This window comes from Planctopirus sp. SH287 (assembly GCF_056500625.1).
This window is the reverse complement of sequence record NZ_CM151403.1, coordinates 2,356,365-2,471,707: the sequence shown is the minus strand read 5'-3', so window position 1 is coordinate 2,471,707 and position 115,343 is coordinate 2,356,365. Positions and strand designations below refer to the sequence as shown.

Below are 115,343 nucleotides of genomic sequence, written 5' to 3'. Positions count from 1 at the left end.
CTGGGGATGGGGAGCACTTCTGCTGCCTTATCTCGACCAGACCCCACTTTATAACACGTTCAATTTTTCTACGGAGTTCACAGCCGCCCAGGGGCGAACGGTGCTGGCAGTCTTTCAATGCCCGAGTGATCCCAGCCCGATCATGAACCCGCATTACAGTGATCTCAAGCACGGGGCAGATACTTCCAGCTACCCATCCGCTGGTGGCACCGTGACTGATGATAACCGCCTGGCCCGGGCGAATTATGTGGCAATGGCGGGAGCGGGAGCGGTCTTGTACATGACACCGAACGGTGCTCTGACTATTACAGAACGCGGAGTTTCCGGAAGTTTCAGTAATGTCTCGATCAAAGACCTGACGGACGGATCCTCGAATACTATTTACTTCACCGAACGCGACGCGACACAAGCAAGCGGTACTCATTTTGGTGGAGGAGCGGTCTGGATCGGAGTTCCTAAAGCGGCCTGGGCTTCTGGAACCTTTGCAAATCGGCTGGGCACTCGGGCCAATCACGCGGTTTTTCCCAATTCGACAGCTACTGTTTCAGGGTTGTCCATGAACGTGGGCACTCGCTACTCCGAACGGGCGAGCAGCCAGCATGTGGGGGGCGTTCACGTGGCATTAGCTGACGGTTCCGTTCGTTTCCTCAGCCAGCACGTCAACTGGAGAGCTCAAGGCCAGATGGCGGCGATTTCCGACGGAGAGGTGCTGGGAGAGTGGTAATACGATTTACGATTGCAAGACAGGACAACAGTTCTATGAGTAGAGATTCTCAATGGTTATTGATTATTTATTTATCGGTAATTGTGACTTCTTTGGCCGGATGTAGTCAGGAGCCAACCTTTCATTATGCCCATGTCTCTGGAAAAGTCACATTAAACGGTGATCCGGTGCCGGGAGCCAGTGTTCTCTTCACTCCTAAAGGAAACGGGAAAAGTATTGTCACTGGCGAGTTTTCAATTGGTAACACCGATGAAGACGGGCGGTTCACCTTGAAAGCGGCTTCAGGAACCAAAGGTGCTATTATTGACGTTCATGAAGTTGCCATATTCCCCAGCAAGGGAGGCGATGATTCAGAACCGAATGCTAAACCGGTCAAACCCGTCAAGCCGGTGAAACCGGTACGAATTCCGGCTAAATATCACGACGGCCGAGCACTGACGTTTGAAGTCCCCAAAGGAGGGACTGACGTCGCAAATTTCGCCTTATAAAACAGTCATAATTCGTCAAAATATAAATAAAGTCCGTATAAGAGGATAATAACCAATGGTTGATACTTGTTTTCATGCCGGTTCACATGATCGAAAAAATGAGAGAGAGTCCATCCCCACATTATGGGCTGGCACTCTGCTTGTCCTGGCTGGTGCAGGTAGCACGCTGACTCCTGCGTTCTCGTCTTTAGCCAATGCTCAAGAAGCAGTCGTTAAACCAACCACTAATGAAGAAATCGCAACTGAAAATGCTCCGACGTTGCCACTTAAAGGTAAAGCGGCGGCGGCAGCAGCGGCTGATGCTGGCGGAACGATTGACTGGATGACCGACTTCGAAGCCGCCAAGAAACTGGCCAAAGAACAGAACAAGAACCTGCTGATTTTCTTTACGGGATCAGACTGGTGCGGCCCATGCATCGCTCTAAAAAGTGAGTTTTTCAATACTCCGGAATTTGCTGAACTCATTACTGAAAAATACGTCCCTGTCTACCTGGACTACCCACGTACTAAGCAACTTCCCGATAAGCTGAAAGAACAGAATCAGCAACTGAGAGAAGAGTTTAACATTCGAGCTTATCCCTCTGTTTACCTGACTGATCTGGAATTGATTCCTCATGCCCATTTTGTGGGATTCAGAAGCGCGCCCGAGTATAAAAGCCAGCTAAAGCCGGCAATGGAAATTGGGACACAACTGCGAGCCATCACTCAGGGAGTTGCGATTTCCTCTATAACCAGCCCCGAAGTTCTGGATCAGATTCTCGGTTTGATTCCCTCAGATCAACTCCGCTATGGATGGTTCCCTCATCTGGAACGGGTGATCTCGCTCAGCGAAAAAAGCCATCCGGCCATCAAAGACAAGTGGACACAAGCGCTGGCCTCAGCGAAAGAAGATCTTCGAGACGAACAATTGGTCACAGCAGCCACACAAGCCCTTCAAAAAATGCGTCGTGACCGCGCCTCACAGCAGGAAATTCTTGAATATCTTGATCAGGGGATTACTGAAGCCAAAGGCCGTAATGTCCGACTTCGACATTTCTCAATGACAAAGGCCAGATACCTCAGTGAGCAGCGAGAGTATGCCCAATGCCTGGAACTCATTGATGAGATTCTGGTAGCCGATTGGGCGACTTCCTCAGAACAAGTGATGGCAAACGCACTCAAGCAACGAGTCTATTTAGGTCAAGGGCGTGTTGATGAAGCCATCGCGGTGATCAACAAGATTCAAGCGGAAAGAGAGTTTTCGTCTCCCCAGGAACGAGAGATTGATACCAAGGCGAACATCGCCAGTGAATTATCTAGTGCTGGTTTGAATTCCAAGTCAATCCCTTATTTATCGGATGCTTTCAAGAATGTGGCGGTCATTCCCAAGCGAAGCCGCGCGATTTACATGCTTGCCGATCGGGTGACAAGTGCCACCGGTACAAACCATGAACTACGAGGGGAAGCTCTCCTTGCATGGAGCTGCTTTTCACAGAGTCGGGGTGAAGTCGCTGATCAGAATGATAGCGCTGCGATGGCAGCCGTGGTTTTTCGTGCCGCAGGGTTACCGGATCAAGTGACTCAGGCCATCGCTCTGGTCGACAAAAGCCAAAACTCATCGGCCGACAAGCCTGCTGCTAAACCCTCCCGGGTTACGGGGCAAATGGCGACTTCTCCTGAAGATCTGCTAAAAATCGCCAACGGTTCAAAGGCGGAAGCCCTGGAATATCTGGGCAACCAGTCGAAATCTGTGGGCGGCGCGATCTATCTGCTGGAAGCGGCCATCGCCTATCGCCAGGAAAATCAGCTTGAAAAAGCTGAAGAACTGGTGAAGAAAGCCTCTCGCCTGGGGGAAGGGTTTAAGTCGGGAACAAAAGACGTGGAAACCATTCAGCATTTCCAGGCTCTCCTGAAATCATGGTCAGGAGAAACCGTTACTGGTACATGATCCTGACTTGGCTTTTCGTTTAGCCGCATTAGCAGACAATATCCAGACATCGAGGCGCCCCGTTTTTGGAGAAGGTCACTTCCATCTTCTGAAAGCGGGGCGCTTGTTATTTCGTGACAATTTATCAAGAGGCTGCTGAAAAAAGTCCAATGGCGGCTTTTTGCTGGATGGCGCGAAACTTCTTATTCGTAAAGGTCTATTTCCCGGGAACAATGGAGGGTTTCCTGCGGGGCAGGGGATGGTCAGTTGGCGTTTGTTTCCTGTCTTTGAAGTTAAAGACAGGATTTGGCCTGATCATCCGCTTGGGGATATCAAACACCCTACGGATAAAATCTATTAGTCCCTGTAACGCAGGGGATAGACAAGGATTGTAGTGACAGAGTTTTTCCAGCAGCCTGCTGGGCGTTAATAAAATAATAATGAACAAAACTCTCAGGACGAAAAAAGCTATGCTGTCATGCTTTTTCGGGGCTGGAATGTCCATGTTCCTAGTGTCGATCCATCCATCTGGTGGGCGGTGACTTTCAACTGATCGGTAGTCGCTTCGCATTGCATGATGGTGGCTTTGGGAATCGCTGGAGCGCCGCCAATCAACTGCGCAATCGGCTGGCTCTCACTGGCCGGCATATAACGATGGCGGTGTGTGTGCCCGCTGATGATTAATTGAGCTCCCGCTTTCGCAAGATGTGGCAGCCACCACTGCTGTCCCTGCTCACAAAAACGGGCAAACTCTAGCCGTGTGGGATCAGCGTTCTCGCGGCGGTCACCAAAGAGGGGGATGTGGCAATGGACAATGAGGAAAGGGGCGTTCGCGATTTCAGGCTTTTGCAGAGCTGATTCCAGCCACATTCCCTGAGCCGCACGATATGTTTCAAACTGAGCCAGCCCCGCATAAACCGGATGGCTGTCGGGTTTGTCTTCCCCGGTATCCAGACCGATCATCGCCACCGGGCCAAACCGGACAGCAAAAGATCGGCCTAACTTCGAGTCAGACTGAGTCGCTTCGGGGCGAGGAAGCAGACACTGGTCAAGATCACGGGACAATGCTCCGCGAACATCATGATTTCCACTGATAAACATGACTGGACGCGATTTCGCATAAGGGTAACCCGCCGGGCTGAGGGTCTGCCGAATCATCTGCTTTTGAGTGCGAATATCGTTGAAAATATCCCCATTCCAGACCAGAAGCTCAGGGCGAATCTCATCAAGTTTGCTGAACACCGTTTGAAGTGTCGCATCGACTTCATGGGTATCATTGATGACGCACCAATGGAACGACTCCGCCTCGGCTGAAGGGAGACGAAACTCGTGGATCGTGCCGTACTCGGTCTCACCACGGTTGATTTTATAGGCATTCTGAAAATTGATGGAAGCCGAGGCCACACGATAGAAAACTGAAGCTCCGGGCTTCAACCCCTCCAGGCGGGCTGAAAGCACGGGCATGGACATATTGTTCAGACCATTTCGTCCCGACTGAGCAACCATTCCCAGTTCTTGAGTTGGGCCATATTCAACCCAACCGGTGGCATTCTGTGAGACCTGCCAGACCACGCTGATGCCTGTGGATGTGGGACATTGAAGCACTGGTTCTCCCACGAGAAGCTTGGAAGGCGTTGCCGTTTCAGTGGCTTCTATTTCCGCAGCTAACGAAGACTCACCAGAGTTCAATGCACCGACTGCCAAACCGGAAGCTGCGACTCCCCATGAGAGTTCTTCAAAAAAGCCGCGACGATTGAATCCATGGACAGCAGATGGACACTCGTGGTTTTCCGACATTAATGCGACTCCAGAATCGTTTGTTTGTCAAATCGATTGCGTGATTGCACAGGACATGGTGCCGAAAAACGAGTCTTGAGGTCAACTCACGCCCTTTTTTTCCGAATTCACAGTGGCACCTGTTCGGAAGACAACGTATTTCTGACGGAAACCAGTGATCTCATATTGTTGATCCAATACTCTATGATTTCATACCGTGATGCTCTGCTACTCCCAGCCTCGTCAGGAATCTGTTCGATGATGAACACCCTCTGGATGATCCTTCCTAACAAGCTTTTTTCTCCCTCGCACGAACTTCCATTGAATGCCGTCGCCAGCCTTCCCAGCAGTGCTTTCTTACTTGCTATCAAGCGGTTCCTGATCATCAGCAGCTTATGCGTTCTGCTTCTCAATGGCATGCAGTCAGTCGCAGAAGCGGGTGAAGTGAAGACTCTCTTTGGTTCAGGTCAAGGAGGGTTCAATGGGGATGACAAGCCATTCCTCGAAACGAATAGCGGCCAACCGTTTGGTCTCGAAATCGGCCCCGACGGAGCACTTTACTTCTGTGAATACACGGGTCATCTGATTCGTCGTCTGGATCTTGCGACGGGAAATGTCTCGACCTACGCCGGTGTTCCCGGAAAAAAAGGCTACAGTGGCGATGGTGGCCCCGCGACACAGGCTTTGATGAACGAGCCTCACGAGCTTCGTTTTTTGCCATCCGGTGATCTGGTCATCGCTGATATGAAGACGCATACCATTCGTCAAATTAACAGTAAAACTGGCGTGATGTCGACATTGGCCGGAACAGGGAAGGGAGGCTTCTCGGGAGATGGAGGGCCGGCAGCAAAAGCTCAGTTAAACATGCCTCACTCGATCCAGCTTGATCCTGCTGGCGGCCTGCTCATCTGCGATACCGGCAATCATCGCGTGCGTCGCGTTGACTTGACTACTGGCCTCATCACCACCGTATTTGGAACCGGAGAAAAGAAACCCGCAAAAGATGGTGATCCCCAGGTCGGAACACCACTTAACGGCCCGCGGAGCATCGACTTTACTCCCCATGGCGACATGATTCTGGCTTTGAGAGAAGGCAACGCGGTCTATCGCTTTCCCAAGGGAGAAGCCCAGATGGTTCACATTGCGGGAGTCGGTGGTAAGCCGGCATATCTGGGCGATGGTATCGATGCTCGAAAAGCCACACTCGGTGCCCCCAAAGGGGCGGCAGTGGACACCAATGGCGACATCTATCTGGCCGACACCGAGACTCACACCATTCGCGTGATCCGTGCGAAAGACGGCACTATTGAAACGATTGTCGGTGATGGCAAAGCCGGCGACGGCCCCGATGGCAACGCGAAAACATGTCGCCTCAATCGGCCTCACGGTGTTTTTATCACCAAAGAGGGATTGCTCCTGATAGGCGATAGCTCGAACAACAAAATTCGCGTTCTCCCTCTGCGATAGACCCGTTTCCGGGTTGGTGTGGCGGCGTCTGTGCGTCATTTGTCCTGGGATGTTTGTGCTTTTTACGCCGCCAGAACGCGACGGATCAGAGGGAAACCGCACTCTGTTTTATTGGTTGAGGTCACTTGATGTCATTGCCCGAACGTTCACAGTCCAAAGATTCAGACGCCACAGATCACGCACTGCGTGCTTTGGGAAGATCCGCGCTGAAGGTGACGCCCATTGCCATGGGTTGCTGGCCCATCGCTGGTATCACGACACCGGGCGTTACTCATGAACGAAGTCTGGCGACTCTGAAAGCCGCGTTTGACGCGGGAATCAACTTTTTCGATACCGCATATTGTTATGGTTACAATGGCGAATCAGAGCAGATGATCGGAGAAGCCCTGGGGGGCGTCTATGACCAGATAGTCGTGGCTTCAAAAGGAGGAGTCCACTGGACTGCCGACAAAGTTCAGGCGCGGGATGGCCGCCCGCAAACCATTATTCGTGAGTGCGAAGAGAGTCTACGCCGGTTAAACAGAGATGTCATTGACCTGCATTATCTCCATGGGCCAGATCCACAAATCCCGGTGGAGGTCTCAGCCGAAGCGTTTGCCCAATTATTGGAACAAGGGAAGATTCGCAGCGCGGGGATTTCCAATTGCACAACTGAGCAACTGGCGGCATTCCATCGTGTGTGCCCACTCTCGGCGTACCAGCCACGGTTCAACATGGTGCAGCGAGAGATCGAATCCTCACAGCTTCCCTGGTGTCTCGAACACGACGTGGCCTGCATTGTCTATTGGCCACTCATGAAAGGTTTGCTGGCGGGGCGCTACCTGCGTGATCATGTTTTTCCTGATTACGACAGCCGGCTCAAGTATCCCGTTTTTCAGGGTGAAGAGTGGCAGCGAAATCAGGATCTGCTGGATGAACTTCGCGTCATTGCTGCCGATTTGCGGCTCACTGTCGCCGAAGTCGTGCTGAAGTGGACGATTCAACAGAAAGGCATCACAACAGCATTATGTGGAGCTCATCGCCCTGAACAGATCATCGAAAATGCGCGGGCGATGACGGGGTCTTTGAGTGATGACGTGCTGAAAGCCATCGGCCGCGGTATCGAAAGACGTCATGAAACTCGATAAAAACTCAACAGGGCGAGCCTGAGAATGTGAGCGTCTCCTTGCAATCTTATGGCAAAGATGCGAGCCTCCGAAAAGCAATGACAAGAGCTGTTGGTCGCCTCTAGCGATCTGTTTCAGGATACGTTGAGATTTCTGATTGCTGACAAGGGATCGAAGCAGATGGTGGCAACCCACGGACGCCTCTGGCAATTTGCGTACTGTGATCCCGCAGCCATTCGTCAATTATCTGCCGAAATGAAGGTCAGCCCGCTTTTGGCCCGCGTTCTGGTGGCGAGGCAGATCTCCTCCCGCGAGGCAGGGCAAAAATTCTTCTCACGGAAGCTGTCTGAATTGCATGACCCTGAGCTATTGCCGGGTGTCAGTCAGGCGGCTGATCGAGTGGTTGCAGCCATTCAATCCGGGCGACTGATCACGATCTATGGCGATTACGACGTTGATGGCGTGACGTCGACCAGTCTGCTCTGGCATTGCATCAAGCTGGCGGGCGGGAGGGCGGAATACTACATCCCTTCCCGGATTGACGAAGGTTACGGCCTGAACACACAAGCGATTGAAACCTTAGCCGCCCAGGACGCCACACAACTGGTGATCAGCGTGGACTGCGGGATCACCAGCGTCAGCGAAGCCCGTCGTGCCCGGGAACTGGGGTTGGAACTGATCATCACCGATCATCACCAGTTCGCCGACACACTCCCGGAAGAAACGATTCTGGTACATCCTCGTCTGCCGGGCGAATATCCCTTTGGCGAACTGTGCGGCGCAGGAGTCGCTTTCAAGCTGGCCTGGGCTGTCTGTGCGCGACTGGGTGATGGCAAAAAAGCCTCGCCGAAAATGAAAGATTTTTTGCTGAGCGCTATTGGCCTGGCTGCCATTGGAACCGTGGCGGACGTTGTCCCCCTGGTGGGTGAGAACCGGATCCTTGTTCATTATGGCCTTTCGACGATCAACGAGAAGTCATCAATCGGCCTGAAAGCGTTGTTGAAGTCGGCTGGGCTTCTGGAAAAATCATCCATTGCTGCAGATGACGTCGGTTTTGGTATAGGCCCCAGGATCAATGCAGCCGGGCGACTGGGGCAAGCTCGTTTGGCGGTCGAGTTATTGACCACCGAAAATGAGGCGAGAGCTCAACAACTGGCGGCTTACCTGGATGAATTGAATAAGTCCCGCCAGAGCCTTGAGCGTAAAATGCTCAAGCAGGCCAAGGAACTTGTCACAGAGCATCCTGATTGGATCAATGACCGCGCGTTAGTGCTCAGTCATGAAGAATGGCATGCGGGCGTTCTTGGGATTGTGGCCGGGCGAGTCGCTGAGCATTTTCAACGTCCGACGGTTCTGCTTGGGCCATCGAATTCTGTGGAAACGCTCCAGGGATCGGGGCGAACTTACGCGGGTTTCAACCTGCACGGTGGTCTGGCAGCCTGCCAGTCATTTCTCATGACCTATGGTGGCCATCACGCAGCGGTTGGAATGAAAATCAGTCGGTCAAAAGTGGATGATTTTCGCCAGGCTTTAGCGGAATACGTCACACAGAACCATGACGTGGAACCGGGGGCCTCTCCTTTGGCGATTGATGCTGAAGTTTCCTTGGCAGAAATCCATCCTCAAGCCATTGAAGAACTGGATCATCTGGCACCCTTTGGCAGTGCCAATCCTCGTCCGATGTTTGCGGCGACAGAAGTCGAGATGGCCGCTCCTCCTAAAACAATGGGCGAAGGAGGCCGACACCTTTCCTTACTGATTCGCCAGCAGCAAACCACCATGCGAGCGATTGCCTTCGGGCAAGGGGAGTGGGCCGAGGAAATTGCGGCTCACTCTCGGATCAGAATCGCGTTTCAACCGGTCATTAACGAATACCGCGGCCGCCGCTCTGTCGATCTGCATGTCAGAGACTGGGCACCGGCTTGAGAACCGATCGACATTAGCCCTATTGGCCGTCTGGTCTTCAAAAAAGACGGTCATCATATCTTGAAAAAGCGATTAACGTTGCCGGGAACGTTCAATCTGGAGTTCCAGAATTCCAATCAGGAATGAGCCAAACATGGTTTGGAGTCCCAGCACCGTCACAGTTCCGGCCAGAATCCAGATGGCTGGCTGTGTGACTTCACGAGTGCTGAACCATCCCGCCAGCACGGGAACCGCCAAAGCAAGGCCGAGGAGAGTCATCATCGCGCCAATGACCAATCCCTTTTCCAGCGTAAAAACGCGGAGCAGCCAATCAACGCGAGGGCTGGCAAAGATGGGGTCGACGCGATGAGCATGCAGACGGGCAATCAAGCCCAGGAAAAAAAGCTGGGATCCCGTGATCGCCACAAATGCGGCCATTATCAGGAAGTTCGGGCCGAAATACGTCTGATATCCGCCGTAACCACTCAACAATGCCACAGGGGCTGCGAGCAGACCAAATAGCATCAGCAGAACGGCGGGCAAAAGGAACAGGAACGAAGGCGAATACATCAGAATCAATTTCAGATGCCGCCAGCCATCTCGAAAGCTACGGAGATGTGGTGGCCGGTTTCTGCCGTCAGGCGAAAGGACAATAGGAATCTCGCGGATCTTCAGGCCCGCTTGACTCGCCTTAATGACCATTTCACTGGCGAATTCCATTCCAGGCATATGCAAACCGAGTGTTTGATAGGCCGTACGACGCAATCCCCGCATCCCGCAATGGCAATCCCCGACGCCTGTTCTGAACAGGAGGTTCAGAAAACCACTCAGCACAGGATTGCCAAAATAGCGATGCAACGGGGGCATCGCTCCCGGCTTGATCTCACCCTTGAGGCGATTTCCCATGACGAGATCAGCCCCGCCGCGCAGTTCATGGACATATCGTTCCAAGTCTGTGAAGTCGTAACTGTCATCACAGTCACCCATGATGACAAACTGACCACGTGCTTCTTCAAAGCCTTTCTGCAAAGCGCTGCCGTAACCTTTCAGGGTCTGGTGAACGACACGGGCACCTGCGGCTTGGGCAATCTCAATGCTCCGGTCGCTAGAGCCATTGTCGGCAATAACAACCTCGCCCACAATTCCCAAAGAAGCCATCGTTCGCAGCGCTTTTTCGACACAAATACCGACCGTCAGTTCCTCATTCAGGCAAGGCATGACTACCGAGAGTTCAATCACCTTCTCGACTTGCGAATGTTCTTGTAGCGAACGATCCTGAAACGAAATAAAACTCTCTTGGGAGTCCTGCAAAGTGGGATTGGAGACGGTTAGCATGAGGAAATAAACCCATCAGCACAATGAGGCTTTATGTGTAATCACACACAAAGAAAATCAAGCACAAGATTTCCTTTCAGCATCCCAAACAATTGGGAATACCCCATGAAGTTGACATGAAATTTTCCTCATGAATGCGCAGGGAGTTCTTAACAAAAGAAAACTACACTGCGACGTACAACACTGCGGCAAAATCACACCAAGGCATCCCGTTTATCTGGAATGCTCGACTGGCAATGCCGCAACAGCCTCCAGGAGAATGATTGGTCAGCATGAGGAAGCAGAATCGCAATCAGGTGATTCCCGAGAAATCACCAGCCGCACCAGAGTTATCGGCAACAATTGCGCCCCCAACAAACTCCGGGTGGCTGCTCATGATCAGTTGCCTGACAATTCTGGGATTTGCGATCTACTACAATATCTACCATGTCCCTTTTGTGTTCGACAGCGTTGCACTGATGCTGAACTACCCAACTGTGCAGCGATTGTGGCCACCGGAGTATCTCTGGGACAATTCACGTCCAATTCCCTACTTCACCTTTGCGCTGAACTACGCGTTATCCGGGGGAACCATCTGGAGTTACCAACTGGTCAATGTTGTGATTCATGTGACAAATTCATGTCTGATACTATGGATTATCAATAATACGATCATTAGCAGCCCACGATCCAGTCTATTTCTCAAAAAAGATGCCTGGTGGATCGCCTTGGCGTGCAGCGCCCTTTGGCTGGCTCATCCCCTGCAAACACAATCTGTGACCTATACCTACCAAAGGCAGGAATCGCTCGCGACTTTCTTTTATTTAATGGGAGTCTACTGGTTTATCCAGCGTTACCGCTTCGGAAGTTGGAAATATACGGCACTAGCCGCGACGTCATTATCCGCCGGTATGCTCTCGAAAGAGATGGTCGCAACCGCTCCTTTTGTCATTCTGTGGCTGGATTGGGCATTTTTTTCAACGCCTCAAAACTCATTGTTAAAACAGCGCTGGCGAGTCCATCTGGCCCTTTGGTCAACATTTTTATTGCTAACCGTAGTGATATTCACTCATCAGCAGAAATACGCAGAAACGGGAGTCGCTCAGGGATCGGGAGTCAAGTGGTGGGTCTATCTCATCACACAACCCAGTGTGATCGGGCAGTACCTGAAGCTTGTCATCTGGCCAGAGGGACAGGCGCTAGATCCCGGATGGCCATGGCGCAGAGATTGGCAATCTGCCCGCTGGGAAGTGCTGGTCTTTACGATCGCGGGCTTAATACTGATTGGAATTGCGATTCGCTTTCGGCGAATCGGTTTTCTGGCCGCTGCATGGATAGTGATCTTGTCTCCCAGTTCCAGTTTTGTCCCTTTGGCTGATGCCTATTTTGAGCATCGCATGTATTTGCCGCTGATTTTTCTAGTCATACTTGCGGTGATGGGATGGCGCGGGATCGTTAATTCCATCAATCCGCAAACTATCAATGAAGCGTTATTGGGCAGCATGCGACAGTTGATCTGTTGGATACCAATATTGGTTCTGGTGATCGGATTAGGGACAAGAACCAATTTAAGAAACCGGGTCTATGCGTCTGTCGAGTCAGTGTGGAACGACACCCTGAAGAACTATCCGGGAGGAATACGTGCCCGGCAAGCTCATGTGATGGAAATGCTGGCTCAAAACCGATTGGATGACGCCGCTCAGAGTGCCGCTATTTTTGTCAAAATGCACCCTGAGCGATCCGACTCGTACAATTGTTTTGGACTCACATTGCTAAAATTGGGTGAGTTCAAAGATGCTGCAACGATGTTCCGCAAAGCTTTAGAGCTGGATCCGGGCAATGCGATTAAACTGCTTAGCCTGGGTGATGCCCTTGTGACCATTGACCCACAAGAAGCCATCATTGTTCTGAAGAGATCGGCAGAAATTGACCCCAAGGTGTCCGAAACCTGGTATCACCTGGGGCGTGCCTACTGGTTTGGATTAAAAGATGCAGTTAACGCAGAAGAGAACCTGCTCAAAGGGTTGAAAATCAATGGGTACAACGCTCCCAGCAAGGAACTTCTTGGCGATATCTACGTTGCGACCGGTCGCCTGAACGAAGCTGTGTCGTTTTACTATGCGGCTATCCAGGAAGATCCCACTAAAAAATCTGTGGCAGCCAAACTCGGACTGCTTCAGTAGCGATAAATTAGTTTCTCATTTTTAATGTGCATTTGCCCTATTGAAGGCCTCTTTCATTTCTTTTACGGATTTATACCCGCTAAAGCGAAAGGTTTCTTTCTGATTGCTATCCAGAAAGATTCCTGTCGGGTAGCCAGTAACTTCGTATTTTTCTGTGAGATCTTCCCGCTTATCGCCATCAACGGTCACGCAGATGATTTCTCCTGAGGAGTCAACCACATCTTTTGCCGTGAATACGTACTGATGCATGGCTTTGCAGGGGCCGCACCAATCTGTTTCAAATTTAATAAAGCAGGGTTTTCCTGAGTCGGTAGCCTGCTTGAGAGCGATCTCGAAATCTTTCTCAAACGCCAAGGGTTTTTCGGCTCGAATGGCGAGTTTGTCTGCTCTCAGGCGATCACGTTGGGCTTCATCATCAATCTGGTTGATACCGGGGTCAAAAGTCGTAACTGCGCCGCTGCTGCCATCATCGGCATTGAGCGAAAACCGCCAGGCTTGGCCACCACCCCAAGTGAAGTCGTTGATCGTTCTCCAGAGTGGCGTTTCGATTTTCCCTTTTTTGTTGACTGAGGAAATTCCCCAGAAGTCATTTCGTCCAAAGATTGCATCATTATTGCCATCGGTTATCGCAACATAGAATGTCTGGTCATCTTTCTGAAACGTGCCCTGAAGGAAGCCCTTGCGTGAAAAACGCGCAATCTCAGGTTGTTCTTCGGGAGATTCAACAACGATCCAGAACGAGACTGGGTAGTTGATGGAATGTTCCTGATTGTTGGAATGTCGAACTTTTAAGGTCACGTTATCGAAGCTTGACCACCATTTATTGCGGGTGAGCTTAGGTTCGGCGACAATGGGTGTTTCATCACCAAGATTTCCGTCAAGATTTGTATCTACATACAGTTGATCATAGGGTTGATCTGCCTGGCTTTTTGCGAATGCGATTTTGAGGCCATCTGGCATTGCTTCTTTAGGGCCGAGATTAATCTTTCCGACCAGATGCTTGAGTCCGGGCAAATCAGGAACATTTTGAGGAGTCAATCCGAATTGTGTTCCCTTTGGTGCAAAGTTGGGGACCAGGCGTGACGTTTTCTCGCCAGGTGAAAATATCACCTGATATTTCCCTTCGGGTGTGTCGGGCTTTGTTTCGCTGGCCGTCGTCTGGTCGGTCTCTTGACTGGAAAGAGTCTTGACAGGTGGTGTGTCCTGCGCTTCTATAGAAAGAGTGAAACAGCATTGGGTTGCTATCGCAGTGATAATGAGTGCTGAGCACCATGGCTTCGCTTGGGGAATATCCATTAAGTTTCCTGTTGTGAATGTGTTTTGTGTAGTCTATGTGTTGTAGATCGTTTTTATTCCAGATCGAAGTTTATGTCGCTGTTCAGTCCAGGAGATAAATGAACGGTCAAACCTGAAGTATGAACCATCTCATATTTACTGGGAAGTGGTCGCCAGCTTGAGCGATCAACATTGGGCTGATTCCAATTCTTCTTTTGAGGGTCGTTTGGATTGCTCGGTTTTTCTGCATCCATCGGAAAAGCGGGATCGATACTGACAATAGCGACGCCGACGGTGCCTGCTCCCACGCCATTAACACCGTATCGCCCTGTGTTTTCATCAATATTGACCACTTTTGTCATGCCGTCTGGGCCGACAAAAATGACGGCTCCACAGACCACAGGCCTCCCCTGGTAGGTTATTAAGCCTTCCGCTTCAGAGACCCGTGATCCACATCCACTGACGATTTGCATTAGCGAGATAGAAGCCATGAGACTAAATATATAATTGTGTTTCGTGGAAATCATAGAGATTTTTCCATGGACGGAGACGCAAACGCATTATCACAACCGGTTGAAATGGCCTGATATGTCAGCGCACGACAGCCTAACGATTGCACAGTGGAGCAACGCGAGAAGTCCAGAAGTTATCAAGACGCAATGGCGAGTCACTCACGAGCGGCAATTGCGTCTGGGGTCTGATTTGATGAAATCAGGTCTTTTCACCGAATCGCTTAGAATTCGGGATTAATTTCCCCTCCGTCGCGAGTCGCCAACGTCAGGAGTAGCTGGCTTGCCGAATAGCTGATGAATCGTACTGATCCATCTCCCATCGCGAAATTTGCACCACCAGGGTGAAAGCTCCAGAAGTGATTGTAGCTACATTTGTCATCGCGATTGCCGGGGCCGAAATAGGCGGGCATAGGACATGCGGGGCCACCATCGTTGGTGCCGCGAGAATTGGCCGTTGATGTATTGCGAATGCGGCTACGGTTCGCCACTCCCATTGCAGCGTCATTGTTACCAGAATTCCAATAGTTAAGCCGTTGAGAAGTTGGCCCTGGTTCTACGGGGACTTCCCCAATGAGAAGTGTGTTTGTTGATCCATCAACAATATCTTTGAATGCCACAAACTCTGGCCGAATCGTGGTGCCATCCCATTTCCCCTGAATGATTCCTTCAGCTGGAGATGCCCCTGAAGCTGATGTTCTTCCTTTATATCCCAGTCCCCACCTGTCAAAGCCGGTGACAGCACAATAATCCGTCAATCCCATAAGCCCTGATTGACCATCAGATGCACAATTCGCAATTGATAATGGTGTATCCCTTGCAAACGCTGAATTGAGTGGAATCTGGTTGTAATAGGCGGTTTGTTCAACGAAAGGTAATAAGGAACCAATCCAGCCAACCCAAACTCCGGTTCCCGAGGCGTTGAGAAGCAGATTGCCACGATCGACCACAATCGGAAAATGTTGGTGAACATCGTGGAAATTGTGGCACGCCAGCGCCAGCTGTTTGAGATTATTCTGACACGAGGCGCGGCGAGCCGTTTCTCTCGCCATTTGAACGGCTGGAAGCAGTAAAGCGACGAGCACCGCAATAATTGCGATAACGACGAGCAATTCGATCAATGTGAAGCCAGACCGACGCATGAGTCAACCTCCTGTAGTTAAAAAGAAGAAAACAGAGCGATGGCTGGAACAGGCAATATGAATGCCGTCAGGTGATCTGGCGCAAGATTCGCTTCCACTTCAGTCGTTCTGTCATCGGCAAGTTATTACAGTGAAATGACTTAGAGCCTCTAAAAGAATCAGCGTCACTGGGGTGTGGTCGCATGATCACTGGTAAAAAGTGGCGCGACGATCTTCACAGGGTGTCAGGCACCGCGAAAAGCTGCTCAGACCATATGCAATCTGGCTATTTCTCAAGCAGTTCCCGTTGGTTCTACGATGATTCACGGAACTTAGCCGGAGAACATCCCAGATGGTTGCGGAAGAGATGGTAGAAATTGGCTTGATCGCTGAAGCCGCAGATCCTTGCGATTTCGACGACCGACAGATTGTGGTTCAGTTTCAGAAGTTCCTGAGCGCGTCCCAATCGGAGCAGAAGCAAATAGTGTTTAGGACTCTGACCGATTGTCGCGCTGAATATTCGTGAAAAATGTCCAGGACTCACCTGAGCGATCCGAGCCAACTCATCGCGGCTGAGATCTTTTCCCAAGTTATTCTTCATATAGCTAACGACATCTTCAATCGCTGCTGTTCTCGCCGTTTTTGCTTGCACATTTTCACATGGCTTTGCAGAACGGCCGGTCTTCGCCCAGAACCTGCCAATAATTGCATCCAGCAGTTCTTCTTTGACGAGCGAATCCCCTGTTTTACGGCAAATGTCCATCAATCTTTTGATGTATTGTTCACAGACGCCATCAATATGAGGAGATGTCATCAGTGATGCCAGATCATCGGGCGATCCGTCATAAAGTTCATGAATTCGAGCATGAAGATGGGGACGATCAATCGCTAATGAGATGATTTGATACGGGCCACGCCCAAAAAAAGTTTTGTCGCGCATCCCGTCAGAGAAAATCATCGAGCCAGGTTGGTTGGGCCGATGAAAGCGACCTTCTCCCAACTCCAATTCCATGGGACGCGCTTCTTCACCGTTCAATAACAGTGAAATGTAATACTGATTTGTTTTTTGCCAAACCGCCGGTTCATCAATCAGAATCTCGGCGATATCGAAAGGGAGATCGGGTTGCTGGAAATAATCTGCGGCAATAAACAGATCCTGAACCCTTCCTGGCATCAGGCGGAAACGCGCCCACTGATCCAGATCCATGTTGAGCTTCTGTTTGGCCCGGAGGATTCCATCGACATCACTCATGAACGAATCCTGTCGAGGTTAAAAATTTTTGCCATCGGTTCATTGTTACCATAAAGAAATCGACTCTTCCCCGCAGCGAAGAGACTGCCATTGAACGAATTTCCGGCCAACTGAGTCGGGGGCAGTATACGGAGAGACTCTCTGTGGTGTGCAGTCGTTTTTTTTGAAATCCCCGATCGATCACATTCGTTCTTCGTCGAACGGGTCTTCTCGCTGAGAATCATTTCGCAGCACTCGCATATGAGAAAATTGCCTGATGACTGTGATGTGACCATCACTCCCGGGGATGGCCTGAATGCCCGTCTCTTCTGTGGCAAACCATGCGATGCCTTTCGTCATGAACAAAGGCAGTTCCTCACAGGATCAACAGTTACTTGAAGTCTCAAGCAGCCGTCGCTATTCCAAATATGCATAACATGTGCAGAAATATTAGTTGTGCTTTTGTTTCACTGTCGGTAGACTCCGTTAGGTAAATGCAATTGTTATGCATACGCTCTCTTTGGGCATCATAAGGAACGGCCATGATCTGTCTTGTTGACGGAATAACCGTCTTACGCCCTCATGAAGAGTTTTGACTCTCAATGACAAATTCAGCTGTTTTTTCAATAAGGACGAAAAATATGTCCCAAACTGCCAATCAAAAGGCGCGCAACCTGAACCGGTCTCCCTCTTGTCCTCTTCGTGGTTTTACACTGATCGAGTTGCTGGTCGTGATTGCCATTATTGCAATTCTGATCGCATTACTTTTACCGGCTGTCCAACAAGCGCGAGAGGCCGCTCGCAGGACGCAATGTCGCAATAACCTCAAGCAAATGGGACTTGCACTTCATAACTACGAGAGTACGTTCACCATGTTTCCACCAGGCGGAAACGGTAGCGCCTATTCGGCACAAGCCCGGGTTTTGCCATTCATTGATCAGGCGAACCTCCAGAATCTCCTGAATTTCAGCGTGCCGCCCTATGTGGGTTCAGGGCCATCGTCGGCACCCAATCCGCTTCTGGCGAATCTCTTTCCCGCTGTGATTCCCGTGTTTCTCTGCCCCAGCGATCCTGGGCCTTCGCAGTATCACGTGACCTTTCCCTCAGGGACTTACACCTTTGGTGGGCTTAACTACATGGTGAGCAACGGCAGCGGTACAGGAACATTCTATGATGACCGATATCCCACCGATGGCATCTTCTGGTTGAATTCCAACTGCCGCTTTCGGGATGTCACTGACGGAACATCGAACACGGTCTTCATGAGTGAGTCGATCCGGGGAGATGGCACAGATTTCGCCGCAGGTACCGCAGAAAAGTTTCCTTACCGCAAGATGCTGAGCGGATCGTCGGGTTCCTCTTCATCCGGCGCCCCATTGACAGGGGGATTCATGGGATCAAGTGGCGGCTGGCCAACCGGGTTGATCAGCAACCCCGATCTCTCAACTGTGCTCGCATCTCCCCGCGCCTGGAATGGTGGAGCCGGTGGAGTTGGACGTGGACTTTCATGGGTTCGTTCTGTGGCCACCAACACCACCACAAATGGCTATAATCGCCCTAACAGCGTGATCCCGGATATTTCAATACACGGCTCAGGATATTTTGGCCCGCGTAGTCTCCATACCGGAGGAGCACATGTCCTGATGGGTGACGGCACAGTCCGCTTCCTGTCAGAAAACATCGACAGCACACTACACCGCGCACTTCACAGCAGAAATGGCAACGAAATCATCGCCGAATTCTAACCCCCTTGCGGGGCTTGGGCCTATCGGCCGGGACTTATACTAAAGACCCGCGGCCCCGTTGTGGCCGCTATTGACTTGCACTGAGAGGGTTTTAGACGGTATCTGGGGTGGGTTGTTGAGTTATGAATGAGGTTTGCCTTGCCAGAATTCTGGATACGACTCATGTGTTGTCCAGTCTAAAACTCGTAGCGTGCCTCGACTAAAGTTGTGGGTGTAGGCTGTTGTTTTATAGCTGTTTTTCGATTGAATCAATAAATTAGAAACCACATTACTAACCGAGGTTAAACACTCGTGCCTTGTCACGGCTTTGTCTTTGGGTTTCATGCGTAGTAGTGTCCTCCGTTGTCGGACTTGACTACCTGTTCAACCCCGCTTTTAAGCATTTGGCAATACACTAGAACTGAATAACCTGACCTCGTTGAGGAACAATGGGAGGTTCATCGCTGGCATGTTCCAGAAGTTTGGCGGTGGATTGAGCCGCTGCTTCTTCACTGTGAACCACGACGGCTTGGCCACAACCGCCCCGCTTGGCCAGTTCTTCAAACCACCATGTGAAATCGCTGGCATCTGCATGGGCCGAAAGTCCTGCCAGGGTTTCAATCTCGGCTCGTATTGGAATGAGTTTGTTCAACACCATCACACTGGGACGACGTTCCTGAATCCGGCGTCCTAATGTGTGTTGTGCCTGAAAACCCATGAGCAGCACGGTGTTTTTCTCATCGCCCAGGGCGTGTTTGAGGTGATGCACCACACGGCCGCTTTCGCACATTCCACTGGAAGCCACGACTACAAATGGCCCTTCACGATGATTCAGCGAGGCGCTCTCCTGAGGCGTCCGAATGAATTGGAGGCCCGGGAAACTAAAGGGGTTTTCGTCCGTCTGCCGGATGCGCTGGAGTTGCACATCCATCTCGTGCTGGTGTCGCAAATAGATCGTCGTCAGTTCACGCGAGAGTGGACTATCTACAAACATGGGGATCGGAGGCAATTTCCCCTGATTATATAGATCATTGAGATAATAGAGGATGTTCTGCGTTCGCCCGAGTGCGAAAGCCGGAATGATCAACCGCCCGCCTCTGGCTGCTGTCTGGTGAATGATTCGTCCTAATTCCTGCTGCTGGGCACTGGCATCGGGATGAATCCGGTTGCCGTAAGTTCCTTCGGTAATCAACAGATCGCATCGTCCGGTCAATTGGGGATCGCGCAGAATTGGCAGCCCGCGACGTCCCAGATCTCCTGTGAAAACGACTCGCTTCCACTCACCCGCTTCTTCCAGATCCAGCTCGGTGATCGCGGATCCCAGGATATGGCCGGCTTCAAGAAACTTGACGCGCACATCCTTTCCGATCTGCTCCTGCTGATTGTAAGGAATTGTTTCCAGCAGTTTGCAGGTCTCACGCGCGTCATCTTCCGTGTAGAGTGGTTCCACGGCTTTTGCAGCGGCAGGGGGCAAATGACGCCGCAAATACTGCGCATCCTCCCCCTGGATTTTTGCGGCATCACGCAGCATGACCTCTGCAATTTCAGCGGTGGGTGGCGTACAGAAAATAGGCCCGCGAAAACCGGCTTTAAACAGTCCCGGAAGATTGCCGCAGTGATCAATATGAGCGTGCGACAAGATTACTGCGTCCACTTCTTTTGGACGACAGTTGAAGTGCAGGTTTTTCTCACGGGATTCGGTTCGGTGCCCCTGGAATAACCCGCAATCCAGAAGGATGCGACGAGAAGCCGTTTCAATGAGGTGCTGGCTTCCTGTGACTTCACCGGCAGCTCCAAAAACGGTCAATTTCATGATGAAGACTTTACCACAAGAGGGATATTCATGTTGTCGTCGGTTAATCGTGATGGATAAGCCTTGGTGCGGTCAATCGAATCCCGAACCTTTGTACGATCCCGCTGTCACTTCTGTGCTCTGGTGCAGTTGATTGGGGCTGGGTCGATTGGCCCTGGAATCTGGTGTCCGGGAGATCGTCGCACAGAGTAACTTGCATCATGCTGTAAGATCAGCGACGATAGAGGTTTGGAACGTTTCCGCCCCGTGTTCTTCATTTGAGAAGCCTGAGGGGAATTGTGAGGACGTTCGTTGAGCGTTTTCACTGTCTATCTCGATGAGCAAGTTGCATGTCACCTACTAAAACCTATGACGAAACCACTTATCAGCAGCAGCTTGCCATTCAGCAGCAAGATTCGCTTCGTAACGCCTGTCATTGCGCCCGGCTCTCAGAAGAATTCCGCTGCAAAGACACAGTGGTGCTTGATCTGACAAAAATCACACCCATTGCGGATTATTTTGTTATCACCACCGCCACCAACCTGCGTCAGACTGCGGCACTCATCGAAGAGGTTCGCAAGATCTTCAAGCAGCGGAACCAGGCCCTTCCCGCGCTCGAAGGGGGAGAAAGCCAGACATGGATGCTGCAGGACTTTGGAACTGTGGTGTTGCATGTCTTCGTGACGGAAGCCCGAGAACTTTACGACCTCGAAGGGTTGTGGGCTGACGCAGCCCGGGTCGATTGGAAGAAACTGCTTTCCAGCGGGGCAGTGCAAATCGCCTAAGATGGGCAATTGTCTTTTGCTGGCGCGGCTGCGAAGCTTTTCAAATGAATTACCATTTCCATTGCTTCAGCGAAGCGACGATGCTTGAAAAATAGACGAGTCGGGGAGGGCACTCGGTCTTGTGCCTCTCCCTGTTGTGTCTCATTTAAGAGCACTTGCGTCGCTGTTCATTGAGAGTACCTTGTCTCTGATAGTTCCAGGAGAGATTTTCCCGTGAACCTGCTTCAACTTCTTCGGCGACGACTGCACGAGGCCCTTGTTCCTTTAACTTCGGAACCAGAAGCTTATGTGGATCTGCTTCGCCCGGCGGGTGACACAAAGTTTGGTGACTTTCAGGCCAATTGCGCCATGCCGCTGCAAAAATCGCTGGGAAAGCCCTCACGGGAGATCGCCCAACTGATTGTCGATGGGCTTAAAGTGGATGATCTCTGCGAAGATCCGGAAATTGCCGGGCCGGGGTTCATTAATCTCAAAATGAAAGAAAGCTGGCTCACAGCCGAAGCGACCAAGTCAGCGAACGATTCTTATCTCGGGATTGATCTCGTTGTTAAGCCGCGACACTACATTGTCGATTTCTCATCTCCCAATGTCGCGAAGCCTATGCACGTGGGGCACCTGCGCAGCACGGTGATCGGCCATTCGCTTTACCGAATTCTTAAGCGATTGGGGCACCATGTTCAGAGTGACAATCATATCGGCGACTGGGGAACCCAGTTTGGTATGATTATCTATGGTTACAAGCACTTTCGAGATGAAGAACGCTTTGCCAAACAACCGGTCGCAGAATTAGCCAGACTCTACCGACTCGTTAATCAACTCTCTACATACCACAACCTGAAAAAAACGCTGCCAGCATTGCTAAAGCAGGTTGAGATTGCCACAGAATCTCTCAGCCAAGCGCGGGCACAATTAACGGCGGCAATTGCTAACGGAGTCAAAAAATCTCCTGAGTTACAGCAGCTTGTCAAAAAAGGAGAAGCCGATTTAAAAGCTGCCAATGAAGACGTCGAGTCGGCCAAGAAGAAAATCGCTGTCGTCGAAAGTGATTCTCACCTTTCAACTCTCGCTAATCAGCATCTCAGGATTGCCGAAGAGGCGCGGTTGGAAACAGCCAAACTGCATGCTGGCGATACCGAAAATCTGGCGTTATGGAACCAGTTTCTTCCTGATTGCTTACAAGCTCTCGAAGGGATGTATGCCCGATTCGGACTCACGTTTGATATGACTTTGGGTGAAAGCTGGTATAACCCCATGCTTCCCGGAGTGCTGGAAAAGCTGAACGAAGCTGGCCTGCTAACTAAAAGTCAGGGCGCGCAGTGTGTCTTTATTGAAGGCAATGAAGCTCCATTTATCGTTCAGAAAAGTGACGGCGCCTTCACCTATGCCACAACAGATCTGGCCACGATTCAATACCGTGTCGAATCTCTTAAGGCGGATTCGATTCTCTATGTGGTTGATAGTCGTCAGGGGGAACATTTCGACCTGTTATTCGCTACAGTCAGAAAGCTGGGCTATGACCAGGTCGAAATGAAGCACGTCAAGTTCGGCACGATCCTGGGTGAAGACAAACGTCCTTTTCAGACGCGATCCGGAGACACGGTTGGGCTGGAGAGTTTAATCGATGAGGCGATTTCCCAAGCTCGCGAGATAGTCGATGCCAGTGACAATTCCAAGCCAACGGGAGCAGAGCTTGATGACGCGACACGGCAAGCTGTGGCAGAAATTGTCGGGATTGGCGGGATTATTTACGCCGATCTGCATCATAGCCGGGAAAGTGACTACACTTTCAGTTACGAAAAAATGCTGGCCACCAAGGGAGATACTGCGACCTATATGCAGTATGTCTATGCCCGGGTTAACGGGATTTTCCGTAAAGGTGGCATCGATATCAATGAATTGCGTTCGGCGGGGCACACCTTAAATCTGGCACAGCCCGCAGAGCGAATGCTGGCTTTGCAATTACTGCGATTTGGCGAGGCCCTGCATGATGTGGCCGTGGATTACCGTCCTAACATTCTGACTCAATACCTTTATGAAACCGCGAATCGTTTCAGTACGTTCTTTGAAGCCTGCCCGGTGCTGAAAGAAACCGATGACTCGATCCGTAACAGCCGGCTTCTTCTCTGTGATTGGACGGCCCGCGTCATGAAAGAAGGTCTTGATCTTCTGGGGATTCATGTCGCGGAAAAGATGTGATACTTCACCAGATTTAACGGTGCATTGCGTGCCATGCTTGCGGCTTTGAGCAAGTATAATTTACATATCTCGTGCACACCGTTGATTTCGGGATAGCGTATCATACGAATCGCAACTTGATATATCGCGTTGATCATCTCAAAATCATGCTTGCCGAAAAGTTGCAAGCATGGCACGCAGTTGCCAGGGTGGTGGTTTTTTTTAGGTTGTAGAAAATGCGGTTGGCGAGTCAGTAGGTTGGGTTGCAAAGACACGGGTAGAGTTGGTGCATTGCGCTTCGCTTCATGCACCCTACGTGATACATATGAATCTCATAACTCTTGATCTGTGGCTCATCATCTGGCCATCAAACCCTTCTCTCTTGTGAGAGAAGGGTTTGATGGCTATCCGGCAGACTTTTGGCTAATCGGCTTTCGATTGTGACTTGACGAGAGCTTCAACAGCATCTTTAAGGCTTTGAACGTCTCGTCGTAGAGCTTCCTGCTGAACTTTCAGAGCTTCAATGTCGCTGGAAGGGATCGTTGTTGCTTTAGGAACTGCTGGAACTGCTTGGGCTGTCGCGGAATGCGGCCAATTGCGTTCCTTTTGAATACGCATTGCGGCATCTTGTGCTGCTTTCATCTGCTTCTGGTGGTCTATGCGTGCTTTGATCAGAGCTTCATCGGCCTTGACTCTTTCCTGATGCGCTTTGACATGATCGGCGTAGATTTGTGCCACATTCTCACCAGGCAACCCGGGTTGAATCCCCAGATTCAGATTGGCTGAGGGCTGTACCATCCGATTGATCGTTTGTGGCCCCGCCAGATGGTTGAACAATCCTTTGATATGCACTTGAATTTCGGGGGGTAAGGTGCTGGCTTCCTGCTCGGTCACTTCCCATCTGCTGTCGCCGCGTGTGACGACCAGCTTGCCAGGTTCTTTACCAACCTTCGTAAAGTTGACCGAGATATTATCGGGGAACGCTGGCTGTGCCGTAGTCACAAAGACAGGGCCGACCATGCGTAGCATGCCTTGTGCTCTCCCTTCACCGACACCATGTCCAAACAGCACACGACCACCTTCTGTTTTGTCAGAGGCATTGACGCTGATACCACCATTTTCGGCAGTGGTCACGGTGATATAAATCGGCTGATGAGTTTCTCCTGCCGGCGGTGCAGAAGCATCAGGCCGGCTCTCGATCACGCCCTTTTTTTCCGCCGTATCCCCGGCAGAAGCCGCCTTTAATTGGCTCTTGCTGATTCTCTGGGAATGGGCAGTTTCTTTGAGAGATTTTTCGGGCGCTGGGGATTGTTCTTTCGTTGAATCCTGGTGCTCTTTCTCTGTTTCTTTTACCGTTTCTTTTTCAGTCGCCTCTGATGTCGCTGCGACATTTTTTTCAGAAGCTAAGGTCACGGTTAATGTTCCCTTTTCACTTCCTTTCGCGGAAGAGGTTTGAAGAGCACCGCATGTCAGCATGCCGGCGATCAGCAGGAGAGGCAACGAATCTTTCACCATCAGATCAATCCTTGTTATCAAAAGAAAAACTTAAGCATCCTTGCCCCTGGGCGCTATTCGTGCGTCTCTCGGGCGACCATCACCAAATCACGTACGGGCATCAATCCTCGACGGCCGTCGGCCAGGTTGACCTCGATCCATTGATCACGTTTCACAACATCCCACTGATGGGGATCCAATGCTGATTGCAGCTTTCCCGTGAGATTCTGCTCGTCACTCCAGGAAGTGTTTTCCCACTCTTTCAACTGACTGAAATCAGGTGTTTCAATGACGCTGACCACCATGGGTTCAGTCGTTTCGTTTCCTTCAGCGAACATGACCTGGACTTCATTTGCCAAAGGGGCCTCAAGGTCGTCTTCATGCCGATCAACAGCCTCTGGCCAGTTATTGACCATGCTCCGCGACGCGTCATCAATGAGAGGTTCAGCAAATGACTGATGGGCTGCTAACTGCAATGACGTCGGGTCGGCCTGAGTCCTGGATGACAACCAACCACAACCAAACGAGAGCAGCATCAATGCTGCGGCGGCCAGCAACATGCGGCCCTGGATTTGGCGGATTGGCTTGATCGCAGGACTCAGCGTTTTCACGTTATCTGGGCCGTTGCTGTGGCTGGAGAAAATAGGCGTTTTTGTGATAACCCCTGCTTGAATGGCCCGCGCGATCACACGATCTTCCAGGAGCGCCAGGGCAATGGTTCGCCATTCGTCATTTGTTTCAATCGATGCCAGAAATTGCCGCTCTTCGGCGATGGTCAATTCGTTATCGATCAATCTTTCGAGCAGCTCATCGCCCGAATTGTCGGTTATTAAATTCATTGGGCAGCCTCAGCCAAAACATGATTGGCCAGGAGTGCACGAAGCTTGCTCCTGGCACGATGGATCCGGGTCGCAACTTGTGGTTCAGTCAGCCCCACATGCAATGAAATCTCCGCATAGCTCCATCCCTGGGTGTATTTCAGAACCAGGAGTTCACTGTCTTTAGGAAGGAGTCGACTCATGGCGACCTGCACCAGTTTTTGTCGCTCCTGGGCAATTAATAGTCCTAAAGGATCAGGGAATTTTTCTGTCCCTGAAGTTTGCCGCTCATCCGTCAAACGATCCATCATGCGTCGTCGGCGGCCATGCTGACGGCGATGGCGCAAGGCGGTTCGCACAGCGACAGTGTGTAGCCAGGCGGGTTTCAACGCTTCAAGGGAAGACTGTTGAACCGCTTTGATTACCGCGAGTGCAAGTTCCTGAAACAACTCTGCGACCGCTGCCGGTTCTCCCGAGCGAACAGAAAGAACCTGGCACAGCCAGCGCTCGTGAAGCGAAAGAGTTCGCCTCACATGCTCAGCCACGCCTGCCTCGCTCTCGTTTCTGGAAGTCGTTGCCATCCGTGAATTGATCCCAAGTGATACTGAAGATGGTCATCTTGACCTGTCTTTCGTTATCACTGTTACCGCTCACAGAAAAAACTTGCAGACAATTTGGTCGGCAGCGCCGGTTTCCGGAAAAATGCGGCCCGGCGATCAGGTTCGTTTTCCTTGCCTGAGGACAGCGTCTTTGCGATAGGTGCCGGGGGTCATGCCGACCACCCGTTTGAAAACGACACTCAGGTATTCGGCATGTTGAAACCCGCTGAGTTCTGCAATCCGGCTAAGAGGAAGTTCCGTCTCTTCCAGCAGTTGCTTAACGCGTTTCAGTTGAACCTGCCGGATCTCTTCTTGAGGCGAGCGTCCCAGATGTTTGCGAAAGCGTCGCTCGAGCACGCTGCGGGAAGCGTTCACGCGGGCCAGAATCTGATCTACTGTCAGATCATGGCAGGCGCCTTCACGAATGATTTTCAATGAGCTGGCGACCAGTGGGTCATCCACAGCCAGAATGTCGGTCGATTGCCGGGTCACAATCCCGATCGGAGGAACGTACAACGATTCGGTTGGCCAAGGCTCGCCGGCCATCATCCGATCCAGCATGGCGGCAGCTTCAAATCCAATGCGTTCCGGATTTGGAACCACGCTGGATAAAGGCGGGTCACATAATTCACACAAGATTTCATCGTTATCCACACCGATCACCGCCACTGCTTCAGGAACCGGCAAATGAACCTGGCGGCAGGCATCCAGCACATGATGCCCACGCATGTCGTTGGCCGCCATAATCCCGACCGGCTTGGGAAGACGATTTAACCAGCTGATAATTTCCAGCTGCTGCTGTGCCCATGTTTCACTGGAGGGAGATTGCCAGCGGGATTCAAAAACATGGAACGATGTACTCCCCGCCACCGCTTCGGCAAAGCCATCCCGACGTTCGGTTGACCATTGATGATCGGAAAATCCACAGTAGGCAAAATGTCGGAAGCCACGCTCTCGCAAATGGGCAGCAGCCATTTCCCCCACCGCCCGATGGTGCGTGTAAATATGTGGTAAGTCTTTATGGAGCCGAAAATCGGTCATGTCGACCGTAGGGATCCGGCGGCTGAGGAGTGACTGGGCCAGCTCAGGGGTGGTTGAGCGGCTGATGATCCCGTCCATCTCCGCACTTTCCAGCCATTCGGGGGGCTTGGCCATTAGCTCGTGCAGATCGAGATACATTGACCATGGCTGGTTCGCAACGAGATATCGCGAGATGCCTCTTAAGACAGATCGTCCATAGGCCAGCGATGTTTCAATCACCAGTGCCACGCGTTTGCGAGAATTCGATTTCAAAATCCCTCTCCCATCCGCTCAAAACGGGGGTGATGGTTGTCATTTGTTTCGTGAGCTTGGGGAGCCACTTGCTCATTTTGTCTGCTGACCATCCCATAAAACGGAATGGTTCTCAAGATTCAGGATTTCTCATTCCTCTCACCAGACTTTTTTCACGGGTTTCTGTGCAAAAAAACTCACATGGGGTGTCTGGTCGTAACCCATTTTGTGGCAATTTCTTGCAGCGTAATTCCTGTTGTCAGAATCACGGGTGGCACTGGGAGACTTACTGACATCGCAACCAAACTTAATAAATTGACTTTGATTCTCATTGTCCTGCCGAGTGCCTCAGGTCAATAATCAGTGGAGGTGAATATGTTCCTGTGATCTGACTTGGGTTGGCGACTCACAAAGTTGAACGAGTCCCAAGTCAGCATGAAACAGAGACTATTTTGCGTTTGGATGTTTGTGCAAAAGACTTTTGAGGTTTGGACTGTGGAGTTCGTATTAGTGGATTTCGTATTAAAAGATTTGCCATTATGGAGATGTGGCTGCTTGAGGTGAAATGGCAAGAGCCATCATCGAAGAGAGTCCTGAAGACCTTCCCCCCTGTTTTTGATTTCCCCAGCGTCGACATGTGACGAATTTCCGAGGGCAAACCTGTTCAGCATTTGCCTTAAAGTGTTCGTTACTCAGTTGGTTTCTGTTGGTTAAAGAGACACCTACCCATGCAGTTCCGCCGTCCCCCTGCATCAGAGATCGTTTCGCCAGAGCCTGAGGCTGTTCCCGCAGTCGCTCAGAAGCAAAGGTCGAAGTTGTGGCTCGCAGGGGCTGTTCTCGGCCTGTTGGCTGTTGGTGCGATGGGAGGGCTGCTGATGCCGCCTTCCTCGTTGACGCCTGAAGCCCGCGCCGATGAGACTCAACCTTCGCAAGAGAGCGAGTCGGTTCAGACTCAGCAATTTTCTGACAATGATCTGGCGTTTTTCCAGGAGAAGATCTCGCCAATCTTTGCCAGGAGTTGCAATGAATGTCATGGGTTAGGCTCGAAGTTTCGTGGTGGATTCTCTTTGGCCAGTCGTGATCATCTTCTTAAAGGAGGGGAAAGTGGCCCAAGTGTCGATCTGGAAAAGCCCGAATCAAGCCTGTTGATCGATGCGATTAACTTTCAAACCTATGAAATGCCACCATCGGGGAAGCTCCCCGCTGACCAGATTGCCCTGGTTCTCGAATGGGTCAAACGTGGCGCTCCGATGCCGGCTCCCAAAGAACCGATCGTAATGCCTGTCCATGAGGGGCCACCGCAGGTCAATGCCGAGACAAAAGCCCACTGGGCCTTCCGTCCGGTCTCGAATCCTCAGCCGGTGACAAGCAAGTTTGATTCTCTTGCCAGGAACGATGTTGATCGATTTCTGTTCACAAAAATGGAAGCGGCCGGGTTGGATCCCGTGGGGCCTGCGGAAAAGCGTGCCTTAATTCGCCGGCTCTATTTCGATGTCATTGGTTTGCCACCCACACCAACTCAAGTGGAGGCCTTTGTTCAAAACAACTCTCCCGAGGCCTTCAGCCAGGTTGTTGACGAACTGCTGGAGTCGCCACAATACGGCGAGAAATGGGGCCGCTTCTGGCTCGATCTGGTGCGATATGCCGAAACCAACAGCTTTGAGCGCGATAACCCCAAGCCGAACGCCTGGAAGTATCGTGACTATGTGATTGACGCATTCAACAAAGATAAACCTTACGACCGTTTTTTGATTGAACAACTGGCTGGAGATGAACTTCCCGACAAAACACGTGAGTCAATCATTGCCACCGGTTTTTATCGGCTCAATGCCTGGGATGACGAACCCGCTGATCAACGACAGGCATTTTATGACGAAATGGATGACATCGTCTCCACGACCGGCCAGGTCATGCTGGGGATGACGATTGGCTGTGCCCGCTGTCATGATCACAAACTCGACCCGATGCCACAAAAAGACTATTTCGGCATGTTGGCTTTCATGGCTGACGTTCAGTCTTATGCCAATCGTGGCGACCAGATGAACTCCCGTTGGAGTCAGATGGACGTCAGCAGTCCAGAAGTGATCGCTGCCCATGCAGAGCGAGACGATTCATTGCGGAAGCTTGAACGCCAGATGCATGATATTGAGCAAGCCGCAATTCTTAAAATGAAGGGGGAAGATCAGCGCAAGACCGAAGGGAATGAACGCAAAAAAGTTCTTCGGGAAAAGCTGAAAAGCCACCTGAATGCCAGTGAATATGCCCACTACCAGGATCTGAAGGCTCAGCACGAGCAACTCAAGAAGAAAGAGATGCCGCCTCGTGACATGGTGCTGTCGGTCAACAATTGCCAGATGCCACCGCGTGTGACACCTCTGATGATTCGTGGTAACCCCGCGACGCCGGGTGATCCCGTGGAACCTCAGTTCCTCTCCGTCATCTCGGACGGCATTCCGCAGATGCCAGCCATTGTCCCCGGTCAGAAAACTTCGGGCCGACGACTGGTGCTGGCCAACTGGATTGCATCAAAAGAGAATCCTCTGACCGCTCGAGTCATGGTGAACCGTCTCTGGCAAATGCATTTTGGTCGCGGGATTGTGAAATCATCCAGCAATTTTGGACTCAAGGGAGATCTGCCCACTCATCCAGAATTGCTCGATTGGTTGACCATGCGATTCATCGAAGGAGGCTTCCGGATGAAGCCCATCCATCGATTGATTCTCAATTCCTATGCGTGGCAGATGTCGTCCCGGCCAACGGCGGAACAACTCGCTGCTGATCCACAGAATGATCTCTACACCCACTTTGAAATGCGACGACTCTCCGCCGAAGAAGTGCGTGATGGCCTGCTGGCAATCACCACCCAGCTTAATCTGCAAACGGGCGGCCCCAGCGTTTATACCGCCATGGCAAAAGAAGTTCTGGCCGGACAATCCAACCCTGGACAGGGGTGGGGTCAATCGTCTCCTGAGCAGCAGAATCGCCGGAGTGTCTATATCCATGTGAAACGCTCGCTGCTTGTCCCGACACTTTCCAGCCTGGATTTTCCTGATCCAGATGCCACCTGCCCGATTCGTTTTGCTACCACACAACCAACACAGGCTTTGACCAGCCTGAATAGCGCTTTCTACAACCAGCAGGCTCGTGAGCTGGCCAGCCGCATTCGGAAAGAATTGCAAGTCGATGACTGGTCAGACAAATCCTTGGAACGTTGCGTGATTCATGGGCTGACTCTGTCCATGGGGCGTCCACCGACGACAGACGAAGTGGCCCGTGGGGTGAAGTTGATTACCTCGCTCCGTGATCAAAGACAGGTTTCCCCTGAACAGGCTCTGGAGCATTTTTGTCTCGTCGCCATCAATCTCAATGAGTTTGTCTATCTCGACTAAAACCGCTGTTTTCAACTCAGATCAAGCCTGAAATCCACCGCACAGCACCTACAGCATCGCACAGCTTCGCATCGCGGTTCACTGCATTCAATGAAATCCGACAGTCGGAGGAAACTTCATGACAGCCCCCATTCGCAACTTCTGTGGCCGTACTCGTCGGGAATTTCTCTGGCAGGCCGGTGCGGGATTTTCTGCTCTGGCGATGACCGACCTGTTGGAAAAGGATGGCTTCTTTGCCAAACAGGCTGTTGGTGCAGATGGCGTGACGCCTTTTGTGAACCCGCTCGCTCCTAAAGAACCGCACCATACGCCGAAGGCTAAAAGTGTGATCTTCCTCTTTATGTACGGCGGCCCCAGCCAGGTCGATACGTTCGACTACAAACCCAAGCTTTACGGCCTCGATGGCAAGACTATTACCGTGAAGACCAAGGGACGCGGCGGTGCCCGGAATGAAGGCCGCATCGTCGGGCCAAAATGGAACTTCAAAAAATACGGCGAATCAGGCCAATGGGTGTCCGATCTCTTCCCCAACCTTGCCGAATGTGTGGACGATATCGCGTTTCTGAAATCGATGACTGCCGAAGCCCCTGTGCATGGTTCAGCCATGTTGCAAATGAACTCGGGGAAGATCCAAAGCGGTTACCCTTGCCTGGGTTCCTGGGTCAACTATGGTCTGGGAACGGTTAATGAGAACCTGCCCGGCTTCGTGGTAATGCTTGATCACTCTGGCGGGCCGATCAGCGGTGCCAAAAACTGGTCAAGCGGCTTTATGCCCGCCAGTTATCAGGCGACGGTCATGCGCTCGAAAGGCCCAGCGATTCTGGATCTCGTTCCCCCTGAGCACATCACCGATGACGTTCAGCGACAACTCATCGGCACCATCAACGAATATAATCAGGAACATCAGGCCACTCGCGGAGAGAACTCCAATCTCGCAGCACGTATTGCCAGCTTTGAACTGGCTTACAAGATGCAAACTACGGCTCCTGAAGCGACCGATTTCTCGCAGGAAACACAAGACACTCTGAAGTCATATGGGATGGATAATCCTCAAACCGAATACTTCGGTCGTCAATGCCTGATGGCTCGTCGATTGGTGGAACGTGGAGTGCGATTTATTCAGGTCTATGCGGGTGGCAATCACAATGACGCAAACTGGGACGCCCATGGCGATCTGGTCAAGAATCATACGCTGCACGCAGGTCGCACTGACAAGCCGATCTCCGGTCTTCTCAAGGATTTGAAAGCCCGCGGCTTGTTGGACGACACATTGGTTGTGTGGGGTGGCGAATTCGGTCGACAGCCGATTGCCGAATACAAGGAAGGAACCGGTCGCGACCACAACGTGGCGGGCTTCACCATGTGGTGTGCGGGTGGCGGCATCAAGGGTGGCATGAGCGTGGGAGAAACCGACGAACTGGGCAACGAAGCCGTCTCAGACCGTTTTCATGTGAAGCATCTCCACGCCACAATTCTCCATCAATTGGGTCTCGATCCAAACCGTCTTTCGTTCTTCTATGGTGGTCTTGACCAGAAGCTCGTGGGGGTTGAAGGAGCCGAGCCAATCAAGCAAATCATCGCATAGTGTCGTGTCACGGTTATGCTTTGGATTAGATGCTGCCCAACGTTGCCATGGTTGCCATCTGAGGGGTGATATTCGTCAGGTCAGGTGATCATGTCCGATCCTGGAATATCGAATTTCTTTTCTGTCTCTTGTCTCGATGCCATTCGCCACTCTGAATTTCCACAACGAACTCACCGCAAGGCACACTCCATGCTTCGCCCGACTCTGCACCGCTGGTTCGCCGTGTTGGCAATGGTGCTCTCCTGTCCTCATTTGCTGGTTGCCGCAGAACACCCCACACAAACGGGAACACCCCGCAGTTACATTGCGGCGGATTACTCGAAGAAGACGCTGGCGCATGTCGGAGCAGACAATGCCGACGTCTGGAAAAAAACGATCCGCGACGTCCATGACCTCCAGATTCTGCCCAATGGTCATCTCCTGACGCAGATCAACTTTCAAACGGTGGTCGAATTAAACGGTCAGGGGGAAACCGTCTGGAGTTATGATGCCAAGTCGTCTCCCGGCAACGCTGACCGACGGGTCGAGGTCCATGCGTTTCAAAGGTTGCCCGACGGTTCGACAATGATCGTCGAAAGTGGGCCTGCCCGGATTCTGGAAGTCGATCGTGCCGGAAAAATGCTCAAGGAGATCCCTCTGGTCGTCAACAACCGGGATGTCCATCGCGACAGCCGGCTCGCTCGCAAGTTGGAGAATGGCCACTACCTCGTCTGTCATGAAAAAGATCAGACCGTGCGGGAATACGACGCCTCTGGCAAAGTCGTCTGGGATTATTCCACGGGGACGGCTCTCTATTCTGCAGAGCGATTACCGAATGGAAATACGCTCATTGGCACTGGCAATGGGCACAGCGTCATTGAAGTGACACCTGCCAAAGAAATTGCCTGGTCAGTCACTGAGAATGAACTTCCAAAAATCAAATTGGGCTGGGTCACTATGGTTGAGCGACTCCCTGATGGCAACACGTTGATCGTCAATTGCCATGGTGGAGATGATCAGCCTCATGCCTTGATCGTGACGCCTGATAAACAGGTGGTCTGGACGCTCAAGGATCATGTGCGGTTCGGAAACAATCTGCCGGTTTTGAAGCTCGTCAGCGACGTCACAGCCACCACGCGTTAAAGAATACCAATCTGTTGTTGCAATCTGACGTTATCAATAGTCAGATACGAAGCAGCAGCCGTTCATCATCGCACCGGCAGTGGAAATCCCATCACGCCGTTCCTTCTTTGAAGTTGTCAACATGTCACATCTCGGGTCTTATTCTTTGAGCCATCCACTGACTCGTCAATTGGGCGGGCTTCTCGTCGCTTGCGGCCTCTTCTTCGCCAGCGGTTGCGAATCGAAGCCTGCGGGAACATCAGGTGCAGGCAAGCCGATCAAGTTTGCTTATGTCACCAATGGCGTGGCCGAGTTCTGGAATGTGGCAGAAGCCGGTGTCCGGCAGGCAGAAAAAGATCTGATTGCTGCTGGCAAGAATGTCAAAGTCGAAGTTCGTCATCCGCCTGATGGCGTGGTTGATCAGAAACGGATGGTTCAGGAACTGTTGACCGTTGGTGTCGATGGGATGTCGATCTCGCCCATCGATCCGGGAAATCAGGGCGATCTTCTGGCGGAAATTGCCAAGGAGACCATTTTCATCACGAACGACTCAGATGCTCCCCAAAGCGATCGGCTTGTTTACATCGGCTTGGATAACTACATCGCGGGACGTCAATGTGGCGAGATGATCAAGGAAGCGCTACCCGATGGAGCGAAAGTCATGATCTTTGTGGGACGCCTGGGGCAACTCAATGCCAAGCAGCGCCGTCAGGGAATTATTGACGAACTGCTGGATCGTTCCGTTGATCCCGAGCGTTACGACGAACCTGGAAAAGAGATTACCGGCGGGAAATACACCATTCTCGACACGCGGACCGATGACTTTGACCTCGTGAAAGCCAAGGCTCTCGCTCAAGACGCCATCACTCGCTATCAAGACTTAAACTGCATGGTCGGGCTGTTTGCTTACAATCCTCCCAAGCTGATCGACGCCGTTAAGGATGCCGGGATGGTTGGGAAAATTCAGATTCTCGGCTTCGACGAAGATGACGGCACACTCCAGGGAATCCGTGATGGCGTGATGTATGGCAGCTGTGTGCAAAACCCTTATCAGTATGGCTATCAGTCCATCATGATGCTCGACAAGATCAAGGCCGGTGATAAGTCCGGCATTCCCGAAAACAAATTCATTAACATCCCGGCTCGTAAAATCACCAAAGCCAATGTGGATGAATTCTGGAAGGAACTCAATCAGCTGCTTCTTGGCAAACCCGTAGCCGCCAGCCAGCCAGTGGAAGGCAAGTAATGCCATGGTCAGCCAGCTGACATCATCATCACTATCTCCGGCAGCGACCACACCCGCGGTGGTAAAGACTGGCCACGCACCAGAAACCATAGCTTCGGGCAGAGTGCGTGGTGAATTCCCACTTCTTGCAGCAGAAGGAATCGTCAAGGAATTCCCAGGCTGTAAAGCTCTTGCCGGGGTCAGTGTCTCGTTTGAACCGGGCGAAATTGTCGCCATTCTTGGTGAAAACGGCGCAGGCAAAAGCACGCTGATGAAGATCCTCGCGGGTGTCCAGCCACAAGACAGCGGCGAACTGCGGGTCGATGGTGAAGTGATGGCATTTCGCGAGGTCAGCGACGCGATGAACCGGGGCATCGTCCTGATTCATCAGGAGTTAAACCTGGCCGAAAACCTGGATGTGGGGGCCAACATTTTTCTGGGGCGAGAACCCACACGCTTTGGCATGATCGACCGGGCAACCATTCGCCAACGATCCCGAGAACTGCTCAATCGCGTTGGCCTGGCATGCTCGCCCGATACCATTCTGGGTGACCTTTCGACAGGCCAACAGCAACTGGTTGAGATCGCGAAAGCCCTCTCCATCAGTGCGCGCGTTCTCATCATGGATGAACCGACAGCCAGCCTCTCGCACCACGAAACCCAATTGCTTTACGAGGTGGTTCGCAAGTTAAAATCTGAAGGGGTCTGCGTGATTTACATCTCGCACCGCCTCAGCGAAATTATTGAGCTGGCAGATCGCGTGGTGGTATTGCGCGATGGCCAGTATGTCGGCCAGATACCTCGGTGCGAACTTTCGCGTGAGAAGATGGTCTCCATGATGATCGGCCGCGCGCTGACCACCGGAGCCGAACGCACCTCACATGCACCTGGGCCGGAAGTCTTTCGTGCGGAAGGCATCGTTACCGAAGCGTTTCCAAAGGCGGCCAGCACGTTCAAACTGCACGCGGGTGAAATGGTGGGCATGGCCGGGTTGGTCGGGGCAGGGCGGACAGAACTGCTGCGGGCCATTTTTGGCATTGATCGGCCACTGGCAGGAAAAGTGATCATTTCCGGTCAACCCACGCCGCTTCACTCGCCTCGTGAAGCGATGCAGGCTGGCGTGGCACTGGTTCCCGAAGATCGCAAAGGAGAAGGTCTAATTCTGGAAATGCCCGTCAGGCACAACCACACACTGGCCACATTGGGCCGAACAGCGACCGGCGGCATTTTCATCAATCGCAAACGGGAGACAGCCGATAGCCAGCAGATGATTTCCTCTCTCCGCACGAAAACAGCCACCGATTTATTGGCCGTGCAGTTTCTTTCAGGAGGGAATCAACAAAAAGTTGTGCTGGGCAAATGGCTCCTTTCCCAACCCAAAGTCTTACTGCTGGATGAACCGACCCGTGGTGTCGATGTCGGGGCCAAGCAGGAAATTTATCGGATCATGGAAGAACTGGCCGCCACGGGGTTGGCAATCCTGTTTGTCTCTAGTGATCTGGAAGAAGTCATTCGCATGTCTGACCGCACCCTGGTCATGCACGAGGGACAAATTGCGGGTGAACTCCAACGACAACAACTAAGTGAATCCGCCATTATGGCTCTGGCAACCGGGGGAAGCCTCGCATGAAGCGAATACTGGGAATTCTCGGCCTGCTCATTGCTGTCATCATCGTGACACGCATGGCCGAACCCGCCTTTCTGAATCCCCGAAACGTCTCCAATGTCACGCAATGGTCAGCCTATTTTGCCATTCTGAGCATTGGGGCCATGTTCGTGATTATCACCGGCGGAATCGATCTCTCAATCGGCTCCGTCGTGGGACTGGTGGGGTGTCTTCTACCCTTCCTCGTGGTGAGGTACCACTGGAACCCCGGTATTGCCATCCCTTTTGTCATCGGTGTCGCGGCACTGATCGGCATACTCCATGGCTTGCTGATTACTCAGGCCAAACTACAGCCGTTTGTGGTGACGCTCTGTGGACTATTAATTTACCGCGGACTGGCACGCTGGATTACGGGCGACGCCAATCAGGGCTTTGGTAACAAGTTCGATTCTTTACTGGAAATCTCTCGCTATAAAATCCCTCTCTTCGGGGATTATCAATTACCGATCCCCGTCGTCTATATGGCGATTATTGCGATTGTTGCAGCCGTGTTTTTGAACCAGACCGTCTGGGGACGCTATCTCTATGCCATTGGCCGTAATGAACAAGCCGCCCGCTTCAGTGGCATTAATACCAATCAGATGAAGCTGCTGGCGTATATGATCTGTTCCACAATTGCTGGCATTGGCGGTGTTCTGCTGGCGTTTGATGTGAATTCCATGCAGCCCATCTCGCACGGTAATTCCTACGAGCTATATGCCATTGCGGCGGCAGTGTTGGGCGGTTGCAGCCTGCGGGGTGGTGAAGGTTCTGTCGCGGGTGTCGTCATTGGTGCCGTCTTGCTACGAACTCTCTACAATGCCAACAACATGCTGGGAATCCCCACAACGCTTGAATTCGTCACCATTGGCTCAGTCTTACTGTTAGGTGTGCTGGCGGACGAAGGCGTCAAGTGGTACGCCCATCGCCGAAAACTGGTAAAGTCAGCTGCTTAAAGAACACTTCCTCTCCCGCTTGCGGGCCGGGGTGAGGGCCGATGAACCAGCTGTGTTTTTCAAAGCCAATGCCAATCCACTCATCCGGCCTACGGCCACCTTCTCCCTCGAGGGAGAAGGGTTTGAGCGTTTTCGGACAGACTCTAAGTGGCGACAAATTCGCCATTAACAAATCGTGTTTGAGCTGGCTCGTTATTTTCTGGCTTTCCTTCCACATGTGCCCAGTTATGAATGGGTTTAAGGATGGCAAGAATCTCTGACAACAGCGTCTCATCAATCGGTTCATCCGCCCAGCGGCACCATTCCGAGACTCGAGCCGGGTTTGCAGTCCCGGCAATGCAGGTCGTCATGTCTTCATTGTGAATCGAAAACTGCAGCGCCAGCTTTGCCAGATCAGTTCCCCGTTCACGACAGTGGGCCGCGGCCTTTGCCGCAACTTCCCGGACTTGTGGTGTGGCTTTATGCCAGACAGGCAAAGGGTCATTGCAAAGCAGTCGAGCGGCAAAGGGAGCCGCATTTTCAATCCCCACACCTCGTTCCTTGAGGTAAGGAACCATCTCCCCATAGCTGGTGTTCTGAAGTGTGTAATGGTTATACGACAGCACAACATCCAGCGGCGTTTCTTTGAGCACTCGCGTGATATTCATCAGCGGATAACCACTAATCCCGATGAATCTCACCTTGCCTGACTGCTGAACTTGACGCAGTGCGGGAATCGTCTCGTCGATGATCTGCTGGATGTCTACAAACTCAATATCGTGGCAGATCATGATGTCAATATGATCGGTGCCCAGACGATGCAGGCTGACGTCAACACTCTCCTGAACCCGTTTCGCCGAGAAATCAAAGTGGTTCGCGTCGTATCGCCCCAGTTTGGTTTGCAAGATGTAGGAATCGCGAGGAACGTCTTTGAAAAGAAGACCCAGTAACACTTCCGACATCCCACGGCCATAAAACGGAGCCGTATCGATGAAGTTCATTCCTTCATCGAGCGCGACACGGACAGCCTGCATGGCCTCGTTGATATCGACTTTGCGAAACTCCTGGCCCAAAGACGAGGCCCCAAAACCAATCACTGGCAGTTTGAGTCCCGTTTTTCCCAATTCACGATACTGCATGCTTCCACCCGCTATCTCGATAAACATTTGCCGGTAAATCGGAGTTTTTCTTTTGCGAATTCAATGTAGGAAATGAGGGAGTGTCAAGCTTCTCGCACACCCACTTCCAGCAACAGATTGGCCCAGAGCGCTGTATCCGCCGTCTGAATTGTGAGGACATGATCCCGCGAAATCACAGCCTCATAGAAATCCCATTTAGAGATCGAAGTCAGCGGAATCGACTGCCCGGCATCACTGATGGTCGCGGAAAATTCTTTCCACACAGGAGGGTCACCAGCCATGGCATAAGGGTCATCCGACGGTATTCCCATCGTGTGAATATGATTGATCGGCACCGTGGAGAGGATCGCAGCCAGCACCTGATTGACCGTCACTATTCCCGGAGAGAGATTCAGCGAAACCAGCTTGGCGTTTGGCCCCATTGTCGTTGAAGCGGGATAGTTTCCGTCGGCAATCACTATTTTTGCATGATGTCCCGCACGGGCCAGAACACTCAGAATCTCGGGATGGATGAGCGTTGTCTTCAGCATGTGGCAAAACTCGGAAAAGAGATCAAGGAAGTCTAGGCGCAGCGTCAATGGCTCTGCATCATGCCACGATTGATTCAATAAATCGAGACTGCGAATGACCAAGAGCCTGTCCGAAAACACTCCGTCTCCCGCTTGCGAGTGAGGCTGGGGTGAGGGGGATTTAACCATCCGCCTTACTGAAAGCCATCAACAACCCCTCATCGAGAGCCACAGACTCTCCCTCATCCTGTCTGCGGCCACCTGCCCCCTCAGAGAGAAAGATCAGAGAGAAAGAGTTGAGATTTTCCGACAGACTCTGAGTCTCGGGAAGGATGTTAGCTCTTTTTTAGAGCCGCCTCCTTGGCGATCCGTTTCAACTCGCGGGTGAGGAGTTGGTCGAGAGACTGGGCAAAACGCTGTTTGTCCTTGCCACCATACGGGGCCGGCCCGCCGGAAATCAGTCCGGACTGCCGTAATTGATCGTTGAGATCACGAGCTGCCCGACGTTCGCCCACGGTTTCTTCTGTGCAGAAGTAGCCATGAAAGTCGATGACGAAAACCCGTTTGGCAATGAGGTCAGACATCAGAGGGACATCACCGGTAATGGTCAGATCACCAGGGGTGGAATGCTCCACAATATAACGATCCGCAACATCCGGCCCGCCGGGAACAACAATCAGTTTGATCCACGAATTTCCGCTGGGGATCCACATGCTGGCATTGGCCACGACGGTGGTCTCCAGTTGCAATCGACTGGATGTTTTGTAAACCAGTTCTTTGGCTTCACGGGGACAGGCATCCCCATCAATCCAGATCTTCATGACACACCCTGTGGGAACTTGATTTCTGATTTGGCAGGCTAACGAACAGCAGCAGGCCACTGAGCCTACAGGCACGTTCAACATCCTGCCAGAACACGGCCCTATAACATGGCTCTGTACCACGGCACTGTAGGCTGGAGTCAGTCACGTAGGGGGCATGAAGCGAAGCGCAATGCACCAACTCATACGCATTTCAATTTGACAAGAAAAGTCCACGACCGATCAGGGCCGCGCAGAGAGTCGCCGTCACGAAGTTTCCTTCGTGAGAACCACGCTTGCGAACTTAAGCACCTGTCCCACCAGTTTTGCTTTTCCTGAGAATCACGGGGATCCAATTGTTGTCGGAAGCCGTTGTGAAGCTCAGAAAATGACCTGACATTCAAGAGAATCATCTCGGCGGCAGGGAATCACTCCGTTGCCGCTGACAATCCTTTGGGCCAACAAGTCAGAAAACCAGTAGGATTCTCGAATTCGAGTTGAGAGCGCCACAGGCCTCTCAAGCTGGCAGCATCTTGCGACACCGCCGGCACAACACGGCCCTGATCAAGCCGCTGACGAGGGTCATCTTCCGGATCGCAGGCTGGCCCATTGATGGCCCTCACCGACGAGGCGCGCCCAGCGAATCCCCTCTAACCTAACCCCCCTTGTTGCGCAGCGTCATGTAGGATGAGCACGTAGGGAGCATGAAGCGCAGCGCAATGCACCAACTCCCCCGTGCCTTTGCAAACCGACCCGCCTATTCGCCAACCGCCTATCGACAACCCAACAAGCACCACCACCCTGGCGGCATAAGACCCATATGTAGATCAACAACTGACCCTCATACGCCGCCCCAAACTCCGCAAGAGGACGCAACGGGGCCGCGAATCTTTAGCCCACGTCCCGGCCGATAGGCCCAAACCCCGCAAGGAGCTGGCGGCGTAAGACCCATACGTAGATCAATAACCGGCCCTCATACGCCGCCCCAAAGCCCGCAAGGGCAGCATCAATTCTTCCCGTGTCTGAGGATGAAGCCGAGGACGTTTCGGCCAGGTGTTTGCTCCGTTGTGTTTGCTCAGTGGAGACTGCCGTTAATATCAATCAGGCATTGCCAGCCAGCGTCAAGGGAGTGAGCAACCTTAAGGGTTTGTCATGACCTGACGATGCGTTCATTCTTTCTGAAGTCTCTCGCGGCCAGTGACGAAACTTTCCCCATCGTCATTTTACAGCCATGGTAGAGTTGCTAACACGCCATACTTCCTGTTTCCCAGACACAAGGCGGGCCAGCTTTGGAACGGACACGCGCGAACAAGCTCAATCGACGGCGTTTTCTTGCTCAGGCAGGTCTTGTGGGTGGAGCAGGGGCTGTCATCACTCAGTCCAACCCTCAAATTCTTCAGGCTTCGACCTCCAGAACGCGGCGAATACTTGTCCTGGGTGCTGGCATGTCTGGATTGACGGCTGCTCTCGCACTCCATCGTCAAGGGCACGACGTCCAGGTTCTTGAGTATCAGAACCGGATTGGCGGACGACTGATCTCGATTCCTCTCAAGGATGGACAAACGACCGAAGGAGGAGGCGGACATTTTCGCACCAACATGCCGCTCGTCTGTGGCTACATCAGTAAGTTTCGGTTGCCACTGATCGCCATGAATGATGGCTGCCCGAGATTTCATGTGACAGGACAGATTGGAGATGCCAATCTCACCAAACCCTGGCCATGGCAACTTCATCCCAGCGAACGAAATGTCTCCTTGCCATCGCTGTTGGCCAATGCACTCGTCAAAGCTGGGGTCAATCTCAATACGGTTCTTGATTCTCATTGGCCGAATCCCCAAGAGCTGGAACGACTCGATCCACTGACCCTCAAGAATCTGATGCAGTTGACGGGGGCGTCTGAGGCTTTGATTCGACTCGTCGACGCTTATGCAGCCGAGGCCACAATCGACACGGCTGTTTTGGCCCTTCTACCTGATCTCGCTTATCACTTTGCAGATCGGAATCTTTTCCGAATTGCCGGCGGCAACGAGCGTTTACCACAAGCCATGGCACAAGTTCTGGGAAATCGCGTTCATCTGGGCATGCCCGCAGTCTCCATCCGGCAAACAGCCCGCGAAATCTCGGTGGTGACCAAAGATGGGCGCACTTGGAATGCCGATCAAGTCATCAGCACGATCCCGTTTCCTGTCCTGCGCGAAATGGAGATCACTCCCCGACTTTTACCAGGCAAGCAGGCTCTGGTTGATCAACTCGAGTGGTCTCCCGTCGTCAAAGTCTATGTGCAGACCCGCACACCCCATTGGCTCAAGCAAGGCGTGCACGGCTGGCCAATGGCGGCTTCTGATCGCCCCTGGGAACGAGTGATTGACATCACTGGAAATGAGCCTGGGGGGCATGGAAACATCTTCTTTTACCTGACAGGAAAGAATGCCGAAGACTACCTCAAGCAGCCGAAAGAAACCCGAGCCAGATCGATTGTCCAGCTGTTTCAAGATGATCTTCCCGGCTTGATTGACGAAGTCATCACCGTGGGTGAGTTTTCTTGGCCTGATCAACCCTGGATCAAGGCCGCATTTGCCAATCTCCCCCTTGGTGCGGGATGGATGATTCAGGAGTGGCAAATCCCCGAAGGCCGACTGCATTTTGCAGGCGATTTCACCACTCTCAAATCCGGGTGGGTGGAAGGAGCCATTGAGTCTGGCCTGAGAGCTGCCCGGCAGATCGACCCACAAGCCAAACCCGAGTTCGAAGTTTGATCATCAGACTGGGGTAAACACTCTGCGTTAAACGATCAGTCACCCATCCAGTTCGCCACACACAGTTCGTCAAAGCCGCATTAGTCTAACCCTGCGCCCACAGTTCGTGAGTAAGTCAGATCCGTCTCATGATTGAGTCTACTCACCATCAGCAGGTCACATTTCGCTGGCCACTGCGGAGATCATAGTCTCCAGCTTGTCGAATGAGCCTGTCCAGCCTTGTGTCATGCTGGCCCGTGTTTTCAGAAAGGCGATGACTTCTTCAGCCGACACGGCACCGACTGGTGTTATGGTCACAGTGACTCGTGTCGTGAAATCATCCTCAATGGCCAGCAGGACTGTCGCCAGCATCGCTTCCGGAAAGACCGGTAGCCCCGGATGGCGGGCTGCTTTTTCTTCTTCATCACAGAACTGCTGAACATAGACAATCCGGCTGGGATGACTCACCTCCCGATAGTCGAGCCTTCCGTAGAATGTCACGTCAGCCAGATTGCTCATGCGGAAGAAACAGTCTCCACCGTCGCGAACATCCTCCCGCAGGATGTCCATTTTGAATCCCTCTGGTGGCAACCACTTCGAGAGATAATTCGGTTGAGTCCACATCTTGAAAACGAGATCGATGGGCGCCGCGAAACTACGATTGATGACGAAGCAGTGTTGCCCATTTTTCTTCTCAGCCAGGAATTCGCCCAAACGATCCCATGTTGCGTTTCCGCCGGCTGCTTTGATGAACTTGCGAGTGGCTTCTGCTTCTTCAGCAGTCGGCAGAGCCATCGTCATCTGCATTGTCGTTTTTTCGTCCAACTCGGAAAATAATACCGTGACTCGAAAGAGCGGTGGACGGTCATCGTAGCCGCCATGGTCATAGATCAGTTTCTTGTGTTTCTCCACGACGTGATAAAACGCCTTGTTGGGATAATCGGTTCCATCTGGCCCGTGCATCGTGTAGTGCCAGATTCCTCCCGGCCTTAAATCCTTGCTGTGAGTGGTCAGTGTAAAACCGCGAGGCCCCCACCACAGGGCCGCCTGGTCAGGATCTGTCCATGCCTCCCAGACGGTTTTCAAAGGGGCATCGTAGATACGTGTGATCGAAATCTCGTTCGGATTATTTCTGGCCACCATCGGACTTTTCCCTTTTCGATTTCTTGGGTTTTGCAGTGACGGATTCCAGGTAAGCTTCAAGCCTGTCGAAGCTTTCTTCCCACATCTGCCGGTATTGCTCGAGGAACTCGACAGTGTCCTTGAATCCTTCGGGGTTCAGATCACAGAGTCGACGCTGAGCAGACTGGGTTTTCTTAACCAGCCCGGCACTCTCGAGCACTTTCAGGTGCTTTGTCACAGCGGGCAGACTCATTTGCTCTAAAAATGGCGCTGCAATTTCCGACACACTTGCCTGGCCATGAGTGAGCCTGGCGAGCATCGCCCTTCTGGTTGGGTCGGCCAGTGCAGCGAACTTCTGACTGAGCTGATCCTGCATGAATGAAGCCTGTGAAACCATCCTGTTAATTAACTTGTTGGTTAACATTAGGTCTGAAGGAGTGGCCTGTCAAGCAGAAGGTTCATCGCAGCCAGAAAATGATGCAGGTGGTTAACCATCAATTGAGGCAGAAACTCGCTCATCCTCTGCACCGCGATGCACTGCATTCTGTGGCAATTTCAGAGGCTTCTCCCATGAAGCGAAGGGATCGCCGTTGTGCGTATTGATCAGCAGGGCACAAGTATGGTTGTAGGCGAGATCATGCTGATGAGCCTGTATCACGCCGATATGACAGTGCGACTCAATCGGCGGAATAAAATGTGTTTAAGCGAAGGTTCTGCCCGCGGGTGGCCGTAAATTCCAGCACGAGGCGGCTTCCCCCTTCACCATAAATCCAGTGTTCCACCGGGCCGGTTCCCATGACGAGACGTGCGCGTTTGGAAGGCAATCCCAACATCGATTTCGCTTGTTCCATGGTCATTCCTTTCGCCAGAGCGGGAATTGGAACAACTGGGCGTGCTGTCATGTCTTCATGAAATTTGCCGCGAACCCATTTGCCACCTTGTAGCTGATAACCCAACCCCTCAAACGTCTCTCGCAATGTGATGTCGTCAGGATGTTTCTGCCAGCCGGTGTGTAGGATCGCCATCGCTCCCTGTTCATCGCCATAAACCACACGATGATTTTCAGACATCCGAATCACCCCCGGCCCACCTTGAACCGCAGATAACTCGGCTCGGTGCCCCATCCACTGACGCCGGACTTGGTCGGCAACATCGGCTTTGCGCCGCGATTCAAGATCCTTAGCAAACTCCAGAAGTTCGTCTCGGGTCATGCTATTAAGTCGTGCTTTACGATAACTATCAAACTTCGCTATAAATCGATCACTCTCGCTGGCCCTTTCAGGCAGTCGAGTCCGCCATTCCTCTGCGATTTCGACGCCATTCCGGCCATCAGGAGCTAATTGGGCCTCCAGTTCAGCGGCGGTAACCGCGATATATAGCCGGCGATGCCATAATTTCCGGGCAGCATCATCCCCTTCAGCATAGTTGGAAATGACTTCCGAGTTCTGCCAGTCAACTTCGCTCCAGCGCGCCAAGGGAGTCTTGGTGCCCTGGAACTGCCGTTCAATATTAGCGGCCACATCAGCAAGTGTCCCCGCTTCACGTTGAGGATCACGGAGCAGGGTTGTGACAAGTTGCCACGCACTTTCAAACTGCAATTCCATCGCATAGCGTTCATCAAGTTTGAGAGTTCGGGCTTTCTTTGCCAGGTTTTCCAATTGCTCGGGAGTGCGAGGATCCAGGAGACGCACTTCGGCTTGAAGACCACGTTGCCGGGCATTGACCGCTAACGACAGTAACTCGGCATCATGGAAAAACGTGGCTCGTGATTCGGCCCAGTCTGCCAGTTGATACCAGGGGGCCACATCGTTCACACGGATTTGCCCTGCCCGCAATCGATACTCTTCGCCATCACCGGGAACCAGCGTGATGCTGGCAACCTCAAACTGAAGTTTCTCGGTATCCCGATCTTTTCGGAGCGATCCTCGAATCAGTGCGCTTTTCCCACTCGAGACTTTCCGTGCGTCTTCTTCCCGTAAAGAAAATGGTAACGGGCAGCGAGCCAGCCTCATCAGATTTTTGGAAAGGGATGAGATCCGCCCTTCAATGGAAAGGGGGGTATCCACCAGTGATTCCCATTTGTCTTTCATCGAAGTGAATTTTTCGGTTGACCACGCTTCATCGTTGGAAAAAGCCATTCCAGTGTTCAAGAACACCAGATTGATCCCTAGCCAAAAAATGATACGGAAAAAAAATCGCGTCGGGCCTGTTGTTAAGTCAGACAACGGAGAGCGTTGCGGCGACATCAGTCCGCAGACAAAGCCGTAATGTGGTATCCGCATAAAGATGGATTGAGCCAACATGGTCATTACTCCTTGAGTCCCAGTGCGTCCGCTTGACGGCGAAGAACTTCACTCGTTTCCTGTTGAAGTTCCGCATCTGGTGTGTGTAGCCCCAGAGTCTCCAGAATGTCTTCATGCACCCACGGACGGAACGAATCGCCACGCAAGATGATTCGGAGTTTTTGGTTATCCTCAGGAAGCTCAATCTCCTGGATCTGCCCCGCAGCAATCATCCGTGTCGAGTTCTCTCCGTTGAGAAACAAAGATTTATTCGCAGAAGGTTCAACAAGCACAGCAACATCGTGACCAGAGACCTGTAAGGGTAAATCGAAAATCCAGCGATTCGACGATGCGGGGTCAGGCTCTGCGTGGGCGTCAAATATCAGCCACTTCCCGGCATAGTGTCGACGAACCTGGTCTTTCCATTCACGAGAGAACTGCTTGCCTCGCAGATCGGGCAAGCCCTCTTCAAAAGGTGTGGAAACCAGATTTGCTGCCGCATGAACCTCGGCGTAAGTCTGTCGAACCATGCGTGCAGTCCCATGATTCAGCCCGAGTTGATCCAGTGCCCGGACAGCACGCCCCAATTGAGTGTCAGCCTCGAAAAAATCACCCTCTTTCAAAGCCGCCATCCCCGCTTCAGTCGCCTGATCCACGATTTGCCGGGCCGATGACAAGGCTGCCTGTCGCCACAAGACCATTCCAGCAATGATCAGCACAGCCACATTCGAAGCGAGAACCGTGTGCCAGACACGCCATGATTTTTGAAGTTGTGTGAACCTTTCAGTCAGGCGTTCACCAGTTGACTCAACCAGTGACGGAGTGACCGGTTCAGGTGGCGGAGGTTCCACCGGCAAAGGTGGCGGCTTGATCTTGCGACCAATCGCCTTTGCCCCTTTGACAATGGGCGCTTCCGAAACTGTTGACGACTGAACGTCTTCGTCGAATCGATGAGCGTTCTGATCTTTGATTGAAGACTTGTGATCTGTCGTTGATTCGGATGATTCCTTCCCTTTGCCTGTTCCCCCCGATTGATAAGGAATGGCGGAGGGATAAACATTCAGCGGCAGGATGAAAACTTTTTGGCCGCATTGAACACAGGGAACGAACTGGTGAACCTTGAGCCTGTCTCCCGTAAGCACGTTGCCGCATGGGCAGGCAAGTTCAAATGGAATTTCCGGGGGATTTTCCGTCATTGCTGGCTTTTTTGACGCACCAAACCAGCCCGGCATGAAACTCACCTCATGATCGAAAATTGAGTCTACGGTCATACCACAAGCACCAGATTGCGGTATCAGTCAACAGAACGCCTGCCAGAACAGTTTTGGTTCAGTGCCCTGAATTCCCATTTGTAACGCGATTCAGGACAGGCAATCCACTGAGGTTCAGGGTCAGTGACCGGTTGAATCCTGAACAGACTTATTATTAGCAAGCGATACACTCTGTTCAATCTTTGATCCGGGAATCGTCAGAATCGTCACAGTATGAAAAGTTGACAGGCAGACAAAATGAATGTTGCGTTTGTTCAACGTCTTAGCCAGCACGCGTCTCCTCAAAAGCTATAGGGCTACTGGAGCATCTGACAAAATCCATGGTGCATGTCTGGAAATGCCGAAGCCTTCGTCGTTTCAGTCGCATCGGGGTTTTGTGAGATCAGACAAGGGGCTGTTATCGCAAACAGGCCCCAAACTCGCGGATTGAGGAGCACCAGGCGTGACGACCATGATTTCCCCCATCGCATTTCAGCCCAAACAAGTAGAAAACACCGGAGCCTTTGTCCTGGTGCCGACTCTTGGAGGATCTCCCTGGATTTTGCGGCGTGGTCGGCATGTGATTGGCAGTGGCCCGGAAGCCTCTCTTCTTCTGGCCAGCGAAGGCATCAAACCACAGCATGCTCTTCTGATCGTGGGGGCAAACTCCGCCATCATCAAAGCCTGGGATTCAAGAACCTGGATCAATGATGGCCCTGTCAAAGAAGCCACCCTTCGCCCCAATGACCGTTTAACCATCGGGCCATGGACGTTTCGCTTTCGCGCAGCCACTGCCGACGAACTTCTTCAGTTCATCCCGGAAAACGGCAACGAAGCTTCCCCCACAAAGCTTCCATCAGAATCAGCCATGAATTCTCCCGTGGGAAATTTCTCACCACCGGATACTTCGACGGCTCAGCCATCCTCTTTACAGGAAACTCTCGTTGCCAGTCATGACATCGCCAGTCATGACATCACCAGTGCTGACATCGTCGATGGCCCCCTTAAGTCCGGCAAGCATGAGTCAGGCATCTCCGAAGTGATTTTAGAGACTCCCGAAGTGCGGAAGGGTCATCTCATCCCTCCTTCCGCCCCCATGGCGTCTGAAACAAAGTCACTACTGGAAAACGAGCTTCAGAGAACGCTGGCTTCGGTTATGGAGCAACGACTCCATCTGGAGAAAATGACGCTCGACCACGCCGAGTCTCATGCTGCAGAACGGGCCAGAATCGCCCAGCAGCGAGCAGAACTTGAACGCCTGCGGACGCAATTAGTTCGTCGTGAAACAGAATCAGCCGTGCGTTTGCAAGCCATCGAGGCCACAGAAGCGGCTCAGCAGACGCTCCGCAAGGAACTGGAACGGACACAGATTTCATTACTCCAGCGACAAACAGAAATCGCTGAAAACGAACGCCAATTCCGGTTGAAGACTCAAGAACAGGAAGCTCAGCGGGACGCCCAGCGAGCAGCGTTTGATCGCCGGGAGGCTGATCTTGCCGCCAGTCTTTCTGATTGCAGCCAGCAGCAATCCGCGCTGAATGATTTTAAGAACACATTAGCAGAGCGAGAGTCAAAACTGCGCGATGAACAGGCCCGATGGGAAGCGGCCTACACCACTCAGAAAGCGGAATGTGCTGATCTTGACGCCCGACTCTCGCAGTTGGAATCATTGGCGGAAGAGATGGCTCTGAAAGAGCAATCTCTGGGTCGGCTGGAAGCCTCGTTATCCGCCCGGAATTCTGAGTTATCGTCGCAGCAGGCGGAACATTCGCAGCGGGAAGAATTGCAACTGCAACTGGATCAGTCAACAGCCTCTCAGAAGGAACAACTGGCACAGGAAGTGGCTCAATTCGCAGTTCGTACGAGCGAATTGGCGGCTCAGCAGGCAGATCTCAACGAGCGTCTCCATGCGGTCGAAGTTCGCGAAAAAGCATTGGCCTGTGAACGCACCCGAATTGAAGAACTGGCAGCGTCATCCCGTGCCGCCCTGCTGGAAGAACAGTCTCAACAACAACAAGCCTGGGATCGCTGGGATGAATCCATGCGACGAACCCTGGCCGATCTGCGCACACAATCCGAAGAACTGGAGCAGAAGCGGGCCGAGTGGGAAACTGCGCAGGAAAACGCCATTGCGTCTCAGACATCTCTCAAGGAACACGCAGCCACGCTTCATCAGGCCAGTGCCGAGTCCTCAAACGAACCCGACACAATCAGTAATGTGGCCGTTGCTCAGGCCATTGATGAAGAAAATTCAGTAGATAATGGCCCAAAGGCTGACGGGACTGACAACGAGTCCCATGAAACAAACGCGCTGGACTTGTGCAATGAACTGATGGGACTCGTGGCCACCGAAACCGCTTCGGAAACAGCCATTGAAACTGAACCTGATCATACTGAGCAATATGCGCCGCTGGAGATGGCGGTCTTTGAAGAAACATCGCTGCATGATCAGCATTTTTCCCCACCAGGCACCATTCAGGGAACAGTGGACTGGCTCCCGGTGACCCCCGGTGAGTCCTATGTGGCCAGTACGGATCACGCCGAACAACCCGGCGCGACAGAGACCGATGAGATTCTTCGAGCTTCTTCGTACGAGCAAAATTCGTATGAAACCGAATCATCTGCGGCTGTGCCTGACGCAGCTCATGGTGACCACATTGAGTACGGACAGGCCGCCGTGCTGACAGCACCCATCGCAGATGAACCTGCCAACTTGATTGAGACAGAAAACTTCTCGGCAGCGACAGCCGCCACAGAGGACGAAGAAGAGTATCCCAACCGTTTCAGCGTGGCCCATCTTCTGGCCGCTGAAAGACTGGACGCTGAAGGTCAGGTGGCCGTTGACTCACCGCCGGCTGGTTCACTGGGGCAGGATTACCCATCTCACGGGTTTATCCCCGATAATAATACTTCAGGAATTTCCGTCGTTGACGACCATGGTTTTGGAGCACCTTTAGCCAGCCAGCGACTCTGGAGAGAGGCTGCTGCTGATGTCGAGCCAGAACTTGCACCAGTCGCAGGCACATCGGCTCATTCTTCACATGAGGCCGGCGAAGATCGTGTTTCCAACCTGCGTGCCGAACTGGCTCAACTGTTTGGCATCAATGATCTCGGAACCACCACAAAGAGTTCGCCAGAAAATCACCCGGAGGAAACTTCGTCGTCTTCAGAAAGCATTCTCGAATCAAGCAATACTGAGACCGATGAGGCACACTCAGAGAGACGCCCTTTAGCCGACTCGTTTGATCAAAACCAGGCTGATCCAACCGATACCGGACTCTCCTCATCAAGGTTGATGTCGGCGACAGAAACAGAATCAGCTTCGTCATCGGCCGCATCGAATCACGGCTCACAGTCACCAGCGATCCAGGAAGAAACGGCGGAAGAAGAGGACACTGTGGCCTCTTACATGGCGCGGTTGCTGGGACGTTACGGGCAGCGTTCTTCGATGAAAGATGAGACCACCAAAGAGGTGGTGCAAGAACAACCCCAAGCTCAAAAAGCAGTAGAAGCGTCTTCAATGTCGGAGAAGATCAAAGAAGAGACTCCTCAGGTCTGGAGCAATGAACCGCGTCATAAAGTCGACAAAAATGAGTTCCGTGCCCACATGGAATCAATGCGGGAGGTGGCCAATGTCTCTGCCCGAACGGCTGTCAAAAGCAGCCACTGGAAGCGGTCACGCATGCAGGTCATGGTTCGTGGAACTCTGGCTGCCGCTGCTCTGGCGACAGGGAGTGTCCTGCTGATGGGCACTTTCGCCAGTGGGCACCCTCAACTGGTGCAGGGAATCGGTGTTATGGTCGTTGGAGTCTACCTCCTCTTTGACACACTCCGCTCATTCCGACGAATTCAGACATCCAGCAAGTTGCAACAGGCACTTCCCGAGACCATGGCCAACGAATCGCTGAGTCCCGTCGAGGAAACCAGCCTCGCCGCAGAATCAGCCTGACAGTCTATCCGGAAGCCCTCCAATCCTTCTCCCTGAGGGAGAAGGTGACAGAAGGCCGGTTGAGGGGGATTGCCATTGGCGTTGGGGTGCCATTGGCAATGCGTTGTCAGAGGTTATCCGCCTTCCAGATATCAACGGTGCTATTTCAAGTTGCGATTTGTATGTCTGGTGTTATGAGAACGATTTACAGCCTTGCTGCTGTTCGCACGCTGGTGACCAGTTGATTGAGGGCCGATGCCGGGAACAGACACCAGGCAAATTCTCTCGACTTCAGGATCTGGTTGGCTTTGACCTCAGTCAAAAGAGATTCCAGGTCATCTTGAACTTGCGCAACCTGACTCTCCAGAAGTTTCAACAACTCCTGGCGAATTTCGTTCAGTCGCAGATACCGCTGGCGGTTGCGCTGACGACGAATGCGACGGGGCAGATGGCGGTCAGCACGAATTTCTGTCGCGTGCTGCTCTTCAAGAAGTCGATCCCGTTCGATGAAAAGTCCGGTCAGACGCTGGCACAAACTCGCTGAATTTTGCTTTTCCTGAGAAAGCGTATCACAGGGAGGCAAATGGCGCCACGGGTTTTGCTGAAGGTCTCTCAGGAGTGACTGATGCCGACGAACATCAGCCGGCGTGGAAGAAAACGGGCCACCCAAGGGAGCATAAAGCGTGGCGGAGACCGTAAGAAACTCAGGGGCTGGTCGCTGATCAATTTCTTCAATCAGCGCATCTGTCATTTCGTCATAGATGGCGCCGCCGATGCCGTGAATGAACAGGTCGCAAAGGTAAAGACGCGCGAACATAGTGGTCATCAATGCGCGCGAGCGGATCTTCACCCCGCGCTTGAACCACTGTCCCAATTGCTCGATGGCCTGCGTTTCATCTTCTGGATGAGCGGGGAGCAGACCAAGTCGGTATTGTGAAGTCGATAACTCCAGTTTGTCCCCCATCTGGCGGACAAAGAGACGCTCGCGATTGACCGGAACAGTGGCATTAACTGGACTTGTCCATGTCCAGAAGGGGACTTCCCAACGTGGCGAAGCCTCTTCGGCTTGTGACAGAACCAGGGGTGGTTCGATCAACAAGTCAGGAACGGGGCGTTGATGGCCACGGATCCCATTATCGCTCCGGTACTGCTGCACCACACGGTTATAAATTTCGTGATTCTGAGCCGCGTTTCTTAACCAGTGGAGCAGAAATCGTCGGAAGCTGAGGGTTTGTGAGACCCAGGAGAGCGGCACCTCCAGATTGGTAATTCCGACAGATCGCTCCCACTGATGACGAACAGAAGCGACGAGATCGCACAGTCGGTTGACAGCCGGGGTGTCGTTTCCCGTTCGCTCAAAGACAGGGTTATGGGCCTCAAGCTGAGTCAGCGCTGGCCGCATCAGATCGGGTTGGGTCGCCAACACGGGCTGGTAACCCCAGGGCGCCAATGCTTCAGCCATCTCCCCTGGGAATTTTTCAAACAGGGCTTTCTGGGGAGCACCCAGTTCTTCCCAAGGAACTGTGGGCTTTTTCTGATCAAATCCGACACTGCCGAGTTGCGGATGTTGGCGTGTTCCCGTGGGAAGGGCAACGGCAGTTGATTTGATCTCGTCACTATCAACAATCAAATTCAGCGCGACCGCAGCCCGACCTTGCTTGCGAAGGCTGCGCACCAGTGCGTCGGCAGCAATGTTTTTCGCCAGCACACCGGGATGAAACCATTCCGGTTGATGTCCTGTGCCAATGATCACATCGTCGGCGGTGATCCCAGTCCCTGCCAGATCGTGTTCCGACTCGAAATTGTGTTCTGACTCGAGGGATTCATCGTTGATGTCTGCGTGGCGTTCGATCAGCGATGTATACCGCTTGGCCAGCGCCAGGACCTCACTGCGAGCCAGACGACGATTTTCAGTTGAAAAAGACGGTGTGGCCCCTTCGTCTTCTTGCCCAGCCAGTTCCTGCTCTTCTTTTGAAAGGAGCAGGCGAGTGATGGTTTCGGAGAAGGAAGGAACTGCCAGCAATTCACCGTTTTGCTGCGGAGCTCGGAAACGGCGAACAGGCACTCGGTTCATCTCCGTGGTCATTGAGGCATTCATAAGGAAACACAGTATTAAATGGGAGCCGGGAAAATGATAGCACCCGCTGACTGCTGCATTGTCAAACTTGAAAAGCGGAGTTGAACAGGTTGTTAAGTCCGACAAAAAAGGGGATCACCTGATATCGAACCCCAAGCCATGCTGCGACACAGCACAACTGGGGACTTAACTCATGTTAGCTGCCGCCATTCGGATGGCAAACGCTGAACACCAGGGATGCCAACAAAGAGGAACGTCCTTCTGTGATTTTCCTGGTGCGTTTCTGAATTACTCCTGACGGGCAACAATTAACCCCACGGCTGCCTGTGCCTCGCGGATGACTCGCTGATAGTGAGCTTTTCGTCGGACGGCATCATCAAGTGATCCGCCGAAGGATCGCTCCTCTTCCAGATAAACCAGAGGAACCGGGAACTCCACGATTTTCAATCCGGCCGCAGCCGCTTGGACCCACAGCTGTAGTGGCATGGCGTAGCCAAGATCGGTGACATGGAACGTTTTCAGGGCCTCCACGCGATAGGCTTTGAACCCACAAAACGTGTCAGTCAGCTGGAGTTTCAACTCGGCGTTTAATTGCTCCGTGATTTCCAGGTTGATCCGGCGGCGATCGGCAGGTGGCAGGCTGTCACCCGCAAATTGCTTCAAATAGCGGCTGCCAGAAACGATATCCCAAGCCGGAGCGTCTTCCGGAAACAAGGCTTTCACCATTTCAGGGATCAATCGTGGTTCATGTTGACCATCACAATCAATGGTCACCAGCGCGTCATACCCTTGATCAATGGCGTAAAGAAACGCCGAACGTAAGCCCGCACCATAGCCGGCATTTTGCTCATGAGTGATGACATGAACGTCTGTGTGACGCGAAAGGGCCTCGGCGGTGCCGTCGGTGGAACCATCATTGATCACAACAATGTCATCGCTGAATTGCCGCACGATTCCCAGCACGTGATCCACATGGCGGGCTTCGTTGTAAACCGGAAGTGCCGTGAGAACACGATACTGTTCAAAAATGGGAGGTTTCATAATTGCTCGCTATCGGGCCACGTCGCAGCATCACTTTCTTGAATTATCGTTCAGAACAGGTCTGACGCCTGATGACTCCATGTGACGCAGAATGAAGGACTATTTTGCAGTTGTGAGGGGGCAATTGACTGAGAGAGTGTTTCCCTGAGTAGGCCATTGGTCAAAAAAAGGCTGGTTTGCGTGAAATCATTGCATTAATCCGTGTCATCTCTTCAATCCTTGCGGACGATTTCTCCCTGAATCTCAGGGAAGAAGAACCAAATCAGCCCTTTTCAAATGAAATTACCGACATTTTTTTGAAGCCTTACACCGCTTGACTGGTATTGCAGAGCCATCGCATCAGACAAGAAGCAGGTTTGATTTCCTGACGCCAGTTGAATCTGTTCTTACGTTCACATTCATCGAATGAGGTGTTCGATACCCGAAAAAGTCTACTAAGGCAGAATTCCCCAGAAAAGCGGGGGAGTCTCACCTGAAAAATGAAGTCGAGAGCAGTCAATTCTTGACCAGCGTAGAGATTGGGTCGTAGGCTATTGTGTAGACGGTGTTGAGGGGATCAATGGTGACAGGCCCTCCTTGATCACGGTCTTTAAGCTGATGAGCCACTCCATGAAACTTCCAAACTGTAGTGGCTGGCTTGCCGATTGTGTGAAAAGAGAATCGATCATGAATGCAAAATTTCAAACCGCCAGACACATGGCGTGGGCACTGTTCGTGATGAGTGCCAGTCTGATGGCCTCTTCGACAGTTCAGGCTGCTGGCATCGCCAGTACCGCCAGTGCCCTGGCGGCCGCTTCGCATACAACCAGTTCGGCCGCCACAGGCTGGCACCATGGCTGGGGATGGGGATATCGCGGCTATGGCTGGGGTTATAATCACCCGTACCATCGGACACCTTACCTGAATTTCGCCTACAGCCGGGCTGGCTGGGGCAATACTTACGGCTACGGCCCGTTTTACAGCTACTATGGTTATGGCTTCAACGGGCGTGCCCCTTATGCTTGGGGTTGGCCTTACCGGTACAGCTATGGCGGGTGGGGCGGCGCCATGTATGGTCGTCCTTACGCTGTTGCGGGAGGCGTTTACTCTCCTGGGTTTTATGGATACAGCGACGTGAACGGCTACAGCTATACCGCGTCCCGATACTATGCAGGCGCACCGATCACCGGCCCAGTCTTCACCACAGCCGGCTACACAGCGGGAGACTACGCCCCATACGTCTATTACGGCCAGTCACAGTATGCCCAACCCGCCTTGCTGGGCAATGGGATGAACTGCTGTAATTAGAGATAGGTAGCAGGCTGTTTGTCGATGTTTGCGATGTTTGCGTGGCAATTGTTGACGGGCTGGTTTCTCTGCTTTTCGTTTGATGGATTCCTCTTGCGGCGTGGTTCAGTGAGTGGTTTTGATTTTTGGTGTGATCAATCCATCCAGAAGCCGACGAACAGGTCGTAGAGGGCATGGCAGCCGACGGCAATCCCGAAGCCGCGGATCATCAGCAAGCCGCCAAAAAGACAGCCAGCCAGGCAGCGAAAACTAAAGGCTGACCAGACTTCGCGACTATTGGCAATATATTCCAACGTAGCGATCATCGAAATGCGATTTGTTTGAGAATCGACCTGCAAATAGTGGGCGGCAGCAAAGCACAGGCCACTGATCACAATGCTCGCAAACAAAGACATCTTTCTTGGTACGCCCAGAAAACGCCAGGCACAGTAAACCACTGGGACGAAGCACAGACGGAAAAGAAACTCTTCGTACAACCCCGCTCCCAGGCATGTCGCCCAATGAATTCGCGGTGCCGGATGAGGCCATGCATCGGCTGAAGGTGTCGCCATCTTGCCGGAAATATTTCCTGAGAGCTTGCCAGGATTCACATCGTAAAGCATCAAAGCGCGAGGGGAGTGCAGCAGGTCTTCGTAGTCTCCTTGCCGGGGAATATTCGCGAAGGGCGAATGGTTGCTTGCTTTGGGGCTTTGCAAAGGAGGGATTGCGGGCACGGAGTGTGGCGCTCTTGTTAGCTCGGAACCGGTAGGATTCAAGGGAGAGGGCGTCTGAGTCCATGGGAGCATCTGCCCCAGCATAATCAGTAACCCCGCGAAAACAGCGGCTTCCGCAAGCATGCCCCCGAGCACCGGGATTTTGACGCGCCACTTCTCCTGCTTCAGGATGTGCAGGCTCATCAACAGGAGCACAACGAGAGCCGGGGCGCACCAGCCTCTGGTAAAACCAAACCATGACAGTTGCGATCTCAGCCAGAAATCGACGCCATTGCGCAATGTCTGGTGGGATTCTCCACTGGCCGACATGACGCCCCATTCATAGGCCAGAATGACTGGAACAACAAACGCCAGGCTGGTCAGTGGTCGCGGAGCTTCAGTCCAGTATTCACTGTCTGGTTCATTTGACTGATTAAGGCTCATGGATGATCCTTCTCACCGGCATGAGCACTCAGCATCTGGCGTTGCTGCTTCCACCTTCTCATGGCATTCAAGCCACTGGTTCGCCTGGCCATCGCTTTGCGACTCAGCCAGTGCGGCCCGGCCAGTAGAGATTTTCCCGCATGGGTGCGATCGACGCGGAGTCGGCGGCCTTCAAAGCTGACAGAACGCAATTCGTCGATCAGTTCGGGGGTCAATTGCAGAGCCGCAGCGCGAACTTCAGAACGTGAGAGACGTCCTCGCAAGACCTCTTTCCAAAGTGTTCGAATCACCACGCGCCAGGGATTCCGGTCAAAAAAATCGGCGTTGGCCAAGTGCATCAATTCGCACAATCGCATCACCACCAGAAAACGATCAATGCCCGGTGCTGCCAGAGCGATGGCCCTTTCAAAATCAGGCATCTGGCGACCATTGACTGAGGGCTGGCTTTTTTCAGTCTGGTTTCTTTCAGTAACGTGGCTTCTTCCCGCAACGTGATGAAGACTGATCCAGGAGAGCATGCGGGGAGTGACATCTGGCACCGACGCCAACATGGCGGCACTGATTTTTGCATGATTTTTTATGTAGTCGGCCATCCCCACTGATGAGATTTTCTGAAGTCCGCCATGAACCGCCAGCAATGACCAGTCACAGAGCAGGAATGCCAGGGATTGATCGTGGAGTTCCCGCAGCGTCTGGTTTCGGTTCTCATGGGCGAGCGTGTAAGACAATTCAACTCGCACCAACGACTCTAAAACAAACTGTGCCGCAGTACCTTCACGGGAAAATCGGTGAGTTAGCCCCACATCACCATGCACACGATTGAGAAGGTTGAGTGGTGCGTGCCCTGCCGCCGGACGAGATGCAATTTCACTGACAATCTCCCGGCTGACTTCGAGAAAACCTGCCGCTGAATGCCGGGAGGCTGCTAACAATTCCCGACACCATGTTTCGCGACGTGCCCATTGAATCAGCAGTTGCTTGCCATCATTCAATTTTTGATCGAGAGAATCTCCGGGCAACATCTGGCGAATCAGTCGAAAAGCGGGAGCGACTGCCAGAGGTTGAACGGCATAGATCTGAAGTTGTGTCAGGAACGCCTGAAGCTGTGTGGCATATGCTTCATCTCGATCAACTGTCTCTGAAAAATCTTCACTTAGAAGCGAAACGGAGGTTTTGGGAGCTGAAACCGCAGGATGAGCCGGGGAGAGACTTGCGAATGATTTTTCAGCCTGGCCGACTGTCTCTGAAAAGACCCTGGCTGCCCGCAATGGAAGGTTCGGTCTCAATATCCGGGGATTGCTGGGACGTGGCATAAGATCCTGCCGATCTCCGAAGGGACTGCTGCATTCTCAAAGCTTAAAAGTAGGGTTGAACAGGTTGCTAAGTCCGACAACGGAAGACGTTGCGGCGACGTCAACCCGAAAACAAAGCCGTGACACGGCACCCCTCTTCCAATCCCAGGTAGGTCTTCCTGCAGGAGACAGTGCTTCAGGAGGCCGTGTTTCCAGTGGTACGTAAGGAACTGCCGGGATACCAGCAAATCGCTCTTTGGGAATCATCGACCGTCAATCACGGGAGAGAGAATGTGTCAAAATGTCTTTCTGGTGACGTAAGATCATTCATAACAAAAGCTTGCGTGGAATCGCCTGGTTTAAGCTCTGTCTGGCGGGATAAACTTTCTGGCAGAAAATGCGTGGTGTAAGAATTGCGATGAGGTGGCGGCTGGTAACTCATGTAGGACTGGCAGGATTTTTTCACGTCGGCGAGAATATCCGGTCGAACCTCATCGATGTGGCCGGTTCTTGTTACTGTTGCTGATAGCGACAAACAAGACAGATGATCAGGTCTCTTCCAGCGAAAGTGGTTGCGTCTGAAAAAATCCATGAAGTGGCGAACAACAAGTCCCCTTAAGGCGTCACTTCCCTCGCATTATGTTTTGATCAAGAGAATCAACATGGCCACTGACTTGCGGCTCAAAGAACAACTTCCCGAGATCACAGATCGAATCGTGGAGTCATATCATGACTTTGCCACAACTCATCATCTTGGGCATTGTCCGCTTCCCAGTACCGAGGCTGTTGTTGAGATTGCTCAGGATGTGCAGGAAATTTTATTTCCGGGTTATCGTCGTCGGCAAAATCTCCATCTTGGAAACGTCGTCTACCATGTGGGGGATCTGGTCGACAGTCTGCACGATCGACTGACGCAGCAGATGGCCCGCGCTTTGCGCCATGATTATCGCCGCAAGAATGGAATCAGCTGTGCGGATGAAACCCGCCTCGATTTTGAAGCTCAGGCGCAATGTAAAGCCATTGCGTTGCTAGAGTCGTTACCGAGATTGCGCCGCATTCTGGCATTGGATGTTCAAGCCGCGTTTGATGGTGATCCCGCAGCGGGAAGCCTGGATGAGATCATTTTCTGTTATCCGGGTTTGCACGCGGTCACGATCTATCGGTTTGCCCATGAGCTTTATCAGCTCGATGTCCCTTTAATTCCCCGGATGCTGGCCGAATGGGCGCATGGCCAGACAGGGATTGATATCCATCCCGGAGCACGGATTGGACATTCATTTTTCATCGACCACGGCACAGGTGTCGTGATTGGTGAAACGTGTGAAATTGCCAATCATGTGAAGCTGTATCAAGGGGTGACACTGGGGGCGCTCAGCTTTCCGAAGGATGAAAACGGAAACCTGCTTCGTCGTCATAAGCGGCATCCCACGATCGAGGATCATGTCGTTATTTATGCGAACGCCACGGTGCTTGGTGGGGAAACCGTGATTGGTGCGCATGCTGTCATCGGTTCCAGCGTCTCGCTTTCGCATAGCGTTCCCGCGAACACGATTGTCACCATTGAGAAGCCCTCGTTGCGGTTTCGGGAAGCAAGTTGAGTCCCCTGTTTTTGAGATCCCCTGTCAAGATTCCATCTGAGCATTTTTCCGCAGTCATCCGCGAACTTCGTTTCACGCCGGAAAGCGGCTTATGTCCATCTCTGACTCCATGTCGCTCATTGATCCTCAAAAACTGCAGGGGATTGCTCGTGGCACGGGGTTAATGGAAGCGGATGTCAGGCAACTGGCTGTCAACCTGGTGGATGTCAGGCAGCAGATGTCTCAGGCCTGTGAGGCAGTGGGACGTTCTTTGACAGAAGTAACGCTGGTCGCGGTCACAAAGTATGTCCCAGCACCCGTGATTGCGGCTTTATCTCTGCTGGGAGTCTGCGACGTCGGGGAGAGTCGGCCTCAGAATCTGGCACGTCGTCGCCAGGAAGTGGAGAAATTGTTTTCCCTTGATCCGGGGGGATCATCGGAACGACACAATTTGCGATGGCACCTGATTGGGCATTTACAGCGCAATAAAGCCGAACTGGCTTTAGCTACTGCGGACATGATTCACTCTTGCGACAGTGTCCGTCTCTACGAACGGCTCACTCATTTAGATGGCGTGCGAAGTTCACAACCACAACCCTTACGGCTCTTACTGGAAGTTAACATCAGCGGGGAAGAGTCAAAATCGGGCTTTTCTCCCGAGGAACTGCTCGGCTGGTGGCCTTCAATGGCGAAGGCCCCTGCCAGAAGTGCGCCTCCCGTGATGGGATTAATGACGATGGCTCCGCTGGATGCCTCTCCCGAGATTTTAAGGCAGGTCTTTTCTGGCTTGCGCGACCTGCGAAATGAGTTGCAAACCTTTTGTCCCCAATCCCCTATGGAGCATCTTTCCATGGGGATGAGTAGCGATTTCCCCATCGCGATCCAGTGCGGTGCCACGCTGATTCGGGTTGGCTCCCGGTTGTTTGAAGGTCTCTCGCCCGGTTGCTTCCTGGCGTCTTCTTCCGAGGTCTGACAGTCGTGATTAACGAGCCTGCGGACAAACTCAACAACCTGTCAGGACAGAGTGGTCGTCCCACTACATCCGGCTGCTGGCACGGCACACAGCAAAGAGGGCACCACCAACTAATGCCGCAAACAGCCCGGCGTCGAGCCAACTGATCTGCTGAACCGTCTGAATATTGGGAGAACCTTGAGCCAGCGCCTGGTCTGTGGAACTCACCCACAGCGTTAATCCCAGAACGATCGCCGCGACTGGCGATGTTCTCGCGGTTGACACTCCAGCGGTGGCAACATTTCTGAGACAAGTCAGGGAGTTGATCGCCGTTTTCTGCTCAGACATCGTATTTCCTTGATTGTCCGCCGGATTTCCCTGCTGGAAATTTCAATTTATAGCCACCGGAATACTCGACTCCTGGCTCAAATTCAAGAGCGGCAGGAGATGTCATTCGTTTTCTACAACAAGTGGATCCGCATTCCGATCGTTCGATGCCATGTTCATTAATAGAGTGGCTGACGATGAAACAGGAAGCTTTTAAGCTCAGCAGCACTTGGTCTGCGGGCAAGCCGGGGAGAGAGTGGCGGCGGGATTCGGACAGAGAAATTCATTCAACGAGAACTGAATCCCCCGAAAAGCTTTTGCGGGAGCCCACAACGTATCCCAGCGAGGTGAACGGACTTTGACCTGCTCCTGATAGTCTTCCAGCCAGACAGCCTGGAACGAATAATCACGACCGCGATGATGAAAACGATCGTCAAGTGAGGTCGATCGCGATTTTACCGATGTTCGCTCAGCGGTGCTGACTGATCCAGAGTTCAACGGCTTCGAGTCCACAGCCCGCTCTGAAGACTCAGGCATGTCGCAAGGTGCTAAACCATCATCAGAAAAAAGGCCGCTCACGTCGTAGGCAAACACCATCACCGCCCGAAACCCATCACCAAACAGGTTTTGCCAGGTCATCAGGCTGGAGAGGTCATCAGCCGTGATCCAGTTTTCTGACAGATGGGAACTCTTGGCTTTCCGGCCTTTGACTTCCACGAGCAAATGCTTTTTTCCCGGCGTATAAACCAGAAAATCCATCGATTTCAGACTGGCGGTGGCCAGCAGAGCGCGACGGGCTTCATCCACCGAAATGTAGGGGATTTTTCGCGAACGAAGATACATCTCAAAGGCGAGATCATAGTGGTTCCATCGCCGCGACATGCGTCATGTCCCTCAAGAAATCTCACACAACTTCTGTGCGTGCCGTTTTTGCCAGGCGTCCAGGGCGTTTCTCACAGGCACATCCGGTTGTGTCCTGCGTTCGGAGAGAATCAGTTGCCGTTGGGAATTGACCGTTCTCCACAAACACGGTGTCAATTCCCGATGAACAATCATCCATGATCATAGCAGAACTTTCTCAAAAGCCGGAGAAATTTTCCTTTGGCAATCTGGACTCAGTTTGTGAAATTTTCCAACCTCACCTTCAGGATCGCAACTGATGCCAGCGAAGCGGGACGTTTGATGAGTAACGTCTCGCTGGCTGGCATCGTCGGTTTCGCTGATAGGCTTCTAAGATTTTAGATATCGTAGTACATGGCGAACTCGAAAGGGTGAGGACGCTGCCGCAAGGCTTCGATCTCTTTTTCAGATTTATACCAGATCCAGGTATCGATCACGTCTTCTGTAAAGACATCACCTCGCAGCAGAAAATCGTGGTCTTTCCGCAGGGCGGCCAATGATTCTTCTAACGATAAGGGAGTACGTGCGACGTCGGTCAGCTCTTCGGGATCAAGATCATAGATATCTTTATCGAGAGGAGGGCCGGGATCAATCCGGTTTTCAATCCCATCCAGAGCAGCCATTAACATGGCCGACATCGCCAGATAAGAATTGCACGAAGGATCCGGACAGCGAAACTCGAAGCGTTTGTTTTCCGGGCGCGGGGAATGAACGGGAATGCGAATCGCCGCCGAACGATTGCGACTGCTATAAGTCAGATTCACCGGGGCTTCAAAACCGGGAACCAGCCGTTTATAGCTATTTGTCGTAGGGCAGGCGAAGGCCATGACGGCATAGGCGTGCTTGAGGACTCCCCCGATGGCAAATAAGGCGGTGTCGCTCAGGCCCGCATATCCAGAACCTGCAAAAAGGTTCTGGGCCTCTTTCCATAATGACAAATGAAGATGTAGCCCTGAACCGGCATCATTCCAGATCGGCTTGGGCATGAATGTGGCCGTTTTCCCATGCCGGGCCGCGACATTCTTGACGATATATTTATAGAGCAATAACTGGTCAGCGGTTTTTACCAGCGGGGCAAACTTCATATCAATTTCGCACTGACCCGCGGAAGCGACTTCGTGATGCTGGGCCTCGACCGCGACGCCGCATTCCTGAAGACGCAGCATGATTTCAGTACGAAGGTCTTGCAACGTGTCAGTGGGAGGCACCGGGAAATATCCCTCGCCGTAACGAATTTTGTGGCCTTTGTTGCCACCTTCTTCAATGCGCCCCCGGTTCCATTGACCTTCCTGACTGTCAATGTAATAGAAACTGTGTTGCTGGCTGCTGTCAAAACGGATGTCATCGAACACAAAGAATTCACTTTCAGGGCCAAAAATGGCCGTGTCGGCAATCCCGGTCGACCGCATATATCGCTCGGCTTTGCGGGCGACATTGCGTGGGTCTTTGGCGTAATCCTCTCGGGTGATCGGATCCTGAATGTTGCAGGTCATCGCCAATGTGCGGTTCATGAAAGGATCGACAAAAGCGGTCGACGCTTCCGGCACAACCAGCATGTCGCTTTCATTGATGGCTTGCCAACCCCGCATCGACGAACCGTCAAAACCAAAGCCTTCATCAAAGCTTTGTTCCGTCAGTTCTGTCACTGGGATCGTGAAATGCTTCTGCAAACCGGGAAAATCCATGAACCGCAGATCCACAGCGTAGATCTCGCGTTCGCGGCATAAGGCGAGAACCTCGCGGGGTGTCATTTCTGGCACGAAGGGCAACTCCTGGCGCTAGGAGACGTAACTTCAAAACAGCACTGTCACTCTATGCAAACGCTATACCAACAGGCAATGCTGCACTCAAGATGCACAGTCGAATGCTTTTTTCTCTAATAAAACACAAAGTGTTATGCCTGTTTTATGGGCATATTCCTCACCCCCTGCGCGACGCTCATGCAATGGCTGCCTCCTGGGTACGAATCTTTTGTTCACTATTTCCGAATTGTTAAGTCGGCACGGGAGGGCCTGAATACAGAATCTCGGCGCCAGGTGGCAGCGGGAATTTGCCAAGCGTGATCACCCAGTCGGCTGCGGGCACCAACAGAGGGTGACTGTCGGCCAGCCAGACCGTGTGTCCAATGTCGACCAGTTGATGGAAGCAATTGACCAGCATCGCAATATCGTTGTCGTGCAGCCCCAATGTCGGCTCATCACAGACATAAATCGCCTTGTCTGATGCCTTCCCCAATGCCATCGCCAACTTGAGACGCTGCCGTTCGCCCCCGGAAAGTGTGGCTAAACTCTGCCCCAGCGCCAGGTAACCTAAGCCGGTTCGAGACAGCATGATCAGCGGCTGAATGAGCTTTGCATTCCCTTTGAAAAAGCTGATTGCGTCGGTGGCAGTCAGTCTCAGAACATCGGCTATGTGCAAGCCCCGGTAACGAATCTCCAGCGCATCCCGGCGGTATCGTTGTCCAAGACAATTCGGGCAAGGAATCTCGGCTTCTTCAAAGTAGGCCAGATCGGCTTTCAAATGTCCCGCTCCACGGCATTGGTGGCATCGTCCACTACCAGGAACATGCAGGCTGAAAAAGCGGGCATTCAACTGCCGGGTTCGCGCTTCCTGTGTTTGGGCGAATAATGTGCGGATTTCGCCAAAAATCCCCAGCATGGCCGCAATCATCTGCGTTGGCGTGCCTGCCAATGGGGACGAATTCACCGACACCACCTGTTGGCCGGGGGGCGAAAGAGCGGGAATCTCTTCACTGTTGGGATCCAGACGGTGAGGGTCAAGAGAGTCAATGACCAGCGTCGTTTTGCCACTCCCTGGCGCACCATTAACGACACACAAAACCCCCAGCGGCATGGCCACAGAAAACTGCGAAAATTGTTTGAGCGAAATTGACTGTCGTTTGATCCAACCCGTCGGTTCGCGATAGTTCCTCGGCTTCTCAGGAGAACATGTCAACGGAATCGGCGGCTGCCGGGAAGGGCGACCTGCAAACACCACTTGCCCCCCGACTGCTCCCGCACCCGGCCCAAGTTCCACCAGAAAATCGGCGGCTAATCGTGCTTGTGGGTGATGCTCGACCAGAAGCAGGCTGTTCCCTTCTCGCTTCATGGCCAGAATGGCGTTCAAGACCAGTTTCGCCGTAGGCTCGTCTAATCCCGCTAACGGTTCGTCGAGCACATACAACGTCTTAACCAATCCCGACGCCAACAGGGGAATCAGTCTCGCCCGCCGGTTCTCTGTTCCCGAAAGATCACTGGCAACTCGCGCCAGTGGAATGCAAGAAATTCCCAATTCTCTTGCTCGCAAACAGCGAATGTGGATGGCTTCCCATAAGTGGTGATCACGACGCATCCCGTTCTTGATGTTCGCATCAGTCTCGAAATCATCCAGCCAGGCCAATAGTTCATCGGTACTTGAGTGAAGGGTTGCATCCCATGACTTTCCATGCACCTGCCAGGCTTGATGCAACAGGTTGATGGCCGCGCTGTCGGTCTGATGCGACTCCAGGTTTCTCATCACCGGCTCAGGGAATGTCAGCTGACAGGAATGGCATTTTAACGCAGAGGAAAACTGCTGGCAGTACCATGTCTTATTATCCAGAAGCTGTGGAACTGCTGCCAGGGGATCAATCGCCATCTCGCTCCAGAGGGAGAGGACTCCTTTTCCAGCCCGTAAAGCCACTTCACAACTTTCGAGGAGTCGCTCCACAGGTTGCTGACCGCGCACCAACCGATCAACGACCACAGCCACAATCTCCACATGATCAGGAAGTGGTTGCGTCAGGCTGACCAGTTGAAACGGCCGCATCGTGTCGCTGGCAGTTTGAGATTCCTGACTCGTTAGAAGTTCTTGGTCATCACAAACAATAGCCCGCAGAAACCCCGCCCGGCGGTACTCTTCCCATAAGGCTTGTTTCTGTTTTTTGATGGCAGCTTTGGTGGGTTTCTTGGGCTTAATTGTGGGCTTACTCGACAAATCAGCTGATGAGGTCTCTCCTGAAGTCATGTGGAGTGTTGAGTTGACGGCTGTCGAGTTGATGGCTGTTGAAGAGGCGACGGGAAAGGCAATGAGAAACCGTGTTCCCTCCGTCAGACTTTCCAGATGGTGCCCCAATCGAGCTGCAGAAATGGCTTCGACGGGACGACCACAGCCGGGGCAAACCAATGTTCCGTGCCGCAAATAAAAGGGCTTGAGGTGATCCGTAATGCCTGTCAAGGAGCCAAAGTTCTGCCTTTCGCCAGGGATTCGTGAATCGAGAGGACGAGCCTGTGCCCATTGCCTGAGTGCAATTGTCGGAGGGATGTTCTCCAGCCGATCAGCCGATGGCCGCTCAAATTTCTCAAGCTGCTGCCTTGTCGCCAGCGAGAAGGTTTCCAGGTATTTCCTTTGGCCTTCGACAAATAATGTGTCAAAAGCGAGGCTGGTTTTCCCGGAACCACTCACGCCCGTGACGACAATGAGTTCCCCCAAAGGCAGATCAAGATTGATCCCCTGAAGGTTGTGGACAGCAAGGTTGCGGATAATCATGTCAGGAGCGGTCATACGGATGATTCTTGTCTTATGGCTCCCCTTCTGGCAACTTTGGTCGAAAGCGAGGTGGTTCGGCAAAAACCGCCGCTTCGTATTGACCGAATTCGCCAAATCGCCAGAATCCGACGCATTCTTCGGCAGTTATGTTTCGATGAAGGGTTTGTGGAGCTTCAATTCTGATTTCACAGGTTAAGCAACAAGCCGTAAGCAGGCCAATGAGCCTGCGGACGAATCAAGCACCTGTCGTGGCAGAGTGGTCGTACCACAAGGCAAACTCCGATCCGGGTTGATTGATTTATTGAAGGACTGACCACCGCGAACTGGCAGGATGCCAACAGCGGATGCGCAAGGAGGCGCTCCACATGCCACCACAGCACGTGCTCCCCGCATCACTTAGCCTGCGTGAACATCTCCCGATGGCTCAGTTGTTTGGTGCCAGTGATCTTCACTTCACTGACCTGACAATTGATAGCCGCGAGTGTCGTTCCAGGTCACTGTTTGTGGCGACCAGCGGAACAGCCTTCAATGGTCAGAATTTTGTCGCTGATGCGGCTCAACGTGGAGCCATCGGAGTCCTTTCAAACTCCTTCATTCCTGATTGCCCGATCCCGCAATGTGTGGTCACCAACCCACGGGCTGCTTATTCCTATCTTTGCCAGGCCCTGTATGGCGACCCTCATACCCGCTTAAAAATGATGGGGGTTACCGGAACCAATGGCAAAACCACGGTCACCTGGATGACTCGCGCGATCATGGCGCGGGTGGGCCAACGCATTGGCCTTCTGGGAACGATCGAGTATTTTGATGGCTACCGGGCCGAGTCTTCATCGCTGACAACCCCGGATGCCAAACTCCTGGCACATTGGCAGCATCGCATGGTGACTCGCGGAACCCGCCATCTGGTGATGGAGCTTTCCAGTCATGCCCTCGATCAAAGCCGTGCAGCGGCTATGCCACTCGATTGCGCGATTGTCACGAACATTACCCACGACCATCTTGATTATCATGGCGACTTTGCTGCCTATCGGCAGGCTAAAGCCCGCATTCTGGATCTGGTTCGTCCTGGCGGGGTTGTTGCTCTCCATACAGGTGATCCCGGTGCGGCATCATTGATCGGGATGGTGCCATCGGAATGCCGTCTCATTCGCTATGGAATCACCCCCGACGCTGATCTTTCGGCTCAAATTCTTGAAGAATCCATTGAGGGAACCGTCTTCCGTGTCCAGTTTCAGGGGCAGGCGGTGAATGTCCGGATGCGTTTAATCGGCCGCCATAATGTTGAGAACGCATTAGCAGCGATAGCGACGGGCCTGACCTGGAAAGTCCCGTTTCTCGAGATGGCACAGGCCCTAGAAGAGTTCCGCCCTGTTCCTGGTCGGATGGAACGCTGTGCCTGGGGAGAACCATTTGAAGTCTTTGTTGATTATGCTCACACTCCCGACGCTTTGAACCGGGCGTTGAAATCTCTCCGAGGGCTGACGAGTGGTCGGCTGATCTGTGTTTTCGGAGCCGGAGGAGACCGTGATCCCTTCAAACGCCCCCTGCTGGGAGAGGCCGCCACTGTCGCTGATATCGCCATCGTGACCAGTGACAATCCTCGTTCTGAAGATCCCGCTGTCATTGCCCGACAAGTGAAAGAGGGGATTGTCTCCGCACGGGTTGAAACCATTGTTGAACTGGATCGGGCAGCAGCGATTCAGCAAGCCATCAATCTGGCGTGTCCAGGGGATGTGGTGTTGATTGCGGGCAAAGGACATGAAACAGAGCAGGTCATTAAATGTGAACGCAAGCCATTTGATGATCGTCGCGCAGTGCGTGAATCTCTTGAAAATCGTGTCCCTGCCATTTACGAAACATTCCAGCGAGTGAGTGCATAATGCCGACCTTTTCCGCGAAGAATGATCAATTCCTGCCTTCAGGTGGATTTCTGTGCTGAAAGAACTTCGCGGTTAAAACAGATCACTCCTCATTGATTTCCCTGATCAATATGGGATTAACATTTTTCACTTTTGACGATACACACAATGCCGCAAGTCCAACTTGTGAATGATTTTTATGAAGGAGCGTCGCAATGAAGCGTCACTCAATCGAGCTTCTTGCGACGATTCTTGGTGGCAAAGTCATGGGGGATTCCCGGACGATTGCCAAGGCGAATGCACAGTTTTCCGGGCAGATTTCCATTGATTCCCGCACATTGGGAACAGGCGATCTCTTTGTGGCGCTGCCGCAAGGGATACGCAATGGGCATGAGTTCGTGGCCGCGGCACATCTGGCCGGTGCCGCTTTCGCGATCATCGAATCAACTTTTGAGCAAACATACCGCGATCTCCGTTTGACCATACCGGTGATTGTGGTGCAGGACAGCCTTCTGGCGCTTCAACTGCTGGCGGCCTCACAGCGAGATGAGTTTGATGGGTTAGTGATTGGTATTACGGGAAGCGTGGGAAAGACCAGCACCCGGGACATGTTGCACACCGTTCTTAAGTCGCGATACTCGGGGCGGCAAAGTCCTAAAAATTTCAATAATGCCATTGGCTTGCCTCTCTCCATTCTGGAACTCGATCCGTCGATTGATGAGTTTGCCGTTCTGGAAATGGGGGCCAGTTCTCGGGGGGAAATCGCCACTCTTTGCGAGATTGCTCAGCCTGAAATTGGCATCATCACAGGAGTCGGCCTGGCTCATCTGGCCACATTTGGGACACCACGGGATGTCGCCGACGCCAAAGGTGAGTTGTTTGAATCATTGCCTGAAAATGGAACCGCGATTTTTCCCGGCCACGATCCCTTCGCGCTGGTGCTCCGTCAAAAGGCCAACTGCCGGACAGTGACTGTGGGGGAAGATGCCGTCAACGACTGGGTCATTTCCCATATCCGCGCTGTGCGTGATGGACATCGTTTTACGATGGATGGCCAGGATTATCTGATCCGATCGGTGGCTCGGCATTTTGTCCAGAACGCGGGAATGGTCATTGCCGTCGCACGCGAAATCGGACTGACATCTTCCGAAATCGCGGATCATCTCCAGGCATGGCAGCCAGTGAATAGCCGTTGTGCACTGGTGCCGCATCCCTCGCTGACCATTCTGGATGATTGCTATAACTCCAGCCCGTCTGCGATGGCGGCAGCCCTGAGAACACTGGAAGAATTAGGGGAACGAGAAGAGACACGTACCATCGCCGTCATCGGGGATATGGCTGAGCTAGGTGAAATCAGCGAACGGGAACATCGCCGGATTGGCCAGTTGGCCGGCGGCCTCTCGATTGATTTCATTCTAGCTATTGGTGAATTCGCAGATTCGATCGTACGAGCAGCACACACCACCAGTCTTCCCACACATCGTCTGGCAGTCGCCCGAGATGTGGAGATGGCCTGGATGCTCCTCGAATGCTGGATTGAAGAAGGGGATGCGATTCTTGTGAAAGGCTCAAGGAAAATGGGGCTTGAGCGAATTGTCCAGCAACTCAAAACCTGCCAACCGGCCATGCGCGACCGCAGGCGCCGTCTGTCGGCATAGCACCTCCTTCTGTTGATCGTTCACATCCAGCTTCAGGTGTCTTTGATACTGAAGGAAAAATTGAGGACTGGCGGAAAGCGATTCGTTCAGACACAATCGTGTCGATCTGATTGGCTTGCCATCTCCTTATTTCCTGAATTGAGACAGCACGGATGCTGTTCTGGTTGCTGACCCATTATCCCGAGATCTTCTCTCCCGAAAGTTCTCTTTCGCCGGGGGACACGCGGGTTTATCTCACGGCCCGGACAGCACTCGCGACATTTTCGTCGTTTTTAGTGGCCCTCCTGTTTGGCCCGTTTGCCATTCGCTGGCTGAAAAACCACTTTCGCGAACGTATCGACAGCGCTTCACCCCGGCTGAACGAACTTCACTCCAAGAAGAAGTCGACTCCCACCATGGGCGGGCTGTTCATCGTGGTGGCAATTGTTGTGGCCGCACTCTTGTGTGGCGACCTCTCGAACCGTTTTTTGCAACTCGGGATGGCCACTGTCATTCTGTTTGGTGTGATCGGCGCCATCGATGACTGGGTCAAAAATAAAACCTCAAAGCGGGGATTAACAGCCAGACAGAAATTTGCGGCTCAATGTGTCACGTCGATGCTGGTCTTATTCCCGCTCTACTGGCACCTGAGACCACTCCCTCAGATGCAGGGGATGCCTCTCGATCTGGGAATGATCGTGATTTCGCTCGGCCCTGCGTTTGTCTTATGGGGCAGTTTTGTGATGGTGGGAACCTCTAACGGAGTCAACCTGACAGATGGGCTGGATGGTCTGGCTGGTGGCTGCCTGTTGATTGCAGGCTCGGCGTTTGCCGCATTGTCATACCTGGCAGGCCATAAAGTCATGGCCGCTTATCTGGAGATCCCCCATGTGACCGGGACAGGTGAACTCTGCATTCTCTTTGGAGCCATGATTGGCGCGTTAATGGGCTTTTTGTGGTTCAACTGTCATCCCGCCATGGTCTTCATGGGAGACACGGGATCGTTGCCTCTTGGGGCGTTATTGGCCTTTGGCGCATTGTGCATCCGGCAGGAATTGTTGCTGCTGGTGATCGGTGGGGTCTTTGTTATCGAAACACTCAGTGTGATCGCGCAGGTCGCCTCATTTAAGCTGACCGGCAAACGCGTGATCCTCTGTTCGCCACTTCACAATCACTTTGTGTTTCGAGGCGACCCGGAAACTCGGATCGTGGTGAGATTCTGGATTGGATCGGCAGTTTTGGCTTTATTGGCCGTTGCCAGCCTGAAAATTCGATAATCGACTCAGGAGGCTTCGTCAGCCATCACTTAAAAACTCTAACAAAACCTCTGATGCAGCGGGAATTGACGAAGCATTCAACGTTTTCCAACAGGCACAACCGGTTTTGTTAGGCGTTCTAATAAGCTGGCTCGGTTAAATAAGGTGAGCGACGGAATCATGGCCAGTCTGCTCACCGAATCAAAGCCCGAATACCAGTCCCTGACGGAAGCAGGGCGTTGCGATCGACTGACTGATCCGCAGAGTGAAGTGGATTTCTGCCGCACGGTGTTTGTGGCTTTGGCGGGATTACTGCTGGGATTCGGATTGTTTGTGGTGCACAGCGCCAGTGTGACAAGCCGCCCCTCGGAGTTCGAGCAGGTTTATCTCTCGCGCCATTTGATCTTTATTGCTGTTGGGTTAGTCGCAGCAGGTGTGGCAGCTGCCATTCCCGCGAAGTCCTGGATGCAATTGGCACCATGGATCTTACTGGCCGTGATGGTGTTGTTGATTTTGGTGCTGGTGCCCGGGATCGGGGTGAGAGTGAAAGGCGCACGCCGCTGGATTCGCTTCGCTGGTCTTACGCTGCAACCATCTGAGCTTGCCAAGATTGCCCTGCCGCTCTGGGTCGCGGCTCGTATTTGCGTCCAGCAACATGGGAAGCGATGCTGGTCGCTGAGTGAATCGCTGACAGGCTTCCGGATGCCGCTGCTGATTCCCGTGGGGATGGTTCTGGGACTGGTGGCCCTTCAACCTGATCTGGGAACAACGTTGTTTTTGGCGGGTGGCGTCCTGATGACCCTTTTTATTGGGGGATTGCCACTCCGTTATTTTGGCTATGGATTACTCTCTTTGATTCCCGCAAGTCTGGGGATTTTTCTGCTGAAGGATTATCAGATTCGGCGAATCACAGGCTTTCTGGAGACGTGGTCTGATTGGCGGGAAGCTCCTTATCAACTCAAACAATCACTGGTCACGCTGGGAAGCGGCGGCTGGATGGGAACCGGCCCTGGTAGGGGATTTCAGAAATTAAGTTTTCTTCCCGAGGCCAACACGGACTTTGTCTTTGCCGTGATCGGTGAAGAATTGGGACTGCTGGGAACAATCTCGCTTTTATCGCTATGGGGGGGACTGTTTTACTTTGGTGTTCGATTAATTCGCGCGACACCGCCAGGAACCAGTGATGTGGCACAGTTCGGAAGATTAGCCAGCTTTGTTCTCCTCGCTCAGTTAGTGGGGCAGGCTTTGTTGAATATGGCTGTCGTGACCGCACTGGTTCCTCCTAAGGGGATTTCCCATCCCTTAATTAGCGCAGGAGGGAGTAACCTGGTGGTTAGCCTGATCAGTGTTGGTCTCATTCTCAGCCTGACGAGGCACCCCAAATTGCCAGTTCCACCCGGACTGACTGATTCATGATCTGTTCAAAACGATCCTGTCAATCTGCGTTGAGATTATCAGCTGTAGCGTTACCATCAGTTTTATGGTGCGAGTGGGTCGAATCGATCTCTCATGCCACAATTGGCACCACTTGTGGATCAACTGGAAGAAACGGTATAGCCGATATTTCTGCCACAGTGGTTTGTCTTTCCTTCTTGCACGGATGCGAGAAGTCTGAAACTGCGTGCTGTGGCAAGACGTCACAGCAGCAGCTTTCTCGTCAGACCTGGTTCCTCTCGATTCCTCGGGGAAAGCAATGTCTTTTCACAAGATGGCCTGCCTGTGGGCATTGATACTTGGCTTGGCGCCAGCATTGGCACAGGCACAGCTCGTTCCTGGTCGCGGCACACTTCAAGTCACCGCATGCGATGATTTTGAAGACGAGACCTGGAATTTCACTTACAATCTGCCCAAGGCGAGTTCCAACATCGATAAAACGGTGAGGCATCCCGCCGGCTTTTCTTCCAACTCCAAATGGCATGAGAGCACCTATCGCGGCACCCCCGATTTTGTGAAGCGTGTCGAGACGCCAGCAGGGGGCATCGCTGGCAGCAAAGGTGCTCTTGCCATCCAGACTCTGAACTCGGGGATTCCTGGTCAGATTTCTAACAAGTTCCAGCAGGACGATCTGATTGCCGGGATCGCCCAGTCAATTGGTTACCTGCCTGTGAGTCGTTCGCCCAGTATTGTCGTCCGCGTTTATATGCCTCCTTTTGAACAGTGGGAAAAGCGAACCGGTTCCCATTTTGGCTTCCGTGCCGATTGTCAGACGACGATCGACAATCCCGCATCGAGTGGGTTTGGTCGCTTTCGCCGCAGTACACCATCGAAAAAGCTGGAAAGCTACTGGCCAGGCTTCTTTGTGCAGTTTAACCGTAAGGCAGACAATTACCCGGAAGATCATGCCGTGCTGCTGATGCGTTCAGGATCACGAGGTGAAGACGTTCCTGGCCCAAAAATCACCACTCCAGGCTGGTGGACAATCGGCATGTCCTTCACACCTGATGGCCAGGTTCATTATTACGGCCATCCCGGTGTCGAAGACTTGAAAGCCAGTGACCACCTCTATTCCAGCTTCCCCTATAGCTACCGCTGCCAGCAGGTTAATACTTACTTCTTTAACATCGTGAACATGGACGACGGCCGGACATGGTCAACACGGTTCATTATTGACGATCCCAAGATCTACACCGTGCAGTAATTTTTGCAGTGCTATAGAGCTTTTTGCTCGTGGCGGGGCAAAATTTGTCGGGCAGGGCGGCCCAGACGTAGCTTTGCACGTCTGGGTGACGCCAGCCACAGTAGGGCAGGCTCCCGCCTGCCGCCCTTAACTGTGGTTGGAATGGCAGGCGGGAGCCTGCCCTACTCCTCTGTTTCAGGTTGGAGCGTGTCTCACTTGCTGTAACGAACTCCAGCGCCACGTGACTGCCGATTGAGGCGGTTGTGGCAGTAAAGCCCATCCATCAGAAACTCGGCGACACTGGCAAGGAAGGGGACTTTCGTGGCTCCATCCAGAAGTTCGGGCTGCAATTTCTGTGCAGCCTGTTCAACCTGTTCCAGAAAACCACGGATTGGTTCAACGCGCCGGAGTGTCTCTTCAGGTGATAGCGAGTCACCCAGCTCAATCGATTCACCGAGATCAAAATACTCAACCACCGCCCGAAACTGCTTGGGTGTGAATTGCTGATCAAAGAGATTCTTGATCGCTTCGTCGATAATACGCCCCAGCAGTTTGTCTTCTTCCCCCGGCTCGTCAGACATGGTGAGTTCAAGTTTCCCGCGTGAGCTACTGACCATTGAGGTCAAATCGCTGCACCGTGCCATCGCCATGCTCTCTCCTCGCAGGATGGCTTGTCGCTCGGCGTTAGAAATCACATTTTCTAAGTTGGCGATCGACATTCTCACACTGACGCCAGAGGCCTGATTCACATGAGGGCTGGTTCTTGCCAGTCGCGAAGACTCTTCCACAATTTCCTGAAGGAATGTGGGCACGATGACAGTCACACTGCTCTCGCGTACCGTCCAGGCGTTTTGATGGGTAATCTCCATCCCCAACTCACGAGTGAGGGGATAATGCGTCCGAATGACAGACCCAATGCGATCTTTCAGTGGAGTCACAATGCGTCCGCGATTTGTGTAATCCTCGGGGTTCGCACTGAAGACGATGCACACATCGAGATTCAGGCGGATGGGAAATCCACGAATCTGGATATCTCTTTCTTCGAGAACATTAAACAATCCCACTTGAATCTTTGGACTCAGATCGGGCACTTCATTCATGCAGAAAATGCCGCGATGTGCTCTGGGGATCAATCCGAAGTGCAACACATCCTCGCTGGCCAGTTCTTTTCCTGAAGCATGCTTTACGAGGTCAATCTCGCCGATCAGATCGGCAATGGTGACATCAGGAGTCGCCAGCTTTTCATAGTATCTGTCGCTTGCGCCGACATAGTCGATCGGGCAGGCGTCTCCTTCATGCTGCACGCGCTCACGGGCATATTTTGAAATCGGGGCCAGCGGGTCATCGTGGATTTCAGAACCAGCCACAATCGGCATGGAGTCGTCCAGTAGTGACGTGAGCGACCGCAGCATGCGAGTTTTTCCCTGGCCACGCAGTCCCAGAAACAGCATGTCATGCTGAGAGAGAATCGCATTGACAATCTGAGGAACGACGGTCTCTTCGTATCCCACGATGCCGGGAAAGAGTGTCTTGCCCATCTGAAGTTTTTTAATCAGGTTTTTTCGCATCTCCATTTTCACAGATTGCGTTTGATAACCCGATGCTCGAAGTTCACCCAGTGTCCTTGGTCGTTCCGACATTCCCGCCCTCCACGCCCGTCTTCCCACTGCCATCTGACACAATGTGCGTCACGCGAGATTATAGGCGAACCGTCTTGTGGGGATGCAGAAACATCACTTGATTCTGAGAGAGATTTTTTTTCTTATTCCTCTCAACGATCTGGTCAAAGCCCAGGATCCAAATGATCGGGAAGAGACGATCTGAATCATGTCTGTCCTGTTGATTTTTTACTGGCTCCGGGGGGATGCTTCGTTCTGTTTGACAGAAAAAAAGTTTGACTCACGAATCTCATAATTTTCTCTTCTCGTGATGACTCACCTTTGGTACTGTCGTGCACTCTCTGGTTTTCCGATGGTGATGGTTATTCCGATTTTAACTTCAAAGAATTCTGCTTAAGGTCACTATGACCTTTGATTGGGTTGGCAAGGAGGCCACGGTGACTGTCAGCAAATTCTCAAGCGGCAATTCAACAAACTGGCTGTGCGACGTTCAGATTCGCTGGATGATCCGCCGCGACATGCCGGAAGTGCTCGAAATCGAGCGCAAAAGCTTTGAATACTCCTGGTCTGAAGAAGACTTCCTCAACTGCCTGCGTCAGCGCAATTGCATTGGCATGGTGGCCGAGCACAGTGAGCGAATTGTGGGCTATATGGTCTATGAACTCCTCAAAGACCAATTGCATATTCTCAATTTTGCGACAGCTCCCTGGGTTCGTCGTCAAGGCGTGGGCACACGGCTGATGGATAAGCTGGTGGGCAAACTGGCCATGCAGCGCCGCCAGGAAATCACCTTTGAGGTTCGCGAAACAAATCTGGCTGCTCAGCTTTTCTTCAAGAGCCGCGGCTGCCATGCAGTGGAGGTTCTGCGTGGGCATTATGCAGACTCCGATGAAGATGCCTACCTGATGGCCTTTTCCCCCTTCGGGGCGGATACCATCAGTATGGATCGCACTCGCAAGAATCGTCTTCCTGATTGGGACGACGACCGTGCGGCAGCATAAATCAGCTTGTGTGACGTGAGGCCGCTGTGGCCTTAAGTCGCATGACCCTGAAATCGTTTGAAAAGGGCGCTCAAGCATGGGCGTCCTTTTTTTATTCTTCCCAACAGCTAAAGACCGTCGCGCAGATTCTTCGGAAGGGCAACTTGGGGATCTGTCTCCAGTTCTGCTTCTGGGGATGTTCGCAGGCCCAGCAACGTTTGAACAAAAGTTCTCATCAAGGTGGGAAACTTTGGTCAAATCAAGTCCGCACTCAGATGATGGCAGACTGTGAGAAGCGGTGTTACACTGCTTTGCTTCGCGGTCGACCGGCTACATCCAGAATCTGCCTGATTTTTGACCGTGTCCAAATACGCCAAGAACTTTATTGAAATCTTTCATTGAGCCAGTTGGGAAGCGCTGAAGTGTCAGCCATAAGTCAGTATGTCATGTCGCCGGTCGGCCACCCTGTGATTGGCTCGATCCGTCCTCCCGGTTCCAAGAGCATTACCAATCGCGCCCTGGTGACCGCCGCTTTGGCGCGGGGAACATCTGAGTTAACGGGTGTACTGAAAAGCCGTGATACCGAAGTCATGATTGACAGCCTCAAGCGATTGGGGATTTCGGTAGATGACCGCCTTGAAGAAAAACGGGTAACGGTCACAGGCTGTGCAGGCCAGATCCCCAACACACGGGCGGATCTCTGGCTCGAAAATAGCGGCACCAGTATTCGGTTTCTGGCAGCTTTGTGCGCAATTGGACCGGGCCGCAATCAAGTGGGGATTTACTCCCTCGATGGCAATTCCCGCATGCGCGAGCGACCCATCGAAGATCTGACTTCCGCACTGACCCAGATGGGATGTGGGGCCGTCTGTAAAGAGCAAAGTGGCTGCCCGCCAGTCTGGATTACCTCTGAAGGGCTTAATCGTAACCATGTGACAATTGGCACCAGTAAGTCCAGTCAATTCTTGAGTGCCCTTCTGCTGGCTGCTCCCTACAACGCGGTTCCTCTCGATATCGAAACCACAGGGGCCTTGGTCTCGGAACCTTATATTGAAATGACCATTCAGGTCATGAAGCAATTTGGGGTTGAGACCGACCGCTCACGTGCTGGCCATTTTCTCATCCAGCCGGGAATGTATCAGGCGATTCGTTATGACATCGAACCCGATGCCTCAGCAGCGAGCTATTTCTTTGCAACTGCTGCCATAACTCAAGGTCGAGTCACCGTTGAGGGATTGAACCGGCAGGCGCTCCAGGGAGATGTGCACTTTGTCGATGCTCTAGAGCAAATGGGTTGTGATGTGCAGTGGGAAAATGATCGCATTACGGTCACTGGTCGACCGCTGCGCGGCATCGACATTGATATGAACGCGATCAGCGATACAGCCCAGACATTGGCCGTCGTCGCAACTTTCGCCAACAGCCCAACCACCATCCGCAATATCGCTCATGTACGCCATAAAGAAACGGATCGAATTACGGCCGTTGTCACAGAGTTGAACAAACTGGGCATCCCGGCGACGGAATTTTCCGAGGGAATGACCATCACTCCGGGTTTGCCACAATGCACGGCGAACGCTCCTCATGTGGTGGAGACCTACGATGATCATCGCATGGCCATGAGCTTTGCTCTACTGGGCCTCGTTCATTCCGGGATCATCATCAACGATCCCGGTTGTACCTCAAAGACGTATCCCGACTTCTTTGCGGATCTCACAAGTCTTTGCAAAGAAGGCCGCTCATCATGACTGACGAAACTGGCAATCCTGAATCTGGTGCGACGCCGTCTGTTCCTTCAGAGGGTAGCGAATCATCTTCATCACCAGCTGAGAACTCGTTCCGCCAGCGTCGCGGTGCTCCTCGTCGTCCCGGTAAACCCCGACCGACAGTGCGCCAGAAGAGCAGCAAGCATCCCCCGCTTTCTCACGGGGGAGTCATTAATACTCGTACCGGTGAAGGGATGCCTGCGCCAGGGCCGGGCACGGGCAATTCAACGGGCAGTTCAACAGAAGGGACTCAGCCTCGCGATTCCTATCGGAGCGAAGGGTCTGCTCCTGCTGGCGGTTATGGGGCCAATCGCCCCCGACACTTTGGAACGGGACGACCACCGCATTCGGCTCCACCCACTGGTCGTGCTCCCCGAGATTCTCGCCAGGGAGAGAGAGAACAGCGTCCTCCCCGATCGGCAGGAATTGGTCGTTCCCAGCCAAACCCTTTTCTCTGGGTCGCGCCTGGAAGAGAAAATGCTGGTGAGACAGGTCATCCCGATACGACGGGAACTTCTCAGTCGTCACAAGCTCCCTCTCCCTCTTCACCACAAAATGAACAACCTCGCTTTCGGCACTCGCACGAAAATCAAGATTCCTCAGGTCCCCCCCGGAATCAGGACGGACCACGGCCACAGCGCGAGGCACGCGGCGGGATGAGCTGGAGCGAGGCTCGGCCAGCCCGTCCTCCCGGTGGACAATTTCAAGGGCAACGTCCAGCTCGCCCCCGGAACCCATTTCAGGAGGGGCAGAATCGAGGCCATCAGCAACCGGCTTCTGGTCGTGACCGTTCTCATCAAGAGACTCGTCATCAGTTTACTCATTCACAAGCGACTCCTCAGCATGAAGGAGCGCGCCGTGGCCCGCGACAGGATATTTCCTTGCTGCCACCTCAGCAGCTTCTGGCGCCGCGTAATGCCAGGGAGTTGGCCTTTAATGTCCTTGAAGCACACCACGCCGGTACTCGGCATATTGGTGAAGTCTTCGATCAGGCGGTTGATCGCACGACGCTGACTCCTCAGGATCGACGATTGGCGTATGAGCTGATTTGTGGCGTCGTCAGGCGGCAGTCGACGTTGCAAACTCTGTTGCTGGCGCTCGTTCATCGTCAGATCGACACGCTGGAACGCCCATTACAAACAGTGCTGAAAATTGGCCTTTACCAGATTTTTCTCTGTCAAGGGATACCTCAACACGCCGCTGTCCATGAGACGGTCGATCTGGCGAAACGAGCCAATTTGCGATGGGGTGGTTTTGTGAACGGCGTACTGAGAAATGCCGTGAGTATCATGACCGATGACTTAGTTTCCGAACCTGCTCCGAATGCGCTGCCAATCGGTCACCAGCAGTATCGTCGGCTGACTCAGGATCTGTTCCCGTCTCCAGAATTAACGCCGGGGTCATATATTGCTTCCGCTTTCAGCTTTCCCAATGATCTTGTCGAACGCTGGGTGGGACAATACGGTGCAGCAGACACACGGCAGATGGCGTTCTGGTTTAATCAGGTCACCGAAACCACCCTCCGTGTCAATCTGCTGAAGACCGACCGCGAGACCTTTCGTCAGAAGCTGTTTGCCGCTGACCTTGTTGCGGAAGACGGTGCATTGCCAGAAACGATCCGGCTGCTCTCCACCGTCCGTATCAATACAATCCCAGGTTTTGCAGAAGGCGACTTTTCAGTACAGGATCTTTCAGCACAGTATGCAGCGAGGCGATTGAACCCGCAGCCGGGTGACAAGGTGCTTGATTTATGTTCCGCCCCTGGCTCCAAAACCTGCCACATGGCCGAACTCATGCAAAATCAGGGCGAAATTATCGCCAGCGATACGCATGGTGGCCGTATTCGTCAGGTCTATGAGAACGCTGATCGGCTGGGACTTAATATCATTCGCACCATCACCATTGGCCCGAATGGTGAGAATCTCCCTTCGATGGAATTTGACAAGGTTCTGGCTGATGTCCCTTGTTCCAACACGGGCGTTTTAGGCAAGCGGCCGGAAGCTCGGTGGAAATACTCACCATCACATCTGGATGAATTGCGGGTGATGCAGGCCTCCATTCTGAAGACAGCTGCGGGAAAGATTCGTGTTGGCGGACAAATCCTGTATTCGACATGCAGTATTGAACCGTTGGAAAACGAGCGGATTGTCCAGGAGTTTCTGGCGGCTCATTCGGATCCCAACGGCCCAACTTTCCGTTTGGTCGAAGAAGAGCGGTTCATCCCCGGCAACCCGGCGGACGGGGCCTATCAGGCACTGATTGAGCGAGTTTCGTAAGAACATGTTTCAGTTGGGCAAACATTCCTGCCATCTGGCGGGGTAAAATCTCTACTTCCCAAGACAAACGACGCACAAAAGCCGCCACACCGACCCGGAAACGGGTCTAATACGGATCCTAGGATTTAACGGCGTTTTGTGCGCCATGTTTGCTGGTTTGGGCAAGTATGCTGTACGCATCTTTCAATGCCGGTTGATTTCTGGGAAGCGTATAAACAGGCTCTTTTGCCAAAGCCAAGTTGATTGACTCTCGCCACGATCCTGAGATACTGATGACTCTTGGTGGTCTCAGGTTGTGAATGTTTCTGTCGCCTGTATGCCCAGGTCGTCTTCGTAGCTCACAAATCGTCTCCGTAGCTCAACTGGATAGAGCGTCGGCCTCCGAAGCCGAAGGTTAGTGGTTCGAACCCACTCGGGGACATTTCTCCTACGCCCACCGATTGCTGGGACTGGTGTATCGGTCTGTCCTCTGTGGATGACTTGGCAGTACGGCTCGAAACTCCTGAAAAAGTGGTAGTCCTACCACTTTTGTGGGAACATCGAGGATCGCATTCCTCTTGAAGAAGGGCGACAGGCCCAAGACCCCTGCCGTACCACGTCTCACGCTTCACAAATCTTCCGGCCAGGCCCGTGTTCGCTTTCAGGGACGTGACCATTATCTCGGTCGATACGGAAAGCCCGAAACCAACGAGCGCTATGCCCGGTTGATCGCTGAATTGGCCGTCCAGCAACAGCAGTGCCGGGCCTCGGCAACTCCTTCTGGCCCCCTCAGTCTTGTCAAAGAGTTCGAACCGAAATTCCTGGAAGCGGCTCAAGTGGTACTGGGATATGCTTCGGCTGATGTGACGCAAGTCTATTCTGAACCGAACCTTAGGCTGGCCACTGCGGACGCGGGAAGAGAAGGACGCGATCTGGACCATTTGCCCGCAGCCAGTTCGCAATCGACCGGGAGACCGGAGAATGCGAACTGGACTAGAGCCGAATTCAAAGCCTGTTGCCGGTTGTTGGTGCTGCTTGATGTGACGCTGATCCAGGCGGCGCAGAACGTGATCCCGGTGGCCGCGACGGCGGCGGAGAGCATTGAGGGGCTGCGGACTTGGGCCAGCGGGCGATGCCTGTCGGCCCAGCAGCTGGGGCTGTATCAAGCAAAGCCGAATCAAATGGGGGCTGGTTCTCGCCGGAAAGTCAATCGCGACTCGTCGATGAACTGAAACGAAACGGCGGGAATCCGGCTGATTGAAAAGGCCGAAACGCTCGCCATTCACAGCCCTTCCATCAGCTCGGCGAGCGTGATTCCCAGCAACTGGGCGATGGACTCGAAGTTCCGCAGGGCGCGTTCCGTTCATCCGTTTAATCTCGCCAATGGTCTAAAGATAAAGGTAACCAGACGCCGGCCAAATGAAAGTGATCTCAGAATCCGGTCGATCCGCCACTCGGGTTGACCGCCTTGTTAGCGGCCCTGTTTCATTCGGACGCGAAACCATGTGAAGATTTGCTTGAGGTCGACACCGACACCGCTGATTGTTGGTCGAAGTATCAACGCATCGGCGAGCGCACCCTTTTGACCGCGTTGCATTTCTTGCGAAATCTGGAACTGTGAGAGTTCTTTGCCGTCGCGGATATCCGAAAACATTCTTTCGATCAACGTGGCGACATCCGATGTTGATTTGCATGCGTCGCGCAATGGAACCAAAAGCATCGGATGTTGTTTACCGTCTCCATTGCTTTCGGCCATTTCCGCGTTGCGGAAGTCGTGCGGGTTTCTTGTTGTGACGAGTATGGCCGGAAGTATCTTGTCAGCGGGCTGCCCATTGACTTGATGCCACGAAAGAACCTCATCAACGAAATGAGAGCCAACAAGCCCGCGAAGAACAACGGAATTGTTGCGAGAGGCTTGATCAGCCATGCGGTCGAAGTTCTTAAAGAGGACTTCACCGAGTGGTTCATCCCATCCGTAGTCAAGCAAGTACACGAAATAGCCACGCTGGGCGTCAGCCGGGATTTCGCCGAGTGAATGGATCATGAGTCCCATACTGCGATTCACCTTTGTGCTGGCCGCTAACAGATATTCGACCGCCGAAGTGCGGAAGAAGATTTTCGCAGTTTGGCGGCGTGGCATAGCCTTGTCAATTTCGATGCGTCAGGCTGTTAAACGAGTTGAGACGGATCGCTGGTTGATTCTCCGTGATGCTCCTCACAACGCTCCCATGCGATGCCGCAGTCGACACTATCGCTGAATGACCGATTGTCTTGAAGGGGTCATGCCTTCGAGTTTCCACGGCCCAGTCTGGCCTTCTGGTCACTGACATCACACATCACTACATCCCCAACGCCGTTCGGTTCCCTCACCCGGATCGAACGGCGTTTCGTTTTAACACCCCATATTCCTCACGAAAGGCAACCTCAGGAGTGCATCTCTGTTGGATGAACCTCGCACGGATTCGGCACAGCAGTCGTCCGCTGCGTCTGAGCGGTTACGGGGCACGATGGCCGCTGTGCGGCTCAGCTTCACGTGGCTCGGCACCCGCAAGTCGCTGACCGTGGAACAGAAGGCTCAAGCGGCGGAACCGTTTGGAGCCGCTGAGAAGTTCCTGTCAGCCGGCAAGAAATTGTTCGATACGTCAGCACCCGCTTATCGGAATGTGACGGCCGTTCGCAGCCAGATCCTTCAGTACTGGAAGAGCAATTCTCTGCCGTTCCCCGAACCCGGCTTGCGACTGATCCGGAAGGAACGGATCAACGCCTTCGAGGCCCAGCTGGAAGCGTTCCGCGAGGAACTCGATCGGGCGGTACGAGAACTGGTCGTCGAATTCGACGACCTTAAGCGGCAGGCCCAACAGCGGCTCGGCTCGCTGTTCGATCCCAGCGATTATCCCACGGCATTGAGGCACGAGTTCGCGGTCGCATGGGATTACCCCAGCGTCGCACCTCCAGAACACCTCCAGTCGATCGCTCCCGAGCTCTACGAGCGGGAATGCGCCCGGGTCTCGGCCCGGTTTGAAGAAGCGATCCAATTGGCGGAGACGGCATTCCTGGACGAGTTCAACGGCCTGGTCTCGCATCTCTGCGAACGGATCTCCGGCAGCGGAGATCAATCCTCCAAGGTGTTCCGGGATTCGGCCATCTCAAGACTGCACGAGTTCTTCCAGCGGTTCAAGGAACTCCAGATTGGTTCCCACGACCAGCTCGAAACCCTCGTCCAGCAGGCCCAGGGGCTGCTGAAGGGAGTGTCGCCGCAGGCGCTGCGGGATCAACCCAGCTTGCGGCAGCAGCTCTCCCGGCAGATGGGAGCGGTGCAATCGCAGCTGGATCAACTTCTGGTGGATCGCCCGCGTCGTTCGCTGATTTGCCCGCGCATGGCTGAGGAGGCCTGAGATGGACGTTCCCCTCCTCATTCAGCCCGATGGATCGGTGATCACCCTCTACACAGAAGTGATCGATCTGGCGGCCCTGGGGCTGCTCCAGATCGAACGGGCCAGTGATGTCGAACCCGACAGCACTGGCCACTGGTGGGCCCAACTGCGGGAAGGACCGAAGCTCGGGCCCTTTGATCATCGGAGCCAAGCCCTCCAGGCCGAAGTCGACTGGCTGCTGGAGCACCGCCTTAAGCACCACTGACTCGCTCTCCCCATGAACGTTCTTCACTCCCCGGTTCTCGTGGCTGCTTCGGCAGGGCGAGGGCCGGGGAGTTTTTTATTGCTCGAAACCACACTGCTCTCGAAAGGAGCCTCTCTCCATGACTCGACGTGAACTTGAACGGGCCATCTCCGAAACGACTGGTGATGACCTGCTGACAATCCACCAGCGGGGGTTCGAGCTGATCGATCTTTCGCCCCCGTTGGCGGACGACGAACTGCTGGATCTCTACCTCGATTGGGATGCGCTCCAGCTGCATGTTGCCAATCGCGGTCATGGCTGACTTCCCGCCAACTGATTGCCAACCGAACCGTCCCGCTTCCGCCCTGACCCGGTGGGAGCGGGTCGGTTGTTTTTCAAAAAGTCTCCCTCCTCCTTTGATCGAAAGGGATTGCATGCTGCTGTTCACACGCGGCGAGGCTCGCCGGGCGCTGGCTGTCTTTCGGAAAGCGGGACTGATCCATTTCTCCCGCAAGATCCAGCCACCGGTCACATTGATGTCAACGGGTTCCCAAATGCAGATCGGCTGCACCACCCAGGATCATGGGATTCTCTGGGAACGTGAGATCGATTCCGAAGAAACGCGCTCTATCGCGTCATCAGAATGTCGTCATCGGGTTACGGTCTCGGCCAAGCTCCTCAAGGAATGCCAGGGGCCAGATGACGAGATGGTCTCCCTGATGATCGATCAGGACATCGTGAAGGCGAGTTGGAACTCTTCGGGGTTCGAGATCGAACGCGAGTTCCCCGTCTTGGATGAACCGGAAGAAGGCCTCTGGGGACATCCTCAAGAATACTTCTCCTGTCCGCCTGAATTTCTCTCGGCTTTACGGCAGACAATGGCGATGCGCGACGATGTCACCTCCCGCTATGCCCTGGGCTGTATCCAACTGAGTGGTTCCCGTCAGCGACTGGTCGGCACGGACAGCCATCAGCTGCTGATCCACCAAGGGATGCAGCTTCCCTGGAACGAGGATCTGCTTGTCCAGGGAACGGATGTGTTCGAGGCTCCGGAATTTCAGCGGGATCAGAAGGTTCGGATCGGCCGGACGCAAACAAACCTGGTGCTGAGGCTGGGACACTGGACGGTGGGGCTCAAGCTCACCACCGAGTCACGTTATCCCCAGGTCGATCTGGCGATCCCCGCACTGAGGAGTGACGCCACCCGGCTGGAACTTCATCCCCTCGATGCCTCGCGGTTGGAAGAGTTGCTGGTTCAGGGGCTCAAAGCCCAGGCGTCCCCATCCTCCACAACTCATCAGCCGTTGACGGTGGATCTCACCGGTGACGAGCCGGTTGTCCGTCGCCGCACCAACCACTCTCAGAAGGCCACGGAGATCCGTCTGACGCGTTCCTCCCGTTATGGCCAGCCGGGGAAAGTCTGCCTGGAAACTCGATTTCTCGTATCGGCACTGGCCATGGGGTTCCAGAGACTGGGGTTCCATGAAAGCGGCTCGCCGATCCGGTGGGATCATCACCAGCGGCTCTATATCCACATGCCACTCAGTCCCGACAACCTGATCCCGCCGGGAGATCATCAGGTGATCTCCACGGAATCGGAACGGTGCTGCGAAGCCTCCAGTCCGCGAAACCGGAAGGAACGGCAGGTCACACAAATGGCCGCCTCCCCCTGATGCCATCGCGAGTGAGGACCAGGGAACACAAAGAGGGAGTGGCAGGATTTCCCGCCACTCCCTCTTTTTTAGCTCCCACGACAGGCTGAATTTTCGCCGTCCGTGAGGGGATCTTCCTTCACCCCTCGATTTCCTATCGCGCAGTGCGCGCGAAATGAGAAGGGATTAAGTGGTCAAGGGCCGGGACACCCGCTTGGAGAGTCGTGAGGCCCGTTTGACACGAGGCGGTTTCCCAGAATCAGGAGCTTGTCTTCCCTGCAACCCTTCAAGAATCCGAATCTCGTACCACCATGTGATCACCCCGTTGACACGCTTGCGAATTTTAAACCGACCAACGGGCTTGGCGGCCTCCCGGGGGGATTGGCGAAGCCAGCCCCGCTGCTTGAAAGCCATCAGGACAGAGTCAATCTCCCGTCCAAATCGAGATCGAACAAACCCTTCGAGTGCCTGGGGAGTCACTTGGAGAATTCGCTTCTCTGGGTCATAGCTCCAGGAATCGGATCCAGGAGTCTTGGATCCGCGATTGGCCAGCTGAGCCGCTTTGTGACAAAGCGCATCGTAAATCTCCTGGGCCTTGTCCGACTGTTGCAGGGAACCGTAGATCTCTCTCCGCAGCGGCTTGATCACATGCCTTAAAACCGGTTTCAACATTGGGAAGCAACGACGCAGTAATCGTTTGGCCAACCGCACCAGCGCCAAATGTCCGACCAGCGAGTCTTCGAGGGAATTTTGGCCGGGTGCGAATCGCCGTTCGGCTTGTTCGAACTCCAGATACCACTCCTTCCAGGCGGGCCATTGGGATTGGTGATCCAGAAGGAATTGAACGAAGATCCGTCCCGCGTGACCGTGATGGCTCATGGCCAGGCGTTGCAGTTCTCTGGCACACTCCGCTTTTTCGGACGACTGCTCGCCGAAGGGGAGTTGCGAAAACTCCAGGACCCGCCGCATGGCTCCATCCTTTTGAACAGCGGCCAACGCCGAACTTTCACCTGTCAGGAAGGCCACTGTCCGGGAGGTTTGTTTGGAGCGTTGTCCGACGCGGGCTCTGTGGGATCCGTTTCCGATCGTGTAGATCAGCTTTTCTAAAACTTCCTTTTCCTTTTTCCCTAAATAGCTGCGCTCGTCGATGAACAATGGCAGGTCACGATAAGTCGCCGCGAGCTCCATCATCGCATTTTCCGTGCGGTTGAAATCATGCAGCAGCCCCGTCTCCGATCGGGGGGCACCCCAGGCGGAGGCTGCAATTTTCAGCGCGATCGATTTCCCGCATCCCGCCGGCCCCGCCAGACTCACGCAAAAAGCCGGCCTCTCGACAATCTTCAAGAGTGGCGTCACAAAGCTGGCCACCACCAAAAAACGCAGCACGGGATATTCCGCGGCCTGTTCAACCATCTCCAGCCATTGCTTCTGAGTTCCTGACGTTTGGAATGCAGAAGTTCGCTGTCCTCGTCGAACGGAACGATGGCCGAATTTGATTGAGGATCTTTGGCACCTCCGGAATCCCGGAGGGCAAGGTGGGTCGATCCGTACTGGAATTCATAAGTCGCGGGTGTGGTCGGTGAGGAGCTGGGAATGGAGACCGCGTATCCCCAGACCGAACGATCCCGATGACAGGGCCATTGATCTCTAAACTCCATGATCGCCGCGTCAAAGTAACGCCGGAGCATTTTTGAATTCTGCTCGTTGACTTGCACACGAGAATCAATGAGATCCTTAATACCTTTCAGGCTCTGCAAGTGATGGATCGGTACCTTCCACTGGCATGCACGAGCAGGAGAAGATTCCGGCGGGGCCGAACTCCCACGCCCGGTGTTTCACCGACGATGAGCACGGGCGTGGGAGTGACGAGTGTTTCGCCCTGAAAGAGACCTTGGGAAGTTAATTGGTAACCTTGAGGAACCGCAGGGAATAACGTTCCCTGCCAGTCGGGAAAGACGAGGGGGAGTGACTTCAGCAAACTGTCTGGAGAGGCGCATTTTTTTTCTTGAGACAAAATTCAGGACTCCTGAAAGGCGAATGGATTAACTGAATTCAAAGGATGTCACCCAGCGCATTCGACGAACGTAGAATCGCGACTGCGGGTGAACTGAAAATTGCATTCGGAACGCGAGCTCTAGACACGGGCCTAATTACTTAGGGACACGTGTCCGACGCAGAACCGGGGGCTGACACTTCAACCACTTCAACATGGAGCAAGACTGCAAGACCAAATGTTGAAAACAGAGTGTCAATCCCGCTGAAAAAGCAAGGACATGTTGCCATCAAAAACGTGAACAGAATGCCTGTCGTCAGACAGCCCTCAATTGACTGGGCCATCTTCGCTGCCGACACAATCCCAGCGGTGTTGAACCGGGCCAACCGCTGCCCATTATCTGACTTAAAGAACCGAATCCCTTGCTCTGGCAAAAGGCCGACATCTTCATGGCCTCCCAGAGGCCGTGTGCAGTCGCGGATGATCAAGCCGTCCAAACCACGACTCACCGAATTTAGAATCGATCCCCTCGGGGAGATCCTCCGAAAACAACTTTTCTGGAAACATCCTTTCTTATGTTTGAAATGACACAGACATTCGTCGCAGGGACTGACCCAAGCCGACACCCTCTTACTCCAGGAAGAACGTTTCGCTCCACTGCGGCATTGGTTTTCAATCGGGCATGAGACGGCATCAGCCTGCCTGCTGAACATTGAAAATGCCGCCCCATTGTACTGACCAACAAATTCATTTTCCTCTTATATTTAAATATTGCCGTAAATATATCTACTGAAAGAAGTTGCGCTCATCAGCCGCAAGCCGGTGGTTGAGTTTTCTGAGAATACTGGATCTCGCTATTCCCTCGTTAAGTGGGTCGGAAGGAAGTACTTTAAGCAAAGTGATGCGATGTATTTTTTTAGTAAATCCCCTTCCGTTGATAGGCAATGAGGTGGTGGGTTCAGTGCTTCGGTAAGGCTTTGAAAGCCGTTCAGGTTCGGTGTGTTCCCCGAAATCTAGTCATGGACGATCAAACCTCAAAATAGGGAGACTAAACAGGTCGTAGCGTCCGACCACGGCAGACATTGAAAGTCCAGCCAACTTCAAAACGAAACCGTGATAAGGCTGCATCTTTAAATCCTCGCTTTGTTCACGGTGAAGAAATGAAGGGAGGATCCCCCTGCGGGTACGATGAATGTCCCCTTTGCCAGAGCCCGTCGAGATCTGGCGGCATGGCAAGATCGCCGCCGGGTTACGGGACGGCGTCGAGAAGGCCCGAAAATGGGCCCAGGAACGCGTTGACGCCGCCTTATTGGAATCCTGGGCCACTTTGCCGTTCCGGAGCCTCCTGGGGCGATTTATGCCGTTAACTGCCCCTTCTGCTTTTCGGTCTGGGTCGCCGGCTTCTTTTGGTTGTCGGCCGCGATTCTGCCGGGCTGGGCTCAGCCTGTCTTATTGGTGCTGTCTGGGGCGTTGGCGACCAGTCGGCTGGCCAATTTCTTGAACGACCTCTGCAAAGCCCAGGGCTGGAACCTGACACCGCATACGGATGTCACCGATGCCGAGATCACCGCAGCGGAGAAAGCGAGGACAGAGACCGAGGCCACCTTCGACATGTTGGCTGACCTGGACTTCGATGTTGATAAAGAAAGACAGGCAATGGCGAGAGAGCTGCGAGCGTCTCGACCTTGCGTTACCTGCAGCGGTCAACCGAAACCAGAAAGCGATAGCGACGATGCCGAAAACGACCCGGATCGAAAAACAGAGTCCGATGGATCAGATGTTGAAGCGACTCAAGATCGACCCGACAAGTTTTGATTATCTGCTCGTCGGCGATGGCAGCGGCACGACCTGGAAACATGCCTGCGGTTTCGCTTCGGTGCTGATCTCGAAACGGAACCGACGAAAAGTCTTTCATGGCGGTTTCAATTTCGGAACGGTTAATGTGGCCGAGATGATGGCCTACGCGCTGCCGCTGCTTTGGCTGAGCCAGAATCTGCCGAAGCATTATGAATGCGCGACGCGCAAAGGATCAGACAACCCCTGGCACGACTCGACTGCATATCGTGACCGATTCGGAAATTACCGCGATGGGTGGTCAGTACCCGCTGCGTCGCAAAGCCAACATGCCGCTCTGGGTCATGATGCAGCGTTGTTGTATGGAGGCTGGTTTAAGAGTGACCTGGCATCATGATCGACGAGATCAGACCGATCTTAATCGCTTCAGTCACAACTTAGCGAATAGCAGTCGTCTCTGCATGAAAGCCGATCAGGAACAGATCGAAGCCGCGATGAAGAAATTGCAGCGACAGAATTTGCAGGGCCTGACATCGTTTCGAAAGCAGAAATGAATCTGTAAAAAGTTTTGAGCAGATCTCGGGAGCAGAGAATGCGGAACGGAAGCTTCGGTTTTCGTTTCGCATTTTCGTTTCTGGTTCTTCAGAAACTGAAAATTGCGAACAGAGCAGGAATCAGAAACAGACTTTGGAGCGGATTTATATGGTTTCGCATCTTTAACGTTAAAGACGAATTTATTGGTTTTCGAAATCCGGATCTGAAACGGATTCGAAACAGAAATGGGAACAGAATTGAAGAAAATAAAATCGAATTTCGAAACGAGCGAAGCGAGTGAGAAATTAGAAAAGCGACGATAGGAGCCTCTTTATGACCCGAATGGGGAATAAACGAAATGAAATTGAAAACCGTTTTGAGAATTCCAAATTTTCGTCTTTAACGTTAAAGACGGAGGAGAAAATGAGAAAGAAAAATCGCCATGCCGAAATCCGATAAAACTGCGAAATCTGAATCTTCGAAATCGCTGAAAAAGGCGAAATCGGCGGTGAAATCTACTCCGAAACGGGAATCGAAATCGAAGAAATGGCCGCCGTTGCCGACGCCGATTCTTTTTCGCGACGGTCCGAAGAAATTACACCCAGGACTTACGAAATCCACGATTTGGAAATACGAGAAATACAAATTTCGCTGGGGTCTGCCGTATCTGCTGACAGCCGAAGATCGGTATTTCTATCCGCAAATTCTGAAAGATGTTTTGCGTCCATTTGCGTTGCCGTTGCCGTCGCGAATTGTCGAGCTGGCGGTGACGCGGGCGAGACATCTGCAGTGGTTCCAATCTTTCGGGTTCAAGACGACTCCGCGACGAGCGACTTACGACTACAACTGCCCGCCAGCAGGTGTCGGTTTCGCCAAAGCTCGCGGTCAAATGGTGCTGCGATGCCACAGGATGATCTTCTGTCCCTTCTGTGCAATTTCCGAGGCCTACGAGCTTTATCATCGCTGGCTTCATTGTGCCGCCGTTTATGACAGTGTGCTGTTCGAGCGGCGGGAGCTGCGACTCTATACCTGGAAAACGCGATATTGGGATCTGACAGCGGAAGAAGCGCTTAGTCAGTTTTATTTCCATTGCGCCGATCATCCCTTCCGACATAAAGAGATTCATCCCTGGTGTTCCGGGGCGACGCATTGGCAAAGCCTTTATCCGGATCCCGATGCTCCCGCAGTTTCTGAAGGGAAGCACAAAACCCTCGCAACCGATTGGATCGGCGAACGTCGCCTACTGCTCGATCTCGGAATCAGCGATTTTGCGGAAAGCCCTCCGCCGTATTTTCGTTACGGGGCTCCGACCGATCCGGTTCGCTATCAGGCGATTCGAACCGGCCCCGAACATGAGGAGACCCGGAAAGTGGCGATACAAAAAATGATCACAAAGCTCTGTCGCTATCCCGGTTCCCTGCTCGATGCTGATCACTGGCGGGCTGTGGCCGCCCTTTATATCACTTTTTATCCGCCGGACCGGAAACGCAAAGGCAGTCGGTCGCTGCGGATACGAATCGGCCATCATGGAAATCTCCGTTTGAAAGGTTCCTCCACCAATGCCCCGACCTACCAAGCTTCCCAAGACCCGTTCTCAGGTCTACTCGGACAGTGATCCCGTGATCCTTCTCGGGGCCGACACACATCTCCAGCACAGCGCCTGGGTTCGAGAACCCCGTCTTTGCGGAGGACAATAGCGATGTGCGACGATGTCACCTCCCGCTATGCCCTGGTCTGTATCCAGCTGAATGGTTCCCGTCAGCGGCTGGTCGACACGGACAGCCAGCCGCAACGTGCCATGTTAGCGGCGTGTGAAGATGCGACCACAAGATGTATAAATCGCCAAACTAGCGGCCAACAGCAGCGTGGCCAGCCTGGCATTCGATTGAATTGATGGGCTGAGCGCGACCACATAGTTGTCAGCCGAGGTAAATATCTCTTTGGCCAGACCGGGCCATTTCTTCGTCACTGTTCCCAGTTCTTTCCCGGACGTACTCAGCAGCTTGAAATTCCAGCCTTTCCAGTCTCCTTTCACATCCCCCGCCTGCTGGTCATTGGGATCATAGAGTAGAAATCCACCCCACGGCGAAAAGAGTTTCGATTTGAAGTAGCCAATTAACTCACCGCCAGGAGACACCACGGTCACTTTTGACCGGAAGAACGCCATGTCGCGATGGAACACAAACAGTGTCGCACCGGTGGCCGTTTCCGTCACCACGATTTTCGTGGAAAAAAATTGCTTGCCGACCAGCAGACGCAGATAGGTCACCAATGTGCCTGGCTGCTCTTCGGCGACACCGATTTTTTCATCGGTATCAGGATCGTAGATATCATACCGATCAACGAGCTCTTCAAAAAAAACAGTATGTACTTTAATGAAAAATGTCGAGCGATCCAGTATCGACATAAATCGACCTTTCTTCTGATCCGTCGGATGATAGTGAAGCGAATAATTGGGAAACCTAGCGGCTGGATGGCATAGGTCGTCTGAAGACCGGTACTCTGTGTAGGGAAGGCAACGGAGAGGGAATCCTGCAAAAGAGGGCTATCGTGTTGCTCCCATTTCTGAATGAGGTGTGATCGGAATGGCCCCTCAACCTTCAAGCCTCTGGTGGCGATGCCATCCCGGTAGAAGTCAGAATTTCAACCGGAGCCTCTCTGCGATCTCAAAACGAATGATGCTGATCTCGTGGTCAAAATCTCGGGTGGAAACCGTTGTTAGGTGTCGAGATCCTGGCGGACAACCTTTTCCAGCCTCCGTTCCAGCGATCTGTTCACGATTCAAGAACCACTCCCAGTAAGGCGTGGCAGTCTCCGCACCGGATCGAATGCAAATGAACGTTTTCAGGAATTCGATTGGCTTGATTGCACAACCAGCAGCGGCAGTTGAAGGCCGAGTGACCATCCGGCTCCAGGTGTTCCTCGGTAGGATATCCTCGAAAGAGGTATCTCAAGGATGTCACGTCGGCAGTCTTGAGAATCTGATGGGCGTGATTGAGAACGGCGATTTTTTCGCGGGCTAACTCCGACAGGTGCTCGGGAGCCCCTTGGACACGATCAGGATGGTATTGCCGAACCGCTTTCCGGTAGGTCAGATCGACCTGAGTTTGTGTTGCGTGGGGCGAAAGTCCCAGAACTTGCAGGGCCGGACTCCGCAAGCGGTCGAGCGTCACCTCTCGCTCATAACGCTCCATACAGGATCGGTCGGGAAGAGCCAGGTGGGACTCCAGGCTTAACAGTGCCTGCCTTTTCTCGGGTGAGATCACCTTTCGCGAATAGGCGACTGCCAGACTGTCCAGCAGGAGTTGCGAACGCAGATCGGGTGGCAGTTCCCGGAGAACGCGAAACGATTCCTGGTCATACATCACGCTCTTCGCGGCGTTCAGGAATTTGTACCGATCCTGGTCATGATGGAGGCCGATCGGCAGCAACCATCTCCGAGCAATCTTGTCGAGCGTTTTCAGTTCTTCGGGATCGGCGGGAGAGTCAATGGAGGCGAGAGCCACGGGGCAGAGTAAACAGTGAATGCGGAAGGAGAGATCCTGCTGCACCGGCTCGCCGCCCCAGCCCAGAGCTTGATTGAGCCAACGTCCCAGGAATTCTCCGGCGACAATCCCCAGGAGCGGCCCCCATGTCGCACCAAAGAAATGGACTCCCATAACGATGGAAACGATAATGACAAGAAAACTCGTCATCGTTCCGCGATGTCTGGGGAGGAACCCGTCCAACTGACGGTCGTAGAGAAAGACGTCGGTCAAGACCAGGCACAGCAGCATGGCCGAGACGCCGCCGACAAATGATCCCAGATTCCCGCCATACCATCCTCCAATCAGGAAACCGCACCAGACGACGGCCAACGTGGCGAGATGCAGAACCATGAAAAAATGCCTTATCCAAATGTTTCACAAAAACCAGGGTCAAACCATTGAGAAGCCCCTCACGGCAACGACTTGGGGCGAGGGGCGAAGTTACGGGATCGAATCAACTCCTCCCGAAGAAGCCGCCACAGGCATGGAGGCCGTGGAGGTTTCCGGCGGGGAAGCAAAGTTTCGACATTCCACGTGAGGACAGAAGGGGCAGGCCGTGAACTGCCGAGTGAACTGTCCATGGCATTGAGGGCAATAACACCGGGCATCGGGATCGGGCGGAGGTGCGGCCAGGGCCAGGGAGAGATCCATTCCCCGCAACTGCATAAGGGCTTTCAGCCTTGGGAGTGACGGGGATTCGTGAGTCCCCATCGCGGGGTCGTTGTCTACCACGAGAGGCGTCGCTCCGTACCATCTTCGGATATGGGGAAACAGTTCCCCTGGTGAAATGAGTGCCCAGGTTACCGCCACGGGATTCCGTCGCTCCATTCGATCCGCTCCCAGCATCGTGAAGGCTTTGATTGCCACCAGTGGACTGATCAGCATCTCGACTCCCAGCCTTGGTTCCAGGGGAGAATGGGGGGATTCGAGCGAGGTTCTGGCTCTTCGATACAGCATGACCGTAGCCCACCACCAATAGAGCATCACACCCAATCCCCAGCGGAGAGCGAAGGGAATTGGCAGAATAAGGATTCCCTGCCAGAGCAGGAGCACGACCAGCAAACTGATCGCCAGTCCGCTGGCGGCCCATGACACCTCCCGCCCTTTCCGTCCCCAGTCCTCGACGAAAGCCAGGACATCGTGGACTTCCTGGGGATCGGGAAGTTTCTCCCCAATCCCTTCAGGAGTAGGGAACATCGCCAGCGCTTCCAATTCAGCCCCTTTGACGACACGAGAGGTGGGGCGCAAGGGAAGCAGGACGATGCGGACGGCGGAGTTGGCGATCACGGTGGGACAGACTTTCCAGCATCCTGTCCAGGTTTGGTAAAGCAGGACTTGGCTTCCTGGGAGGATGCGCAGTTGTTCCGTCAGGAATAGCACGAGGAAGATTCCCCATAGCAGTGGTTCCGTCGCCTCGAACATGCCGTCGCTACCCCTGTCGATCTAAGGGACTTGGGAGAATTCAATCGCTGACGACGTCCTCAACCCGGGAAGTCAAAGCTTGAAGAAGGTTTGGGTACGAGGCCGGACATGGCCCGACGCCCGGGATCTTCCAGAACTATTCAGGGGAGTTGGCGATCCGGGCCGGTGGTTGGAGGTGGTGCGGGCAGAGGTGGCCAGGCCGGCGTGGAAGAAGAGCCGGAATTTTCCGTGAACGGTGTTATTGAAGCGGGTTTCGTCGGGGCAGTTTGATTTCGCCGGCCTCCGAAGAACCGCCAGCCAATACCGCCCAGGGCGGCAATAATCACATAGAAGAATTTGGCGATGAACAGCCACAATTTCTGGAATAAACCGAGTTTCACCGCGACAGCCGTGGTGGAACCTGTGACCAGCGCTCCCACGCCAAAAGCCGCCATTTTGTCTCCCGACTTCCAGGAGGCATAGTCGCTGCCGCTGTTGTAAGAAAATCCTTGCAGAAGTTCATTGATGACGGGAAGCAAAGACTCGATCTGCTCTGGAGGAGCTACCAACTTGACGGACATCATTCCACTGCGTCCCAGAATCCGTGTATCCCAGTTGGCACCTGGTTCACCATTTTCGTGGCGCAAGCGGCAAGCCCATTCCAAGCGCTTGGTGGTCGTATTGTAGCGAGGGGGAAGGATCCAACCGTCAACGAAGAGTGACTCCTGCCCGGCTTGTTTGCGCTGTTCATTCGCAGCGATGGTGTTGGCGCGAATCTGATTCAAGAGCTCATCGGCATTGATGGAACCGGCATCGCTATCGTCGACTTTTCCAATGTCGGCATACGTAAAGACCAGAAATATTGTGAACGGATCGTTAGTCATCGTGACCACGCTCTGAAGACTGCTATCGGAAGGATTTCCTTGGAGACTCATATAAATCTGAGAACCTTGGGAATCCGTGATTTGGTATCCTTGGGGAAGCTGAATGGTGGCTTGCGTACCCACCGGAAACCGACCCGGCCCTTGTTGCCAACGAATCTGTTGGTAGCGTTCCAAGAAACGCTGATCCTCCGGGGTGAGAGGTGGTTCGGCCTGAGCGATGTTCATTATGCCGACCAGACAAACCAACCCGATCCAGGCGTGTCGATGAAACATGAGATTCCTTTATGACCAGTCGTGAGGGGAGAAAGAGGATCTCCAGCGATTGGCTGGGAGACCACGAACTATTGGCCCGCGTTTCGGAGAGACAAGCTTTCGGCGGTCAAACCCGGATCAGCTTCATAGCTGCTGACCAGTTTCCAACGCCCCATATCCGCGATGTTCGTACTGATCAAGGAGTCAGAATTTCAGAGTCTGGGTGAATTCGGCGGACGTGTCGGGGAAGGTCAGCCGCACATCCACCTCCTTGGGAATAAACTTCATTCCCCCTTGGGGAGCGTAAAAATATTTCTTCTCGCCCTGCGACCAACCGGCTTGATCCCAGTACCAACTTTGCTTCTCTCTATCGGTGGAGAAAGTCAGTGTCACTTTTCCTGGGGGAAGGTATTCCAGCCCTGTCAGCGTGAGCTGGGCCCCCGCTTCAGTGTCCCAGAGTATTCCCTTCTGGAAAGGAAGGTAGGTTCCTTGCAATTGAATGGGTTCGCAGAATTTCTGAACGTCCTGATCCCGCTCCGCTCCGTGGTAGTCATAATGGAACTGCGTTGAATATTCGGGCGACCAGAGTGAGAGATCCGCTGCCCGAATGGCAGCCACGGATTGAGAGTCGGCCTGGGTTCCATCCGGCAGGGCAAACCCCACCTTGTATTGAGCGTACATCCAGGTATTCGCAGGCCAGTGGTTCAGAAAGTGAACGTTGCGTCGAATCTGGCCATCTTTCCCCGTGAGTTGTACCTGCAAGGTACAATCCTTGAGTTCCGCTCCTCCATTATGAATGCAAAACCATTTTTCAGACGTGCGCTCGCCCCAAGTGTCATTAATATCCACGGTGAAACGCTGGTCTGCCTCAGAGACTGGTGCCGCGAATCGACTGGCAATGCGAGGAAGCGATTGATGAATCGCATCGTACTGCCGTTCGGCCTTGAACAGTGCGATGGCGACTTGCCGTTTCGCAGCCGCATTTTTGTCGGATTGAGCCGCACGATTCATGGAGTCTGTGGCGAAAACGGGATTTGCCGTAAAGCCGGAGGCAAATCCAGAGACAAAGGAATCCAGCATGACATCGCCGGCCGATGTCGGATCGGGAAGCGATTGAAGCGAGTTCCAATGCTGGACGAACGTGGTTAATGCCGCATGGGCTCGAGCAGCTGTGTTACGGATCTCCAGATCCTCGGTGGTGATCCCTTGCAGAGCATCCAACGCCGCATGCTGGGCCGCCGCAAGACCATTGTTGGTCGTCTGTTTGAAATCCTCCGGCTCGCTCGTGATCCCCAGTGACAAGATCTCGGCCAGAGCACGATACTGACTGGGGATTTCCAACTTCGGTGGCGGAGGTGGTGGCGGAGGCGGTGGCGGAGGCGGTGGAACTGAGACGAATGAGGTGCTGGTGGATGACGGCGAAGGAGATGGTGGGGGAGGGAGATCCGGGGGTTCCGTGGCTCCACTCGTCCACCAGAGACCACCGGCAAAAAAAATCGTGGCGACCGTAGTCCCCAGAAGGAAGGGCATCCAGGGCGAACTCCTGGCTGGAGCCGCTAAAGTGCCATCAGCAGCAGTCCCTGGCTTAATCGAGAAACGTTCAGACATGACAAAATCCCCGCTGGCGGAAAAGAAAAGAGAGCGCCGAACCACGACCGCTCCCGCAACCCCCGCCAAGGGGCCAACAAAACAGCACATGGCCGACGCCCCCTTGCGGGGGCGCGGTTCCAAGTACTGCTTTTGTTGCAAAGAGCCTTGCGGCTCAGTTTGGCGGTATTTGCGGGAAGCAGATTCTTGACGCTCGCGCGCGTCTCAGCGATGTAACGAGGCCGCTTACACGCGTCCTCGGGATCAGACAAAGTCACTCCAGGAAAATGGATACAGACCGCCAGCACGGGCGGTCTCTGCGAAGAAATCTATCCAAGTGTCGACCCTTTCGCCAACGAAAATCGGTACAGTTTTTCAAACTCTCCCCGTCTCAACAACAACTCTCCTGAGCATGAACCACTTCGGGAGTTTCCCGTCAAGGCCTGACCGTTCGCCTCTTTTCAGGCGGGAAAGAAAACAATACCACAAGATTCTGTGCTTGATTTTGATCTCCCATGGAGGGCTTCACGGACAGAAATATGGGAATCCTCCTGTTAGACTTCCCTCAGTGAACAACCAGGATTTCTGATTCCTTGAAAGCGCTCCCATCGTGTCTGATGACCCCGAGGAAATTGTCTTTGCGTCAATCGATGAGGAGACGACTGTTGAGCCGGCTCGGTTTCTCCGGGAACTGGATCTACCAGCGGTCGAGGACTCCTTCATTCGCGATGCCCGGAAAGCCGTGCGCGAAGAACTGCGAATCTGTTCCAGGTGGGTGAGACTGACGTGCCAAAAAGTGAGTGTCTTCGCAGAAAGCCTTCGCGGGATTATCTATACAATCCATGTGGGAAGTGGCATTGAATTTGACTGGACCTGGGAAGGCGCGATCGCGTTTCGGCCGCAGGCTCTGGAAGAGAGTGACGCCATCGATCTGGCGGACTTCGAAGAATCGCCCGTTCAGGAAGCCAGCCTGTGGGCCGGTGAGATTCTGGAAGTCGATCAGCAACAGGGTTGTCTTTTTATCAACCTGACCAGTTCAGAAGCTCCGCCCACCGTGGGCACGTTTCTTGTGAGGCCCTTCGACTTTCTGGGCACCCTGAACGCCATCTATCACGACGAAAGGTTTCGACCACTCTCGGAAGACCTCAATCGGCGGCTCAATGCGGCCACCGGGAATCTTCATCCGCGAGTGAAGCGACCTACAACTGTCGGACTGAATCACCTCTCAGAGTGGTGGCAACATGGCTGGAGCATTCTCTGGGGGCCACCGGGAACGGGGAAAACTTACACCATCGGTCGACAATTGGCCTCTGTTCTGGCTGATCCCAGTGAGCGAATTCTGGTGGTGTCGACGACCAACCGCGCGACCGATGCTGTGGCATTGTCTTTGGGCATTGCTGCCCAGGAGTTGGCACCTTCAGCTCTCGAAGACATGGAACTGCTGCGGATCGGCAAGGGCGCTTCTGTCGAATCGTTCTCAAAGGCTGGTCTGAATTCCCTACTGGCGGGGATGGAAACCGACACACTCCAGAAAATCGAGTTGTTGACACGCCAATTGCCACGCATTGATTCCTGGGAAGAAAGAGCCTTCGCTCGCAAACAAATTCAGCAGTTACGATCGGGATTAGGAGAGACCAGCCGGGCTTTGTTGACCCATCCGGATGTGCGTGTCGTAATCGTCACAGCCTTTAAAGCATTGCAGCTGCTGGATCAGGACGTGGTGCGATCCCTGCTAGAACGGGGAGATGCACCATTTACGACGATCATTATCGATGAGGCCGGACTGATTTCACGAGCAGCCACGGCGGCACTGTCTCTTCTGGCAGCTCGCCGGGTGGTGCTGGTGGGGGATTCCAAGCAGTTGGCTCCCATCAGCCGTGTCCGCCGGGTGCTGACGACCGTTCAGCAGGCATGGCTGGCGAATAGTGGTGTCAGTCATCTGCATCAAATGACGAGTGTTTCACTGGCGGTGCATGTGCTGACCAAACAGCGGCGGATGCATCCCGAGATCTGTCAGGTAGTGTCAAACTATCAATATGGATCCCTCCTGACGACAGCGGCAGAAGTCTCGTCTCGGGTCTGTCCTCTCCCTCCATTACTCAGCGAGCAACCCCGGGCCATCTGGTATGTCATTGATGAAGAAGGGAAAAATCTGGCAGCGATTCGTGCCGAACGTGGCCCGGGAAATCGAAGCTGGATTCGGAAAGGAACCTTGCTTGTTCTGGCCAAACTGTTCCGTGATCCCGGCCTGAAAACCTGTCGTGGCCTCTTTATTTCTCCGTATGTGGCGCAGGCCCAGGCTGTTTCTGAGTGGTTTGCAGCGGAGGAGCTGGAAACCTGGGAAGCCTCCACGGTTCATCGCCAGCAAGGGGCTGAAGCGGATGTGGTCATTTTTGACACGGTGAATGCGGGAAGCCATCAGTGGCCTCATGATGAATGGAAACGACTGGTCAATGTGGCGATCAGCCGGGCACGGGAAGCGGTGATCGTGATTGCCAGCCGGGGGGAGATGGAAGAACCTTATCTCAGCCCTCTTATCAAAATGCTGACACCTCGAGTCCTGGTACGGCGAAAAGGAGGAGTTCATTGGCAGCCCGCTGATGGAACATCAGTTCCCGAGGTCGACGAGCCTGACGAGAATGATGATACGCTGGGCGGGCAGTTTGTACGCCGGAAAGCCATGAAACCTGTGTTGTCCCAGGAACAGCAGCGACTGAGCAACCTGGAATTGGATGGTAAACCGCGTTTAGTGCGTGGAGTGGCAGGGAGCGGGAAGACTGTCGTGCTTTCCAACTGGCTGGCTCAAACAGCCAGTCGCCTTCAAAGCGATCCGGAGGCCAAGATCTGGGCTGTCTATGCGAATCGGACACTCCATAGCTTGTTATCCGCGTCCATCGAAGCCGCCTGGAAGAATCAATCAAACCTGTTTGAATTCCCCTGGAATCAGGTGGAACTCTTTCATGTGCGGGATCTGCTCGCGCAGCTGCTTCCCAGTGCAGGTCTCTCGATGGAGACCTTCAAGTACAACTATGACAAAGCCTCGGAAGAGTTTCTGAATCAGTCGCACGAACAAACACTTCAGCATCATTGTCGGGCACTGTTTCTTGATGAGGCTCAAGACATGGGGCCTCATACACTCCGATTGCTCCTCTCGCTGGTAGAACAGACTGTTCCCGAAGATCACAACAGTCGTTCGGCACATATTTTTTTCGATAATGCTCAGAATGTTTACGGGCGCAAGACACCCAAATGGTCTGAGTTCGGTCTGGATCTCCGTGGCCGATCCACCGTGATGAAAGAGAGTTTTCGCTCGACACGACCGATTACGGAATTTGCGGTCAATGTCCTGCAACGATTAGCCCCGGCTTCCGATTTACAGGATCACAAAGAACTCCAGTCGCTGGGGTTAATCACTAAAGGAGAACGAGACGGCGAGGAGTGGCTGAATGTGGAATACAACCAGATTGATGGGCCTCGGCCCTATGTCCGCCGGTTTCCCAGCCGGGATCGGGAACTGAAAGCTCTCGCTCACGATCTGGAACGACTGCTCGTCGATGAGAAAGTACCGCCCAATGACATCTGCCTGATTATCAATGGAGCATGGGTCTGGGAACGGCTCAAAAGGGATGTCGCTCCCCGATTGAATAAAATCGGAGTGGAGCTTTCTCAGCAGAAAAGTCAAAAGTTCGAGCGGAAGCAAAACACACTACTGGTGACTACCGCCAACTCCTACAAAGGGTTTGAGGCGGAGGTGGTGTTGATTCCCTGTGCTGATAATTTCATCGGCTCGGAGGAAAACGTGCTGGCATCCAGCCTGTATGTGGCGATGACCAGGGCTCGTTCTGTGTTGGGAATCTATTTCACGCAAAACATTGACCCAGCCGCCACGCGTGTGAATCAGACCCTCTTTCGCTGTGCCCAACTGCTGAAGACACCGCCGCCAATACTAACCCTCACCGCCAGAGAAGAACTGGAAGACATCATTCAACAGAGTGCTCTTCACAACGATACAGTTTGAGCCTCTCAGTACCACCGACGAGAGAGGGAGCAGGACCAACGCAAAATACTGGTAGGATTTTCTGCGAAGCAGCTGTATTTGAAAGTCTACTTGATATGTCTTGTGATATCGACGCAGGTATCAATTGCATATTCACATGAATACACGTAGGGTAAGTGAATTCTCTTCCAGAATCATTAACTTGAGGAATGCTGCATGTCGAACAAATTGAGTTTGGAGCAGTTGCGAAAGGCCGTTGAAACCGGAGCCGCTGCTCGATCACGGGTCGTGCTCCAACCTGCCGGAGGTGAGGGAACGAAAGTCTTCCCGCCAACTTATGCGGGGGCGGTCTACGCAGCCGAGAAACGTCGGCTGCCGGGATATGATGCCCCTGTGGACTGTGTCCTCCTCGATTCGGTGCAGTCCCAAGCCAACCGTTTGGAGGAGGCGCTTCAGCAGGCAATTGACGAAGGGAAACTAAAAGAGATTAAGAAGTCAGGCAAGACGGTGGGCGAATGTTTGCTTGTACCAGTAGTTGAAGTCGATTTCTCGGGCTTCTGGGATAAGGAGAAGACCAAGAAGCACCCAGCCAAACCGAATGTTGACCTGACAGACGATCTTCGATTACTGGAACCAGTGGGCAAGGTGACGACGCTGCAAGCGCCCCACCGCATCGTTGACGCTATCTTGCGAGACAGCGTCGTTATTGAAGAGGGAAACGACAACGGGAAGTCGTTTCGAGCCAAAGCGGAGAAGGATGAGTCCAGCTACGGCCAACGGCTTCGCCGTGTGAGTGCTCGTAATGCGACCGCTCTGTTTGAACTGTGCCCAACCGCCTTGCTTCTGGGAATGTGGGACTCGACCGGGCCGAAGGGTGGCCTTGGGGCAAAGTTTGAACGGGCGATGGTCAGTGAAATCGTCGGGATCAATGTGGTGGCAGGTGTGAAGACCAGCAGCCGAATTGATCCTTTGGCGATTCAGCTAGAAGCTGGCCCCGTTTATGTGGCCAAAGACGACGATTCAGCAACCTGGACGCTTGATTCAGTAAGGGCCAAGATTGATGGCAAAGAATTTCTGAAAGTCGGGAAAAAAAAGGATGGTAAACCATCTGAGATAAATCACGGCAACATCAAGCCGGATTTAAAAGACAAGACCGGCCAACCCTTTCATGGCGGCGTCACCATCACTTCCGCCGAACAAACAGTCGTTCTCTCCTTCCCGGCCTTGCGGCGGCTGAATTTTCCCATCGATAAAATTCCAGAAGGTAAGACGCAGGAAGATGTGAACAATGCTGCCCGCACGGTTCTGGCAGCATTGGGACTGTGTGCGGCAGCGTTGGCGGCTGAGGCGGGGCTTGATCTGCGCTCGCGCTGCCTCCTCTGGCCGACCGAACCGTTGAAGTGGGAACTGCTTGGTAAGCCGGGTGTGAAGGAAGAAGGCATCACGCTTGAGGCCGACGATGCTATCAAGCTCCTCAAGGACGCCATTAATGCGGCCAAGGCCGTCGGCTTGCCGTGGCGAGAGCAGCCACTCCAACTCGTGCCCTCGGACGATCTGGTTAAACTCGTGGTCAAGAGCCAGGAACTTGCGCAAAAACAAGGTGGCGAAGGAGGCGAGTGATGCTGGGTTTAAGCATAGGTTGGGAATACCTGACGGGTTGCTGCGTCGCCACAGATCCTGCCAGTCGCCAACGCGCCGAGTGGCCGCCTCATCCGGGTCGGGTGTTCATGGCGCTGGCGGCTGCCTGGTTTGAGACGGGCGAGGACGAGGCTGAGGGCCAGGCATTGCGGTGGCTAGAGAAACTTGGCGATCCTGAACTTGTGTTGCCGCCGAGTGAGAATGTAAGTCATCGTGAAGTGCGAACAGTCTTTGTTCCGGTAAACGGCGATTGGGCGAAAGACACCTTTCCTGAGGAAGCGACAAACACTTTGCAGTGCGCGCCAGCCATTGCCCGGATTAAACAACCTCGGACTTTCCCGTCCGTCTGGGTTGGCGATGCCCTGTGTTTTCTTCACTGGCCTGATGCTGACTTTACCGAGGTCGAAAGTCATCGGCTCTCACTCGACCAGTTGTGCGGCAAAGTCACGCGGATCGGCCATTCCTCTTCCCTGGTGCGAATGTGGGTGGCTGACGAGATGGCTTTCCCTCAAACAACGGATGCAGAAACCTGGGTTCCCGATGATCGCCTTGCGGAATTTCAGGCACGGCGTGCGTCAGAAGGTACACTCGACTTGCTGAATCGCCAGTTCAATCGACAGGGACGCGAATCGCATCAAGTGCTGACAGCACGAATCACCGAATTGAAAGAGGAGAGGAAGACCGCAAAAGGAGCCGGAGCCCAACAGCGAAAGACAGAACTTGATGAATTGATCACTGCGGAAGAATCACGACTTAAAGAAATTGATGATCGTGATCCCATTCGTCCGAAGCTTGGCCTCTGGACAGGGTATCGTCGCAAGGAAGCCGATTCATCAAAGTCTATCCCACATACGGACTTTGACAGCGACCTGCTGATCTTGACTCAGACGGATGGACCACGTTTGCCTCTGGCCTCGACATTGGCGGTGACTCAGGCGCTCCGCGGGGCAGTGATGAGCCATATTGGCAGCGATATTCCTGGTTGGGTGAGTGGCCATCAGTCAAATAACGAACCACTCCGTGACAGCAAACAGCATCTTGCGTGCATTCCATTGCCGTTCGTGAGTTGCGAGCATGCCGACGGGCATCTGCTTGGAGTCGCGATGGTCTTCCCTCGTGCCATTCCCCGACAGGAACGTGGACGGGTGCTGGGCAGGCTGCTCATGAATGACGACGGTGAACCGCGAGAAATCGAACTCAAGTTGGGGCGGATCGGTGTTATCAAACTTCGCAAGCGCGATTGGATCGAATCCCGTCAAGCGTTAAGGCCGGAAACATGGCTCAAGCATCCCGAGGTTGCCGCGAATTGCCACGATGACAGATGCTGGGCCACTGTTACGCCCGTGGTGCTCGATCGGTTCCCGAAATCCGATCCCATCAAGGAACGCGAGACCTGGCAGGAAGAAGTCAAGGGGATTGTCATAACTGCTTGCGAGCGTATTGGGTTACCCACACCAATTGAAGTCGCGGTCGGTACGACGAGTTGGCATCTCGGTAGTCCGCGAGCCACAGCAAAACGTCGTCCGCTTCGTGGGCATCCTGAAATACCTCATGTCACTGCAACACTTGGGGATGGCTTTCCCGTCTACCCCACCAAAGGCGGGAACGGAGCAAGGCCGCAACTGCACGTTTGCATTCAGTTCGCCGAACCAGTCGTTGGCCCCATCTTGCTGTGTGCCGGGCGATTCCTCGGTTACGGCCTTTGCAAGCCTCTTTGGGGAGGTTTCGACCGATGAACGCACTCACGCTGGCTGACTTCCCGAAGTTCTTTTTCGATTTGCACGAACGCGAGCCTTACGACTGGCAGTGCCGCTTGGCGAAGCAAGTGGTTGAAGGGAACTGGCCTGGTGCCATTGATCTACCGACCGGCAGCGGCAAAACTTCGTGTCTGGATATCGCCGTGTTCGCGCTTGCATGCCAGACGAAGTGGAACAAGGCCGAACGTACTGCACCTCGCCGAATCTTTTTTTGTGTGAACCGCCGAGTCATCGTAGATGAGGCGCATCAACGATCTGTGCGAATCGCTACCAAGATTGCGAAAGCAGAAGGCACAGACAGTGTTCTCGGTCGGGTCGCAGCATCTTTGCGAACTCTTTCGACGCTCAGACTCAAGAGTGCCCCGCCTTTGGATGTTCTGGAACTGCGGGGCGGCATTTACCGCGATAACCGTTGGGCGAGGTCTGCGACCCAGCCAACAATTATCTGTACGACCATTGACCAACTTGGATCGCGACTGCTGTTTCGAGGATATGGCGTTTCGCCAAATGCTGCCCCGATCCAAGCCGCGTTGATCGCTTACGATAGTTTAGTGCTGTTGGACGAAGCCCATAACAGCCAGCCGTTTCTCCAATCGCTGGACTTCGTGAAGCGTTACCTCGACCCCAATAAGTGGGCGGAGAAACCAGTCGGCGTGAAGCCGATGGTCGTGATTCCGATGACCGCGACACCTCCGAAGAGTGTCAGCGATGCGGACGTGATTCGTATCGCTGACAAGGATCGAGAAAACGAGGGACTGAACGACCGGCTAATGGCCCCAAAGAAAGCGAAACTGCTGAAGGTTCCTGATGTCGCAAGAACTGTCGTGACCGAAGCGACATCAATTGCAAATGACGTTCCGACCGCTGTCGGCATCATCGTCAACCGCGTAGCAACCGCGAAAGCGGTCTACGAGAACCTTCGGGAAGCCAACAAGGACAAGCCGGATGTCATCGTCGAGTTGGTTATCGGTTCGATGCGACCGATCGATCGCGATCGGCAAGCTGAACGGCTGCGACAGATTGTTGGGCCAGATCGACCATCCAAGACATCCATGACCAGTTTCATCGTGGCGACCCAGTGTCTGGAAGTGGGGGCAGATTACGATTTCGATGTGATGGTAACGGAGTGCGCTTCGCTGGACGCACTACGGCAACGGTTTGGTCGACTCAACCGCGGCGGTCGGAAAATTGAAGCCAAGGCGGTGATTCTTGCTGGAGAGAAGGGTGTCAAAGAGGAGAGCAAACTCGACGACGATAAACCGCTTGATCCGATCTACGGCAATGCTTTGTCCCGTACCTGGAATTGGTTGTTGGCGAATGCCGAAGTCGTCATGTCCGAAGCAGAACTGGCTGGAGGCAAGAAGCGGGGAAAGAAGACCGCAACAGCCAGTGAATCGCATATTATCGACTTCGGTATCGACGCATTCACCCTGATTCTTAGGGAACAGAGTGAGAACGGCAGGATTCCGGCAAATCTGCTCGCGCCATCCGCATCGAAGGATGCTCCTGTGATGCTGCCGGCTTATGTGGATTTCTGGTGCCAGACGAGTCCTCGGCCCACGCCGGATCCGGAGGTTTCGTTGTTTATCCATGGGTCAGAAGCGGGAGAGCCCGACGTACAAGTCTGCTGGCGAGCGGATCTGGTTGACGATGACCACATCAAGCCATCCGCCTGGTGTGATATTGTCAGCTTGCTTCCGCCGACTTCAGCTGAATGCATGAGCGTGCCGATCTCCCGTGTTCGCAAGTGGCTGACCAGGATCGAGGATACGGCACCCGAGGGCGATCTTCTCGGTATAACAACATCAAGTAATGATGAAGATCGCAATCAAGGGAAACGGGAACCCCGAACTGTTGAACCTTCACGAGTCGGCGTTCTCTGGCGAGGGTCGAAGGATAGCCGAATCATCGGTTCACCCGACCAACTGCGTGCCGGAGACACACTCGTACTCCCTGCTCAGGCGGCGGGCTGGGAAGTATTGGGGCATGTGCCAGAAGTTTCTTCAGAGACAATCGACGTGGCCGAAATCGCGTTCCAATCGGCATGCGATCGTGCCGCGCTGAGGTTGCATCCCGCTCTGCGGAGTCGATTACCGCAGTCCGAGGCTCTCACTGAACTGTTGACTCAACTTGCCGAACTCAAAGACGAAAAATTATTGACTCAGTACGAACTTCGTCGTCTTCTCAAACAGATTGCAGACGAAGTCGAATTGGATTGTTTGGAGTTCAGTGATACATGCCGACTACTGGCATCGCTTAATTTCGGATTGCTTCGTGAGAGTTATCCGGACGAACTCGGTCTGGTGTTGATGACTCGCCGAAGGCTGGAAAGGGCGAGAACCTGGTATCTTCCTGTCTCAGATGAAGGCGATGATGATCGATCGCGAACGATGCGCGAGGAGCCGATCAGCCTGAGCGACCACACACAACATGTCCGCAATGAGGTGCTGCGCACGATTGAAGCCTTGCCGCTCGACGAATTGAAACAAGCCTACCACAAAGCCGCCGATTGGCATGATCTCGGCAAGGCGGACGAGCGATTCCAGGCGATGCTGCGGAGAACGGATCGAACTGATGCCTGGCTACTGGTCGGGATGGCCTCTGCATTCCTGGCCAAATCGGATGGTTTGCCGCAAACACAAGAGCAGCGAAAGCAAGCCCGCGAACGGGCGGGTCTGCCAGAGGGCTTCCGGCACGAGATGCTCTCGGTTCAGATCGTCGAACACAGTGACTTAAGAAAGCAGGTGGCTGAGCAACACCATTTGATTCTTCATCTGATCGCGTCCCATCACGGCTACGCGCGACCCTTCGCTCCGGTGGTAATCGACAATGAATATCCCGAGGTGGCGATTGAAGGTGTTACGCTCAATGGGAAACAACGCAAGGCCTGCCCGCCGCATCGCATTGACTCCGGCATCGCAGAACGATTCTGGGAATTGACCCGCTGTTATGGCTGGTGGGGCCTGGCCTACCTGGAAGCCGTGCTACGGTTGGCCGACCAGCAGGCCAGTGCTGATGAGGATAAGGAGCATTTTGTCATGGCGACTCCTTCGGAGAAACTGATGGAGGCAACAACATGAGTGTGTCTTCCGAAAACGATGGCCTACTTTTACCTGGACTGGATGGCACGAACCCATTGGGGTACTTGGCCGCATTGGGGGTACTTCGTGTGCTTTCCATCCAAACGTATGGTGTTAAGCTGTCGTGGCAATTGTCGGGTGGTACCTGGCGACCCACGTTGTATGGGCATTCAGGGTTACTCGATACACTTGGTGCCGAACTTCATTCAGCGATTCAATCACTCGATCACTCCGTTTGGTCGATCGACAAAGAGTTGCCTTTTCTTGCTTCTCGATTCCGTGAGCACATGATTTCGGCAGTGTCAAATAGTCAGCGAACGAATCGTACGCCAGTAGACACTCTTGCCGCATTAGGGACAGAGTGTTTTCGAGAGAAAAAGAAAGTCAATAAAGCTGAGATCGAGATTTTCAAAGACACCTCACTGCGACTAATTCGATCAGGTGATAATCAGCACAATGGATTGATGTCTTACGCTGTACGAACCCTGGAATTATGCAATTCAGATCAATTTCAAGCGGCCATCGCCTCGGATTGGCTTTACAGGGACGAAAAGATGTCTTTTCGATGGGATCCTGCTGAAGATCGTGGTTATGCACTTCAATGGGGTGATCCAAGCGATGATGGATCGCTAACTGAACGAGGTGCCAACTGTCTTGCTCTATTTGGAATGGGCTGTTTTCCGGTTATTCCTGTGATAGGCCGGGCTGAGACGACAGGATTCGGCCTCAGGGAAACTAAACAGGCTTCATTGACATGGCCTGTCTGGAGGCATCCGGTCAGTTTGAGTGTTGCCAGTTCGTTGCTTACCTTCTCGGAGTTGCAACGGGAACAACCGGATCGGCTGGAACTCGATTCGCTTGGTATCGCCGCCGTATACCGTTGCAATCGCGTGATGACCAGCACTTACTACGCCAACTTCACACCAGCACATCGTGTTGCGTAAACTGAAGTGAACCCCGTTTTTTGAACCACTGAAATTAATGGGAAAGTGGTATGGTTTCGACCATGTGGGGTCGCTGCGATGCTGTCGACGCAGGTGCAGTCGGCGTGATTGGGTTGGGGTGGGTTGGGGAAGAGATCTGGACGTGCGAACCTTATCTCTTTATAAGGTCATAGACCTCTCTGATTCTGCCGATTTTTCCACTCCCCAGTCTCGCTGCCCTCCTCAATCTCCTTCCTGCCTCGCTCTCCCAACCTATGCGACTTTTACGCAGTCACATCGAGCGATTTTCGATGCCGGCACTTTTGTGTCTGGTCTGCGGTGTCGTCACGGGCTGTCATGTGTTTCACGATGATCCGCGGCATGTCAATTTGATTGCCGAGCATTATCTCAATCTGGCCGAAGAAGCCGTCGCTGCCCCACCGGTGGTCGAGGTGAATACACCCATCGGTGCATTGGGCAAGGCTCGCACACTCGATGAGCTTCGTCCCCAGGATTTGCAGCCGATTGCGCTACATGATGTTCTGGCCATCGCCCTGCGATATAGCGACGTGATCCGTAACAACGCGCAGTTCCTGTCGCCAGGGAACCCGATTCTTACGGCTCCGCAGGCGGTGCCTTCGGTCTTTGATCCGGCGATTGCAGATGACAGCGTCAATAATGGCCTGCGAGGGACAGATGCCGCGAAATCCGACTTCGATCCACGATTTTCTACGAGCATGATCTGGTCGAAAGATGAACTGGTGCAGAACAACCTGTTCCTTTCCGGGGGGCTGGCTCCGGGAAATGTGCTGGTGGAGGATGGAGCCCAATACCGCTCGCGACTGGATCAATCCCTATTGACGGGCGGGAACATCGCGCTGGTGCAGGAATGGAACTATGCATCGAACAATCAGCCCAATCGGTTGTTTACCTCGGCTTATGCGGGGAGCGTGGGAGCGGAGTTTCGTCAGCCGTTGTTAGCGGGGGCGGGACGGGATTTTACGTCGGTGGCGGGGCCGCTCGATCGAGGGAACAAAGGACCATACACCGTGGATCAGGGACTGGTGATTGCCCGAATTAACCGCAAGATTAACGAACTGGATTTTGAGCGAGAAGTTCAGCAGTTCGTGCTGGATGTGAATCAGGCGTACTGGGATCTGGATCTGGCTCATCGCGAATATGCGGCAGTGCGTGAGGTTGAGCGCAGCCTGGGTGACACGACCATTGAAGTGCAGTCGAAGTTCACTGCCGGGCTGGCGGGCAGTGCGGATGAAGCGCAGGCCGAAGATGCTCAGTTTGCAGCCCAGGCGCGGACTCAGGAGACGCTTTCGAGTCTACTGGTCGCGGAAATGCGACTCCGGCGTATGATGGGGTTACCTGCACAGCACGACAAAGTTCTCCATCCGGTGGATCTCGGGCCACGTCCTGAAGGAGGTTGGAATGCCTTGGGCTCTTATACGACGGCACTCAGTGAACGCGTCGAATTGAAGCAGCAGAAGCGGCAAATCGAGAGCTTGTGCCATCAACTGGGGGCTGCCCAGAGTTTGACAAAACCCAGACTGGATGCCATCGCAGGATATCGGCTCAATGGTTTTGGTGATCAATTGATCGCGAATGGTCACGATGACGGGATCACCACGGATGGCTTCGGCAGTGCTTATGGCACGCTGCTGCGTGGAGATCAAACGAGTTGGAACATGGGGTTTGAATACACCGTGCCTCTCTGGTTGAGGGCAGAGAAAGCGCAAGTTCGGCAGTATGAATTGAGACTGGCCAAGGCGCGGGCCGTACTGGTGAATCAGGAGTTGGAGATCAACCACGAGATCGCTGCGACGGTTCAGGAACTTGAACGCTGGAGTACGGTTTTCCAGACAAATCTTAAACGAGAAGCAGCGGCTCGACGACGGTTGGCAGCGACCAGTGCCGAGTTTGAAGCTGGCCGATTGACGGTGGATCTGTTGCTGCGGTCGGAGATCAGCCTGGCGGATGCCAAGATCGCTACGCAACGTAGCCGGGCAGAATATTCTAAAGCCTTTGTTTCACTCCGCTATCGCGAGGGAGTGTTGCTGGAGGCGTGCGGGGTTGTGCTGCGAGATCCTTATCGGGATTTGCCGTGTCCCAGTTTGGGCCAGGTGTTGGCCCCTCCGGTTGCCAGTCAGCCGCAAGCTGTGGCTGAGCCTGTGCCACCGTTGGAAGAGTTGCCACCATTGGCAATTCCGCCCTCCCCTGAACGAAATAGTGCTGCAGCTTTGCCAAAGGGGAACTGGCAGGGACGATGGGAGTTACTGCATGAAGACGCCCCCCGGCTCCTAAAAAGTGATTGATTCTGATGGCAATCAAGAGTTCACTTGTGGTGCCATGATCGGTACTTGCCAATCAGTCGGTGGCATGTTCAAGCTGGAAAGGCAGGCGGGGGCCTGCCCTACTGATTGCAATCAAGAGTTCACTATGTTTCTCCAGTTGAATGTTCAGAAATGAGATCTCATTCTATTGCCATGTCACGGCCTTGTTTTCGGGTTGATGTTGCCGCCACGTCCACCGTTGTCGGACTTAATAATAGACGAGACCCGAATTTTGTACTTTGACAATGCACGATATCAGCAGGTTAGTTCCCCTCTTGTTTTCAGACGAATTTGCCATGAGGAGGCCCGTATTATTTCTGCTGCATTGTTTCTACTGCGGCTGTGGGGGATGTTCGCACTTTTGTTGGGAGTGTGTTCCAGTAGTTCGGCACAGGTTCCAGGCTCCCAAGCTTCGCAGTCCCTGGGATTATCGATCGATCACTGTCGCATCCGATTAGTGGAGCAAGTGGTGATCGCCAGTGATCGCTCAGGGCTTTTGGTCGCACTTCCCATGAGAGAAGGAGAGCGGGTGGAAGCTCAGGCCATTGTGGCCCGGATGGCGGATGCTCTTCCCGCGGCTCAATTACGATTGGCTCAGGCCAAGGCATCGAGTGATGTGGTTATTCGTCAGCATCGTGTCGAACTCGAAATGGCCCAGACGGAGCTACATAAGAGCGAGGAGGCGAATGCCAAGGCCAAAGCATCTTCCCGGACAGTGATCGCTGTTCCTGAACTGGAACTGGTCAAACTCCGGCTGACGATTCGGAAGGCGGAGTTGGAGATTGAACGGGCGACACATGAACTGGACGTTGCCCGTCAAGAATGTGCTCTGGCACAAGCGGAAGTCGATGCGTTGCGACTGAAGGCTCCGTTTGCGGGAATCATCAATCGCTGTTACCGATCCGTGGGGGAAGTGGTTAAGCCGGGTGATCCTGTGGTGGAAATCGTGAATCCTGACAAGTTACGAATCGAAGGTCGAATTCCCTGGGCCATGCTGCCATTGGTCAAGGTCGGGCAGAGTGTACGGGTCTCTCCACAGCAGGAATTGTCGGCTTCAAAACTGAAACCGATGAAAGCGGGACATCAGAGTTTGCCAGGGAATCTCTCCGCAGTGGATGCTCAGGAGGCTCTTTCCATGATGGGAGTGATTGGGTTTATTGATGCGACATCTGATCCGGTGACGCATGAAACGCGATTCTGGGTGGAGATGCCAGCGGGAAGTTCGTGGCTGCGACCGGGATTGCAGGCTCGGGTCACACCTGTCGAGAACCCTGTGACGGTCGTTTCCCCATGAATGGACTGCGGGCTGCGGCACGACCGATTCCGGCCCTTTGCCGCCGGGATCTCCGATTTCATGAGGTGAATTACGGTGACGCTGTGTACCAAGTGGTCGAAGATCCGGTGAACCTGCAATATACGCGGTTGCGGGAAGATCAGTTTCGACTGCTCTCGGCGATGGATGGCAGGCATAGTCTTCAAGAATTATTGAACGAGATGAAGAGCTCGTTTCCTCAGCAAATCTGGACATTACCGGGATTGCAACAGGCGATTGCCGACTTTCATCGCAAAGGGCTGCTGGTCGTGGATCGTCCGGGGCAGAGTTTGGTGTTGCGAAAACGGCAATTGGAGGAACGGTGGAAAAAGCTGCTCGCGGCGCTGATGCAACCTCTTTCGATCAAATTTCCGGGGATTGGCACCAGTCCCTGGCTGGAGATTGTCTACGCTTTGACGGCGTGGCTATTGCACCCGGTGGTGTTGGCCGGGGTGGCCGCCGTCTGCGTTTGGGCATGGACGCTGCTGCTTTTGAATCTCCGGGATTTCGAGGCAGGGTTGCCCGCATTCCAGCAATTCTTCGGCTGGCGGAACCTTTCGGCGATGTGGCTGACGTTGGCGTGTGCCAAGATTATTCATGAACTGGGGCATGCGGTGGTGTGTCGGCATTTCGGGGCGAAGTGCCATGAAGTGGGGCTGATGTTGCTGCTGCTCAGCCCCTGTTTGTATTGCGACGTCACCGATTCGTGGAGGCTCAAGAGTAAATGGCAACGAATCGCGATCGCGGCGGCGGGGATGGGTGTTGAGTTCGTCCTGTCGTCGTTCGCCATTCTGGTCTGGTACTACACAGCGGGAGGTTGGTGGCACAATCTGGCACTGAACCTGTTTTTTGTGACAGCCGTCACGACGGTTGTGTTTAATGCGAATCCTCTGATGAAGCTGGACGGTTATTACATTCTGTCCGACTGGCTGGAGATTCCGAATCTGCGAGCACGAGCCGACAAGCGGTTGGGTGAACTCTGTGAGACGCTGTTTTTCGGGCGAAAATTGCCCCGGGCAGCGTTGGAGGCGGAACCCCCACGGTGGTGGTTTTCGCTTTATGCCATTGCCTGCCAGGTGTATCTGGTGATGGTGATGGCAGGGAGTCTGTGGTTTGTCAGTCTCATTTTGCGGCCGCAACAACTGGACAGCATTGGCGTGGTGCTGGCTTTCCTGATGATGGGATTGATGGGGGGACGAACCTTTTATAAGACGGGGAAATCCGTGTGGTCGAAGGATAAGAAGCCGGTAAAACGCGGTCGATGGCTGCTGGTCATGGGGAGTCTGGTGGGGCTGATGCTTTTCCTGCTGACAATTCCGGTTCCGGGATGGGGGCATGCGGCCTGTGTTGTCGAGTCGTATGAATTGCGAGAAATCCGCACGTATGTTCCCGGCCGGATTGTAAGAACAGTGATCCAACCAGGACAGTTCATCACCGCTGGCGATGTTCTGGTTGAGTTGGAAAATCCGGAGATCGAGCAAAAGGGGCTCTTGCTCCGCACGCAGCGAGAGACGGAGCAAGTGCGGGCGGCGGCGGCGGCAGCGCGGGACGATGCGGCGCTTCGCACTTTATCAGAAGCGGCGCTCTTAGGGTTGGAGGAACAATTGCAGGAACAGATGCTCGCTGAATCTCGCTTGATGGTTCTGGCTCCCGTGAGCGGAGTGCTGGTCGAATCTCCCCCCATCGAAGGAGAGCCGCAGACATTACGTCGCCGGCAATTGGAGACGTGGTCGGGATCACCACTGACTCCAGAAAACCATGGTGCTTTTCTGGAAGTGGGAACACTGGTGGGCGTGTTGGCTCCGGCCAGCGAGCAGATCGCGATCGCTTACCTTGACCAGACTCAGCGTGCGGAGTGTGAAGTCGGTAAACGTCTGATGATTCGCTTCACGGCTCATCCCCGGGAATTGATTGAGGCGACGGTGGAATCTTTATCAGCGGAAGAAGTGAATGCCGTTCCCGCAGCCCTTTCGGCGAAGGTGGGAGGGCCGTTGGCCACAACGGTTTCAACGAGAGGTGAAGAGCAGGTGGAGCAGGTCTTGTATCGAGCCCGATTGCGATTACCCGCTTCCACCATTCCCGTACGGGATGGTATGCAGGGGGATGTGATCCTTCCGCTGCAGCAGCGGCCCTTGTGGAGTTGGGGGCTAAGATGGTTGGCCCGCACCTTCCGGTTTGAATGGATTTAAGAGGCTTTGTTTCCCTTTGAGAGATCGTTGGTGATGTTGAGATATCTGAGGAAATGGAGTTGAAATGACAGTCTGGTCTCAGACGCCAACACCTGTCACCCCTGAGCCATCGACGGTGGGAGGGCTTGATCCGGAATGGCGGGCCTTCGTGGTCTCGTTGCAGAGCAGTCTGCGGTTACCGGTGCTGGCGTCGGTGATTGTTCATGAAGGGCGGAGGCTGCTGGATGTTGATCGACTGACGCTGCTGTGGGGGCCAGTTAACCAGCAGCGAATCAAAGCCGTCAGCGGGCCCTCAGGTCTTCATGCTTATAGTCCGGCTTTGGGGCGGCTTCAGCGACTGGTGCGACAGACGGTGGCCCGCGGTGAGCCACTGATCTATGAGGCAGGAACTACTGAGGTTCCCGTGGAATGGGAAGATGATCTCGCGGCGTATGTGGAAGTTTCGCAAG

At 53.4% G+C, this 115,343-nt stretch carries 83 protein-coding genes and 1 tRNA gene (2 of these 84 cut by a window edge); 48 read left to right on the top strand and 36 right to left on the bottom strand.

The window, feature by feature from the left end; translation table 11 throughout:
- The 3 genes in view from SH287x_RS09270 to SH287x_RS09260 are tightly spaced (at most 55 nt apart) and all read left to right on the top strand, a layout consistent with a single transcriptional unit that may run on beyond the window.
- Positions 1-724, top strand: the 3' portion of a protein-coding gene (locus tag SH287x_RS09270) for a DUF1559 family PulG-like putative transporter (RefSeq protein WP_479518422.1). The gene continues 311 nt to the left of window position 1, outside the view; 724 of the gene's 1,035 nt are visible here — the last part of the coding sequence; its start codon lies off the left edge, out of view; the stop codon is at positions 722-724.
- Positions 725-759: 35 nt separating this feature from the next.
- Positions 760-1,212: a transthyretin-like family protein gene (locus tag SH287x_RS09265; RefSeq protein WP_479518421.1), complete on the top strand. Its 453-nt coding sequence runs from the start codon at positions 760-762 to the stop codon at positions 1,210-1,212.
- A gap of 55 nt (positions 1,213-1,267) precedes the next feature.
- Positions 1,268-3,139, top strand: a complete 1,872-nt coding sequence (locus SH287x_RS09260) for a thioredoxin family protein (protein ID WP_479518420.1) — start codon at positions 1,268-1,270, stop codon at positions 3,137-3,139.
- A 447-nt stretch (positions 3,140-3,586) separates the two neighbouring features.
- Here the strand turns inward: SH287x_RS09260 and SH287x_RS09255 are convergent, their stop codons facing one another.
- Complete coding sequence (locus SH287x_RS09255) at positions 3,587-4,915, bottom strand: purple acid phosphatase family protein (RefSeq protein WP_479518419.1); 1,329 nt, start codon at positions 4,913-4,915, stop codon at positions 3,587-3,589.
- A 237-nt stretch (positions 4,916-5,152) separates the two neighbouring features.
- Here SH287x_RS09255 and SH287x_RS09250 point away from each other — a divergent pair, with 237 nt between their 5' ends.
- The 3 genes from SH287x_RS09250 to recJ all read left to right on the top strand — a co-directional run bounded on the left by SH287x_RS09250 (position 5,153) and on the right by recJ (position 9,393).
- Positions 5,153-6,361: an NHL domain-containing protein gene (locus tag SH287x_RS09250; protein WP_479518418.1), complete on the top strand. Its 1,209-nt coding sequence runs from the start codon at positions 5,153-5,155 to the stop codon at positions 6,359-6,361.
- Positions 6,362-6,489: 128 nt separating this feature from the next.
- Positions 6,490-7,488, top strand: coding sequence for an aldo/keto reductase (locus SH287x_RS09245; RefSeq protein WP_479518417.1), 999 nt, complete (start codon positions 6,490-6,492; stop codon positions 7,486-7,488).
- Positions 7,489-7,647: 159 nt separating this feature from the next.
- Positions 7,648-9,393: a single-stranded-DNA-specific exonuclease RecJ gene (recJ, locus tag SH287x_RS09240; RefSeq protein ID WP_479518415.1), complete on the top strand. Its 1,746-nt coding sequence runs from the start codon at positions 7,648-7,650 to the stop codon at positions 9,391-9,393.
- A gap of 72 nt (positions 9,394-9,465) precedes the next feature.
- On the opposite strand, the gene SH287x_RS09235 is transcribed toward recJ, so the two are convergent.
- Complete coding sequence (locus SH287x_RS09235) at positions 9,466-10,707, bottom strand: glycosyltransferase family 2 protein (protein WP_479518414.1); 1,242 nt, start codon at positions 10,705-10,707, stop codon at positions 9,466-9,468.
- Between the two features lie 272 nt (positions 10,708-10,979).
- Between SH287x_RS09235 and SH287x_RS09230 the strand changes: the two genes are divergently transcribed.
- Complete coding sequence (locus SH287x_RS09230) at positions 10,980-12,869, top strand: tetratricopeptide repeat protein (RefSeq protein ID WP_479518413.1); 1,890 nt, start codon at positions 10,980-10,982, stop codon at positions 12,867-12,869.
- A 21-nt stretch (positions 12,870-12,890) separates the two neighbouring features.
- Here SH287x_RS09230 and SH287x_RS09225 read toward each other — a convergent pair whose 3' ends face one another.
- From SH287x_RS09225 to SH287x_RS09205, 5 genes are all read right to left on the bottom strand, one after another.
- The gene (locus SH287x_RS09225) at positions 12,891-14,165 is read right to left on the bottom strand and encodes a thioredoxin family protein (protein ID WP_479518412.1); all 1,275 of its coding nucleotides are present in this window, start codon (positions 14,163-14,165) and stop codon (positions 12,891-12,893) included.
- Positions 14,166-14,218: 53 nt separating this feature from the next.
- On the bottom strand, positions 14,219-14,671 hold the full coding sequence (locus tag SH287x_RS09220; protein WP_479518411.1) for a hypothetical protein: 453 nt from the start codon (positions 14,669-14,671) through the stop codon (positions 14,219-14,221).
- Between the two features lie 206 nt (positions 14,672-14,877).
- Complete coding sequence (locus tag SH287x_RS09215) at positions 14,878-15,795, bottom strand: DUF1559 family PulG-like putative transporter (RefSeq protein ID WP_479518410.1); 918 nt, start codon at positions 15,793-15,795, stop codon at positions 14,878-14,880.
- A gap of 292 nt (positions 15,796-16,087) precedes the next feature.
- Positions 16,088-17,026, bottom strand: coding sequence for a helix-turn-helix domain-containing protein (locus tag SH287x_RS09210; protein WP_479518409.1), 939 nt, complete (start codon positions 17,024-17,026; stop codon positions 16,088-16,090).
- A 180-nt stretch (positions 17,027-17,206) separates the two neighbouring features.
- A complete protein-coding gene (locus SH287x_RS09205; RefSeq protein WP_479518408.1) occupies positions 17,207-17,365 on the bottom strand; it encodes a hypothetical protein in 159 nt (52 codons plus the stop codon).
- Positions 17,366-17,646: 281 nt separating this feature from the next.
- Between SH287x_RS09205 and SH287x_RS09200 the strand changes: the two genes are divergently transcribed.
- Positions 17,647-18,750, top strand: a complete 1,104-nt coding sequence (locus SH287x_RS09200) for a DUF1559 domain-containing protein (RefSeq protein WP_479518407.1) — start codon at positions 17,647-17,649, stop codon at positions 18,748-18,750.
- Positions 18,751-19,144: 394 nt separating this feature from the next.
- Here SH287x_RS09200 and SH287x_RS09195 read toward each other — a convergent pair whose 3' ends face one another.
- Complete coding sequence (locus tag SH287x_RS09195; RefSeq protein ID WP_479518406.1) at positions 19,145-20,542, bottom strand: MBL fold metallo-hydrolase; 1,398 nt, start codon at positions 20,540-20,542, stop codon at positions 19,145-19,147.
- 329 nt (positions 20,543-20,871) lie between these two features.
- Here SH287x_RS09195 and rsfS point away from each other — a divergent pair, with 329 nt between their 5' ends.
- Together rsfS and argS are read left to right on the top strand one after the other, a co-directional pair.
- Entirely contained in the window at positions 20,872-21,306 is a 435-nt protein-coding gene (rsfS, locus tag SH287x_RS09190; protein ID WP_479518405.1) for a ribosome silencing factor, read from the top strand.
- Positions 21,307-21,519: 213 nt separating this feature from the next.
- Entirely contained in the window at positions 21,520-23,502 is a 1,983-nt protein-coding gene (gene argS, locus SH287x_RS09185; RefSeq protein WP_479518404.1) for an arginine--tRNA ligase, read from the top strand.
- A 402-nt stretch (positions 23,503-23,904) separates the two neighbouring features.
- On the opposite strand, the gene SH287x_RS09180 is transcribed toward argS, so the two are convergent.
- The 4 genes from SH287x_RS09180 to SH287x_RS09165 form a co-directional block, all read right to left on the bottom strand.
- The gene (locus tag SH287x_RS09180) at positions 23,905-24,996 is read right to left on the bottom strand and encodes a hypothetical protein (protein WP_479518403.1); all 1,092 of its coding nucleotides are present in this window, start codon (positions 24,994-24,996) and stop codon (positions 23,905-23,907) included.
- 53 nt (positions 24,997-25,049) lie between these two features.
- Positions 25,050-25,814, bottom strand: a complete 765-nt coding sequence (locus tag SH287x_RS09175; protein ID WP_479518402.1) for a hypothetical protein — start codon at positions 25,812-25,814, stop codon at positions 25,050-25,052.
- Positions 25,811-26,374: an RNA polymerase sigma factor gene (locus SH287x_RS09170; RefSeq protein ID WP_479518401.1), complete on the bottom strand. Its 564-nt coding sequence runs from the start codon at positions 26,372-26,374 to the stop codon at positions 25,811-25,813. Before SH287x_RS09170 ends, SH287x_RS09175 begins: the two co-directional genes overlap by 4 nt.
- Positions 26,375-26,509: 135 nt before the next feature.
- The gene (locus SH287x_RS09165) at positions 26,510-27,685 is read right to left on the bottom strand and encodes a XylR family transcriptional regulator (protein WP_479518400.1); all 1,176 of its coding nucleotides are present in this window, start codon (positions 27,683-27,685) and stop codon (positions 26,510-26,512) included.
- Positions 27,686-28,392: 707 nt separating this feature from the next.
- Here SH287x_RS09165 and SH287x_RS09160 point away from each other — a divergent pair.
- The 6 genes from SH287x_RS09160 (at position 28,393) to SH287x_RS09135 (ending at position 37,565) form a co-directional block, all read left to right on the top strand.
- Entirely contained in the window at positions 28,393-31,053 is a 2,661-nt protein-coding gene (locus SH287x_RS09160; RefSeq protein WP_479518399.1) for a PSD1 and planctomycete cytochrome C domain-containing protein, read from the top strand.
- 118 nt (positions 31,054-31,171) lie between these two features.
- Positions 31,172-32,638, top strand: coding sequence for a DUF1501 domain-containing protein (locus SH287x_RS09155; protein ID WP_479518398.1), 1,467 nt, complete (start codon positions 31,172-31,174; stop codon positions 32,636-32,638).
- A gap of 189 nt (positions 32,639-32,827) precedes the next feature.
- The gene (locus SH287x_RS09150; RefSeq protein WP_479518397.1) at positions 32,828-33,760 is read left to right on the top strand and encodes an aryl-sulfate sulfotransferase; all 933 of its coding nucleotides are present in this window, start codon (positions 32,828-32,830) and stop codon (positions 33,758-33,760) included.
- Positions 33,761-33,881: 121 nt separating this feature from the next.
- Complete coding sequence (locus tag SH287x_RS09145; RefSeq protein WP_479518396.1) at positions 33,882-34,985, top strand: sugar-binding protein; 1,104 nt, start codon at positions 33,882-33,884, stop codon at positions 34,983-34,985.
- Positions 34,986-34,989: 4 nt separating this feature from the next.
- Positions 34,990-36,594 carry a sugar ABC transporter ATP-binding protein gene (locus tag SH287x_RS09140; RefSeq protein WP_479518395.1) on the top strand — a complete coding sequence of 535 codons (1,605 nt, stop codon included), beginning with the start codon at positions 34,990-34,992 and terminating at the stop codon, positions 36,592-36,594.
- Positions 36,591-37,565: an ABC transporter permease gene (locus SH287x_RS09135; protein WP_479518394.1), complete on the top strand. Its 975-nt coding sequence runs from the start codon at positions 36,591-36,593 to the stop codon at positions 37,563-37,565. The genes SH287x_RS09140 and SH287x_RS09135 overlap by 4 nt, the downstream gene beginning before the upstream one ends.
- Before the next feature lie 143 nt (positions 37,566-37,708).
- Here the strand turns inward: SH287x_RS09135 and SH287x_RS09130 are convergent, their stop codons facing one another.
- The 3 genes from SH287x_RS09130 to SH287x_RS09120 form a co-directional block, all read right to left on the bottom strand.
- Positions 37,709-38,683 carry an aldo/keto reductase gene (locus tag SH287x_RS09130; RefSeq protein ID WP_479518393.1) on the bottom strand — a complete coding sequence of 325 codons (975 nt, stop codon included), beginning with the start codon at positions 38,681-38,683 and terminating at the stop codon, positions 37,709-37,711.
- A gap of 83 nt (positions 38,684-38,766) precedes the next feature.
- Positions 38,767-39,213: an RbsD/FucU family protein gene (locus SH287x_RS09125; protein ID WP_479518392.1), complete on the bottom strand. Its 447-nt coding sequence runs from the start codon at positions 39,211-39,213 to the stop codon at positions 38,767-38,769.
- Positions 39,214-39,527: 314 nt separating this feature from the next.
- Positions 39,528-40,013, bottom strand: a complete 486-nt coding sequence (locus SH287x_RS09120; RefSeq protein ID WP_479518391.1) for a YaiI/YqxD family protein — start codon at positions 40,011-40,013, stop codon at positions 39,528-39,530.
- A 1,268-nt stretch (positions 40,014-41,281) separates the two neighbouring features.
- Between SH287x_RS09120 and SH287x_RS09115 the strand changes: the two genes are divergently transcribed.
- On the top strand, positions 41,282-42,748 hold the full coding sequence (locus tag SH287x_RS09115) for a flavin monoamine oxidase family protein (RefSeq protein ID WP_479518390.1): 1,467 nt from the start codon (positions 41,282-41,284) through the stop codon (positions 42,746-42,748).
- Positions 42,749-42,904: 156 nt separating this feature from the next.
- Here SH287x_RS09115 and SH287x_RS09110 read toward each other — a convergent pair whose 3' ends face one another.
- From SH287x_RS09110 to SH287x_RS09095, 4 genes are all read right to left on the bottom strand, one after another.
- Positions 42,905-43,870: an SRPBCC domain-containing protein gene (locus SH287x_RS09110; protein ID WP_479518389.1), complete on the bottom strand. Its 966-nt coding sequence runs from the start codon at positions 43,868-43,870 to the stop codon at positions 42,905-42,907.
- Positions 43,854-44,225 carry an ArsR/SmtB family transcription factor gene (locus SH287x_RS09105; RefSeq protein WP_479518388.1) on the bottom strand — a complete coding sequence of 124 codons (372 nt, stop codon included), beginning with the start codon at positions 44,223-44,225 and terminating at the stop codon, positions 43,854-43,856. The genes SH287x_RS09110 and SH287x_RS09105 overlap by 17 nt, the downstream gene beginning before the upstream one ends.
- A 301-nt stretch (positions 44,226-44,526) precedes the next feature.
- On the bottom strand, positions 44,527-46,152 hold the full coding sequence (locus tag SH287x_RS09100; RefSeq protein ID WP_479518387.1) for a hypothetical protein: 1,626 nt from the start codon (positions 46,150-46,152) through the stop codon (positions 44,527-44,529).
- A gap of 5 nt (positions 46,153-46,157) precedes the next feature.
- Entirely contained in the window at positions 46,158-47,363 is a 1,206-nt protein-coding gene (locus SH287x_RS09095; protein ID WP_479518386.1) for a hypothetical protein, read from the bottom strand.
- Positions 47,364-47,853: 490 nt separating this feature from the next.
- Here SH287x_RS09095 and SH287x_RS09090 point away from each other — a divergent pair, with 490 nt between their 5' ends.
- Entirely contained in the window at positions 47,854-51,330 is a 3,477-nt protein-coding gene (locus SH287x_RS09090) for an FHA domain-containing protein (RefSeq protein WP_479518689.1), read from the top strand.
- A 184-nt stretch (positions 51,331-51,514) separates the two neighbouring features.
- Here SH287x_RS09090 and SH287x_RS09085 read toward each other — a convergent pair whose 3' ends face one another.
- Together SH287x_RS09085 and SH287x_RS09080 are read right to left on the bottom strand one after the other, a co-directional pair.
- The gene (locus SH287x_RS09085) at positions 51,515-53,383 is read right to left on the bottom strand and encodes a hypothetical protein (protein ID WP_479518385.1); all 1,869 of its coding nucleotides are present in this window, start codon (positions 53,381-53,383) and stop codon (positions 51,515-51,517) included.
- A 291-nt stretch (positions 53,384-53,674) separates the two neighbouring features.
- Positions 53,675-54,427 carry a glycosyltransferase family 2 protein gene (locus tag SH287x_RS09080; RefSeq protein WP_479518384.1) on the bottom strand — a complete coding sequence of 251 codons (753 nt, stop codon included), beginning with the start codon at positions 54,425-54,427 and terminating at the stop codon, positions 53,675-53,677.
- Positions 54,428-55,093: 666 nt separating this feature from the next.
- Here SH287x_RS09080 and SH287x_RS09075 point away from each other — a divergent pair.
- The gene (locus SH287x_RS09075) at positions 55,094-55,714 is read left to right on the top strand and encodes a hypothetical protein (protein ID WP_479518383.1); all 621 of its coding nucleotides are present in this window, start codon (positions 55,094-55,096) and stop codon (positions 55,712-55,714) included.
- A gap of 134 nt (positions 55,715-55,848) precedes the next feature.
- Here the strand turns inward: SH287x_RS09075 and SH287x_RS09070 are convergent, their stop codons facing one another.
- Both SH287x_RS09070 and SH287x_RS09065 read right to left on the bottom strand, forming a co-directional pair.
- The gene (locus tag SH287x_RS09070) at positions 55,849-56,850 is read right to left on the bottom strand and encodes a CPBP family intramembrane glutamic endopeptidase (RefSeq protein WP_479518382.1); all 1,002 of its coding nucleotides are present in this window, start codon (positions 56,848-56,850) and stop codon (positions 55,849-55,851) included.
- Positions 56,847-58,163 carry a hypothetical protein gene (locus SH287x_RS09065; protein WP_479518381.1) on the bottom strand — a complete coding sequence of 439 codons (1,317 nt, stop codon included), beginning with the start codon at positions 58,161-58,163 and terminating at the stop codon, positions 56,847-56,849. Before SH287x_RS09065 ends, SH287x_RS09070 begins: the two co-directional genes overlap by 4 nt.
- 641 nt (positions 58,164-58,804) lie before the next feature.
- On the opposite strand from SH287x_RS09065, the gene SH287x_RS09060 reads away from it, so the two are divergent.
- Positions 58,805-59,740 carry a serine O-acetyltransferase gene (locus SH287x_RS09060; RefSeq protein ID WP_479518380.1) on the top strand — a complete coding sequence of 312 codons (936 nt, stop codon included), beginning with the start codon at positions 58,805-58,807 and terminating at the stop codon, positions 59,738-59,740.
- Positions 59,741-59,831: 91 nt separating this feature from the next.
- Positions 59,832-60,692, top strand: a complete 861-nt coding sequence (locus SH287x_RS09055) for a YggS family pyridoxal phosphate-dependent enzyme (RefSeq protein ID WP_479518379.1) — start codon at positions 59,832-59,834, stop codon at positions 60,690-60,692.
- Positions 60,693-60,755: 63 nt separating this feature from the next.
- On the opposite strand, the gene SH287x_RS09050 is transcribed toward SH287x_RS09055, so the two are convergent.
- The 4 genes from SH287x_RS09050 to SH287x_RS09035 form a co-directional block, all read right to left on the bottom strand.
- Entirely contained in the window at positions 60,756-61,019 is a 264-nt protein-coding gene (locus SH287x_RS09050; protein ID WP_479518378.1) for a hypothetical protein, read from the bottom strand.
- 198 nt (positions 61,020-61,217) lie between these two features.
- Entirely contained in the window at positions 61,218-61,880 is a 663-nt protein-coding gene (locus SH287x_RS09045) for an HYExAFE family protein (protein WP_479518377.1), read from the bottom strand.
- A 356-nt stretch (positions 61,881-62,236) separates the two neighbouring features.
- Entirely contained in the window at positions 62,237-63,649 is a 1,413-nt protein-coding gene (gene glnA, locus SH287x_RS09040) for a type I glutamate--ammonia ligase (RefSeq protein WP_479518688.1), read from the bottom strand.
- Positions 63,650-63,890: 241 nt separating this feature from the next.
- Positions 63,891-66,440: an excinuclease ABC subunit UvrA gene (locus tag SH287x_RS09035; RefSeq protein WP_479518376.1), complete on the bottom strand. Its 2,550-nt coding sequence runs from the start codon at positions 66,438-66,440 to the stop codon at positions 63,891-63,893.
- 350 nt (positions 66,441-66,790) lie between these two features.
- Between SH287x_RS09035 and SH287x_RS09030 the strand changes: the two genes are divergently transcribed.
- The 5 genes from SH287x_RS09030 to SH287x_RS09010 all read left to right on the top strand — a co-directional run bounded on the left by SH287x_RS09030 (position 66,791) and on the right by SH287x_RS09010 (position 73,815).
- The gene (locus tag SH287x_RS09030) at positions 66,791-68,305 is read left to right on the top strand and encodes a UDP-N-acetylmuramoyl-L-alanyl-D-glutamate--2,6-diaminopimelate ligase (RefSeq protein ID WP_479518375.1); all 1,515 of its coding nucleotides are present in this window, start codon (positions 66,791-66,793) and stop codon (positions 68,303-68,305) included.
- Positions 68,306-68,499: 194 nt separating this feature from the next.
- Complete coding sequence (locus SH287x_RS09025; RefSeq protein ID WP_479518374.1) at positions 68,500-69,942, top strand: UDP-N-acetylmuramoyl-tripeptide--D-alanyl-D-alanine ligase; 1,443 nt, start codon at positions 68,500-68,502, stop codon at positions 69,940-69,942.
- Positions 69,943-70,094: 152 nt separating this feature from the next.
- A complete protein-coding gene (gene mraY / locus SH287x_RS09020) occupies positions 70,095-71,198 on the top strand; it encodes a phospho-N-acetylmuramoyl-pentapeptide-transferase (RefSeq protein ID WP_479518373.1) in 1,104 nt (367 codons plus the stop codon).
- 159 nt (positions 71,199-71,357) lie between these two features.
- Positions 71,358-72,593, top strand: a complete 1,236-nt coding sequence (locus SH287x_RS09015; protein WP_479518372.1) for an FtsW/RodA/SpoVE family cell cycle protein — start codon at positions 71,358-71,360, stop codon at positions 72,591-72,593.
- Between the two features lie 277 nt (positions 72,594-72,870).
- A complete protein-coding gene (locus SH287x_RS09010; RefSeq protein ID WP_479518371.1) occupies positions 72,871-73,815 on the top strand; it encodes a hypothetical protein in 945 nt (314 codons plus the stop codon).
- Between the two features lie 191 nt (positions 73,816-74,006).
- On the opposite strand, the gene SH287x_RS09005 is transcribed toward SH287x_RS09010, so the two are convergent.
- A complete protein-coding gene (locus SH287x_RS09005; protein WP_479518370.1) occupies positions 74,007-75,434 on the bottom strand; it encodes a sigma 54-interacting transcriptional regulator in 1,428 nt (475 codons plus the stop codon).
- A 482-nt stretch (positions 75,435-75,916) separates the two neighbouring features.
- Here SH287x_RS09005 and rimI point away from each other — a divergent pair, with 482 nt between their 5' ends.
- The 5 genes from rimI (at position 75,917) to SH287x_RS08980 (ending at position 81,646) form a co-directional block, all read left to right on the top strand.
- On the top strand, positions 75,917-76,414 hold the full coding sequence (gene rimI / locus SH287x_RS09000; protein ID WP_479518687.1) for a ribosomal protein S18-alanine N-acetyltransferase: 498 nt from the start codon (positions 75,917-75,919) through the stop codon (positions 76,412-76,414).
- A gap of 401 nt (positions 76,415-76,815) precedes the next feature.
- Complete coding sequence (aroA, locus tag SH287x_RS08995; protein WP_479518369.1) at positions 76,816-78,141, top strand: 3-phosphoshikimate 1-carboxyvinyltransferase; 1,326 nt, start codon at positions 76,816-76,818, stop codon at positions 78,139-78,141.
- Positions 78,138-80,435: a transcription antitermination factor NusB gene (locus SH287x_RS08990; RefSeq protein WP_479518368.1), complete on the top strand. Its 2,298-nt coding sequence runs from the start codon at positions 78,138-78,140 to the stop codon at positions 80,433-80,435. The genes aroA and SH287x_RS08990 overlap by 4 nt, the downstream gene beginning before the upstream one ends.
- 347 nt (positions 80,436-80,782) lie before the next feature.
- A tRNA-Arg gene (locus tag SH287x_RS08985) sits at positions 80,783-80,856 on the top strand.
- A 136-nt stretch (positions 80,857-80,992) separates the two neighbouring features.
- Positions 80,993-81,646, top strand: a complete 654-nt coding sequence (locus tag SH287x_RS08980) for a hypothetical protein (RefSeq protein ID WP_479518367.1) — start codon at positions 80,993-80,995, stop codon at positions 81,644-81,646.
- A gap of 239 nt (positions 81,647-81,885) precedes the next feature.
- Here SH287x_RS08980 and SH287x_RS08975 read toward each other — a convergent pair whose 3' ends face one another.
- A complete protein-coding gene (locus SH287x_RS08975) occupies positions 81,886-82,341 on the bottom strand; it encodes a hypothetical protein (protein WP_479518366.1) in 456 nt (151 codons plus the stop codon).
- Between the two features lie 115 nt (positions 82,342-82,456).
- Here SH287x_RS08975 and SH287x_RS08970 point away from each other — a divergent pair, with 115 nt between their 5' ends.
- From SH287x_RS08970 to SH287x_RS08950, 5 genes are all read left to right on the top strand, one after another.
- Positions 82,457-82,672 carry a hypothetical protein gene (locus tag SH287x_RS08970; RefSeq protein ID WP_479518365.1) on the top strand — a complete coding sequence of 72 codons (216 nt, stop codon included), beginning with the start codon at positions 82,457-82,459 and terminating at the stop codon, positions 82,670-82,672.
- A 249-nt stretch (positions 82,673-82,921) separates the two neighbouring features.
- A complete protein-coding gene (locus SH287x_RS08965) occupies positions 82,922-83,809 on the top strand; it encodes a hypothetical protein (RefSeq protein WP_479518363.1) in 888 nt (295 codons plus the stop codon).
- Position 83,810: 1 nt separating this feature from the next.
- A complete protein-coding gene (locus SH287x_RS08960) occupies positions 83,811-84,053 on the top strand; it encodes a hypothetical protein (RefSeq protein ID WP_479518362.1) in 243 nt (80 codons plus the stop codon).
- A 118-nt stretch (positions 84,054-84,171) separates the two neighbouring features.
- Positions 84,172-84,354, top strand: coding sequence for a hypothetical protein (locus SH287x_RS08955; RefSeq protein ID WP_479518361.1), 183 nt, complete (start codon positions 84,172-84,174; stop codon positions 84,352-84,354).
- A gap of 112 nt (positions 84,355-84,466) precedes the next feature.
- On the top strand, positions 84,467-85,705 hold the full coding sequence (locus SH287x_RS08950; RefSeq protein WP_479518359.1) for a hypothetical protein: 1,239 nt from the start codon (positions 84,467-84,469) through the stop codon (positions 85,703-85,705).
- Positions 85,706-85,870: 165 nt separating this feature from the next.
- Here SH287x_RS08950 and SH287x_RS08945 read toward each other — a convergent pair whose 3' ends face one another.
- On the bottom strand, positions 85,871-87,181 hold the full coding sequence (locus SH287x_RS08945) for a DUF927 domain-containing protein (protein WP_479518686.1): 1,311 nt from the start codon (positions 87,179-87,181) through the stop codon (positions 85,871-85,873).
- Between the two features lie 247 nt (positions 87,182-87,428).
- Positions 87,429-87,698, bottom strand: a complete 270-nt coding sequence (locus tag SH287x_RS08940; protein ID WP_479518358.1) for a hypothetical protein — start codon at positions 87,696-87,698, stop codon at positions 87,429-87,431.
- A gap of 1,287 nt (positions 87,699-88,985) precedes the next feature.
- On the opposite strand from SH287x_RS08940, the gene SH287x_RS08935 reads away from it, so the two are divergent.
- From SH287x_RS08935 to SH287x_RS08925, 3 genes are all read left to right on the top strand, one after another.
- Positions 88,986-89,492 carry a DUF1360 domain-containing protein gene (locus SH287x_RS08935; RefSeq protein WP_479518685.1) on the top strand — a complete coding sequence of 169 codons (507 nt, stop codon included), beginning with the start codon at positions 88,986-88,988 and terminating at the stop codon, positions 89,490-89,492.
- Positions 89,446-89,868 (top strand): hypothetical protein, encoded by a 423-nt coding sequence (locus SH287x_RS08930; protein ID WP_479518357.1) that lies wholly within the window; start codon positions 89,446-89,448, stop codon positions 89,866-89,868. Before SH287x_RS08935 ends, SH287x_RS08930 begins: the two co-directional genes overlap by 47 nt.
- A 693-nt stretch (positions 89,869-90,561) precedes the next feature.
- Positions 90,562-91,620, top strand: a complete 1,059-nt coding sequence (locus tag SH287x_RS08925; RefSeq protein ID WP_479518356.1) for a hypothetical protein — start codon at positions 90,562-90,564, stop codon at positions 91,618-91,620.
- Between the two features lie 186 nt (positions 91,621-91,806).
- Here the strand turns inward: SH287x_RS08925 and SH287x_RS08920 are convergent, their stop codons facing one another.
- The 5 genes from SH287x_RS08920 to SH287x_RS08900 form a co-directional block, all read right to left on the bottom strand.
- Positions 91,807-92,412, bottom strand: a complete 606-nt coding sequence (locus tag SH287x_RS08920; protein ID WP_479518355.1) for a phospholipid scramblase-related protein — start codon at positions 92,410-92,412, stop codon at positions 91,807-91,809.
- A gap of 367 nt (positions 92,413-92,779) precedes the next feature.
- Entirely contained in the window at positions 92,780-93,883 is a 1,104-nt protein-coding gene (locus SH287x_RS08915; RefSeq protein ID WP_479518354.1) for a J domain-containing protein, read from the bottom strand.
- Positions 93,884-93,973: 90 nt separating this feature from the next.
- Positions 93,974-94,954: a hypothetical protein gene (locus SH287x_RS08910; RefSeq protein WP_479518352.1), complete on the bottom strand. Its 981-nt coding sequence runs from the start codon at positions 94,952-94,954 to the stop codon at positions 93,974-93,976.
- A 140-nt stretch (positions 94,955-95,094) separates the two neighbouring features.
- Complete coding sequence (locus tag SH287x_RS08905; RefSeq protein ID WP_479518351.1) at positions 95,095-96,090, bottom strand: DUF2167 domain-containing protein; 996 nt, start codon at positions 96,088-96,090, stop codon at positions 95,095-95,097.
- Between the two features lie 183 nt (positions 96,091-96,273).
- On the bottom strand, positions 96,274-97,677 hold the full coding sequence (locus tag SH287x_RS08900) for a hypothetical protein (protein WP_479518350.1): 1,404 nt from the start codon (positions 97,675-97,677) through the stop codon (positions 96,274-96,276).
- Positions 97,678-98,266: 589 nt separating this feature from the next.
- Here SH287x_RS08900 and SH287x_RS08895 point away from each other — a divergent pair.
- The 9 genes from SH287x_RS08895 to SH287x_RS08855 form a co-directional block, all read left to right on the top strand.
- Positions 98,267-101,674, top strand: a complete 3,408-nt coding sequence (locus SH287x_RS08895) for an AAA domain-containing protein (RefSeq protein WP_479518349.1) — start codon at positions 98,267-98,269, stop codon at positions 101,672-101,674.
- 195 nt (positions 101,675-101,869) lie between these two features.
- Entirely contained in the window at positions 101,870-103,273 is a 1,404-nt protein-coding gene (locus tag SH287x_RS08890; protein WP_479518348.1) for a type I-U CRISPR-associated protein Cas7, read from the top strand.
- Complete coding sequence (gene csb2 / locus SH287x_RS08885; protein WP_479518347.1) at positions 103,273-105,027, top strand: type I-G CRISPR-associated protein Csb2; 1,755 nt, start codon at positions 103,273-103,275, stop codon at positions 105,025-105,027. The genes SH287x_RS08890 and csb2 overlap by 1 nt, the downstream gene beginning before the upstream one ends.
- Positions 105,024-108,128 (top strand): type I-G CRISPR-associated helicase/endonuclease Cas3g, encoded by a 3,105-nt coding sequence (gene cas3g, locus SH287x_RS08880; RefSeq protein ID WP_479518346.1) that lies wholly within the window; start codon positions 105,024-105,026, stop codon positions 108,126-108,128. Before csb2 ends, cas3g begins: the two co-directional genes overlap by 4 nt.
- Positions 108,125-109,072 carry a type I-G CRISPR-associated protein, Cas3-extension family gene (locus tag SH287x_RS08875; RefSeq protein WP_479518345.1) on the top strand — a complete coding sequence of 316 codons (948 nt, stop codon included), beginning with the start codon at positions 108,125-108,127 and terminating at the stop codon, positions 109,070-109,072. Before cas3g ends, SH287x_RS08875 begins: the two co-directional genes overlap by 4 nt.
- 290 nt (positions 109,073-109,362) lie before the next feature.
- Positions 109,363-111,375, top strand: a complete 2,013-nt coding sequence (locus SH287x_RS08870) for a TolC family protein (RefSeq protein WP_479518344.1) — start codon at positions 109,363-109,365, stop codon at positions 111,373-111,375.
- A gap of 367 nt (positions 111,376-111,742) precedes the next feature.
- On the top strand, positions 111,743-112,687 hold the full coding sequence (locus SH287x_RS08865; protein WP_479518343.1) for an efflux RND transporter periplasmic adaptor subunit: 945 nt from the start codon (positions 111,743-111,745) through the stop codon (positions 112,685-112,687).
- Complete coding sequence (locus SH287x_RS08860) at positions 112,684-114,894, top strand: site-2 protease family protein (protein WP_479518341.1); 2,211 nt, start codon at positions 112,684-112,686, stop codon at positions 114,892-114,894. The genes SH287x_RS08865 and SH287x_RS08860 overlap by 4 nt, the downstream gene beginning before the upstream one ends.
- 64 nt (positions 114,895-114,958) lie before the next feature.
- Positions 114,959-115,343, top strand: the 5' end (the start) of a protein-coding gene (locus SH287x_RS08855; RefSeq protein ID WP_479518340.1) for an efflux RND transporter periplasmic adaptor subunit. The gene runs 1,169 nt beyond the window's last position; 385 of the gene's 1,554 nt are visible here — the first part of the coding sequence; its start codon is at positions 114,959-114,961; the stop codon falls past the right edge of the window.

Coding starts and splice junctions, on each gene's coding strand:
- SH287x_RS08915 (WP_479518354.1), bottom strand. CDS start 93,883: ATGGTTCTGCATCTCGCCACGTTGGCCGTCGTCTGGTGCGGTTTCCTG.
- SH287x_RS08960 (WP_479518362.1), top strand. CDS start 83,811: ATGGACGTTCCCCTCCTCATTCAGCCCGATGGATCGGTGATCACCCTC.
- SH287x_RS09245 (WP_479518417.1), top strand. CDS start 6,490: ATGTCATTGCCCGAACGTTCACAGTCCAAAGATTCAGACGCCACAGAT.
- rsfS (WP_479518405.1), top strand. CDS start 20,872: ATGTCACCTACTAAAACCTATGACGAAACCACTTATCAGCAGCAGCTT.
- SH287x_RS09200 (WP_479518407.1), top strand. CDS start 17,647: ATGTCCCAAACTGCCAATCAAAAGGCGCGCAACCTGAACCGGTCTCCC.
- SH287x_RS09090 (WP_479518689.1), top strand. CDS start 47,854: ATGATTTCCCCCATCGCATTTCAGCCCAAACAAGTAGAAAACACCGGA.
- SH287x_RS09005 (WP_479518370.1), bottom strand. CDS start 75,434: ATGTCGGAACGACCAAGGACACTGGGTGAACTTCGAGCATCGGGTTAT.
- SH287x_RS08955 (WP_479518361.1), top strand. CDS start 84,172: ATGACTCGACGTGAACTTGAACGGGCCATCTCCGAAACGACTGGTGAT.
- SH287x_RS09170 (WP_479518401.1), bottom strand. CDS start 26,374: ATGGCAACGACTTCCAGAAACGAGAGCGAGGCAGGCGTGGCTGAGCAT.
- SH287x_RS08870 (WP_479518344.1), top strand. CDS start 109,363: ATGCCGGCACTTTTGTGTCTGGTCTGCGGTGTCGTCACGGGCTGTCAT.
- SH287x_RS09260 (WP_479518420.1), top strand. CDS start 1,268: ATGGTTGATACTTGTTTTCATGCCGGTTCACATGATCGAAAAAATGAG.
- SH287x_RS08970 (WP_479518365.1), top strand. CDS start 82,457: ATGAGTCCCATACTGCGATTCACCTTTGTGCTGGCCGCTAACAGATAT.
- SH287x_RS08990 (WP_479518368.1), top strand. CDS start 78,138: ATGACTGACGAAACTGGCAATCCTGAATCTGGTGCGACGCCGTCTGTT.
- SH287x_RS09265 (WP_479518421.1), top strand. CDS start 760: ATGAGTAGAGATTCTCAATGGTTATTGATTATTTATTTATCGGTAATT.
- SH287x_RS09105 (WP_479518388.1), bottom strand. CDS start 44,225: ATGCAGGATCAGCTCAGTCAGAAGTTCGCTGCACTGGCCGACCCAACC.
- SH287x_RS09215 (WP_479518410.1), bottom strand. CDS start 15,795: ATGCGTCGGTCTGGCTTCACATTGATCGAATTGCTCGTCGTTATCGCA.
- SH287x_RS09155 (WP_479518398.1), top strand. CDS start 31,172: ATGACAGCCCCCATTCGCAACTTCTGTGGCCGTACTCGTCGGGAATTT.
- SH287x_RS09055 (WP_479518379.1), top strand. CDS start 59,832: ATGTCCATCTCTGACTCCATGTCGCTCATTGATCCTCAAAAACTGCAG.
- SH287x_RS09230 (WP_479518413.1), top strand. CDS start 10,980: ATGAGGAAGCAGAATCGCAATCAGGTGATTCCCGAGAAATCACCAGCC.
- SH287x_RS09135 (WP_479518394.1), top strand. CDS start 36,591: ATGAAGCGAATACTGGGAATTCTCGGCCTGCTCATTGCTGTCATCATC.
- SH287x_RS09130 (WP_479518393.1), bottom strand. CDS start 38,683: ATGCAGTATCGTGAATTGGGAAAAACGGGACTCAAACTGCCAGTGATT.
- SH287x_RS09060 (WP_479518380.1), top strand. CDS start 58,805: ATGGCCACTGACTTGCGGCTCAAAGAACAACTTCCCGAGATCACAGAT.
- SH287x_RS08965 (WP_479518363.1), top strand. CDS start 82,922: ATGGCCGCTGTGCGGCTCAGCTTCACGTGGCTCGGCACCCGCAAGTCG.
- recJ (WP_479518415.1), top strand. CDS start 7,648: ATGGTGGCAACCCACGGACGCCTCTGGCAATTTGCGTACTGTGATCCC.
- SH287x_RS09015 (WP_479518372.1), top strand. CDS start 71,358: ATGGCCAGTCTGCTCACCGAATCAAAGCCCGAATACCAGTCCCTGACG.
- SH287x_RS09255 (WP_479518419.1), bottom strand. CDS start 4,915: ATGTCGGAAAACCACGAGTGTCCATCTGCTGTCCATGGATTCAATCGT.
- SH287x_RS09210 (WP_479518409.1), bottom strand. CDS start 17,026: ATGAGTGATGTCGATGGAATCCTCCGGGCCAAACAGAAGCTCAACATG.
- rimI (WP_479518687.1), top strand. CDS start 75,917: ATGATCCGCCGCGACATGCCGGAAGTGCTCGAAATCGAGCGCAAAAGC.
- SH287x_RS08875 (WP_479518345.1), top strand. CDS start 108,125: ATGAGTGTGTCTTCCGAAAACGATGGCCTACTTTTACCTGGACTGGAT.
- SH287x_RS09225 (WP_479518412.1), bottom strand. CDS start 14,165: ATGGATATTCCCCAAGCGAAGCCATGGTGCTCAGCACTCATTATCACT.
- SH287x_RS09065 (WP_479518381.1), bottom strand. CDS start 58,163: ATGCCACGTCCCAGCAATCCCCGGATATTGAGACCGAACCTTCCATTG.
- SH287x_RS09085 (WP_479518385.1), bottom strand. CDS start 53,383: ATGAACCGAGTGCCTGTTCGCCGTTTCCGAGCTCCGCAGCAAAACGGT.
- SH287x_RS09250 (WP_479518418.1), top strand. CDS start 5,153: ATGATGAACACCCTCTGGATGATCCTTCCTAACAAGCTTTTTTCTCCC.
- cas3g (WP_479518346.1), top strand. CDS start 105,024: ATGAACGCACTCACGCTGGCTGACTTCCCGAAGTTCTTTTTCGATTTG.
- SH287x_RS09140 (WP_479518395.1), top strand. CDS start 34,990: ATGGTCAGCCAGCTGACATCATCATCACTATCTCCGGCAGCGACCACA.
- SH287x_RS08865 (WP_479518343.1), top strand. CDS start 111,743: ATGTTCGCACTTTTGTTGGGAGTGTGTTCCAGTAGTTCGGCACAGGTT.
- SH287x_RS09160 (WP_479518399.1), top strand. CDS start 28,393: ATGCAGTTCCGCCGTCCCCCTGCATCAGAGATCGTTTCGCCAGAGCCT.
- SH287x_RS08910 (WP_479518352.1), bottom strand. CDS start 94,954: ATGTTCGAGGCGACGGAACCACTGCTATGGGGAATCTTCCTCGTGCTA.
- SH287x_RS09120 (WP_479518391.1), bottom strand. CDS start 40,013: ATGAAGATCTGGATTGATGGGGATGCCTGTCCCCGTGAAGCCAAAGAA.
- SH287x_RS09110 (WP_479518389.1), bottom strand. CDS start 43,870: ATGGTGGCCAGAAATAATCCGAACGAGATTTCGATCACACGTATCTAC.
- SH287x_RS09145 (WP_479518396.1), top strand. CDS start 33,882: ATGTCACATCTCGGGTCTTATTCTTTGAGCCATCCACTGACTCGTCAA.
- SH287x_RS08890 (WP_479518348.1), top strand. CDS start 101,870: ATGTCGAACAAATTGAGTTTGGAGCAGTTGCGAAAGGCCGTTGAAACC.
- SH287x_RS08905 (WP_479518351.1), bottom strand. CDS start 96,090: ATGTTTCATCGACACGCCTGGATCGGGTTGGTTTGTCTGGTCGGCATA.
- SH287x_RS09035 (WP_479518376.1), bottom strand. CDS start 66,440: ATGACCGCTCCTGACATGATTATCCGCAACCTTGCTGTCCACAACCTT.
- csb2 (WP_479518347.1), top strand. CDS start 103,273: ATGCTGGGTTTAAGCATAGGTTGGGAATACCTGACGGGTTGCTGCGTC.
- SH287x_RS08975 (WP_479518366.1), bottom strand. CDS start 82,341: ATGGCTGATCAAGCCTCTCGCAACAATTCCGTTGTTCTTCGCGGGCTT.
- SH287x_RS09050 (WP_479518378.1), bottom strand. CDS start 61,019: ATGTCTGAGCAGAAAACGGCGATCAACTCCCTGACTTGTCTCAGAAAT.
- SH287x_RS09205 (WP_479518408.1), bottom strand. CDS start 17,365: ATGACGAAAGGCATCGCATGGTTTGCCACAGAAGAGACGGGCATTCAG.
- SH287x_RS08860 (WP_479518341.1), top strand. CDS start 112,684: ATGAATGGACTGCGGGCTGCGGCACGACCGATTCCGGCCCTTTGCCGC.
- SH287x_RS09075 (WP_479518383.1), top strand. CDS start 55,094: ATGAATGCAAAATTTCAAACCGCCAGACACATGGCGTGGGCACTGTTC.
- SH287x_RS08930 (WP_479518357.1), top strand. CDS start 89,446: ATGGATCAGATGTTGAAGCGACTCAAGATCGACCCGACAAGTTTTGAT.
- mraY (WP_479518373.1), top strand. CDS start 70,095: ATGCTGTTCTGGTTGCTGACCCATTATCCCGAGATCTTCTCTCCCGAA.
- SH287x_RS09175 (WP_479518402.1), bottom strand. CDS start 25,814: ATGAATTTAATAACCGACAATTCGGGCGATGAGCTGCTCGAAAGATTG.
- SH287x_RS09010 (WP_479518371.1), top strand. CDS start 72,871: ATGTCTTTTCACAAGATGGCCTGCCTGTGGGCATTGATACTTGGCTTG.
- SH287x_RS09220 (WP_479518411.1), bottom strand. CDS start 14,671: ATGATTTCCACGAAACACAATTATATATTTAGTCTCATGGCTTCTATC.
- SH287x_RS08900 (WP_479518350.1), bottom strand. CDS start 97,677: ATGTCTGAACGTTTCTCGATTAAGCCAGGGACTGCTGCTGATGGCACT.
- SH287x_RS08920 (WP_479518355.1), bottom strand. CDS start 92,412: ATGTCGATACTGGATCGCTCGACATTTTTCATTAAAGTACATACTGTT.
- SH287x_RS08950 (WP_479518359.1), top strand. CDS start 84,467: ATGCTGCTGTTCACACGCGGCGAGGCTCGCCGGGCGCTGGCTGTCTTT.
- SH287x_RS09235 (WP_479518414.1), bottom strand. CDS start 10,707: ATGCTAACCGTCTCCAATCCCACTTTGCAGGACTCCCAAGAGAGTTTT.
- SH287x_RS09080 (WP_479518384.1), bottom strand. CDS start 54,427: ATGAAACCTCCCATTTTTGAACAGTATCGTGTTCTCACGGCACTTCCG.
- SH287x_RS09100 (WP_479518387.1), bottom strand. CDS start 46,152: ATGTTGGCTCAATCCATCTTTATGCGGATACCACATTACGGCTTTGTC.
- SH287x_RS09095 (WP_479518386.1), bottom strand. CDS start 47,363: ATGCCGGGCTGGTTTGGTGCGTCAAAAAAGCCAGCAATGACGGAAAAT.
- SH287x_RS09125 (WP_479518392.1), bottom strand. CDS start 39,213: ATGCTGAAGACAACGCTCATCCATCCCGAGATTCTGAGTGTTCTGGCC.
- SH287x_RS09180 (WP_479518403.1), bottom strand. CDS start 24,996: ATGGTGAAAGATTCGTTGCCTCTCCTGCTGATCGCCGGCATGCTGACA.
- SH287x_RS09025 (WP_479518374.1), top strand. CDS start 68,500: ATGAAGCGTCACTCAATCGAGCTTCTTGCGACGATTCTTGGTGGCAAA.
- glnA (WP_479518688.1), bottom strand. CDS start 63,649: ATGACACCCCGCGAGGTTCTCGCCTTATGCCGCGAACGCGAGATCTAC.
- SH287x_RS09045 (WP_479518377.1), bottom strand. CDS start 61,880: ATGTCGCGGCGATGGAACCACTATGATCTCGCCTTTGAGATGTATCTT.
- SH287x_RS09070 (WP_479518382.1), bottom strand. CDS start 56,850: ATGAGCCTTAATCAGTCAAATGAACCAGACAGTGAATACTGGACTGAA.
- SH287x_RS09150 (WP_479518397.1), top strand. CDS start 32,828: ATGCTTCGCCCGACTCTGCACCGCTGGTTCGCCGTGTTGGCAATGGTG.
- SH287x_RS09195 (WP_479518406.1), bottom strand. CDS start 20,542: ATGAAATTGACCGTTTTTGGAGCTGCCGGTGAAGTCACAGGAAGCCAG.
- SH287x_RS09030 (WP_479518375.1), top strand. CDS start 66,791: ATGCCACCACAGCACGTGCTCCCCGCATCACTTAGCCTGCGTGAACAT.